Below are 115343 nucleotides of genomic sequence, written 5' to 3'. Positions count from 1 at the left end.
TTATGCCATTATATAGGTGAATATCTTCATCGTTACAGATTGATTTGCCTAATTGAATAGCCCTGACCAGGAAGAGGAATAGGGGATGAATGAAAATCGCCTGGTACCCGATGCGCGCAGTCAAAAAGTGTCCTTTGACTATATGGAGTATTTGTCCGCATCCTGCAAAAAGAAATGGAGTTTTGTTGACGCGATTTACGGCGTGATGCCGTTCTTCGGTATGGTACTAAAGTCCCGTTCAAAGAAAGAAAATTCCAGGCAGGAAGCCTTACGCGCACTGGCTTTACAGGTGGTTTCCACGCAGGTCAGCGATGAAACCAATATAGTGCGGCTGATTGAACTGGCCGGGCAGCAAAATATGTACAGCATTGATATCAACCTGCCGTACTCACTGACCGAAGAACAGCTCAACGCAATAAAAGTGGAATGCAAACATTTGGTGCAATTAAGCCAGAATAACGATCATCTGTTAGTGCAGATTATGCAGATGCCTCCCCGGCACTGATTTTTCCGTGATGCCTGCAAAAGAAAGGCCGCTTGCGCGGCCTTTGTCATTTGAACAGTTTCCTGCTTATTTCTTCAGTTCTGCACGCAGGTCTTTTACGTCTGAGGCTGATACCGGCGCCGCAGCATTTCCCCAGCTGTTACGGATATACGTCAGCACGTTGGCCACATCGGCGTCGCTCATATTGGCATCAAACGAAGGCATCGACGGTGCCGTCGGTTTGGTGTCGGTCGCGACCGGGCGGCTGCCCGTCAGCACGACGCGGATAAGCGATGTCGCGTTGGTCTGATTGATGAGCGCTGAATCGGCCAGACGCGGGAACAAACCTTCCTGACCTTTACCGTCCGGCGTATGGCACGCAGAACAACGGTCAGCATAGATATGTTTCCCGGCCATCATGGCGTTATCTTCCGCTTTCACCGGCGCCGGCGCTTTATTCCCGCTGTCGTGACCGCTGTCTTTCAGATAGACCGCCACGGCTTTGAGATCTGCATCCGTCCAGTGCTGTGAAGAGTTGGTGACTTCTTCTGCCATCGGACCTGACGCCATATCGAAGCGGTTAGAACCGGTCTTCAGATATTGCATCAGATCTTCCTGCGTCCAGTTACCGATACCGGTGTGTTTATTGCTGGTAATGTCCGGTGCAACCCAGTTTTCCACTACTGCGCCTTGCAGGAATTCACTGTCTTTGTCGCCGCCAATCATATTTTTCGGCGTGTGACAGGTTCCGCAGTGCCCCAGGCCTTCAACAATATAAGCGCCGCGATTCCATTCGGCAGATTTATCCATCTGCGGTTTGAATTCGCCTTTGTTGAAGTTCAGCCAGTTCCAGCCCATCAGACTGGTACGCACGTTGAAGGGGAACGGCAGCTGGTTGGTTTCGACTTCGTGATGCACCGGTTGCAGCGTTTGCAGATAAGCCCAAATCGCGGCGTTATCTTCACGGGTGACTTTGGTGTACGCCGTGAACGGCATCGCGCCGTACAGACGTTTTCCGCCGTGGCCGATACCTTCAGACATCGCGCGCTGGAAGTCGTCGAAGCTCCATTTGCCGATACCTGTTTGCGGATCCGGCGTGATGTTTGCGCCCACCAGACGACCAAACGGCGTTTCAATCGGCACGCCGCCGGCGAAAGGTTTGGCATCCGGCGTAGAGGCCGTGTGACAGGCTGCACAATCGCCCACGGTGGCAAGATAACGCCCGCGTTCTACCTGCTCGAAAGAGCCATCGCCCGCAGCGTGTGCCAGACCGGAAACGCTCAGTGCCAGTAATCCGAGTGAGAATGACGTTAATTTCTTCATGCGATCATCTCTCCCGGTTTTTTCAGATAGAAGTTACGGATGGCATGCGCGGCTTTAAACGCCAGCGCGCCAACGGTGCCGGTCGGGTTGTAACCCGGGTTCTGCGGGAAGGCAGACGCGCCGACCACAAACAGGTTAGGCACATCCCAGACTTGCAGGTGTTTGTTGACGGAACTGGTGGACGGATCCGCCCCCATCACAAAGCCGCCGACCACGTGTGAGGACTGATACGGCGTACCGTTCCAGTGGCCTTTCATCGGATTGGCAACCAGCTGGCGCGGGTTCATCGCTTTGGCGATTTCAGCGACCTTACCGGTGCAATACGCGGCCATTTTCAGGTCGTTTTCCGGGAAGTCGAAGGTCACACGCAGCAGCGGACGGCCAAGTCGATCTTTGTAATTCGGATCGAGTGAGAGATAGTTGGTTTTGGTGGTGTAGCTGCTGGCCTCACAACCAATCGACATTGAGCTGAGATAGTTAGCGACCGTGGCTTTTTTCCACTCAGAACCCCATTTTGGCGTTCCCGGTGGAACAGGGCGGTAACCGATTGGCGCGCCACCGATTGGCGTAACACGGATACTGCCGCCGCCAAAGAAGCCCAGACCGCTGTGGTCAAAGTTATCGTTGTTAAAATCATCAATGCCCATTCCGACCGCGCCTGCGCCGATGAACGGGTTGAAGTTTTTGTCATCGAAGAACAGCTGCACGCCGTTGGCGGTCTGATAGGCATAATTACGCCCGGTGGTGCCGCTTAACGTGACCGGGTCATACGGTTTGCCGATACCGGAAAGCAGCATCAGACGCACGTTCTCAAAGGTGAATGCGCTGACAATCACCAGATCCGCAGGTTGTTCCCACTCGTCACCGGATGAATCGATATAGACCACGCCGGTCGCGCGTTTGCCGGTGGAATCGGTCAGCACTTGCATGACTTCACAATTGGTGCGGGCTTCGAAATTTTCTTTGCGGATAAGCGCCGGTAACACGGTGGTGATGGCGCTGGCTTTCGAATAGTTTGCACAGCCATAGTTGGTGCAAAAACCGCAGTATGTACACGGCCCCATTTTCACGCCGAGCGGGTTGGTGTAAGGCTCGGAAATCAGCGAAGAGGGCACCGGGAACGCTTTGTAACCCATATTGCGCGCGGCTTCAGCAAACAGCGTCGGGCCATAAGGCTGATCCATCGGGCGGGTCGGATACTCAATCGAGCGCATCCCTTCATACGGATTACCGCCGTCATGATGTTCGCCTTTCACATTGCTGGCCTTACCGGAAACCCCGGCAAGACGTTCGAAAGACGCGTAATGCGGCTCCATTTCTTCCCAGTCGGTGCCCCAGTCCTGCAACACCAGTTCTTCCGGAATGGCATTTGCGCCGTAACGTTCGGTCAGATGGCTTTTCAGGCGGAACTCATCGGGCTGGAAACGGAAAGTGATCCCCGCCCAGTGGTTACCCGCGCCGCCGGTGCCGTTACCGGGATGGAAAGAACCCCATTCGCGCATTGGCAGGGCAGTTTGCGCCGGATTGTTACGGATAGTGATGGTGTTCTGGCGGGTGCGCAGCATCAGTTCCTGACGGCTGTTGTAGCGCAATTCGTCGGTGACGGTTGCCACGTTAAAATCACGGGCAGTATCGCGCCACGGGCCGCGCTCAATGGCCACCACATTCAGGCCTTCGTCGCATAATTCATTAGCGATGATTGAACCGGCCCAGCCGAGCCCGATCACCACCACGTCGGTTTTAGGTAATTTCTTTGCCATAATGTTTTTCTGCCCTTAGCTTTTCATTTTCCATGCGTCGCCGCCCGAAATACTCAGCGGTTCCAGATCGAGTTTCTGGTTATGTTTGCCGACATATTCGCGGTAGTCGTAGCGTGCGCCAGGGAAGCCCAGCATTTTCCACGACACCATATTGCGGTTACCGCCATAAATGGGATCGGCGAAGAAACCTTCCATCGTGTTTTTCAACGCAATGGCAAAGAACAGTTTGGAATCGATCCCATCGAGAGCTATTTTTCCGCTTTCCAGACCGGACAAAATTTGGTCCTGCTGGTCACCGGGCAGATCTTTGAACAACTTCTGGTGCTGAGACTGGGTAAATTTATCCAGCGCTGCCAGGCCGAGGCGGTAGCGTTGCTGGGGAACCAGCGGAGACTGATCGCCTTGCTCCGGCGTGCCTTCCTGGAAAGGGCCTTCCATATAAAGGCGGGCGTAGGTGCCGTAGAAACCGGCCAGCTGGCGGTCGATAAACACAGCGCAACCGGCTTCTTTGCCGCCGGCACTCAGGTTATCGGCAGGTACCAGCCGATCAACGATGGCTTCCATTGCAGCGGCTTCAGCGTCGGTAAAGAACGCCCAGCCATCGATGTCAATTTGGGGCGGTGGGCTCGCGTCAAAGGGGCTCCACACGGGCGTACCTTTGAGCGTGACTGCGTTTGCGGCTTTGGCTGCGCCCAACACCGCTGAGGCTGCCGTGAACGAGAGAATCTGCCGGCGAGTGACACCAGGCAAAGTTTTTTTGCTCATTTATGTTCCCTGTTTTTTAGAAGGGCTAAGTGTTGCAACAACTGGCTATAAATGGCGTTCATCGGCCTGTTTTGGTCAGTGAAACATCCGCAGGTGAAAACGCCATTCTGATTTGAGATACGCTCTGCTAAAGCAGTCGGGTGGCATCAAAAATCGTTAACCTGCTAAGAATAAATGAAAACACTCTGTAAATAAAAATGGTTGATGTGTCAAAAATGTTATCAAATGTGTGTGAATTGGTACTTCCGATGTAATTTTAGATGAAATTTTGTGATCTGATGACAAAGCATCCATATATTCATCAAGGAAATGAATTTGGATGATTTCACTTAAGGAGGTGGGGGTTGTGACCTTTTGTGGCATCGAGGTTGAATTATGCTGCTTGTGCGGTAAGATCGAATCTTACTGGTAAAATGTGTAAGGCATGACAATCGTCACAGATTTTTTTTCTGATTTATTGAAGCGTTACGCGGTCCCTGTGTTCATTGCAGGAGGAACTGCCTTCTATGCTGTAAGCGCCAGTGCGCTGACGGCAGACCCTGCCGAATACGGCGGCCTCAGTTATAATCTCACAGGCTTTCTTCCCGCCAGCGATAATCAGTCAACATTCAATACTGGCGCGACTGTGCAGACTAATATGTTACCCAGCCTGGGCAGCCAGTACATTAAAAATGACACCGGCCCGAGCGCCACCGAAAAACAGCTGGCGACCACGTTGAAGGAACTGGGGACCACCACCAGCGACAGCGACGATCCGCTGCGCATACAGGCCGAAACGCTGGCGCTGACTCAGGCCGCCAAACTGGTACAGAAAGAAACCAGCAGTTTACTTTCGCCATTGGGTACGGTCAGCACCACGCTGGATGTCACGGGACATAATCTTGACGGCAGTTCCGGTCAGCTTTTCAGCCCGTTATACAATTCTGAAAACAATCTGGTGTACAGCCAGATTGGTCTGCAAAGTGCGTCGGACGCGACGGTTGGTAATTTCGGTCTGGGTCAGCGTTTTAATACCGGTCCGTGGATGCTGGGCTACAACGCCTTTATTGATAATGATTTTGACCATCAGCTGACGCGCGGCAGTCTCGGCGCAGAGGCCTGGACAGATTATCTGCGTTTCTCGACCAACTATTACCAGCCGTTTTCTTCTTATAAAGCCGACAGCAGTACGTCTGCACAGCTGCGCCGTCAGGCACGCGGTTATGATATTTCGACCAAAGGCTATCTGCCGTTTTATCGTCAGTTGGGCGCATCGCTCAGTTACGAGCAATATTTTGGGGATCAGGTCGATTTATTCGGTAACGGCACACGCCAGAGCAATCCCTCAGCGGTTTCGTTCGGGCTCAACTACACGCCGGTACCGCTGGTCACAGTGATGGCGGAGCATCAGGCGGGGCAGGACGGTGATAATCAGGATTTGGTTAAGCTGACGCTAAACTACCGGCTGGGTGTACCACTCGCTCAGCAACTGTCATCGCAGAATGTGGCGGTAGCGCGATCGCTCCGTGGTAGCCGGATGGACATGGTGGATCGCAACAATATGCCAGTGATGGAGTTTAAACAGCGCAAAACGTTATCAGTCTATTTAGCCACGCCGCCGTGGTCATTACAGCCGGGCGAAACGGTGCCGCTGAAACTGCAATTACGCGCGTTGAATTCAATCGTTGCACTCAGCTGGCAGGGCGATACCCAGGCGCTGAGCCTGACGCCACCGGCGAATAACCGTAACCCCGACGGGTGGAGCGTCATTGTGCCGCAATGGGACAATTCACCGGGCGCGACCAACAGCTACCGGCTTTCTGTCACGGTCGAAGACAGCAAATCACAAAAAGTGACCTCCAACTGGATCACCCTCAATGTGTCTGAGCCCCTGACCGCACAGCCACAATACGGTGATGACGCGGGACTGAGTTTTTAACTGATATCACTGATATCCTTGTTCCTCCCTCTGCGAAGGGGCATGCCGCGAGAGAGTTTAAAAGGTTAACATCGGGTTAAAGCACATTGCTCTGCAACACCCAAACCGCAGCTTCGACGCGGGACTTTAGCTTCATTTTTTTCAGCAGATGTTTGACGTGAACTTTCACTGTACTTTCGGTGATATTCAGACGGCGGGCGATCATTTTATTCGGTAAACCTTCGGCAATCAGCTTGATGATGTCGCGCTCGCGCGGCGTCAGGGACTGAATGTCGCGGTCACCGCTCGGGCGGCTTTCGCGCAAGCTGGCGGCCAGCACCGGCGTCAGGGCTTCGCTCAGCACCATTTTCCCTGCGGCGGCGTTGTGCAGCGCGGTCAGCAAATCTTCCGGCTCCATATCTTTGAGTAAATAACCGTCCGCGCCGCGTTTAAGCGCTGTCACCACATCATCTTCATGATTGGAGACGCTGAACACCACGATGCGGCCAGAAAGCGAAGTCTGACGCATGCTGTCGAGGGTATCGAGGCCGTTCATGCCCGGCATATTCAGATCAAGCAAGATCAGGTCGGGATCGAGCTGTTTCGCCAGTTCTACCCCCTGTTCGCCGTTGCTGGCTTCGCCAATCACCTTCAGGCTGGTATCCAGCGCAATCAGCTGTTTGACGCCGTTGCGCAGCATCGGATGATCGTCAATCAGCAAAATAGTGGAAGGGGTCATGTCGTTCATACTTGCTCCTGGGGATTGATGGGCAGGGCTTCCGGACGAAAACGGACTGTCACTTCGGTACCGCCGTCCGGGCGTCGGGCAACCCGACATTTACCGTGTAAGGTGCTGGCGCGATCCTGCATGATGATCAGGCCATAATGATTTTGTCGTTCGACATTCGGCGAAATACCCTCGCCGTTATCGCAGACTCGCAGGATGATTTCACCGTTATCGCAATGAAGGGAAAGCGAAACCTGTGTGGCGTTAGCGTGCTTATACACATTGTTCAGCGCTTCACGCGCGATATGCAGCAGGTGAATGCCCTGATTAGCTGGCACGGAACGCGGCGGGATCTGGTAATCGAAATCTATTGTCAGACCCAGACGACGCGAGAATTCATCGGCCGTATGTTGCAGCGCCGCCCGCAAACCCGGGGTATTCAGGGTAAGACGGAAGGTGGTGAGTAGTTCACGAAGCTGACGGTAAGCGGTGCTCAGTTCATCGCGCATTTGTTGCAGCAGATTCTGATCTTCTTCGCTGAAAGCACTGGCGTGCATTTGCAGGCAGGCGACCTGAATTTTCAGGCAAGAAAGGGACTGCGCCAGCGAATCGTGGAGTTCGCGGGCAATCGCCGAACGTTCTTCCATCAGCATCAGCTGTTGCTGATGTTCGGCCTGACGCTCAAGCATCAGTGTGCTGGTCAGTTGTTCAAGCAGGGTACTCACCAGTTGCTGCTGCGCATCATTAAGATTTTCACCCGGCGGCAATTGTGCCAGCAATACGCCGTAATTTTCGCGCTCATCACGCAGACTCCAGCTCAGGGACTCGCTGTTATCATCGGTATGTCCGCCTTCTGGCGGGTTGAGCGTCGGGCGGGACGACGTGCTACTCAGTTCATTAAATACACCGGCATTAAACACTTCGGCGCTGTTATTTTCATACTGACGCAATTGCACACCGTTCAGCGGCGTCAGCGATTGCAATTCTTTCAGCACCGGTTCCATTCGCGCCTCGAGCGGCTCACTGGTGTGAAGCTGACGGCTTACGCGATACAGATAATCCAGCATCTGATTTTTCTGCTGCAAGTCGGCGGTTTTCTCCGCCACGCGTTGCGCCAGATTATCGACCATTTCCGCCAGCGCCAGAGACATGCTGTTCAGCGAATCGCCGAGAATATCCATTTCGTTATGCGCATCGCCATTGGCGACGCGATTGCGTTGATAGCGATGGCTGAAATCACCGGCGGTAATGGCGCTGGCCTGCGAAAGCAGGCTTCTCCACGGCACGAGAAGATGACGTCGCAGGAACCAGATAGTCAGCGCCAGAAGCAAAAGGGTGACGGCGACCAGCCCGCGCTGAATCAGCGAAATCTGCTGCAAATGGTATTCCGTTTTATGTTCCAGCTCTGCGACCAGCATATCGAGCTGACCCACGAAAACGGCGATATTGGCGGACACATCCTGCGGATGCTTCGCGTTTAGAATCTGATCCCGCAGCGTCGTCTGCCAGTAATTACGCAGCGCCTGAAACTGCGGTTGCAGGTTTTCACGCTCAACCGCTACCAGCAAATCGGCACTGTTCTGGTCGGCTTCAATCTGGCGAATATATGCGAGGCTTTTGTCTTTACCGGCAAGCGGCACTTCGGACAACAACCGGTAGCTTTGCATACGCAGCGAACCGGCTTTATTAATCGCGTGGGCATTGCCTTCGATACTTCCCGCCATCCACGCGGCCATACTCATCCCGCCAATACCCAGCAGGCCAAGCAGCAACATCAGTAATGTTGTCTGGCTGACCAGCGAAAGAGAAGGCAAAACGCGTTTAAGCATGGATAAAATTCCTGGAATTTATCGGGACATTCAAAACGTGTGGATTACCACAGCCCTGTACGGAGTAGGCATTTTTTATGATCAGAGGGAGATTCCCTATACCTCTTTATGATTAATCCTTTATTTCCATCCGGAACCTGCCGGCAAGAATGGAGTGAGGAACTCTTTATCAACTTTATGAATAATAGCAGTTTATTGGAAATCCGCCGAATACTCATAAAGGATTTGTGGTCATTTTTACGCCGTGATCCACCTGCTGTTGCGTTGATTTGCATCAACATCAGGAGGCGGGCCTCTACCTAGTGTGTGCGACATAACTTAATCATTACAACAACAATGCGTTGCCACCCGAGGTACACATGTCACATACATCAGCTTCACCGGCGGAAAAACCGTCACGCCTGTTGCAGGACTGGCGTCCGGAAGATCCGGCATTTTGGGAAAAGACCGGTCATAAAGTTGCCAGCCGAAATTTGTGGATTTCTGTTCCCTGTTTGCTGCTGGGTTTTTGTGTCTGGATGCTGTTCAGCCTGGTTTCGGTCAATCTGAACAAAGTCGGATTTAACTTCACCACCGATCAGTTATTTATGCTGACCGCGATCCCGTCAGTTTCCGGCGCACTGTTGCGCGTGCCGTACTCCTTTATGATCCCGTTGTTTGGCGGACGCCGCTGGACGGCAATCAGCACCGTCTTCCTGATCCTGCCATGTGCATGGCTGGGCTTTGCGGTGCAGGATACCAGCACCTCTTACAACGTCTTCCTGATCATCGCGCTGCTGTGTGGTTTCGGTGGCGCAAACTTCGCGTCGAGCATGGCCAATATCAGCTTCTTCTACCCGAAAGCGAAGCAGGGCGGCGCACTGGGTCTCAACGGCGGTCTGGGCAATCTGGGTGTGAGCGTGATGCAACTCGTCGCTCCGCTGGTGATTTCTCTCGGCGTTTTCGCGGCGTTCAGTGATAAACAAACGCTGGCGAACGGTTCAGACATGTGGCTGCAAAATGCAGCGTGGATCTGGGTACCTTTCCTGCTGATTGGTACCATTGCAGCGTGGTTCGGAATGAACGACCTGGCGTCTTCCAAAGCGTCAATCCGCCAGCAGTTACCGGTACTTAAACGCGGGCACTTGTGGATCATGAGCGTGCTGTATCTGGCGACGTTCGGCTCCTTTATCGGTTTCTCTGCCGGTTTTGCGATGCTGACCAAAACCCAGTTCCCGGACGTTAACATCCTGCAGTTCGCATTCTTCGGTCCGTTCTTCGGTGCGCTGGCGCGTTCTGCGGGTGGCATGTTGTCTGACCGCCTTGGCGGTGTCCGTGTGACGCTGGTGAACTATATCGTGATGGCAATTTTCGCCGGACTGCTGTTCCTTACCCTGCCGGTTGGCGGTGTGGGCGGTAACTTCCCTGCGTTCTTCGGGGTATTTATGGTGCTGTTCCTGACGGCCGGTCTGGGTAGTGGTTCTACTTACCAGATGATTGCGGTTATCTTCCGTAAACTGACCACCGATCAGGCGAAAGCACGAGGCGCAAGCGACGACGAAGCCCTGCGTGAAGCAGTGACCGATACTGCCGCGGCGCTCGGTTTTATCTCTTCCATTGGTGCTATCGGTGGATTCTTCATCCCTAAAGCGTTCGGGACTTCACTGGCGATGACCGGTTCACCGGCGGGTGCGATGAAAGTCTTCCTGGTGTTCTACGTGGTGTGTGCGTTGATAACCTGGCTGGTTTACTTGCGTAAACTGAACAAAGGTTTTGCGACCAAACAAGCTAAAAAGTAAGCAGTAAAAATACAGTAACAGAAGGGGCTTCGGCCCCTTTTTGTATTTTGGTCAACATGAAATACTTAACCTAATCAGGTATAAGCCATAACCATTCAGGCTTTTTAAAACCGGCGCAGGGCGTTATAAATAACAGGGTAAATCATTTCTGATAAGGATCCCGTAATGAAAACTGCCCATCTGGTTGACCCTGAACTGCGCCCGTTGCTGGCCGAAATGCCGGATCGCGTGCTTGAAGCCGCCGTTCTGCCTGCCATGCGTGAGCAGCGTCAGGCGGCGGCGATAGAAAGTCTGTTACTGGATGACGGGCTGCCTGTGACGCTGACTCAGCATCACATTTCAGGTGGTGAAAATGTACCTGCGGTGCGTGTGCTGGTAATTTCGCCGCAACATGCACGCAAAGATCGGATGGGTATTTTGCATATTCACGGCGGTGGTTATGTGCTCGGCAGTCCGGAACAGTCGACACCGCTGACGCGCCCGACAGCGGCGCAGCAGGATTGCGTAATTGTCTCGGTGGATTACCGCCTTGCGCCACAAACGCCTTTCCCCGGCCCGCTGGAAGATTGCTATGCCGCGCTGGTGTGGATGACAGAACAGGCAGATGATCTGGGCATTGACCCTGCGCATATCGGCGTGATGGGGGACAGCGCCGGAGCAGGACTGGCGGCGTCGCTGGCATTGCTGACCCGCGACCGGGGCGGTCCGAAACTGGCGTTTCAGAATCTGATGTATCCGATGCTCGACGACCGCACAGTCACGGATCCCAACCCTAATCCGGTCACCGGCGAGTTCTCGTGGACGCGTGAAGATAACCGTTTCGGCTGGCGGGCGTATCTGGGCCATGACGCGGGGCTGCCGCAAATTTCCTGCTACGCAGCCGCTGCCCGCGCGGAAGATTTAGGCGGATTGCCTCCGGCCTGGATTGGTGTCGGTTCGATTGATTTATTCCTTGATGAAAATATCGAGTATGCCCGCCGCTTAATCCGTGCCGGTGTGCCGGTTGAGTTCAGCATCTATCCGGGCGGATTCCACGGTTTCAATGGCGATCCGGCTTACGCACTGGCGCGTCGTGCCCGTAAACAGCGTCAGGATGCCTTAGCCGGTTTTAATCCGCTGCGTCATACCCATGACTTTGGCTTATAATAGGCAACACGCAAACAGGCAAAACAACCGGCTGAATCAGATACTAAATTGGATATCAAACAACTCATCTACCTTTGCAATCTCGAACGCGAACGGCATTTTGGCAGGGCGGCGGAAGCCAGCTTTGTCAGCCAGCCGACGTTATCGATGCGCCTCAAAAACCTCGAAAAAGAACTCGACCTGAATCTGATTAACCGCGGTAATAACTTTGAAGGTTTTACTGCGGAAGGTCTGCGCGTGCTGAGCTGGGCGCGTGAAATCGTCGCCGTTTATGAAGGCCTGAAACTGGAAGTCGAATCGCTGAAACAGGGCCTGAGCGGTACATTGCGGATCGGTGTTATGCCGCAATGCAGTGTTTCTCTGGCGCAGCTGATTAAAGCGGTCAGCGAAGCGCATCCGGGGCTGGATTACCGGGTGTCGGAAGTCAGTGCCGACCAGCTGATCGAAGCGCTGAGCAGTCATTCTGTGGATGTGGGGATCGGTTTTTTCGAGTTCTCAACGCTCAATGAGCTGCGCTTCCAGCTGGTACCGCTCGACGACGGCGGCGTTGACGTGGTGTATCACCCTGACCATTTCCCGCAGTTGCAGGACGTTGAACTGATGACCGCCGAGCAGGCTGTTGCGCTGCCGTTATGTCTTTCTGAACCGAGCCGCTATTTCCGTCGTTATCTGGATAATTTCTTCCGTCAGTCCGGTCTGGAATTGCATCCGACGCTGGAAAGTACCTCGATTTTCCAGTTAATGCAGGGCGTATTTGTCGGCATCGGCTGTGCGCTGGTTCCCCGCGGGCATCTCATTGATGAAATGCATCCTGCGCTGAAACGTTGTCCGCTGGATATCGCGCCGATGAGCCGCCACGCTGCACTGGTGGTCGCCGAAGGGGGAAGGGCAACGCCGCTGGCTCAGCACTTTTTCACCGCGGCGGGTGTGTGGCTGGCGCAACAACAATCGCTTAAAGCTTCTAAATAAACATGTTCAGGCAATTTCCCTCCGGTATTCCTATTGATGTAATGAATATTTAAGCCCAAGCTTTGCCGCGAAACTTATGTGAAATGGATGGAGTAAAACATGAAAACTTTGAAAGCGGTTGTTCTGGCGATGGCCTCTGCGGGTATTTTGCTTTCAGCAGGCGCACAGGCCTCGAATAATCTTCTGGGACAACTGCAGCAGGCTGCCAACGACGGACTGAATGGCACCAGCAAAACCGGTTCAACCGGCACTACTTCTTCGCTGACATCCCTGTTAAGCGGCGGCGACAGCGCACTGACCTCCACCAGCGCGTCCAATGCGGCGGGGGTTCTGCAATATTGCGTGAAAAATAACGTGCTGTCCAAAGCCAGCACGGAAAACGTGAAAGACCAGCTACTGAATAAACTGGGTATCCAGAGCGCGTCCGGCGCAGAAAGCCAGGATTATCAGCAAGGGCTGGGCGGTTTACTGAAAACCGGTAAAGATCAGAGTGTGGATCTGAACAATCTCGGCAGCGGGCTGACGCAGGTGAAAGAGAAAGTGAAAACTAAAGCGTGTGATGTAGTGCTGAAGCAGGCGAAATCATTTATTTGATTTTGACTTTCTCCTCCCCCTTCGCGGGGGAGGAGCTGGTACGTCACTCCGCATAAACCTTCTCTTTACTCTCGCACAAATCCTCGATCAGACAGCTCCCACACCGCGGTTTGCGTGCAATGCAGGTATAGCGACCGTGCAAAATCAGCCAGTGGTGACAATCGAGTTTGAACTCTGCCGGCACCACTTTCAGTAATTTATCTTCGACGTCATCGACGGTTTTCCCCGGCGCAAACTTGGTGCGGTTACACACGCGGAAAATGTGCGTGTCCACGGCGATGGTCGGCCAGCCGAAGGCGGTATTGAGTACCACGTTTGCGGTTTTACGTCCGACACCCGGCAGGGCTTCAAGCGCGGCGCGATCTTCCGGCACTTCGCCGTTGTGCTTTTCCAGTAGGATCCGGCAGGTTTTGATCACGTTTTCGGCTTTGGCGTTAAACAGGCCGATGGTCTTGATGTATTCCTTCACGCCGTCCACGCCAAGCGCCAGAACAGATTCAGGAGTGTTGGCGACCGGATACAACTTTGCCGTCGCCTTATTCACGCTGACATCCGTGGCCTGCGCGGAAAGCAGAACCGAAATCAGCAGCTCGAACGGAGTGGTGTATACCAGTTCGGTCGTCGGGTGCGGATTGTTGTCCCGCAAACGGCTGAGGATCTCGACGCGCTTTTCCTTATTCATGCACACTTCCCTTTGGCAGACTTTCTTCGGCGGCAACGTGCTGCACCGCTTTACGCGCTTTCATGCGCTGATCAATCAGGTATTTCCCCGCCAGCAACAGGCCCAGGCCGATAAAAGCACCCGGCGGCAGCATCGCCAGCAGGAACGGGTTATCCAGATGCAGTACTTCGACGCGCAACACTTTCGCCCAGCTGCCGAGCAGCAAATCCGCGCCGTTGAACAGCACGCCGCTGCCGAGAATTTCACGCATCGAGCCGAGCACGAACATCGCGCAGGTCGCGCCCAGACCGGTCATCGCACCGTCGAGCGCAGCCAGATGTATCGGGCTACTGGCCGCGCAGGCTTCGGCGCGTCCGACAACAATACAGTTGGTCACAATCAGCGGAATAAAAATCCCCAGCGCCTGATACAGGCCGAAGGCATATGCGTTAATCAGCATCTGCACGGTACTCACCACCGACGCGATAATCAGCACGTAAATCGGAATGCGGATTTCATCCGGGATCCACTTACGGAACGCGGAAATCATGGCGTTGGTACAGGTCAGCACCAGCGTGGTGGCCAGTCCCAGTCCGAGGGCGTTGGTGGCCGTGGACGTCACGGCCAGCAGCGGACAAAGGCCCAGCAGCTGCACCAGCGAGGAGTTATTGGTCCACAGACCCTGAACGATTATCTTTTTGGCTTCACTCATCACGGGCTCCACAAGGGGTGAGGTGGGAAAGCTGAGACGGTACGGTCCCGATAAATAATGCTGTGCGTTTCACAGAACGCACAACGGCGCGCGGGGTAATGGTCGCACCGGTAAATTGATCAAACATACCGCCATCTTTCTTTACCGCCCAGCGCTCATCGCTTGCGCCATTAACGGTCTGATTGGCGAAATGCTTGATCCAGTCGGAAATACGCACTTCAATTTTGTCACCCAGCCCCGGTGTTTCATGTTGTTCAAGCACGCGGGAACCGTAAACTTTGCCATGAAAATCAGCGGCAACCAGCAACTGAATCGCACCGGAATAGCCGTCAGGCGCGGTCGTTTCTACCACAGCCGCCACCGGCTTACCGTTCTTGCGCGCCAGATACATGCGGTGTGGCGTCGCGGTACCGAGTGATGCATCGGTGACGTTGTAACATTCATTCTGCATGTCGTTGTCGTAGACGCTGGCCGGGATCACCTGATCAAACAGCGATTTTTGCTGTAAGAGCGCCTGATGTTCAATGGTCGGCTTGGTCATCAGATTGACCAGCGCCGTCATGCCGGTCATCAGTGCGCCAAAGAAAGCCAGGATCAGGCCGTGGCGTCGCATTGTAGCTAACATAATTCTTCCTCAGCGATGCCCGTAAACGCGCGGTTGCGTGTAGTGATCAATCAGTGGCACGGTGATATTGGCCAGTAAAACCGCAAAGGCGATACCATCCGGATAACCGCCGTAACTGCGAATTAACCACACCAGCAAACCAATCAGCGCACCAAAAATCAGGCGGCCTTTCGGCGTGGTAGACGCGGTCACAGGATCGGTCGCGATAAAGAACGCGCCGAGCATCGTAGCACCGGAAAACAGCCCGACCAGCGGCGAGGAGTAACTCTCCGGAGCCAGACCCCACGCGACAGCCGCGCAGAAGGCCAGCATACCTAACATCGCCACAGGAATGTGCCAGCTGATGATTTTACGCCACATAAGGAACAGGCCACCAGCCAGGAATCCGAGGTTAATCCACTGCCAGCCCAGACCGGCCAGCGTGCCGCTAAACAGCGGTGTGCCGAGGATTTGATCGGCCGTATGACCAGAGCGCAAACCGGTTTTAAACGCATCCAGCGGAGTGGCCTGCGTCACGCCATCGACGTTCATGTTCAGCTGATACGCGGTCAGATCCTGAGTGTTGTGACCGGTAAAAATGGTCAGCAGTGTATCGGTGAATCCGACGTGATGATGTTGAAGAACATCCGGCGGCAGCCAGGTGGTCATCTGTACCGGAAACGAAATCAGCAGCACCACATAACCGACCATCGCCGGGTTAAACGGATTCTGTCCAAGACCGCCGTAAAGCTGTTTGGCGATGATGATAGCGAAAATCGTGCCGAGCACCACCATCCACCACGGGCCAAGCGGCGGCAGGCTAATGCCCAGTAAAACCGCGGTCAGCAGGGCGCTGTTATCGCCCAGACGTTTCTTCACCGGCAGTTTGCGCAGCTGTAATACTGCGCCTTCCGCCAGCAGCGCAATCACGATAGCCAGCGTCAGCTGAACCAGCGTGCCGTAACCAAAAAACCAGACCTGAGCGATCAGGCCGGGAATACACGCCAGGATAACCATCATCATGATGGTGCTGGTGTTTTGGCGGTTATGCGTAAAAGGTGAACTTGCGATCCTGAAGGCCATCTATTCCTCGTTCGACATTGTCTGAGCGGCTTTACGGGCCTTAACTCGGGCGATCGCAGCAGCCACAGCGGCTTTGCGTGGATCACTTTCTTGTTGTGATGTTTCTTTTTCTTCTTCTTCCGGTTCAGCGTCCTGCGCTTCACTCAGTGCGGCGGCTTTCTTCGCTTTGGCACGGGCGATAGCAGCGGCCACAGCCGCCTTGCGTTTGTCGTCTGCAGAAGGTTCAGCAGGTGACGTTGTCACGTTTTCTTCGGCATTCACCGGTTGCGCGGCAGCGGCTTTTTTGGCTTTCACACGCGCAATGGCCGCGGCGACAGCGGCTTTTCGGTCATCCTCTGCCGGAGCCTGCGGGGTAACGGCCAGTTCGCTTTCTTTTGCTTCAACAACGACGCCGTTATTTCCGGCTTTTTTGGCTTTCACGCGCGCGATGGCAGCGGCAACGGCAGCTTTGCGCTCGTCTTCTGCTGAAGGCGGCGTTACCGGCTCGGAGGCCACCGGGATTTCCTGTTCAGCTGCGGCTTTCTTCGCTTTAGCTCGGGCAATAGCAGCAGCCAGCGCCGCTTTACGCGGATCGGCTTCTGCCGGTTGTTCTGCCACGATTTCAGTGACCGGCGCTTCCTCTGCCGGTGCATCGTCGAGTTTCACTGCCGCTTTCTGATGCTTTTCTTCGCGCGCTAACTTCTCGCGCTCCATGCGCGCCTGTTTGGCTTCGAAACGCGCTTTGGCTTCGGTGGCGCGGGCGGTTTCACTGTCGATGGCGCGGATTTCTGCCTTTTCCTGACGGTAATACTGCACCAGCGGAATGTTACTCGGGCAGACATACGCACAGGCACCGCATTCGATACAGTCGAACAGATTATGCTTACGCGCTTTCTCGTGTTCTTCGCCTTTGCTGAACCAGTAAAGTTGCTGCGGCAGTAAACCGGCCGGACAGGACTCGGCGCACAGACTGCACCGGATACAGGCTTCTTCCGGTTCCGGCTCACCCAGTTCGGATTGAGACGGTGCCAGCAGACAGTTGGAAATTTTGACCACAGGCACGTTGAGCGACGGCAGGGTAAAGCCCATCAGCGGGCCGCCCATAATCACCATCTTTTTGTCGCCCTGCGGCTGCAATTCGCCTTCACGCATCAGATGTTCAATCGGTGTGCCCAGACGCGCCCAGACGTTGCCGGGTTTTGCCATCGCTTCGCCGGTGAGTGTCACTACGCGCTCGATCAGCGGTTCGCCGTCGATAATTGCGCGTTTAATGGCAAATACGGTGCCGACGTTTTGCATCAGCACGCCGATGGACGACGAGTGATGGCCCTTCGGCACTTCGAGACCGGTCAGGATTTTGGTCAGCTGTTTGGCGCCGCCGGAAGGGTATTTGGTCGGGATCACCCGCAGTTCAAAGCGCACACCATCAGCCTGTTCGGCTTTAATGGCGTTTTTAAACGCGGCAATGGCTTCCGGTTTGTTGTCTTCGATGCCGATCAGCACACGCTCAGGATGCAGCATGTGGCACAGAATGCGTGTGCCCACGAGGATCTCCGCCGCGTGTTCCTGCATCAGCCGGTCATCGGCGGTAATGTAAGGTTCACATTCGGCAGCGTTAAGAATCAGCGTACGTGTGGATGTCAGGCCACCGGCAAGTTTACTGGCGGTCGGGAAACCTGCGCCGCCCAGCCCGGCGATACCGGCCTGGCTGATACGCTGATTCAGTTCATCGGCAGAAAGCTGACGGTAATCGGCAATGAATTCACGCTCGCACCAGGTATCAAGACCGTCGGCTTCGATTAATACACACAGTTCTTTCAGTCCGGAAGGGTGCGCGGTGATGTGCGGTTCGATGGCACTGATCACGCCTGACGTCGGCGCATGCACCGGCACGGTACGTCCACGGCCTGTGGTCAGCGGCTGACCTTTCAGAACGCGGTCGCCCGCTTTCACACACAGCTCGCCTTCAGGGCCAAGATGTTGCTGAAGAGGGATGATAAAGCGCTCAGGCAGCGGCACGTTGCGCAGCGGAACGTGGCTCGACTGAGTCTTCATTTCCGGCGGATGAATTCCGCCATCGAAGTCCCAGACTTTGTCTTTTTTGAGCGCGGCAAACAGATTAAACATGTTACTCCGCATGGATGACCTGAACCGGTATGGACTGCAAATCCCATTTCCAGTTTGCGGTGGTGGTTTTTACCGGCAGCATTTCGATGCAGTCGGTCGGACACGGCGCAACGCAAAGGTCACAGCCGGTACATAAATCAGTGATCACGGTATGCACGGCGCGGGTGGCACCGACGATGGCATCAACCGGACAGGCCTGAATGCACTTGGTGCAGCCGATGCAGTTGCTCTCATCGATGTAGGCGACTTTGCGCACCGGCACAGCAGCGGTGGCGTCTTCGCCCATCGGTTGTGGTTCGACGTTCAGCAGGGTGGCAAGTTTGAGCATCACCGCTTCGCCACCTGGCACACATTTATTGATGTTATCGCCATTGGCGACCGCTTCGGCGTAAGGTTTACATCCGGGATAGCCGCATTGTGCACACTGGCTTTGCGGCAGAATATCGTCAATCTGATCGACAACAGGGTTGCCTTCGACGGCAAAACGGCGTGATGCGTAGCCCAGCAGCAGGCCAAAGACCAGAGCCAGTGCGGTCAGCGCGCCAATCGCTACCCATAATTCAAACATTAGAATTTCACCAGACCAGTGAAGCCCATAAAGGCTAATGACATCAGGCCAGCCGTGACCAGCGCAATCGAAGAACCTTTGAACGGAGCAGGGACGTCAGCGACGACCAGACGTTCACGAATGGCGGCGAACAGCACCATCACCAGCGAGAAACCGAGTGAGGCGGCAAATCCATACAGTGCGGATTGCATAAAGTTGAACTGCTGGTTGATGTTCAGCAGCGCCACGCCGAGTACGGCGCAGTTGGTGGTGATAAGCGGCAGGAAGATACCCAGCAGGCGATAGAGCGACGGGCTGGTTTTGCGTACCACCATTTCGGTGAACTGCACGACAACGGCGATCACCAGAATAAAGGCCATAGTGCGCAGATACACCAGACCCAGCGGCATCAGAATAAAAGTGTTAACAATCCATGAGCAGATATTCGACAGGGTGATAACGAACGTGGTCGCCAGCCCCATGCCAATAGCGGATTCCAGTTTTTTGGAAACGCCCATAAACGGGCACAGGCCAAGAAACTTAACCAGTACGAAGTTATTTACCAGCACAGTGCCGACAAAAAGTAATAAATAAGAGGTCATGACAATTGCCCGGACATAATAAACATTAAAAACTTCAGGGTTATTCCGTGAAGGTTTCTTTTACCCGCAATGAGCGCTTGAAATAAGGCACGAAGACTGCGGCGGCCAATAACGGTAACAATAAGTTACGCACGGCCAGATCATCTGTAACTGGCGAGAATGCAAAGGCTTTTACCGCCAGCAGCACCGTACACAATAACCAGATAATATACATTTTCGGTAAGGCTCTTGCGCGCTTACAGAATTGCCACAAAACCGCGACGGTAAATGCCCCCATCGCCAGCGTGGTCACCACGGAGAAATACCATTGCAGGGTAAATGCCTGCGAGTTGGTGAATAAGTATTCACGAGATTCCGGCACAAATAATGCCATTGAAAACAGAAACAGCATTAATACGACGCTCAGCAGCGTCACAATCAGATACGCCATCGGGGCCAGTAACCACCCGCCAATACGTTTATAGCCCGGATTATTCGACATAAAAGCTTTTCTCACGCTGGTTTCGCCATCAAATCAGCACAGGGAGAGTTCCCCGACCTTCAAGGCGCAGTAGCTTAACCTGTGAGAGGCATTCTCGTTATCGTATTTATGTGATCAATACCTTAATCCTTCACGCCGTCTCTGCGTTGGACGCATTCACGCGCCCCGGTCACAGACTTTTGTATGTGACCGGGAACTTGTTCAGTTGCCGCCTTGATACAGCCTGAATGCTTCAGGTAGTAAAACGGGGAGGTTTAGTGAACCGGCACCAGAATTTCGGTGGCGACAATGACCACAATCAGACCGACCAGCACGGGAACAGAAGTTCGTTTTACCACTTCAAAAGGCGAGATTTTTGCCATACCGGCCACGGCTACCACAACGCCGGAAACCGGTGAAATAGTGCGCCCCAGATTGGAGGCCTGCAACATCGGGATCACCAGATATTCCGGGTTGATGCCCATCTTGGCGGCGAGTTTCGGGATGAGTTCGACGAAAGCATAGAACGAGGCATTACCGGAGCCAGTGGTCATGGCAGCCAGCACGGTGATCGTCACCAGAACCAGCATCATGACAATACTGCCGGAACCAAAGTTCTGTGCGAGTCCGATCAGGCTGCTGATAAAGCCGACAGTACTCAGCCCCTGTGCGAATACGCCTGCCGCGACCAGCAGCATCACTACGTTGGCGAAGGCATCCGCCATACCGCGATAAGCCACGTCAAGACCGGCGAACACCGCCTTACCGTTACGGTTACGCAGTGTTTCAATAATGGCGGTCAGCAACATACAAATCACCAGAATGGTGATGATATGCAGATTCGGACCCCATTTGCCGTCAAAAATCAGCACCCCGATAATCGGTGTGAAAGGCAAAATGGCGTAAAAAGCCGGAGCGTTAGTTTCCACCACATCGTCCGCATTGGAATCGATGGCTTCGACCTGCGTGGTGGTATCGCGTTTATCCAGATAGCGTTGCCAGAAGAAATGCGCGACTGCCATCGCCGTAATGGCAGCAATCGAAATCGGCAGGGTGACTTTAAAGGCAAAATCCACCAGAGGCATGTTTGCTGCCTGCGCCGCCAGCACCACATCGCCGGAAGTCGGGGAAAGAATAATCGCCGCCGGAGACGCACAAATCGCCGCCGCTGCCCCACGGCTGATGCCGACGTTCACCATAATCGGAAACAGGGTAGCCATCAGCAGTACGCCAAGACCGGTCGCCGAAGATACCGCCAGTGACATCAGGCACGCCAGAATATAGGCTACGACCATCAGAATGTAAGGGGAGTTGATCATCTGCAACGGGCGGGACGCCAGTTTGACGACCACATCGTTAGCGCCGATATGGGTCATATACGCCGCGAAACCGCACAGCATCATAATCATCATGCCGAGATCGCCGCCACGGCTCATCAGCAGAATTTTGACGTATTCAACGATATCCGTCGCATTCCAGCCGGTGCTTTTTGTCCCTTCCGGCAGGATGCTGTGACCCATGATGGCGCTGATAATCAGCAGTAATAAGCCACCTACCATCAGCACGCCGGTGGGCGAATAACCTTTGATGATATAGCGGCCGACAAAGACGGCGACCACCAGTCCGATCAGTAATTCCAGCATTGTTGTATTCCCCGAGATTAAATTTGGATCCAAGTGAAAGGCGGGCACTTTGCCGAAATAGCGCACCGGGCGTAATGACGCTTATCAATTATGGGTGATGAAAACGCGGGGAATATCAAAATATGTGATGTTTGACGGACATCACGAGGGCGGTTTAAAACAACTTCAAGGTCGTGGGCGTCGGCGTCGGCCCACACCGACTTGGGGGGTGTCTTGTCGCCGCCACCCCCCAAGACCCCCCGGGCTCTTAACTGCGCGCTGTCGCAGGTACGACGGACATGTTCCGGCGCATTGGTGAGTGGCGCAAAATGTCATCGCTGCGCGATTCCCGAATTTCAGGTTTCGAGCCATAGGTCTCGAACCCTTCATTCGGTGCCATTTTTGAGCACGCCAATATACTTATCTAAAAGATTAATCCATTCCATTTTTGAATTTAAAATCCTGTGGGCGTTTCAGAAAGCTTGCTGAACGGAGCGGCTTCGAGACCTGTGGCTCGAAGACCGAGTGAAGGAACCGCAAAGCGGCAAGCTTTCAGCCTGTCGCCGTGCTACCTGAAACATAGCAAGTGAGCGGTAGCGCGCAGTTAAAAAAGCGTGGAGTCCAGAGGCCCGCGCGTTACCGGGTCTCTGGTCGGTGCGGGCCGATGCCCACGACCTTGATCTTAAGGCCGGTTTGAGTGGTAAACCCAAAATCAAAGCTTCGGGATTTCCCGATAAAACCCGACTCCGATGAGGCGTCCAAACAGAAACGGTATAAATTTCCGACCGCGCAGCCATGCTTCCATACGGGATGGCGGGCGGGTGCGTTTCTTCTGTCCCGCTTTACTTATCATGATCTGCAACGCCTGCGTCGCCCAGGTCGGGAACGTCCGGCGGCGCTGGATGCGTTTTAAATGCCGCAACGTCAGGCGTCGGGCTTTCAGTGGTTCAGTGATGATATTCGCCGTGGCAACCGCATCCTGAATCGCCAGATTCACACCGACGCCGCCAATCGGCGACATCGCATGGGCCGCGTCGCCGATGCACAGCAGCCCCGGTTTAGCCCATTCTTTCAGGCGGTCGATGCGGATCACCAGCAGACGCACGTCGTCCCAGCTGTGAATATCTTCGGCTAAGCGCGGGCGTTCAAACGGCGACACTTCCGTCAGCAGGTCGAGGAAAGGCGCGATGCCCTGCGCTTTGAGCGTATCCAGACTGTCTTTGGGAATTGAATAACCGCACTGCCAGTAATCACCACGGTCTATCATGATGAAGTTTTTCTTCGGACCGCGATGCCCCATCGACCACTGGGGATCTCCCGGGCGTTTGTGGACTTTCAGCCACAGCACGTCACGCGGCGCGCCATAACGGCGGATTTCCATCCCGGCCTGTTCGCGCACAATCGAATTTCGCCCGTCACACCCCACCACCAGATCGGCAGCGAAATGCTGAGTTTCGCCGTTAACCTCAGCCAGTACGCCGGAGACCTGACATTTATTCTCCAGCAGCGACACCACCTGCGCATTGTGGATCAGCCGGAAGTTCGGCAACTGCGCGGCCTTGCTGGCGATGAAATTAAGGAAGTCCCACTGCGGCATAAACGCGATGAATTTGCACTGCGTGGGTAAATGACTGAAATCAGCCAGCGTGGTTTCTTTACCGTTGATTTCGCCGTAAAGCTTTTCCGCACGCTGATGCGGCAGGGCGAGGAATTCATCGAGAAAGCCCAGCTGCCAGATGATGTCGAGCGTAGAGGGATGAATGGTGTCGCCGCGAAAATCGCGCAAAAAATCACGGTGTTTTTCCAGCACAGTGACGTCAATTCCCTTACGCGCCAGAAGATATCCCAGCATTAACCCTGCGGGACCTCCGCCAACAATGCAGCAGGACGCTGCTGCTACTGTTGCTGCGGACTTTATATTCGGTGCCATTCCAACCTGCCTGACCGGATGAATTTACATGATAACAATTATCATTTGAGCGGGTGTGCGTCAATTCATCCTGTGCTACATCACAGAACATTTCCTGCACAGCGGCATAACAAATCACTGTGTTTTTGCACCACCGCGATCAACCCGCTGCCTTTCCGTTTTGGATGTAAGTCACCCGATTAGTCTGTAAATCATCCACTTAATGGTCGTTTTTAAAACTGGCAAACAAATTGCAAAGTGGTCCACAGGTTGAGTTGTTGGGCCAATTTTGGCCGGTACTGCAAAAGCCCTGTCGGGAGAGGTCAATGAGCGGCGAAATGAATTTATTGCATCCCATCGCGCCACAGCAAAGCGACGCCCTGGTGCTGGATGCGCTGACCCGTTATGTGGCGCAGTCCGGCACCCGTATCGGCGAGAAATTACCGCCGGAGCGGGTGCTGGCAGAAGGGCTGGCGGTGAGCCGTAATACCGTGCGTGAGGCCCTTAAACGCTGGGAAGCGCTGGGGATCATTGTGCGCAAGAAGGGCAGCGGCACATTTTTGCAATCCGAGGTGACCGCCAATGACAGCTTCCTCTCGCTGCGGTTTAAAAATGACTCCGCCACCATGCTGCACGCCCTGGAAGTTCGCCGCATCATCGAATGCGAGGCCTCGGCGCTGGCAGCGGTGCGCGCCACAGAAAGCGATTTGCAGTTCATCGAACAAAAGCTCGACGTGATGGAAAAAGTGCATCTGAGCGTCGGTTCTGCCGGTGCGGAAGACTGGCAGTTTCACGCGGCGATTTACAGCGCGGCGCATAACCCGCTGTTGTTGCAGATGGTCGGCGGCATCTACGACCTGCTGCACGCGTTTTTCGAATCGCCACCTGAACAGGCGCTGTTCAGCGACTCTTTCCCGCTGCACCGCACCTTATTTGAGGCCATTGCGCGGCGTGAGCCTGAAACGGCGCGCAGGCTGAGCAACGACATTCTGAACATAACTGAACGTGACATGAAGGAAGTGATCAATGCAGCAAGATGATAAAAGCCAGCCTGTTGAGTTAAGTGAAAACACCCGTTTAGTGCATGATGCGCGCCACGATCGCGGAGCAATTTCGCCGCCGATCTACCAGTCGTCATTATTCAGTTTTACCGATTATGACAGCATGATCGCCCGTTTTCGCGGCGACAGCGATCACGCACTTTATTCCCGCGTCGATAACCCGACCGTAGTCGAGTTACAAAAAAAGGTAGCGCAGCTTGAAGGCGGCGAAGCCTGTCTGGCGTTCGGCAGCGGTATGGCGGCGATCAGCAATGCCATTCTCAGCGTGGCCGGTCCCGGCGACAAAGTGGTGTGCGTCAATCACGTTTATCCGGACACCTACCGCTTTCTGCGCGGATTCTGCACCCGATTTCAGATTGAATCTCAGTTCGTTGATGGCGGTTCTTTGCCTGCGCTGGAAGAGGCGATTCAGGGCGCAAAATTGTTGTATCTCGAAAGCCCGAACAGCTGGGTGATGGGCGAGCAGAATCTGCGCGCCATCGCGGAGCTGGCGAAAAAATACGGCGTCGTGACCATGATCGACAACAGCTGGGCGTCGCCGGTATTCCAGAAACCGCTGGCGGCGGGTATCGATCTGGTCATTCATTCTGCATCCAAATACATCAGCGGGCACAGCGACGTGGTGGCGGGGCTGGTGATTTCTAATCAGGAACGCATCAGCGCCATCAGCCGTTATATCAGCCCGTTTTTGGGCGGCAAATTGTCTGCTAATGAAGCCTGGCTGTTGCTGCGCGGCCTGCGCACGTTGCCGCTGCGTATGCGCCAGCATCACGAAAGTGCTCTGGAACTCGCGCGCCGCTTGCAGGGTTATTCGCGCATCACGCAGGTGAATCATCCGGGGCTGGATCCGCTGCCGACTTCCATGCTGACCGGCTACAGCGGTTTGTTCTCTTTTGAGCTCAGTGACGGCATCGACATTCCGACGTTTTGTAACGCGCTGAATTTATTCCGTATGGGCGTCAGCTGGGGCGGTTTTGAGAGTCTGGTGATGCCTGCCATTTCCGTACTCAATCAGGCCGGTGAATTTAACTCTGCGATAGATTTCGGCGTGTCGCCGCGCGTTATCCGCATTTCTGTCGGGCTGGAAGATACCGAAGATCTATGGCGCGACCTTAAAAACGCCATCGAAAGCGCCTGTTCCTGAAGCATTTTTTGAAAGCCGTTCCTGTGTTCCGACTTTTTTCACCGTGGAGAATCAAGATTATGCGACACCCGAAACGTCATTTGCTCAGCCTGCTGGCGCTCAGCGCCGGTCTGTTTTCCGGCATGAGTTTTGCCGCCACTAAACTGACGCTGGTGGAAGTGATCACCAGCCCGGCGCGTACTGAAATGCTGCAAAAAATGTTAACCGCCTACAAAACGCAGCACCCGGATGTTGAGATAGAAGTGGTGTCGCTGCCGTGGGGGCAGGCGTTTGAAAAGCTCGGAACGATGATCCAGAGCGGACAATATCCGGACGTGGTGGAAATGCCGGACACCTGGCAGGGGCTGTACGCCAGTAACGGCATGCTGGCAGATCTCGAACCTCGTCTGAAAGGCTGGGCGGGCACGCCGGATCTGACCGATAAAACACTGACTATGGCGCGCTCATCCGGCGGAACGGCCACCATGATCCCCTACGGTTTTTATCTGCGGGCGATGTTCTGGAACAAAAAACTCTTCCAGCAGGCGGGGCTGACGGACGCGCCGAAAACTATGGATGAGTTTATGGCGGACGCGAAGAAAATCAGCGCGCTGGGCAACGGTATCAGCGGCTATTGCATGCGTGGCGGCGTCGGCGGCACTAACGCCTGGATGATGTTTATGGCGGCAATGAACGGCTCGCCGGATTTCTTCGATAAAGACGGTAACAGCACGCTGACAAATCCGGGAGCGATTAAAGGTGCGCAGTTCCTGGTGGATATGTACCAGAAAGGCTACGCGCCAAAAGACAGCGTCAACTGGGGCTTTAACGAAATCGTCTCCGGTTTCTACTCCGGGAAATGCGCGATGCTCGATCAGGATCCGGACGCGCTGATCGCCATCAAAAACAGCATGAATCCGGACGACTTCTCGGTCGCGCCGATGCCGCTCGGGCCAAACGGCAAAGCGTATCCGACCATTGGTTACACCGGCTGGTCGATGTTCAAACAGAGCAAACATCAGGATCAAAGCTGGGATCTGATCTCTTTCCTCAGCAACAAAGAAAACAACCTCACCTGGTCGAAATTTGTCGGAACTTTGCCGATCTATAAAGGCGCGGAGCAGGATGCCTATTACCACGCGCCGCAGTTTGCGGGCTGGTTTTCTGAGCTGAACAGCCCTGATTACATTCCGCTGACCATGCCGACGCATCTCAAAGGCTGGGGATATTTCAACTCGGTGATTGTGAAAGACAGTTCGCAGGAAACGCTGCTCGGCCAGAACGACACCGAAAGCATGGTGAAAGACTGGGCGAAATACCTGACCAAAGAACAGAAAGCCTGGCTGGCTGCGCAGAAGTAAACCGGCAAACTCCGGTATGAATCTGCTGCCGGAGTTCCACATTTCTCTCAATGGAGACGCGTCATGATGTTGGACGTTTCAGAGCCAGACACCGCTGCCGCGCCGCGCTTTCCCCGTTTGCGGGCGCTGCTGGAACCCTGGGTTTATCTCAGCCCGACGCTGGTACTGATTGGGCTGTTTATCTTTGTTCCGATGGCTATCGGCATTTCATATGCTTTTCAGAACATCCAGCTGCTCAATCCTTTCGATACCGGCTGGGTAGGGCTGGATAATTTTCGCACCATGTTTGATGACCGGCATTTTTACGCCGCGCTGCGCCACACGTTTAACTGGACGCTGACTTCGCTGGTGTTGCAGTTCGTACTCGGGCTGGGATTAGCGCTGTTGCTTAACCGTGAATTTCCGGGACGTCGCTGGGTGCAGGCGCTTGTGTTTCTGCCGTGGGCGGTTCCGGCGTTTCTTTCAGGCCTGACCTGGGCCTGGTTACTCAATCCGGTGATTGGCATTTTGCCTTACTGGCTCACCGATCTGCATATCATTTCCGAACCCTACAACATTCTTTCTGACCTGCAACTGGCGCTGTACGGCCCGGTGGTGGCGAATGTCTGGTTCGGCATTCCTTTTTTCGCCATCACGTTGCTGGCCGCATTGCAGTCGATTCCGAAGGATTTATATGAAGCGGCGTCGATGGACGGCGCAACCGGCTGGCAGCAATTTAGCAAAGTCACGCTGCCATTTCTGGCGCCGATGATTGCCATCACGGTGATGCTGCGCACCATCTGGATCGCCAATTTCGCCGACCTGATTGTGGTGATGACCGACGGCGGTCCGGCGAATTCCACCTCGATCCTCTCGAGTTTCATCTTCACCACGGCGTACCGCAAACTCGACTTCGGTTATGCCTCGGCGATGGCGGTTTTCCTGCTGGTGCTGATGACTTTTTACGCGCTGGTATTACTGCGCATCCGCCAGCAGTTGCTGAAATAAGGAGCCTGCGATGAATGCATTGTCATTAAACGCATTACTGCGTAAAGGCGGACACCGGCTGGGGATTATGTTTTATCTGCTGTTCGCGCTGTTCCCGATTTACTGGCTGATCAAAATCTCGATCACCCCGGACAAACTGCTCTACAGCGAAGGCGTGCGGATGTGGCCGGGCGAGATGACCTGGGTTCATTTCCAGCGCGTGTTTACGGAAAGCCAGTTTCCGCTGTATTTCTTCAACAGCCTGATAGTGTCTTTCGGCACGGCATTTCTGACCACCATTATTGCCGCGGGTGCGGGCTTTGCGTTTTCCCGCTTCAGTTTTCGAGGCAAAACGGTGATGGCCGCGCTGCTGCTGTTCACGCAGATGTTCCCGCTGGTGATGATCCTCGCGCCGATTTACAAAGTGATGGCACCGCTCGGGCTGACCAACAGCCTGCTGGGGCTGGTGCTGATTTACACCGCATTCAACGTGCCGTTTGCCACGTTTCTGATGCAGTCGTTTTTCGACAGTATTCCTAAGGATCTGGAAGAGTCGGCGATGCTGGAAGGGTGCAGCCGTTTTATGGCGCTGCGAAAAGTCATCATCCCGCTGACTTTACCGGGCATGGCGGCCACCTTAGGTTTTGTGTTCACCGCCGCATGGAGCGAGCTGTTGTTCTCGCTGATGCTCATCAACAAAAACGAAGTGATGACCTTTCCGGTGGGGTTGCTCAGCTTTGTATCGAAATTCGCGGTTTCCTGGGGCGACATGATGGCAGCGGCCGTGCTGGCGCTCATTCCTGCCTGTCTGTTCTTTGCGTTCATTCAGCGTTACCTGGTTCAGGGGCTGACTGCCGGTGCGGTAAAAGGATAATTTCATGGCTCAGATTACGATTTCCGATCTTCAAAAACGTTACGAAAATGTCGAAGTGCTGCGACACATCAACCTGACCATTAAAGACGGCGAATTTGTGGTGCTGGTCGGCCCGTCTGGTTGCGGTAAATCGACCCTGCTGCGCACCATCGCCGGGCTGGAACTGGCCACTGCGGGGGATATTCACATTGGTTCGCGGCTGATGAATCAGGTCGCACCGAAAGACCGCGATATCTCGATGGTATTCCAGAGTTACGCGCTGTACCCGCATATGACTGTGGCGCGCAATATGGGCTTCAGCCTCGAAGTGCAAAAACGCCCGAAAGCCGAAATTGAGGCCGCGGTGAATAAAGCCGCTGATATTCTCGGCCTGACCGCGCTGCTGCATCGCCGCCCGAAAGAACTTTCCGGCGGACAGCGCCAGCGCGTGGCGATGGGCAGGGCGATCGTGCGCGAACCGCAGGTGTTTTTATTCGACGAACCGCTTTCCAACCTCGATGCCCAGTTGCGCGGCCAGATGCGTATTGAAATCAAAAGCCTGCATCAGCGGATGAAGAACACGATTGTTTATGTGACGCACGATCAGGTCGAAGCCATGACGCTCGCCGACCGCATCGTGGTGCTCAATCACGGTCTTATCCAGCAGGTCGGCACGCCGCTGGAACTGTACGACACACCGGCCAATAAGTTCGTCGCCAGTTTTATCGGTTCGCCTTCTATGAACTTTATCAACGGTACCCTGGAACTCGGCGATTCTGCGCCGCAGTTGCGGATTACGCCGGAATTAACGCTGCCGGTTGACCCTTTAATTGTGAATCTGCAAAGCGGAGCAGAGGTGATTTACGGCGTCCGCCCGGAAGCCATCGTTTTGTGCGAAGAGGGCGCACCGGGCGCGGTACCGCTGGACATCACGCTTATCGAACCGACCGGCCTGAGCGAACTCATCCACGGCAAATTTGGCAGTGAAAGCCTCAGTGTTTACAGCATGGTGAGATCCAATGCTGCACCTGGCGACCGCGTGTGGGTGCAGATTGATACCGCGCGGATGCAGCTGTTCGAGGGGGATAGCCAGCGGCGGATGGGGAAATCAGGGGAATAGATTTTTTGCCAGAGCCGTGGCAAAGGGCAGCGTTAAGTTCCACTTCAAATGAAGGTCAAAACCTTGGGTTGCCACCCAAACTGGCCTTAAGAGGCGCCTATCGCCGCGCCTCTTAAGAATCTCCGGCTCTTTTACTTCGAGCTGTCGCTGGGACGAAGGACATGTTCCGGCACATTAACGGGTGGCGCAAATCCAGGTGCTTCGCACTGCCTTCTCCCGGTGTTACTCGGCCTGGGGCCTCGCCCTTCGGGCCGTCACTTCGTGACGTTGTCTCGCAGAGCTCGACCCGAGCCACAGGTCTCGAAGCCGCTCCGTTCAGCTGAATTTTGGTCACGCCAATCAACTTTTTAAAAGATGAAAAACAGTCTGCCATTGATTTTGCGGTTTCGGCCATTTACAAATGGCGTTAAACCGCTTTTGCCTCAGCTAAGTTCATCAGCTTAAACCCAACCCCAACTCCGGCTATCAGCATCAGACTGATAAACCCGGTGATCCCATACCACCCGTAGCCGTGCCAGAAAAACCCGCCGAGTGTACCGGCAACGCTTGATCCCGCGTAGTAGCTGAACAGATATAAGGACGAAGCCTGACCTTTTGCGCGGCGCGCACGATGACCAATCCAGCCACTGGCGACGGAGTGGGCGGCGAAGAACCCGCCGGTAACCAGGATCATGCCGATGAAAATCAGCCAGACCGGTGAAAAGGCGGTGATCAAAATGCCCAGCAGCATCAGCGCGGTGGCGCCGATTAATACCGGGCCGCGCCCGTAAACGCCGGTCAGCGCACCCGCTTTTGGCGAGCTGTAAGTTCCCATCAGATAGACGATGGAAAGTATCCCCACAATCGCCTGACTCAGGTTATAAGGCGATGAAAGCAGACGATAACCGATGTAGTTAAACATGGTCACGAAGCTGCCCATCAGCAGGAAACCTTCGGCGAAAAGTAACGGTAAACCGCTGTCACGCCAGTGCAGTTTGAAGTTGATCAGCAGCTTGCGGGGTTTGAGCGAACTGGCACGGAAATGCTTTGAAGGCGGCAGAATGCGCCAGAACATTATCGCTGAGGCGAGGGCGAAGAAGCCGACGACCGCAACGGCGATACGCCAGGAGAAAAAATCGGTCAGAACGCCGCTGACTAAACGTCCGCTCATGCCACCGATGGAATTCCCGCTGATATATAACCCCATCGAGAAGGCGACCACGCTCGGGTGAATCTCCTCGCTCAGATAAGTCATGGCTACCGCCGCCACGCCGCTGAGCGACAAACCGATCAGCGCACGCATGATGAGAATGCCATCCCAGCTTTGCATAAAGGAACAGACCAGCGTGCAACCGGCGGCGAGCAGTAACGCCACCACCATTACAGATTTCCGCCCGACGGCATCCGAAACCGGTCCGGTAAACAACAGGCCAATCGCCATCAGACCGGTCGATAACGACAGCGACAGGCTGCTGGTAGCCGGAGAAACGCCGAAATCATGGGATAACACCGGCAATATCGGCTGAACGCAATATAACAACGCAAACGTCGCAAGCCCCGCTGAAAACAGGGCGAGTGTGACGCGGATAAATTGCGGCGTACCACGTTTGATGAAAGGTGTTTTAAGAGCGGAGCGGGCGACAGGCGATTCAGGAATTAATTCGTCGTCATTAACAGAATCTTGAGCAGGTGCAGCGGAAATCCGCCGGGAGGTTTTCACTGGAATTCCTTAATACGATGGGCTGTAAAACAAAATTTTAAAATGTATGAAAATTTTAACAGTGGCCGTTATATTGTCTAATATATTAATCAATCGAAAACGATATGTTTAAAGTATCAATCAGCAGGAAACGAGCACCGCCATGAGCCACATTGAGCTGCGTCATTTACGTTATTTCATCGCGGTTGCGGATGAGCTGCATTTTGGCCGGGCGGCGGAGCGTTTGCATATCTCCCAGCCGCCGCTAAGTCAGCAAATACAGGCGCTTGAGGCACATGTCGGAGCGGCACTGTTCTACCGCAGTAACCGCAGCGTACGCCTGACGCAGGCCGGTCAGGTGTTTCTGGCTGAAGCCCGGCAGATTTTACAGCGTGTAGATGTGGCCTCGGCGCAGGCGGCGCGTATTCACCGCGGCGAGTCCGGTAATCTGACGCTCGGGTTGACCTCCTCTGCGCCGTTTTTACGCAGGGTTTCAAGCACGTTGCATCGGTTTCGCCTGACGTATCCTGATGTGAATATCCGCATCGAACAGCTCAACAGCAAACAGCAAATTGACCCTTTGCTGGAAGGCAAACTCGATCTGGGGATTATGCGTAACGGCGAGCTGCCGGCGGAGCTTGAACATCATCTGGTGCTGACTGAACCCCTGATTGCGGTGGTGCATAAAGATCATCCGCTGAACGCACTGGCTGACGGTGAACTCACGTTTGAACATCTGGCCGATCAGCCGTTTGTTTTTTTCTCCAAGGATGTCGGAACATCGCTGTACGACGATATTCTCGGACAGCTGAAAGCGCAGGGGATTTCGCCGTTTATCACGCAGGAAGTCGGGGAGCCGCTGACTATTATCGGGCTGGTGGCGGCAGGGCTGGGCGTATCGATTTTACCCGCGTCGTACCTGCGTATTCAGGTGGAAGGTGTCCGCTATCTGCGCTTTGGCAATCTGCATGGCACCACGCAGTTATGGCTGGTGAATCACGCAACGCGGCCTCTGACGGCGGCGACCCGCGCGTTTATGGCGTTACTGCTCCACGATGACTGACGGACTTCTGATGCAGAACATGCTGTATTTCCAGTCAATTCTGAGCGTGTTTTCACGCAATTTGTGCACCAAATCACATAACGAATCAAATAGTTGACGACATATGACAAAAACTCCAACATAGCCCTAATCTTTATTTTGAAGCGCGAAAATAACAGGAGCTCCTTGAGTGATCCCCGACGGGCAACCAGGACATATCGACCAGATTAAACAAACCAATGTCGGTGCTGTGTACCGCCTGATAGATCAGTTTGGTCCCATTTCGCGTATCGAGCTTTCGAAAAAAGCACAGCTGGCTCCCGCCAGTATCACCAAGATTGTCCGCGAGTTATTACAGGCTCATCTGGTGCTGGAAACGGAGTTTCAGGATCCCGGCAGTCGCGGGCGTCCGGCGATTGGGTTAGCGCTGGATACGCAGGCCTGGCACTATTTATCTGCCCGTATCAGTCCCGGCTCAATCACTTTAGGTTTGCGGGATCTGAGCAGTAAACTGGTGGTGGAAGAAGTGCTGCCATTGCCGGAACAGGCTCCGCAGCCGCTGCTCAAACGTATCATCTCTGAAATCGATCAGTTCTTTATCCGCCATCAGCGCAAACTTGAACGCCTTACCGCTATCGCCATTACCCTGCCGGGGATGATTGATGCACGCCGGGGCATTGTTCACCGCATGCCGTTTTATCATGACGTGTTTGATATGCCGCTGGGCGATACACTTTGCGCACACACAGGTTTACCGGTGTATGTTCAGCACGATATCGGCGCGTGGACGCTGGCGGAATCGCTGTATGGCGCGTCCCGTGGCTGTAAAAACGTGGTTCAGGTAGTGATCGACCACAACGTCGGCGTGGGCGTTATCACCAGCGGGCGCGTTCTGCACGCGGGCAGCAGCAGTGTGGCGGAAATCGGCCATACGCAGGTCGATCCTTACGGCAAACGGTGTTATTGCGGTAATCACGGGTGTCTGGAAACGGTGGCCAGCACTGACAGTATTCTCGAACTGGTGCGTCAGCGTCTGACGGTACCGGTTCCAGCCAGCTTACTGCATGGGGTTTCGCTGACCATTGAAGCCGTCTGTGACGCCGCCAATCGTGGTGACCAGCTGGCGCGTGATGTGATTATCAGCGTCGGGCAGAGCGTGGGGCGAATTCTCGCGATCATGGTGAATTTGTTTAATCCGGAAAAAGTGCTGATCGGGTCACCGCTTAATTTATCTCAGGATATTCTCCATCCCGCGATAATGTCCTGTATTCAGCAACAGTCACTACCTGCATATAGCGAGAATATCAAACTCGAATCCACGCAATTTTATAATCAGGGAACGATGCCCGGCGCGGCATTAGTGAAGGACGCGTTATATAGCGGCTCCCTGATAATAAAATTACTGCAAGGTTAAGTTTTATATAACGTTAGGCTGTTTCCTTTAAAGAAATAGCTATAAGCCCTGGGGCATTTTCGCTCAGAGAGTCGACAAAACATTGCGCTAACGCAAACCCCTCTCATCCCGCATCGCCTAGACTTTCTGTCGATACTTTGTCTCCGGCGGTGGTTTCATACCGGAGACTATCTTTCAATAAGACGGAGAGATCCCGGAGCCTGAATTCCATGTTAACGCATTTTTTCGTCACGGGTACGGATGCCCGTGTAGGTAAAACCATTGTCACACGTGCCTTGCTTCAGGCTTTAGCTGCGCAGGATCGCTGCGTTTTAGGCTATAAACCTATTGCAACAGGCAGCCAGGAGTTGGCCGACGGGGTTCGAAATAAAGATGCGGTAACTCTCCAGCAGTCATCTTCTATTTCTTATCCTTTTAATAAAATAACCCCTCTGGCGTTGGCGGATGAAGATATTTATGCCAGCCAGATACCCGAAAATGTTTTTGAAATAATGACTAACGGCCTTAATTTCATGCGTGAAGAGGCTGATTCAGTGGTTGTTGAAGGTTGTGATGGCTGGAGAACTTTGATTACTCCCCATCTTTATTATTCTGAATGGGTACGCCAGCAAAATATGCCGGTGGTATTAGTGGTCGGTATTCAGGAAGGTTGTGTCAGCCATGCGTTATTAACGGCGCAGGCGATTATTGCAGATGGTTTGCCGTTGCTGGGTTGGGTGGCGAATCGCATTAATCCGTGCCTTGCTCATTATCAGGAAACTATCGAAGCGATCAGTGCCAATATTTCGGCGCCAATGCTTGGCGAAATTCCTTATCTGCCGCGTGCAGAAAGCCGCGATATGGCAAAGTTTATCGACCTTTCCAGCTTCAATCTTAAGGCGCCGACTAAAGCCTGACGGTGACGTTGTCACCTTATTTCTTCATGTTGAGGCTCTGAGTGCAAAAACTCAGAGCCTTTTTTATGCCTATAATTAGCCATCTGCCTGAGCTGGCGCATCAAAACATTTCTCGTACTTAAAAATCAATTATAAAGAAAACAGGGAACATGACCGTCAAACATTCTGCTGTAAACACATCTGCTGTAAAACCCTCTCATCGTCCGCTGATCCTGACTGCCTGCATGTTGTCGATGTTTATGGCTGCCGTGGAAGTGACGATTGTTGCGACCGCGATGCCGACCATCATTGGCGATCTCGGCGGTTTCTCGCTGCTCGGCTGGGTATTCGCCGTCTATCTGTTAACGCAGGCCATCACCGTACCGATTTACGGGCGGCTGGCAGATTTATACGGTTGCCGGAAAATGTTTTTCATCGGCACCACGCTGTTTCTGATAGGTTCTGTCCTGTGCGGTTTTGCGCCATCCCTCGGCTGGATGATTGGTTTTCGTGCATTACAGGGGCTGGGTGCGGGCGCCATCACGCCGATTGCTACCACGCTGATTGCTAATGTTTACGGGCCGCAGGAAAGGGCGAAAGCGCAGGGCTATTTGTCCAGCGTGTGGGGTGTTTCGGCCATTGTCGGGCCGCTGATGGGGGCGTTTATTGTTTCGCATTTTCCGTGGGCGGTGGTGTTCTGGGTGAATGTGCCAATCGGTCTGGTGGCGATGGCGATCCTTATCAAATACCTGCCGCCGGACGGTCAGCGTAAACAGCATCAGCTGGATCTGGCCGGAACCGCGTATCTCACGCTGTCAGTCGCTGCGTTATTACTGGCGTTGTTACAGGCCGAAGCGCTGGGGTACTGGGCGCTGGCGTTGCTGGCGTTCGCGGTTCTTTGCGGCGGGTTGCTGGTACGTCAGGAGCGTAAAACGCCTGAACCTTTATTCCCGCTGGCGCTGTGGGACAGCAAAGTGATTATTGCAGGTAGTGTCGGCGGGCTGATTATCGGCGCGACCATGATGGGGATCAGCGCGTTTCTGCCGACCTACGTGCAGGGCGTTCTGGGCGGAACGCCGCTGGAAGCGGGCACCACGCTGGCGCTGATGTCCATTGGCTGGCCGCTGGCGAGCATGTTCAGCAGCCGCATGATGCAGGCAACGTCTTATCGCGCCACGGCGGTGACGGGCGGTTTACTATTGGTGGGCGGAAGTCTGGCGCTGTTACTGCTTTCGCCGTCTTCGGGATTATGGATGGCACGCATTGCAGCGTTTTCGGTCGGGGCAGGAATGGGGCTTTCTAACACCACGTTTATCGTCTCCGTGCAAAACAGTGCTGAACCGGCGATCCGCGGAATTGCCACTGCTTCGACGTTGTTCACGCGCATGCTCGGTTCGGCCATTGGTACGGCAGTACTGGGCGCGACGCTGAATCTTAATCTGGAATACCGGTTGCCCCAGGTCAACGATCCTGTCCAGCAGTTAATGGAAAAAGCCACCCGCAGCGCGATGGACAGCGGTCAGCTGAATCTGCTGACCGAAAGCGTTGCCGCCTCGCTGCATTGGGTGTTTGTGGTGTCTGCTGTGATTTCAGTTCTGGCGGTCGCTGCCGGTTTACTTATCCCGTCCGGCGACCGCCCGCACCGCGAAGCGCAGCGTGAAAGCTAAGCGGTCTGGCGCTGCTGTAGCCTGAATGCGAATAACATCAGCGTCAGGCTCAGCAGCACCGCAATGGACGCCATTGCCATTCCGTCCCCCACCGAACCTTGTTCAAACTGCCGCCAGACATAAACGGAAACGGTCTGCACGCCTGCCGGTGACAACAATAACGACGTCACCAGCTCACGCGACGCGACCGCGAATACCATCATCATTGACGCCAGCAAACTCGGCAACACCAGCGGCAGCAGGATCAACCGCAGCGTCTGCGAGGCGGTCGCACCGTGCACCCGTGCCGCTGCATCGAGATTTCCGCCAATCTGCTTTAACGCCGCGCTGACATAACGCACCGGATACGGCAGCAGTAAACAGCAGTACGACAGCAGCAGGATCCCCCAGGTGTTATATGGCGTGACCGGCCAGAAACTGCGGTTCCAGGCCAGGATCAGCCCGACGCCCACCACAATGCCAGGCAGCGCCGCCGGAAACAGCGAAAGTCCGTCGATGATCGCCGCACCGCGAATTTTGCGCGCCACCACCAGCCATGAGGCCAGAAAGCCCGTCGCACCGGCGATCAGCGCCGTCCCCAGCGCCAGACTGAGACTGGTCGACAGCGCACTGAGCGCGTCGCCGTGCGCGGCAAACAGATTACCGAAATGGCGGAATGTCAGATTGGAAAGTGACAGCCCGCCGGATAGCGTGCCGGAAAATGCCGTCGCAAGCGTTGAGACAACCGGCAGCGCGACGGCAATCAGCGCCACGAAGGTAAACAGCGCCAGCACCGGCAACGTCCAGCCCGCCAGTGATTTTTGTGTCACATCCGCTGGTTTACCGGTCATGCTTTCGACGTTTTTTCCGGCCAGCACCGCACGCTGCAGGCTGTAGGCGCACAATGCGATAGCCACCAGCAGCAGGGAAAGCACAGCGGCACCCGGCATATCAATCGGCCAGTCGGCCAGACGTTGCTCTATACCCGTGGTCACCATCAGAATACCGCTGCGCGACCCTAACGCGCCGGGCACGCCGTACTCTTCAATCGACAGAGTAAACGCCAGCAGCAGGCTGGAGGCAATGGCCGGTAACGCCATTGGCAACGTGATGCGGATAAACGCCCGCCACGGACCCGCGCCATGAATACGCGCCACATCTGCCAGACGGCTGCCGCTGGCGGCCATGCTGCGCGAGACGGCGAAATAAACTACCGGAAAAACGTTGAGCGTCATCACCACCACCATTCCCGGCAGTGAAAACAGAAAATCATTCAGATGCAACCATGGCAGCAACTGCTGAATGTAACCGTTAGTTTGTAATGCGAGCATCCACGCCAGCGCGGCGATATAAGGCGGCAATAAAAAGGGGATCAGGAATACCACGTCCCACAAGGCCGCGCCGGGCAGGGCGAATAATCCGCGTAAAGCGCCCAGCGGCACACCGATCAGGGCGCTGCATAATGCCACGCCCAGTCCGACCTTCAGCGTAGTGGCAAACAGTTCCCGCAGTGAGGGTTCGGCAAACACGCGGGTAAATGCGCTGAACGGAGCCGAATAGCTGCCGGTATCCAGATGCGGAAAAACCGCCTGCAAAGCGACAAACGCCACCGGCACTGCGACCAGTAACAGCAGCGCAATGCCCGTCACGCCCGGTAAAAAAGCGTTTCTATTCATTGTTCACATCTCAGAAGCGGGCTGTTTTATCAACAGCCCGTGAAGGGATTATTGCTGGCCGAACAGCTTCGCAAAGCGGTCGAGGACGTCTTTGCGCGATGCTGAAGCCTGTGACGCTTCCGGCAGTAATTTCAGAGATTTGAACAGCGGACGTCTGGCGTCGATATCCGCACGGGCTGGCATCAGCCACGCATCGGCGACCAGTTTCTGACCCTCGGGTGACAGCGCATAATCAATAAACGCTTTGGCTTCTTTCTGCTGCTGGCTGGATTTGAGGATCATCATCGGGCGCGGCGCAATCACCGTACCGCTGCTCGGGAAAATCACTTTAACCGATTCACCGTCCTGCACACTGCCATAAGAAACGTAGTCCACCGCACCGAATACGGCGGCTTTCGCGCCCTGCAATACCGGCGTCAGCGCCTGAGCGTTAGGGCCAGCGATAATCATGCCGTTGGCTTTCAGATCCTCAAACAGCTTCCAGGCCTGCTGTGCATGGGCATTTTGTAATCCGATCAGCAAATCTAACGAAGCACCGGAAAGTGAAGGATCCGGCGTGGTGACTTTGTCTTTGAATTCCGGTTTGGCTAAATCGCCCCAGTCTTTCGGTTCGGTGGTGCCGCTTTTGGTGTTCCACACGATTCCCAGCGCAGAAATACCCTGTGCGACGTAATACGGGGTTTTGAATTGTGCCGGTACCTGCTCAGCATTCGGGCTCTGGTATTCCAGCAACCAGCCGCGTTGCTCGAGATCGGTGGCAGTATCCCAGGATGCGGAGATTAAAACGTCGGCACGCGGATTGGCCTGTTCGGCTTCCAGGCGCGCCATCACTTTGCCGGTGGTGGCCTGGAACACATCGACTTTTACGCCGGTTTGTTTTTCATAGCCTGCAGCCAGTTTTTTTGCCAGTGAGCCCGGCCCGGCGGTGTACAGCGTCAGCGCCTGTGCGCTGCCCGCTGCCATTGCGAGAGAAAGAGTCATTGCTGTCATTACGCCTGTTTTGGTACGGGAAAACGTATTTGTCTTTGTGTTGTGTGTGCGGTTCATCATTTTCATTCCATCAAAGGTTAAGCAACAAAAGGTGAAACAACGGAAGGGTCAATCGGGTCAATGCTGGCGATCGCACCTTTGTCCATGCGCGCGATGCGGTGAGCGAGGGCGCGGGCTTCATGCTGATCGTGGGTGACGTACACCGCCGTCGTGCCGAGCTGGCGCAACAGTGTGGCCATTTCTTCGCACAGACTTTCACGCAGGTCGCGATCAAGATTCGACAGCGGTTCATCGAACAGCAAAATGCGTGGCTCAGCCACAATGGCGCGGGCCAGTGCCACACGCTGTTGCTGACCGCCGGAAAGCTCAGAAGGGCGGCGTGAGACAAAATCCGCCAGCCCGACGCGTTCCAGCGCGGCCATCACTTTTTCCTGTTGCGCCGCGCCACGAATTCCGCGCATCTGTAACGGAAACGCGACATTCTGGCGTACAGACATGTGCGGCCACAGCGCGTAATCCTGAAACGCCATGCCGAGGTTGCGTTTTTCCGGCGGCACGCTGTGTTTTCCGCTGGCAACAATTTCGCCGTCGAAACTGATCTGCCCCGATGCGGGATGCAGTAAACCCGCCAGCATTTTCAGCAGCGTACTTTTCCCGCAGCCCGAAGGGCCAAGCAGGGCGAGGATAGTGCCTTCCGGCACGGATAAATTGACGTGATTGAGTACCGGGTTGCTCCCAAAAAAATGGGACACCTGATGAATGGCGATGGCGGGAAGAGAAGACATGCGCGCAGGCGCATTCCCGCCGTGATGAGCTGGAATGATCATGGTTGGTACTATCCTCTTTGGGATTTAATTGTGCTGGTGAGCGTAAAGGGGGAATGTGACGGATGAATGACAAAACCTTGGGTTGCCACCCAAACTGGCCTCAAGGTCAAGGTCAAGGTCAAGGTCGTGGGCGTCGGCCCACACCGATAAGACCTTGGGTTGCCACCCAAACTGGCCTTGAGGTCAAGGTCGTGGGCATCGGCCCACACCGATAAGACCTTGGGTTGCCACCCAAACTGGCCTCAAGGTCAAGGTCGTGGGCATCGGCCCACACCGACCAGAGACCCGGTAACGCGCGGGCCTCTGGACTCCGCGCTTTTTTCACTGCGCGCTGTCGCGGGTATGACGGACATGTTCCTGTGCAATAGTGAGTGGCGCAAAATGTCATCGCTTCGCGATTTCCGAATTTCAGGTGTCGAGCCTTTGGTCTCGAACCCTTCATTCGGTGCCATTTTTGAGCACGCCAATCAACTTTTCTAAAAGATAAAAGACATTTTGCCTTTGAATTTAAGAGGGTGCGGGCGGTTCAGAAAGCTTGCTGAATGAGAGGTTGCAGACCTGAGGCTGCAATCCCGACATGAAGGTACCGCGCAGCGGCAAGATTTCCAGCCTGTCGCTGTTGTTTCTGAAACGTAGCCAGCGAGCGGAGCGCGTGTTGAAAAAGCGTGGGGAAATCCAAAAGGGGAAAAGCACTTTCCCCTTTTGGGCGGTTTCTACGCAGTGCGTTAAGTGACCACCGCACGCAAGAAACCGAAATGATTTCAATCTGCTTTAGCATTGTAAGCCGCCATTTGCAGCGGCCTCCTGCAAACTAATCAGCGACTACAAAGTTTGTAATACACCTCATTCCACCGGATCTGATTCTTAAAGTCCGGCAGCGTCGTATCGTTATCGATCACCAGTAGTTCAATGCCGGAAAACTCTGCATACAACCGCAACGCGTCAACATCCAGTGCCTGTGAGAACACGGTGTGGTGCGCGCCGCCGCCGAGGATCCAGGCTTCTGCCGCTGTTGCCAGTGACGGCTGGGCTTTCCAGATAGCGCGGGCGACCGGCAGTTTTGGCAGCGGATGCGGCTGCTCGACGGTATCCACCAGATTGACCAGCAAACGGAACCGGTCACCCATGTCGATAACGCTGGCGTTAACCGCCGGGCCTGCCGGAGTGGAGAAAATCAGGCGCGCCGGATCCGCTTTGCCACCTATGCCCAGGTATTGCGCATCCAGCAGCGGTTTATCTTCTTTAGCAATCGACGGGCACACTTCCAGCATGTGTGAACCGACCACCAGATCGTTACCCGGCTTGAAGTGGTAAGTGTAATCTTCCATGAACGACGTGCCGCCTTTCAGTCCGCTGGCCATCACTTTCATGATGCGCAGCAGGGCCGCGGTTTTCCAGTCGCCTTCGCCGCCAAAGCCGTAGCCTTTTTGCATCAGACGCTGTACTGCCAGCCCCGGCAGCTGTTTCATGCCGTGCAAATCTTCAAAGTTAGTGGTGAACGCGCCGAATTTACCCTGCTCAAGGAAACGGGTCATACCCAGTTCAATTTTGGCGGCATCCAGCAGGTTTTCACGACGTTCGCCGTTGAGTTTTACCGCATCGGTCAGGCGGTAAGTGGCTTCGTATTCTTCTACCAGCGTGTCGATATCGCCCTTGCTGACTTCGTTGATCACGCTGACTAAATCACCGATGCCGTAGGCGCTGATGCTGTAGCCGAACTGAATTTGTGCCGCCACTTTATCGCCTTCGGTGACTGCCACTTCACGCATGTTGTCGCCAAAACGCGCCACCTTGAGGTGCTGGCTTTCGTTTTTCGCGGCAGCCACACGCATCCACTGGGCGATGCGGCGGTGTGATTCGCCGTCCTGCCAGTGACCAGCGACCACGGTGTGTTGCTGGCGCATACGGGCACCAATGAAACCGAACTCGCGGCCACCGTGTGCGGTCTGGTTCAGGTTCATGAAGTCCATGTCCATGGTATCCCACGGGATTTCAGCGTTGAACTGCGTATGGAACTGCAACAGCGGTTTATGCAGAATGCTCAAACCTGCGATCCACATTTTGGCCGGAGAGAAGGTATGCAGCCAGGTGATGATGCCCACGCAGGCGTTGTCATAGTTGGCGTCGCGGCACAGCGCCGTGATTTCATCCGGTGTCGTTACCAGCGGTTTAAGCACCAGTTTGACCGGCAAGCCGGCTTCGCTGTTCAGGCTGTTGACTACCTTTTCGGCGTTCTCTTTGACCTGACGTAACGCTTCCGGTCCGTACAGATGCTGACTGCCAATGGCGAACCACACTTCGAGATGTTTAAACGCGTCCATTTGTAACTCCTGAATATCGGATAGGTAAAATAGCAATTTATGAAAGAGGAACTAATGCGCCGGTTTCGCTGCAAACAGCGGTTCAGTGGTGGCACACCATTGCTGATAACGTTCGTACAGGCGCTGATACAGCTCGACGCGCTGCGGATCCGGCAGCAGGGTGCGTTCGATGCTACAGGCCATTTTTTCCTGTGCGGCAGGCACGTCGCTGAATTCTCCGGCGGCGACGGCGGCAAAAATCGCGGCACCCAGCGCGCAGCACTGATCGGAGGCGACGATTTGCAACGGACGGTTCATGGCGTCGGCGCAAACCTGCATGATGACCGGTGATTTACGGGCGATACCGCCGAGCGTGAGGACGTTTTCCACCGGAATATCCTGCTGTTCGAAACATTCCATAATGGCGCGTGCGCCAAAGGCGGTGGCGGCGATAAAGCCACCGAACAATTCCGGTGCCTGCGTACCCAGATTGATATCGGTGATGACGCCTTTCAGACGCTGATTGGCAAATGGCGTACGGCGGCCGTTAAACCAGTCGAGCACCAGCGGCAGGTGATCAAGTTTCGGGTTAGCTGCCCACGCTGCAGTAAGATCACTCAGCAGATTCTTTTGCAGACTGTCGAGCTGGGTTTTCATCTCAGGATGCGCTTTGGCGGCCTGAATCAGCGGCCAGCTCAGCAGGCGGCTGAACCAGGCGTACATATCGCCGAAAGCGGATTGTCCGGCTTCCATCCCGATCATGTCCGGCACCACGCTGCCTTCGACCTGACCGCAGATCCCGGCAATGGCGCGGTCGTTCACGCGTTCTTTGTCGGCAATCAGAATGTCGCAGGTCGACGTGCCGATGACTTTCACCAGCGTATAAGGCTGTGCGCCTGCGCCGACCGCGCCCATATGGCAGTCGAATGCGCCGCCGGAAAGCACGACGGAAGCAGGCAGGCCGAGGCGTTGTGCCCATTCCTGCGTCAGCGTGCCGACAGGCTGTTCAGCGGTTACAGTATCGGTGAACAGCGGATACGGGAGGTGTTCGACCAGCAGCGGATCGAGTGCGGCAAAGAAATCTTCAGGAGGCAGACCGCCCCACGAAGGGTGCCAGAGCATTTTGTGTCCGGCGCTGCAACGTCCGCGCATGACTTTGTCTGGTGCCGTGGTGCCGGAAAGCAGGGCGGGCACCCAGTCGCACAGTTCGACCCAGGAAGCAGCGGCTTTTTTCACGAATTCATCGGCACGGGAAACATGCAGGATTTTTGCCCAGAACCATTCTGAGGAATAAACACCGCCGATATAGCGGGAATAGTCGGGGAAATCACCGCTGCGGCACAGGCGATTAATTTCTTCGGCTTCTTCAATCGCCGTGTGATCTTTCCATAACACGAACATGGCGTTCGGGTTTTCGGCAAACTCCGGATTCAGTGCCAGAATATTGCCTTCTTTATCTACCGGGGCTGGCGTAGAACCGGTGGAATCGACACCGATACCCACCACGCGCGCCGCCCGTTCAGTGCCCAGACGTTGCACGACATTTTTAATTGCCTGCTCCATCGCTTCTATATAGTCGAGCGGATGGTGGCGGAACTGGTTTATTGCCGCGTCACAGTAACGGCCTTCATTCCAGCGCGGGTAATAAACCACGTCCGTTTCCATCTCCGCCCCGGTCTGACAATCCACAGCCAGTGCCCGGACAGAATCGCTGCCAAAATCAAGACCAAGAGCAATCGCACCTTGCGTCATTCTTTCTCACTCCTTCAGGTTTGCCGTAGTCATTACGGCGGCGAATCGAATTGCTCTAACAGTAGGAGGATGCAAAAAAGTGAGTGAGGAGGCGTTAGCTGGAAGTATGCACAAATCTGCTCCCAATGATGTTTCTGTGAGGTTGGTCAAATGTTAGCGTTTGGCTAAAATCGCTATATCTATGTACAAACCTGCTGTTTTCCCGCCGTGTGATAGCGCTCTACATTCCGCTGCAAAATTACCGCTAAAACTTAACCCGTCTTACAAGAGAGTGTGACGTAAATCCGCTATATACCGGACTTCGCCGCGCTTTCACTTTGTTTCTTTACACTACTGATAACGTTTTCACGATGGCGGCCAGCCAACAGGTTCCGGGCCGGGATCGCGAGAAACAACAATAAAAGTCGGAGAACATCATGCATAAATTCACTAAGGCGCTGGCAGCAGTTGGGTTAGCGGCTGTTATGTCACATTCAGCTATGGCAGCCGATAATCCGAAGCTGGGTTTTCTGGTTAAACAGCCGGAAGAACCGTGGTTCCAGACAGAATGGCGCTTTGCAGATAAAGCCGGTAAGGATCTGAACTTCGAGGTCATCAAAATTGCTGTGCCGGACGGTGAAAAAACGCTGAATGCCATCGACAGCCTGGCGGCGAATGGTGCGAAAGGTTTTGTTATCTGTACGCCGGATCCCCGTCTGGGGCCTGCCATCATGGCAAAAGCACGCAGCTATGACATGAAAGTTATCCAGGTGGATGACCAGTTTGTGAATGCTAAAGGCAAGCCAATGGAAGAAGTGCCATTAGTGATGATGGCAGCGACCAAAATCGGCGAGCGTCAGGGACAGGAACTGTATAAGGAAATGCAAAAACGCGGCTGGAAAGTGGCTGATACCGGCGTGATGGCGATTACCGCTGATGAGCTGGATACCGCACGCCGTCGTACCAGCGGTTCAATGGACGCGCTGAAAGCAGCCGGTTTCCCGGAAAAACAAATCTACAAAGTACCGACTAAATCTAACGACATCCCGGGCGCACTGGACGCGGGTAACTCCCTGCTGGTGCAGCATCCTGAAGTAAAAAACTGGCTGATCATCGGCATGAACGACAACACCGTTCTTGGTGGCGTGCGTGCAACAGAAGGTCAGGGCTTTAAAGCCGCAAACGTAATCGGTATCGGTATCAACGGCGTGGATGCGGTGAATGAGCTGTCAAAAAGCGCGCAAACCGGGTTCTACGGTTCCCTGTTACCGAGCCCGGATATTCACGGTTATAAAAGTATCCAGATGCTGAACGAATGGGTCACCAAAGGCGTTGAACCACCGAAATTTACCGAAGTAACAGATGTTGTCCTGATCACCCGCGACAACTTCAAAGAAGAGTTGAAAAAGAAAGGTCTTATGTGATCTTCAGATGTGGTTGAAACAAGCAATACCCCTAAATAATTCGAGTTGCAGGAAGGCGGCAAGTGAGCGAGTCCCGATGAGCTTACATAAGTAAGTGATTCGGGTGAGTAAGCGTAGCCAACGCATCTGCGACTTGAAGTATGAAGGGGAGAGACGCTGCTGCATGACGGACGACAGGGAGACGTTGAACTGTTTTCTGCTGTGCAGTGGCGTGCATTCAACTTTCCTTAATTTCCAGGTAGCCACTATGACTCAGCAATCTTCAAACAAGACGCCTTTGCTGACACCGTCACTGACGGAGTTTGATGCGGCCACGCCGTATCTGGAATTCCATGACATTGGCAAAACTTTTCCGGGCGTGAAAGCGCTGGACGGAATTTCTTTCAATTGTTATGCCGGGCAGATCCATGCGCTGATGGGCGAAAACGGCGCGGGGAAATCCACGCTGCTGAAAATTCTCAGCGGAAACTATCAGCCTTCGCAGGGCAATATTCATATCCGGGGGCAGCAGGTCGCTTTCAATAAAACCACCGATGCGCTCGACGCCGGTGTGGCGATCATCTATCAGGAATTACATCTGGTGCCGGAAATGACGGTGGCAGAAAACATCTATCTCGGGCAGTTGCCGAGCAAACACGGTTTTGTGAACCGCAAATTGCTGCGCTATGAAACCAAAATTCAGCTGGAGCATCTCGGGCTGGATATCGACCCCGATACTCCGCTGAAATATCTCTCTATCGGTCAGTGGCAAATGGTGGAAATCGCCAAAGCGCTTGCGCGTAACGCCAAAATCATTGCTTTCGATGAGCCGACCAGTTCACTGTCCGCCCGCGAAATTGAACAATTGTTCCGTGTTATCCGCGAGTTGCGCGCAGAAGGACGTGTGATTTTGTATGTGTCACACCGTATGGAAGAGATTTTTGCATTAAGTGACGCTGTCACTGTTTTCAAAGATGGCCGCTATGTGCGCACCTTTGACGACATGACGCAGGTGGATAACAGCAAGCTGGTGCAGGCAATGGTCGGCCGTAATCTGGACGATATTTACGGCTACGCGCCACGTCCGCATGGCGAAGTGCGTTTGCAGCTGGATCAGGTCAAAGCGCCGGGCGTGAAAACGCCGATCAGCCTGAGCGTGCGTCAGGGTGAAATTGTCGGTCTGTTCGGGCTGGTCGGTGCCGGGCGCAGTGAGCTGATGAAAGGATTGTTCGGCGGCACGCGAATTACCGGCGGCACGCTGCGCCTCGACGGCAAAGTCATGAACATCCGCAAACCGGCAGACGCGATCCGCCAGGGCATTATGCTTTGTCCGGAAGACCGCAAAGCCGACGGCATCATTCCGGTTCACTCGGTGCGTGACAACATCAACATCAGCGCCCGCCGCAAAACGGTGAAAGCGGGGTGTCTGATCAACAACGCCTGGGAAGCGAAAAATGCCCGCAAGCATATCGAGGCGCTGAATATCAAAACGCCGAGCGATCAGCAGCTGATCATGAACCTTTCCGGCGGTAATCAGCAAAAGGCCATTTTGGGTCGCTGGTTGTCGGAAGAGATGAAAGTCATTTTGCTCGATGAACCGACGCGCGGGATTGACGTGGGTGCCAAACATGAAATCTACAACGTAATTTATTCACTGGCAAAACAAGGCATTGCAGTGCTGTTTGCATCCAGTGATTTACCGGAAGTGCTGGGTCTGGCGGACAGAATTGTGGTGATGCGCGAAGGCGCGGTCTCCGGTGAACTGTCCCATGACGAAGCCACCGAAGAAAAAGCGCTGGGGCTCGCTATGTTGCGGACGCCAGACCTTGATTCTGCCCCTGACGCTGCCTGACTGAGGAGCAAAAATATTATGTCGAGTATGACAACCAATTCAGCCAAACCGGATCAACCTTCAGCGGCATCGCGCAGCGGACAAAGTCTGATGCGTATCTGGGACAGCTACGGCATGTTAGTGGTGTTCGCCGTGCTGTTCCTCGCCTGTAGCATTTTCGTACCGAACTTCAGTTCCTTCATCAACATGAAAGGGCTGGGACTGGCCATTTCAATGTCCGGCATGGTGGCGTGCGGGATGTTGTTCTGTCTGGCTTCCGGTGATTTCGACCTTTCCGTCGCCTCGGTCATTGCCTGTGCGGGGGTTACCACGGCGGTGGTCATCAACATGACCGAAAGCCTGTGGATTGGCGTCGGGGCTGGTTTACTGCTCGGGATGCTGACCGGTTTGCTCAACGGTTTTGTTATCGCACGTCTGAAAATCAATGCGCTGATCACCACACTGGCCACCATGCAAATTGTGCGCGGTCTGGCGTACATTATTTCGGACGGTAAAGCGGTGGGCATTGAGGACGAACGCTTCTTCGCGCTCGGTTATGCCAACTGGCTGGGACTGCCCGCGCCAATCTGGCTGACGGTCGGCTGCCTGATTATCTTTGGTCTGCTGCTGAACAAAACCACGTTTGGCCGTAACACGCTGGCGATTGGCGGTAATGAAGATGCGGCGCGTCTGGCCGGTGTGCCGGTGGTGCGGACCAAAATCATCATCTTCGTTTTGTCCGGTCTGGTATCAGCGGCGGCGGGGATCATTCTGGCTTCGCGTATGACAAGCGGCCAGCCAATGACGTCGCTGGGCTTCGAGCTTATCGTCATTTCCGCCTGCGTACTGGGTGGCGTTTCGCTGAAAGGCGGCATTGGTAAGATTTCCTACGTGGTGTCGGGGATCCTGATCCTCGGTACGGTAGAAAATGCCATGAACCTGCTGAACATTTCCCCGTTCTCGCAGTATGTGGTACGTGGTCTGATCCTGCTGGCGGCGGTTATCTTCGACCGTTACAAACAGAAAGCGAAAAAGACCGTTTAAAGGGGTTTTGTGATAACGCTTTCACAGCGTGTTACCTGCGGCATTTAACGCTTCCACCGGTTAAATGCCGCAAAAACGCGTGTTTGTTCACAATTTAGTAACCTTTACTGGCAGCGTTTTCATCGCCGATTAGAATAGATGAAAAGTCCATAGCCACGTGAAGTTTCAGGAGGTTCGATGTATCACCGTATGATTCAGGATCAGCAGCAAAATCCGCTGTTACCGGGTTACAGTTTCAACGCCTATCTGGTCGCCGGTATGACACCGATCCTTGCTGACGGGCCACTGGATTTCGCCATCGACCGTCCTGGCGGCATGAAAGGATATATTCTCAACCTGACGGTTAAGGGGCAGGGCAAAGTCTTTGATGGCGAAGATACGTTTTACTGCAATCCCGGCGATTTGCTGTTGTTCCCGCCGAAAGCCCGCCATCTTTACAGCCGTTCTGCCAACGCCGATTCCTGGTATCACCGCTGGGTGTATTTCCGCCCGCGTGCTTACTGGGCTGACTGGCTGGAATGGCACACCAAAACCCGCGACGTCGGGCGTCTTTCTTTACCGAATAACACCTTATTACTGGAGTTCGACCGCCTGTTTGCCAATATTGAGCAAACCCAAAAATCGGGCCGTCGTTTCTGCGAAGAATTAGGGATGAACCTGCTGGAGCGTCTGTTGCTGCGCGCAATGGAGGAAGATCCTCAGAGTCCGCAAAAAATTATGGATCCGCGCGTTATCGAAGCTTGTCAGTTTATTACCGGTAATCTGGCCGGAGAATTGCGTATCGACGAAGTGGCGCGTCACGTTTGTCTGTCGCCATCACGGCTGGCACATTTATTCCGCGAACAGGTGGGGATTAACATTCTGCGCTGGCGCGAAGATCAGCGGGTGATCCGCGCTAAACTTCTGTTGCAGACCACGCAGGAATCCATTGCGACGATTGGCCGTGTGGTGGGATACGACGATCAGTTGTATTTCTCACGCGTCTTCCGCAAACGGGTAGGGGTGAGCCCGAGTGATTTCCGTCGTCGCAGCGTGGAGATTAACTATCCTGCCAAACCCTACAAATCACATCCGTGGCCGGAGCAGGAAAATACGGTGGCATATCATTTTTGAGTTTACAGAGGGGTTAAGATTAACACCGTGGGCGTCGGCCCACACCGACCAGAGACCCGGTAACACGCGGGCCTCTGAACCCGAACCGTTCATTCGGTGCCATTTTTGAGCACGCCAATCAAATTTTTTAAAAGATAAAAGACAATCTACCGTTAATTTTAAGGTCGTGGGGGCGATTCAGAAAGCTTGCTGAATGAGAGATTGCAGACCTTAGGCTGCAATCCCGAAATGAAGGCACCGCGTAGCGGCAAGATTTCAGCCTGTCGCTGCTGTACCCGAAACATAGCCAGCCAGCGAGCGAAGCGTGCAGTTCAGGACGTGGAGATTCCAAAGAGGGCCCGTCATAGCCCTCTTTGGTCGGTTTCGGCGCGAAAGGCGAGTAATAACCGTTATTAAGAAACCGAAATTATCTCAGTCGGAAGTTAATTTATCCCGCGAGTTTATCCGGCGAAGAAACTCTGTTTCAACGCCCGCTCCACACCCCGCAGTTCCGCTAATCCGCGTAAGCGCCCAATCGCCGAATACCCCGGATTGGTTTTCTTATGCAAATCGTCCAGCATCTGATGGCCGTGATCCGGTCGCATCGGGATGGCGCGCAGATTACCCGCGCGGCGGCGGGTTTGCTCTTCGGTCAGAATCGCTTTAATTACCGCAACCATATCCACATCACCGTCCAGATGGTCGGCTTCATGGAAGCTGCCCGGAATTTCTTCGCGCTGCGTGGCACGCAGGTGAATGAAGTGCACGCGGTCGGCGTAATCGGTCATCATTTTCACCAGGTCATTATCTTCACGCACGCCGTAAGAACCGGTGCAGAAGCAAAAACCGTTGTGAATGCTGTCGACCGTTTCTTTCAGCCACTGCATATCTTCAATAGTGGAGATTATGCGCGGCAGACCGAGGATAGGGCGCGGAGGATCGTCCGGGTGAACTGCCAGACTTAAACCGCATTGCTCGGCAACCGGCACAATGCTGCGCAGGAAGTGCGCCATGTTTTCGCGCAGTTTCGCTTTATCGATGCCGTCGTAAGTTGCCAGACGCGCGCGGAACTGATCCAGCGTGTAGCCTTCTTCGGCACCCGGCAGACCGGCGATGATGTTTGAAACCAGCTGGTCTTTGTCTGCCTGCGTCATCGCGGCAAAGTATTCTGCTGCCTGTTTCTGTTCTTCAGCGCTGTAATAGGACGTCGCGCCTTCGCGTTTTAGCAAATGCAGTTCAAAGGCCGCAAAAGCGATATGGTCGAAGCGCAGGGCGCGGGAACCGTCCGGCAGCAGATAACCCAGATCGGTACGCGTCCAGTCGAGAACCGGCATGAAGTTATAGCAAACCGTATCGATGCCGCATTCCGCCAGATTGCGGATAGATTGCTGATAATTCGCAATGTGCTTCTCAACATCTCCGCTGCGGGTTTTGATTTCCTCATGCACCGGAATGCTTTCCACCACAGACCACACCAGACCTTTGGCTTCGATGATTGCCTTACGTTTTTTGATTTCTTCAACCGGCCAGACTTCACCGTTAGGAATATGGTGCAGGGCGGTGACCACGCCAGTTGCGCCCGCCTGACGCACATCATCAAGCGAAACCGGATCGTTCGGGCCGTACCAACGCCATGTCTGTTCCATGTGTTTTCCTTAAAATTGTTAACTGACTCTCTGAATGTAGTTGACGCATGGCCGGTGATAAGTTCAATCTTAATGCGCGGTCTGGTCAGGTGGTCTGCTGGTCAGGCCATCAGACCGACATATGATTCAGTATCAAACCGATGATTAATGTGACCGGGATAACAGATCTGCGATTCAGCAAGAACACGGAGACAATAATGGAATTACCAACCCTGAAAGTGGAACGGCTGTATCGCCAGATTTCAAACGTACTGATTAACTGCATTAATACCGGCCAGTTCGCACCGGGAGCGATGATCCCGTCTGAGCGTGACCTCTCGAAGCAGCTGGGTGTGAGCCGTTCTTCTATCCGCGAGGCGCTGATTGCGCTGGAAATCACCGGCTGGGTAGAAATCCGTACCGGCAACGGCGTCTACGTCAGCGACCCGCTGCCACAGGCCACACCCGCGGCGCAAACGATCAGCAGTGAAGAAGAATTTAGCCTGCAATCGCTGGTGAAAGCGCGTCAGGTGTATGAAGCGATGACAGCGGAACTGGCGGCGATTAACGGCACTGACGAGCAGCGTGTGAAACTGAAAGAAATTGCCGATGAGTTAAACCAGCTGAATGCCAACAACGACGCTTTCCTGGAAGCCGATCGCCGTTTCCACCTGATGATCAGTGAAATGACCGGCAACGAAGTGCTGCACGATATGATGGGATACCTGTGGGATAAACGCCGTTCCCGCCGGTTTATGCGCTTAGAAAGTCATTACACCGAAGTCGATTTCGCCCGTGAGATGAACGCCGACCATCAGGGGATTTTGGACGCCATTCTGGCGAAAGACGGTGCGGGGGCGAAGGCCAGAATGAGCCGGCATTTACAGCATGTGTATGACCAGTTATTTGCGGAGTGACCGTGTCAATGCCGGACACAGGCGGCTTTTAAATTCAAAACCAATACCTTGGGTTGCCACCCAAACTGGCCTTAAGGGTGGCTTATCGCCGCCACCCTTAAGAATCCCGGGCTCTTCCACTGCGCGCTAACGCTGGCGGGCTATGTTTCAGGCATCACAGCGATAGCCGCAAAATCCCATCGCTGCGCGGTTCCCTCCCTTCGGGTTACAACCCGCGTAAAAAGACACGCGGTTTTCCACCTCTCGTCCGGCGGTATTTTGAAACCGGCCTCAGGCCTTTACTTCACAACCTTACTCGTTCCGTTTTGTTTTTTAAAAGCCAAGGGCGATTCAGAAATCTTGCTGAACGGAGCGGCTTCGAGACCTGTGGCTCGAAGAACGGGAGAAGGCACCGCGCAGCGGCAAGATTTCCAGCCTGTCTCTGCGGCGCCTGAAACATAGTGTCCAGCGATAGCGCGAAGTGAAAAAAGCGCGGAGTCCAGAGGCCCGCGCGTTACCGGGTCTCTGGTCGGTGTGGGCCGATGCCCACGGTCTTGACCTCAAGGCCAGTTTGGGTGGCAACACCAAGGGGCTGAGGGTGTGGGCGGCCAGCCCACAAACAAACCGTCAGCTCGGATACGGCACCCATCCCCCGCCGTTCAGGCGAATATAGATTTTCCCCTGATACTCCATTACCACTGAGTTCTCATTTTCAGAAACCAGCGGAGTTTGCGGCAGGTTCGAAGCGAACGTTTTCCAGTCCATCGTCGGTGTGGTAAACACTTTGCCATCAACCGCACGGGCAACCATTTCCGAAATTGCCTGATAGCTGCTCTGACCGTCGATTTTCATCGGCGATGGCGCGTGCGGTGCCTGCATACCAAAGAATTTCACGCCAACCGGAATGTGAGTGATGCCCGGACTCGGGATATCACGCAGGCCGGAAATCTGCATCTTGTCGCCCACCAGCGCCGCACCATGCTCAGGCACGACCACCAGCATCACTTTACGACCGGATTTATCCAGCTGATCCATGAAGGTGTTCAGCTGATTCAGCAGCGTCTGGGCGCGGTTATGATAATCCGCCCCTTTATTGCTGCCGACATACCGGTTGCCGTCATGCAGCGGGATCAGGTTGAAGAAGGTCGCTGTACGTGCGGTGCCTGCCTTTTCCTGATTTTCCAGCCAGCGGGAGAACAGCTGCCCGTCGTTGAAAATCGGTGAGCCGTCAAAAGAGGTCAGTTCATAACCCAGTCCGGCCTGTGACATCAGCGGGGCTTTCATATCGGCGTCGTCACGCAGGTTGCCGATGTAATTACCGAACACGCCGGTGTGATCCATTGCCAGCTGGGAGGTAAAGCCGAGACGTGCAAGGTCGTCAAATAGATAACATTGCTGACCGGCGGGCTGATACAAATCATGATGTGAAGGCTGGCCGCAGCTTGCGCGCAGCAGGCGAATCGACGCCGGACCACTGTAAGCCGTGGCAGAGTTGAAATTGCTGAACACAAAATCAAATCGCGACCACAGCGGCGAATTCGAAAGATTCACAGCGTCCAGATCTGCCCAGGCCAGCGAACAGATATTGATGACCAGCAGATCGAAAGGCTGCGCATCTGCGGGCAGGGCATCAGGAAACTTCGTCGCCTTACGGCGTTCGTTTTGATAGAACTGATCCAGATACGCATTCAGGTTGGCATTGGTCGGCGGACCGTTGACGGTATTGTCAGTGCCCGAAGGTGCCACTTGTGCCGGAGCTGCAACAGTGTTTTGAGCGACAACCGGAGCCGGTGAATGCATAAACAGCGGCATGATCACGCCACTGAGATTCACCCATAGCAACGCGATCACCGTGAACGTCGTCAGACGCAACCATTGCGAAATAAACAGATAACCGACCAGCAGGGCGAAACCGACCGCAATCCACTGCCAGTTGATGAAACGGTCAGCCAGTTCGAGCAGGTAACTGACGCTGAAACCGGCGACATCAGCGCCCTGATTCACAATAGAACGCCAGCCCGGAAGCCAGGTATCGTGATAAAGCAGCGCCAGCCCGAATGGCAGGGCAACCCATTGTCGCCAGCGATGCAGACGCAGGGAACGCAACGGGAATAACAGCACTGCGGCAAAAACCAGATTGCTTAGCGCGTCAAAATTCAGATAACCCTGTGAAAGCAGAACGAATTTAAGTAAGAAGTAATAGTTCCAGGCGCCAAGACCCCGCCAGGATTGCCAGATCCGCAAACGCGGAGAAGGAGAGTGCGATTCGTTCATAATGAAGTTTTGGATTTCCCTGTAGCCGCAGACGTTTCAGGCAAAGTAGCGGATCGTTTCCGGCTCTTACTGATGGTGCTCATCGTCATCGGTGTTAAATAACGCGGTGAAAGAAATCGCGTTGCAAAAAGGTTTTTCCAGCGCGGCAATCGGCTGCGCAGGGCATATCCCAGCGGAATAAAAATCACCGCCGCCAGAATAAAAATTTCAATAATATCCTGAATGTCCATTTCTCTTACTCCGGCGTCTGAATGACAGGCGTATCGCTCACGGCAAGCGTGACGGGAACGGGCGGGTGAACCTGCGCCCGCTTCAGGGGCCCGGCTTTATGCGCCACAAACGGCTGCGCTTCTGCCACCGGTTTTACCATCGGCGGTTTGGCAGACAGACGGCGGACTTCTGTCTGAATATCCAGCTCGTGACTCCAGAATGTCTGGCTGGTAAACACTTCTTTCACCGGCAAATTAAACAGAAATGCCAGAACATTTTCGACATCACTGACCAGACAGTTCGACAGGAACAAATACAGATGACGCTCTGTCACGGTCAGAATATCGCCGTCGCGGCGCAGTGAACAAAGTGACATCGCCTGCTGCGGGCTGATCCCCGTGGCAGGGCGCAGCGAGATTAAAATTCCGCGAGATTCTGTCGCCAGCGCGGCATGATCCCAGATATCGCGCATCACCTCGCAGAACACCGGCAGCGGCAGATAACCCTTATGATGCGTTGGCAAACGGCTGTCGAGCAGCACGTCGATATCCTGCGGAACGTGGCGGGTAAATGTCAGATTTTGCAGGTCGTCGAGCAAGGTCAGGAAGTTTGAAAGACGCGCAGCGTGCGGCACGACCAGATTGGCGCCACACGCCTGCAGCAAACGCTGGTCGACATAACGTAATGAGGAATTCATTTCACGAACAACTATCTTCAAACCATTGCCGCGCTGAATACGTAAAAGGTGGATCTGACGTGCCAGCACTTCCACTTCATCATTTCCGCCTAATGCAAAAATCACCGTGGCGGAGCGGGCGTGTGTGGCTCTTTCCGTCAGCGTTTCATTGTTGTCGAAAAGGAACCAGCGTTCAGAGAGTGCAGGCGCACCTTCAAGTACTGAACGCTCAGCCAGCAACATCCACTGGTCATCACCGGTTTGAGTTGATGCAGAAGAAGGGGCGTCTTTCTGGATTTCCCAACCGTTTTCGCGGGGGGTGATGGGATAAAGCGTATTCGCCTCGGCGCCCAGATTGTCATGCCACCAGGAAATGCCCCACTGATTAGGTTCCACATCGGTTTTTAAATCCGCAAGGCCGTATATATTGCGATGGTATAAATGTAAGCGGGATTTAACCGCATTAATCCCGTTGCCGTAGCAGATAATAAGGAGCGTTGCGCCTTTGCTATTTGCGCCTGACTGAATTTTACTCAGCCAGCGGGAGAGTTGTTTATCATTTACATCCTGACAATGTGTTGCAGGAAGTATTAAAATCATTAAGGAGGCAGCGTAATTAGGCAGACGATTAATATCGGCGGGCAATCCCAAAAATGCTTTTTTTCCGTCGATGAACTGGTAATAAAACGTTTTTTTGGGGTGATTGCGCAAATGCGTCAGAAGAATATTGTCGTCAGCTAGTCTATTTTCATCCTGAGCGCAAATTAAATTGTGCTGCGGAAAAAACAGGCTGACAGGGACTTCTCCCCGCTGAGCTTCAAGTGCTTGCCCGCTCAGTCGATATGCGGCTTCCTGGCTGTCAGTATTGACCCAGTAAAGCCCCCGGGCTTGCATCTGGGCTAAACCGTTCCAGAATTGCTTCATGCCCAATGAAAAGGAGAGTGCCATATAGTTAATCTGCTTCTGTTCGGTTTTGATTAAAAGTCTGCTGGGACACACTGGTAAATGTGAGTATAATAAATTCTATCATTGCTACATTAAATAATCATAATTCTTCACAATAATGTTTGATACTAAAATACCTATGAGTACAGGGCAATTTGGGTCGTGCTGAAGTATCAGCATTTGGATTGAAGCAGGGAGAGAAGTGGTGGGAACCCTTATTACGAGTGCGGTAGAATCCGAACCGTCTAAAGATGACGATTTCTTTGCGCTGAGTCACCTTTTTTCTTTGTCAGAATTACATTACGTAGATATAGCCCGTAAAGAAAAAATTCCGCAACTAATGTCCAGATGGCCATTATTGGCTGAGTTGGCGCAATTCGCTGAACACGGCGCGGAGAAAAAATAATATGGCTGTCATCGCGTTACAGGGTTTTCGCGGCGGTACCGGCACCACATCGGTGACCGCGGCGCTGGCCTGGGGCCTCGCGCAACTGAATGAAAAAGTTCTGGTGATCGACTTTTCGCCGGAAAACGTGCTGCGGTTGCATTTTGGTATGCCTTTCGCTCAGGCGCGTGGCTGGTGCTCAGCGCACAAAGCCGGAGAAGCCTGGCAAAATTGTGCGATGCGTTATCATTCCCATCTCGACTTTCTTCCTTATGGTCTTGTCGCTAGCGAAGACGTCAGTCAGACAGATTTTGACTGGCAAAAAGCCATCACGCAGCTCAAAAACACCGGCGTTTACGACTGGATCCTGATTGATTCTCCGGCCGCTGATCCTCTTCCTGCGCAGACCATAGCCGACAGCACCGTAGTACTTTTGCACGCCGACACCCAGTCACACATTCGTTTACATCAGCACGCGCTGGCGGCAAACGGTCGTTACCTGCTCAATCAGTTCATTCCTTCCAGTCAGTTACAGCAAGATATTCTTCTGTTATGGCAAGAAACCTTGCCATCACTGATCCCGGTAATTTTACACCGTGATGAAGCGATGGCGGAATCACTGGCGGCGAAACAGCCGGTCGGTGAGTGGAAAGATAACAGCAAGATCGCCCGTGAAATGAATACGCTGGCGAACTGGTTTCTGCTCAATCTTCGTCAGCCGGATACGGCGCGGAGCCCGGCAAAATGAACGGCCTGCTGAACGTTTTTTTTGTGCCCCCGGTGATGCAGGAATTGCAGCACCGTTACCGTCGTTACCGGCAGGCAAACTCTTCCCGCCTGGCTTGCGGCGTTATGATTTTTTGTGTGGCGCTGTGCTGGCTGTTTCTGCGTTTTGAATCTCCTGCCTGGCAGCGTGTTGGGACGCAACGCACCCGGTGGTATCCGCAAATTTCCCCTTCATGCGTGCGTCTGGCCGATCCGCTGCGTTACATAGTTCAGAGCCTGTGGTTGCTGATTATTATCCCTGCCGGTAAAACCCGCGGAGGCATCGTTTATACTCAGTGGCCGCAAAAGCTGCGTGAAAAAGCGCACAACTGGCTGGAATCTCTGCCAAAACAGGTCACGCAAAGTCCGCTGGAAATGCGTATCACGCGGCGTATCGGCAAAATGAATCGTGTGGGAAGACGCATTCTGATGCTGATGGCGGGGCTGGTGGCCTTTACGCTGGCGATGTTCTGTATTTCTCAGCCTTTTGGCTACCTTGCTCAGTTTATTTTCGTGGTGCTGTTGTGGAGCATTGCGATGATTATCCGGCGCATTCCGGGGCGTTTCCCGGCGCTGATGATGATTGTTCTGTCGCTGACCATTTCCTGCCGTTATCTATGGTGGCGCTACACTTCGACGCTGAACTGGGAAGATCCACTGAGCCTGATTTGCGGGTTACTGCTGCTGGGTGCTGAAACCTATTCCTGGACCGTTCTGGTGCTCGGGTATATTCAGACTATCTGGCCGCTAAACCGTAAACCGGTGCCGATGCCGGAAGATGTCTCGACCTGGCCGACGGTCGACCTGCTGATCCCGACCTATAACGAAGATCTCAGCGTGGTGAAACCGACGCTGTATGCGGCGCTCGGGCTGGACTGGCCACGTGAAAAGCTGACTATTTATCTGCTCGATGACGGTAACCGTCAGGAATTCGCCGATTTTGCCCATGAAATCGGCATCAAATATATTGCGCGTGAAACGCATGAACACGCCAAAGCCGGTAACATCAACAACGCGCTCAAACAGGCGAAAAGTGAGCTGGTGGCGATTTTTGACTGCGACCACGTGCCGACACGTTCTTTCCTGCAGCTGACCGTCGGCTGGTTCTTCAAAGATAAAAAACTCAGCATGATGCAGACGCCGCATCACTTTTTCTCGCCGGATCCGTTTGAACGAAATCTGGGACGTATGCGACGTACACCGAACGAAGGGGAACTGTTTTACGGGTTGGTGCAGGACGGCAACGACCTGTGGGATGCCAGTTTCTTCTGCGGTTCCTGCGCCGTGTTACGCCGCGATGTGCTCGATGAAATCGGCGGTATTGCGGTGGAAACCGTGACCGAAGATGCCCACACCTCGCTGCGTATGCACCGCCACGGTTACAGCTCGGCGTATATTCGTATCCCACAGGCTGCGGGACTGGCGACAGAAAGTCTTTCCGCCCACGTCAGCCAGCGTATTCGCTGGGCGCGGGGCATGGTGCAGATTTTCCGCCTCGATAATCCGTTGTTTGGTAAAGGGCTGAAACTGGCGCAACGGCTGTGTTATGCCAACGCCATGATGCACTTCCTGGCAGGGATCCCGCGGCTTATCTTCCTCACTGCGCCGCTGGCGTTTCTGTTATTACACGCCTACATCATTTATGCCCCGGCGGTTGCGATTGCGCTGTATGTTCTGCCACACATGATCCACGCCAGCCTGACCAATTCCCGCGTGCAGGGGAAATACCGCCATTCCTTCTGGAATGAAATCTACGAAACCGTGCTGGCGTGGTATATCGCAAGGCCAACCACCGTGGCACTGTTTAATCCGCATGCCGGTAAATTCAATGTCACGGCAAAGGGTGGCCTGAACAAACACGCCTACGTTGACTGGAAAATCAGCCGCCCGTATCAGATCCTGATGCTGCTCAATCTGGCCGGAATGTTCTTCGGCATTTACCGCATTATTTATGGTCGCCCGGATGAAATCCTGACCGTGCTGGTGAGTATGGCGTGGGTGATTTACAACATGATTATTCTCGGCGGGGCGATTGCGGTAGCGTTTGAATCGAAACAGGTACGTCAGGCGCACCGTGTCGAAGCAAGAATGCCGGCGTCGCTGTTAAAACCGGACGGCCACATTTATGTCTGTACCGTGCAGGACTACTCTGACAACGGCGTAGGACTGGAAACCGAAAGTGCCAGCCAGTTCAATGCCGGTGACAACGTCACGTTACTGTTGCATCGCGGTCAACAGGAATACACCTTCCCGATGCAAATCAGCCGTGTATTTGGCACCAGCATGGGGATGCAGCTTCTGCCGTTAACCACACAACAACACATCGATTTCATTCAATGTACTTTTGCCCGTGCTGACAGCTGGGTATTGCGCGAAGACAGTTTCCCTGAAGATAAACCGATGGAAAGCCTGCGGGAAGTGCTGGGTCTCGGTATCCGTGGCTATATGCGGATGCTGGATATTGCCCCGCAACGCATACGCCCGCTGGCCTCCCGCACCCAGTCGTTTGGCGGCTGGTTGCTGTCTTTTGCGCCGCGAAATCCACCGCTGTCCGTTCAGCCTGATGAACCCAACCTGATGATGACGAAATAATGAAAAGACTCCCTCTAACAATTTTGATGGCATCCGCTTTGATGTCATTGGCGATGGGTTCAGCGGCTCCGGCCTTCAGTGCGACAGCGGGTGCAGCTAATCAGCCCGCTCCGGCAGTCACGCCGGAAAACACCGTTGTGGCACCTCAGTTGACGTTACCGGTGGTGGCACCAGCGGTCAATCCGATGATTATTCCGGGCGCGCCGGTGCGTAATGTCACGCTGCCTTTTGCAGACGTTGCACCTACCCCGGGGGCGATTACCCTGCGCGGCATTCAGCCTAACGGACAGATTGAATTCGGGGTGCGCAGTGACGAAGTCGTGACCCAGGCCATGCTGAATCTTGAATTCACGCCGTCTCCGTCGCTTATTCCGGTTCAGTCGCATCTTAAGGTATATCTCAATGACCAGCTGATGGGCGTTGAGGTGATCGACAAAGACCAGTTGGGTAAGAAAAATCACTTACAGATGGCGATTGATCCGCGCTATGTCACGGACTTCAACCGCATCCGCCTTGAATTTATCGGCCATTATCAGAATGTGTGTGAAAACCCGGCCAACACCACGCTGTGGCTGGAAATCGGCAAAGGCAGTTCGCTGAGCCTGCAATATCAGAAACTGCCGCTGAGCAACGATCTGGCGCATTTTCCGGTGCCGTTCTTTGATGCGCGTGACAGTCGTCCGCTGGATTTACCCATGGTCTTTGCGGCTTCGCCGGATGCTACCCAGCAACAGGCAGCAGCTATTCTGGCCTCGTGGTTCGGTACCAAAGCGCAGTGGCGTGGCCAGTCGTTCCCGACGCTTTACAACCAGCTGCCGGACAGCCATGCAGTCGTCTTTGCCACTAACGACAAACGCCCGGATTTCCTCAAAGACATGCCGCCGGTGAAAGGGCCGGTGGTGCAGATGGTCAGTCGCCCGGACAATCCTTACGTCAAAATGCTGCTGATTTTAGGGCGTGATGACAAAGATTTGCTGACGGCGGTGAAAGGCATCGCGCAGGGGAACATTCTTTTCCGTGGCGAAACCATCGGCGTGGATAATGTAGACCAGGTTCAGCCGCGCCAGCCGTATGACGCACCAAACTGGGTGCGCACTGACCGTCCGATGAATTTCGGTGAACTGAAACAGTACGCCGAACAGTTGCAGACAGACGGCATTCAGCCGAACCCGATCACCCTGAATATCAACCTGCCGCCGGACTTGTTCCTCATCAACAGCACCGGTATCGATATGCGTCTTAAATATCGTTATACGTCGCCGCAGCTGAAAAACACTTCGCGACTGAGCATCAGCCTGAACAACCAGTTTGTGCAGGATCTGACACTTAAAACCGGTCACGATCAGGATTCACAGCTGTTGCGTCTTTCTCTTTTGCAGGGGTTGCTGGACGGCAGTAAAGACCTGAATATTCCGGCGCTGAAGCTCGGAGCGGTCAACCAGATGCGCTTTGATTTCGACTACACCTCGCTGCTGGCCAGCGGCACGGAAGGTCGCTGCGAAACCTATACCACGGTGCCCAATCATGTGGTGATTGACGACAGTTCTACCATCGACTTCTCTGGTTACCGCCACTTTATGGCGATGCCTGATTTGCGCGCGTTTGCCAATGCCGGTTTCCCGTTCAGCCGCATGGCTGACTTGTCCCAAACCCTGGTGCTGGTTCAGCCGCAACCGCAACCGGTTCAGCTGACCACGCTGCTTGACGCAATGGGCAATATTGGTGCGCTCACCGGTTATCCGGCGCTGGGCGTCGGGCTGACCGAAGACACCGCGAAAGCGAAATCGACGGATGCTGATTTACTGGTGATCGGCAGCCTGCCGGAAGGTCTGCGTGACGACAGTATGCGCGATGACAAAAAGGCCAATCTGCTGATGACCGCCGCGCGCGACGCCGTGAATACGCCAATCCGCCAGACTCCGTTGCCGGAGAATACCGCACCGGCGAGCGATGCTCAGGTAGATACCCGTTCGCAAATTACGGCGCAGGGCCCGATTGCCGCCGTTGTCGGTTTGCAATCACCGTATTTCGACCAGCGCAGCGTGGTCGCGCTGATGGCCAATAGCCCGCAAGCCTTTGAAATGCTTAACACGTCGATGCAGGACACCAAACAACGGGCGCAGGTCTTTGGCTCGGTGGCCGTGGTACGTGATTCCGGTGTCAGCAGCCTGAGAGTCGGCGAGACATACTACGTCGGCCATCTGCCGTGGTGGGAACGCGTATGGAATGCGCTGGCTACACATCCGGTTCTGCTGGCGGTAATGGCGGTTATCGTGGTGCTGCTGGCTGCGATTCTGTTGTGGACCGGCCTGCGTTCTCTGGCGCGTCGTCGTCTGTCTGATGATGATCAGGAATAAGCACGTGAACACCTGTCCCAAGATGCGTTTTCCTTTCAACCGGCTGGCCCTGACCTTGGGGCTGGTTCTGCTGGCTGCGCCTGCCATTTCAGCGCCGGTGGTTTCCCCCGAACAGTGGCTGCTGGAGCAGGTGCGGGTTGGGGAGGCCAGTCATCAGGATGATTTGGTGCGACAGTCGCTGTTCCGCCTCGAACTGATGGATCCGCAAAACCCTAAAGTGCTGTCGGCCCGTCTGCGTCTGCTTCTGCGTGAAGGCGATCAGGCCAAAGCGCAGCAACAGCTCGAAAAAATCAAACAAGTCGCTCCCGGTTCTGACGATTACCGGCAAGCAGCGCTCAGCCTGAAAATTGCTTCACCAGAGATGCAGCAAAAGCTGCAACAGACGCGTTTGCTGGCAACGGCGGGGCGGCTGGATGAAGCCAAAGCGCAGTACGATGAACTTTTTGGTAGTCAGCCACCGACGTTGGATCTGGCCGTTGAATACTGGCAGCTGGTTGCCCGTCTTCCGGGTCAAAAGGCGCGCGCTCAGGCGCAGCTTCAGGCGCTGAATAACCAGTATCCCGGCGATGTACAACTTCGGCTGCAACTGGCGCAGATGGCCTTTGAACAGGGTGATAATGCCAAAGCCGTGGGGCTGATTAAACAGATTGCCGCCACCAACGAAGGGCGTTCTCCTGCCGCGGATTTATGGCTGGCGCGCATTAAAGACCAGCCTGTGAGCAATGCCAGTGTTGATGCTTTGCAGCAGTTTATTGCCACCTTCGATACCGGCCCGCAGGTCATCGCGGCGCAGCAGGAGTTGCAGCGTCAGCAGGGATTACTGGCTGATCCGCGTTATCAGGCGCGTATCCGTGGTCTGGCCCAGATTGAAAAAGGGGGTTCAACCGGTGCAATTGCGCCGCTGAAACAGGCTTTACAGGCTACGCCGAATGACGCCGAAGTGCTGGGCGCAATGGGGCTGGCCTATTCCCGCGCCGGTAACCGCCAGCAGGCACTGACGATGTTCGAACGTGCTAAAGCGGCGGAAACTGACAGCTATAACGCCGGTAAATGGACCAGCCTGATCCAGACCAACAGCTACTGGCTGAAAATTGATCAGGGCGACAAAGCCCTGAAAGCCGGTCAGCTCGGACAGGCCGAATCTGCCTATCAGCAGGCGCAGCGCCTCGACCCGCGTGATCCGTGGGCTCCGATCGGTTTGGGTGATGTGGCGGTGGCGCGTAAAAACGATCCGCTGGCAGAACAGGCGTATCGCCGCGCGCTGATGCTTGAACGGGATAACAGCAGCGCCCAGCGCGGGCTGGCAAATATTTACCAGCGACAGTCGCCGCAAAAAGCCCTCGATTACATCAACGCTTTACCGGCGGCATCGCGGGCAAAACTCAGTGACAAACAGCGCGGCCTTCAAAGTGACATTGTCACTGCGCAGGCGGAAAAATACGCCTCGGAACGCAACTGGAATCAGGCAGCAAACCGCTATGAGCAGGTTCTGAAGCTGGATCCGGACGATGTCTGGGCGACGTACCATTATGCTGATGCGCTGAGGGAAGCGGGCGAACCGGACAAAGCTGACGCCGTTTTTGCGCAATTTGCTGCGAAGCATCCTTCCGACTCCCAACAGGTTTACGCCTATTCCCTCTATCTCTCCGGTTCGGATCGAGATGATGCGGCATTGCGTCATCTGCACACCTTGCCGCAAGCCAAATGGGACGACAACATGCGTGAAATGGCGCAGCGTATCCGGCTGGACAAAACACTGACCGCGATAGATGCCTCGCTGGCGGCAGGGAATACCGCGCAGGCAAAACAGGAATTACAACAGGCCAATCTGCAGGGGCTGAGTCTTAATCAGCAGCGCCGCGTAGCAATGGCGTGGCTGGATGTTGGTGAAACCACCAGAGCGGGGTCACTGTTACAGCCGCTGAAAGTTGCCGCCGCATCACAACCCGCCGGGCAGGACAAAGCCCTGATTTATCGTAACGCTGCCAATGTTGAACAACAGCTCGGTCAGCCGAAACAGGCATTGCAGGATTATCAGCAGGCGATGGTCGCCAGCGGGATCACCGATAAAGTGCCGCAGGACAACGACGGTTATACGCGACTGACGCGTAACAATGCCGGTGATGACTGGCTCAAACGTGGCATTCGTACTGACGCGCACGACTTGTACCGCCAGCAGGATGTGAATTTTACCGTGGATACTGATTCCTGGACCTCGAGCGGAACACCGGGTAAATCAGATCTCACGGCGAACACCACCATGTTCCAGGCTGATATGCCGGTTTATCAGGGACGCGGATTCCTGCGTGCCGACTGGGTGCGCATGGATGCCGGAACTTTTGACAATGAAAACGGCAATTATGAAGCGAGCTTCGGTACCTGTAGTGATCAGAACTGCCGCAGTTACCGCAGCCAGACGGCCAATGGACTCAGTCTGGGCGCAGGCTGGGAAAACGACAAATGGAAAGGGGACCTGGGCACCACGCCGCTGGGTTTCCCGGTCGTTAACTGGGTCGGCGGACTGGCTTACAGCGGTGACTGGGACCAGATTGGCTGGACGACAACCGTCTCCCGCCGTCCTGTTTCCAGCTCATTACTCTCGTTTGCCGGCGCAAAAGATCCGGGTACCGGTACGACCTGGGGTGGTGTTATCGCTACCGGAGGCAGCCTGGGTTTAAGTTACGATCAGGGGCTGGCAAACGGCGTCTGGGCAGACCTGAGTGCGCATCAGCTCACCGGTAAAAATGTCGAAGACAATACCCGTGAGCGCCTGATGGGCGGTTATTACTACAAGGTCATTAACGAGGATAACCGCCGGGCGACCGTCGGCCTGAGTTCGATGGTCTGGCATTACCAGAAAGATCTCAGCGGCTATACATTGGGACAGGGCGGTTATTACAGTCCGCAGCAATATTTCTCGCTTTCCGTGCCGGTCAATTATCGCCAGCGCACTGAGAACTGGTCATGGCAACTGGGCGGCTCGGTATCCTGGTCGCGTTCTTCGACCAGTGACCAAAAGCGGTATCCTATCCAAAACCTGATCCCGGATTCGTTACCGGATAAAAGCGCTATCGAAACTGGCAGCAGTGGTTCTGGCTTTGGTTACACCTTGCAGGCACTGGTGGAACGCCGGGTCAGCTCCCACTGGACGGTCGGCGGCGGTATCGACATTCAGCAGGCAAAAGATTACACACCAAGCCATTTCCTGCTGTACGCGAGATATTCGATGAGCGGCTGGCAGGGTGATCTGGATATGCCGCCGGAACCGTTAGTACCCTATGCGGACTTTAAGTAATGCCAGACCGGGCATTAGGGCGTTTTTTCGCTGGCGCGAGGTTTTTCTCGCTTGCAGCGAGGGGCAGAACGTTTGCAGCGGTGGCTTGATCGAGATGATTTCGGTTTCTTAATAGCGGTGATCACTTGACGTGCTGCGCCGAAACCGCCCAAAAGGGGAAAGTGCTTTTCCCCTTTTGGATTTCCCCTCGCTTTCTCAACACGCGCTTCGCTCGCTGGCTATGTTTCAGGTATCGCAGTGACAGGCTGGAAATCTTGCCGCTGCGCGGTTCCCTCTCTCGGTCTTCGAGCCACAGGTCTCGAAGCCGCTCCGTTCAGCAAGATTTCTGAAACGCCCGCACGATCTTAAATTCAAAAACGGAATGGATTTATCTTTTGGATAAGTGCATTGGCGTGCTCAAAAATGGCACCGAATGAACGGTTCGAGACCAGAGGCTCGAAGCCTGAAATGAGGGAATCGCGCAGCGATGACATTTTGCGCCACTCACTGATGCACCAGAATATGTCCGTCGTGCCTGCGGAAGCGCGCAGTGAAAAGACGGGAGAGATCCAAGAGAGGCCGTCCTGGCCTCTTTTGGGCGGTTTCGGCGCGAAAGACCGAGTGATAACCGCAATTGAGAAACCGAAATAATCTCGATCAAACCTTAGCGGTCAGCGAAAAGCGAGATTAAACAGCGCCCAGTTTATAAGCATCTTCTCCCCATCTCACCATCCCCTCCAGCAACTGCTTCAGCAACTCCTGGAGTTCAGCCGCCTTATCAGGCGCAAAGGCGAACGGCTCGATCTCCTCCATGTAATTTACCTGTGCGAGCTCAAGCTGAACGGCGTGAATATCCCTGTCCGGCTGGCCGTAAGCACGTGTGATATAGCCGCCTTTAAAACGGCCATTCAGCACATGGCTGAAGCGGGTTTGTTGCTGGCAGGTTCGTTCGAGAATTTCACTCAGCGCCGGTGAGCAGCTTACGCCGCTGTTGGTGCCGAGGTTTAAATCCGGCAACTGACCCTCAAAAAGACGTGGGATAACAGAAGCAATGGAGTGCGCATCAAACAGCAATGCATAGCCAAATTCCTGCTTCATGCGTGCCAGTTCGGCCTGAATTTTCTGATGATACGGCTGCCAGATTTGATCAAGATACAGCTGGCGTTGTGCATCAGTCGGGGTCATTCCCGGTTTAAAGGTATCGCGTCCGTCAAATAACGTCTCGGGATACAGGCCGGTTGTCGCGGTGGTATACAGCGGTTTATCGTCGGATGGCCGGTTCAGGTCGATAACAAAACGCGAATACTGACCGACCAGAATACTGGCACCGATAGCCCGCGCAAAATCGTACAACTGCGGAATATGCCAGTCGGTGTCGGAAAGCGGCAGCGCGGCATCACTCAGGCCGCTGGCGACTTCCGGCGTCAGGTGTGTGCCGGCATGGGGAATACTGATTAACAGGGGCGCAGTGCCGGAGATAAACTGGTAAGGCTCGGCGATAACAGTGTCGGTAGACGGGCTCATAAACGAAACTCTCCTCGGACTTCTCCACGAAAGACAACGGTGCAGGGCAACTGACCGCCCAGCCAGTAAACCAGTTCAGCAGGACGCGAGAGCGGCCAGTGAATGAAATCAGCGACTTTACCTGTTTCCAGCGAGCCATGCGTTGTCTGTAAACCCAGTGCACGTGCACCGTGGCAGGTGATCCCGGCCAGCGCTTCTTCCGGCGTCAGGCGGAACAATGTGCAACCCATGTTCAGCATCAGACGAAGGGAAAGCGCCGGAGATGTGCCGGGATTGGCATCACTGGCCAGCGCCATCGGCACGCAATATTTGCGAAACTCATCAACAGGCGGGCATTGCGTCTCGCGCAGTAAATAATAGGCGCCGGGCAGTAAAACAGCGACGGTGCCGCTCGCGGCCATGACCTGTGCATCTTCTGCAGTAGCGTATTCGAGATGATCGGCAGATAACGCGCGGTGCCGCGCTGCCAGAGCGCTGCCATGCAGGGATGAAAGTTGCTCGGCGTGTAATTTCACCGGCAGGCCCAGGGCTTGTGCAGCGATAAACACCCGCTCAACCTGTGCCGGTGAGAAGGCAAGGTGTTCACAAAACGCATCGACGGCATCAGCCAGATGTTCACTGGCAACCACCGGCAGCAATGTTTCGCAGATGAGATCAATATAGTCATCAGCACGCCCTTTGAATTCCGGCGGCAGGGCATGGGCGGCCAGACAGGTGGATTTCACCTCGACCGGCAACATAACGCCCAGACGGCGGATCACCCGCAGCATTTTGAGTTCACTTTCTACGCTCAGCCCGTAACCGGATTTAATCTCAACGCAGGTCACGCCTTCGGCCAGCAGGGGCTCCAAACGAAACAGCGCCTGCGCCAGCAGTTCATCTTCAGTGGCTTCGCGGGTGGCGTTGACAGTGGATAAAATTCCGCCACCGGCAGCCGCAATCTCGGCATAACTTACACCATTTAGCCGTTGTTCAAATTCCGCACTGCGATCGCCGCCGAACACCAGGTGCGTGTGACAATCCACGAAACCCGGCGTGATGATACCACCCTCAAATTCATGCACTTTTGCACCAGGAAAATCCGGGCAGCTGGCCACAGTGCCGGTCCAGACGATTTTGCCGCCGGTGACCGCAATCGCGCCATTTTCAATCAGGTTGTAATGTCCGTCCTGCATGGTGACCAGCGTGGCACCACGCCACACACTGTCGCAGTCGTGAGGCGGTTCGGAAGAAAACTGTGGGGAGAGGGCTACCGACATGACAGACTCCAGGCTGAATTCATCTTGTATAGACAACTAAAGTCAACCTAACGCATAACCTGCAAACCGGCAAGGCAGCCAGCGATAGTTTTTTCTTATTACGAGACGTCTTCCAAAATTAGAACGAAGAGATAGCGGCTGTCCAAAGCCGCTATTAAGGTGTGCCGGGATCAGCCGTGGCTGGTGAAACGTCCGAATAACTGATAGCGGGAACCCGGATAAATCAGGCGCGCAGACGTGACCACGCGACTGCCGCTCCAGGTACGTCGATGGATCAGGAGGCAAGGCTCATGCTCGTTAAGCTGCAACAATTCACGCTGCTCATCGCTGGCGCTGACCGCTTCAACGCGATGTTCACCGGCCGTCAGCGGGGCAATTTCCATCAGATAAGTATAAGGCGTCTGCTTATTGAGTACCTGTTGCAGATAGTCAGGTGCGGTTTCGGGATTCACAAACCGGTCTTCGATTTGTACCGGCACGTTGTTTTCGTAATGCACAATTTGCGAATAAAACAGCAGGGCACCGGTAGAAATTCCCAGCTGAAGCGCCTGTTCGGCATCTGCCAGACGGGCTTCGCACACCAGAATTTTGCTGTCATGCCGGTGCCCGCGCTGCGCGATTTCATCAGCAATGTTATGCACTTCCAGCATCGGGGTATAAGCCTTGGCCTCGGCAACAAAAGTACCGACTCCCTGCATGCGGATCAAAAAACCTTCGCTGGTCAGCTCGCGCAGGGCGCGGTTGATGGTCATACGGCTGACGCCAAGCTCGTTCACCAGTTCGCTTTCAGAAGGCACGCGCTGGTGCGGTTTCCAGACTCCGGCACGGATCTGGCTGATGATCGCCTGTTTCACGCGCTGATAAATCGGCGCAGGCGTATCACTCATGGCTCCTGCCAGTTCGGACAAAGTCTGCTGGGATACCCCCTGTTGCGCGGCACCAGGCTGCGAAAGTGGTGTGGGCTCCGACATGTCTTTTATTTCACTCAACATTTACCTCACTCAACTTTAGCCTCACTCGATAAGTATCCGGGCATATTGTGAAAGTGTTTCAGTCTGCCCGTTAGTTTCCCCCAGAGGAAATTAAACGGAAAGGGCGTGACGGAAAACTAATTTTATAAAAAAAGGATTGTTGCAAGTTTACAGCGCAATCAGGCATATGTATATGTATAGACAAGTCGCTTAAAAGTTTCGCAATTGTTTCTTAAAAATTGCGTTTATGTTTTTTCTTGCTGACCAGGAACGCTGTTATGCCTGCTTATTTTGCTACACGCGCCTTACTCGCCCACGGCTGGGCACACAACGTGCGTCTGGACGTCGATGTTACCGGAATTCTCTCTGCTGTGACGCCAGACAGTGATCCGCAAGGCTGTTTGCCTTTAAACGGCCCGGTGGTACCGGGAATGCCGAATCTGCATTCTCATGCGTTTCAGCGGGTGATGGCCGGGCTTGCCGAAGTGGCGGGCAACCCGCAGGACAGTTTCTGGACATGGCGTGACCTGATGTATCGCATGGTGCAACGTCTGACGCCTGAGCAGGTCGGGGTGATCGCCCGCCAGCTGTACATAGAAATGCTCAAGGGCGGTTATACGCAGGTGGCTGAGTTCCATTATCTGCACAACGATATCAGCGGACAACCTTACGCCGACCGCGGTGAAATGACCGCGCATCTTAGCCACGCCGCCGCGCAGACCGGCATCGGGCTGACGATGTTGCCGGTACTTTACAGTTATGCCGGATTTGGCGCTCAGCCCGCACAGGCAGGACAAAAACGTTTCCTGCAAGATGCCGACAGTTACCTGCAACAGCAGGAGATTATTCGTAAACAGCTCTCCGGTAATCAGCTGCAAAACCAGGGGCTGTGTTTCCATTCCCTTCGCGCCGTCACGCTTGAGCAAATGCAGCAGGTGCTGGCAGCCGGTGATAAAAACCTGCCGGTCCATATTCATATCGCTGAACAGCAAAAAGAAGTGAATGACTGTCTTGGCTGGAGCGGCCAGCGCCCGATAAGCTGGCTTTATGACAATCTGGATATTGATGCGCGCTGGTGTCTTATCCACGCCACGCACGCCGATCGTTTTGAACTGGCGAGTATGGCAAACAGCGGCGCGGTAGCAGGACTTTGTCCGACCACGGAAGCCAATCTTGGCGACGGGATTTTCCCCGGCGTGGATTATCTGACGCACGCGGGTCGCTGGGGCATTGGTTCAGACAGCCACGTTTCGCTCAATGTAGTGGAGGAACTGCGCTGGTTTGAATACGGCCAGCGTTTGCGTGACCAGCGCCGAAACCGCCTGACAACATCTGCACAAAACTCGGTGGGCGACGTGTTGTACACCCAGGCATTGCAGGGCGGTGCGCAGGCCTGCGGCGCAGCCATCGGCCAGCTTACGGCAGGCTATCGTGCTGACTGGCTGGTGCTTGACGGCAACAGCCCCTATCTGGCCGCTGCAAAAGACAGTGAACTGCTGAACCGCTGGTTATTTGCCGGTCATGCCGGACAAATCCGTGACGTTTATGTCGGGGGTGTCGCACGTATTACTGACGGACAGCATGAGCAACAACAGGCCGCAGCTGCGGACTTTCTGAACCTGCTGAATCAGCTGGGTGAGGACGTCGCATGACGAACTGGCAGCACTTCACCTTGGGTACTTTGCCGGTCAGCCCGTGGCGCAACGGTGGCGGCGAAACCCGCGAAATCATTAGCTATCCGCCGGGTAAGAGTGATTTTGACTGGCGTATCAGTATTGCCACTATCGCACAGGATGGCCCGTTTTCGGCATTTCCGGGCATCGACCGTTCTATCACATTGCTCAGTGGCGATGGCGTGCATTTACAGGCATTACCTGACATCGACCATGCACTCACTGCCATCGGCGCGCCTTTTTCTTTCAGTGGTGATATCGCGCTCAGCGCCCGTCTGGCGGGCGGAGTAACGACAGATTTCAACGTAATGACCCGCCGAACGGCCTGCGCAGCACGTGTAATCCCTGTCAGGGAAAGCCAGCAGATCAGTCATGAAAAGGGCGGCGCGATTTATGTTATCCGCGGTGAGTGGCAATTGCCTGACGGAGTGGTGATTGGCGCGGGCGAGGGGTTTGTCTGGTCAGCGCCATATGCGGAAAAAAAACACGCCCAACATTGCACAGTGAAGGCAAATCATCCCGATGGTCTTCTGCTGTGGGCTGCGGTGACGCAGCAATAATACCGCCGGAGCCCTGCGCTAAAACGGAGCAGGGACCGCACTGATTTGAATCACCAGAAGGCAAAAAACGGAGAGTAACAGGCGCACAGTATTGGAAAACCGCCGCTGCCGGAACTGGCATAAAGCTTGCTTTGATATCGTTGACTGACTTGTATAGACAAGAATATACAGTGTCGTAATCAGTAGCGTAATTTGCCTGCGGCAGCTGACTGCAACAGGCATTCCCCGAGACAGGTACTTTGGCAGGAGTGGCAGATGAGCAAGATGATTTCCAGGGCTGTACTGAAACGTTCGATGTCTTTGTTAGGGTTTGCGGTAGCGCTGGGCAGTGTGACTGTCAGCGTGGCACAAGCGGCTGAAACGCCGGTGGCTATAGGTATCTCAGGGTGGACCGGTTTTGCGCCGCTGACGCTGGCAGATAAAGCCGGCATCTTTAAAAAGAACGGTCTTGAAGTCACTCTGAAAATGGTTCCGCAGCAGTCGCGTCATCTGGCGATTGCTTCCGGTTCATTGCAGTGCGCGGCGACGACGGTGGAAACGTATCTGACCTGGAACGCCAGCGGCGTGCCTATCAAACAAATCGTCCAGCTGGATAAGTCTTACGGCGCTGACGGTATCGCCGTGCGCAGCGGGATCAACAAAATTACCGACCTGAAAGGCAAGACCATCAGCGTCGATGCGCCGGGTACGTCATCTTATTTCCTGCTGGCGTGGATACTGGATAAAAACGGCATGACGATGAAAGACGTCAAGCTGGCGACATTAGGCCCTGACGCGGCGGCACATGCTTTTATTGCCGGTCAGAACGATGCAGCTGTGACTTACGAACCCTATCTTTCCAACATCCGTCAGAGCCCGGATAAGGGCAAGATCCTGGCGACCACGCTGGAATACCCGATGGTGATGGACACCCTTGGCTGTACGCCAGACTGGCTGGATAAAAATCCAAAAGCCGCACAGGCGCTGGTTAACAGCTACTTTGAAGCGCTGGATATGATTAAGAAAGAGCCGGACAAAGCCAATGAAATCATGGGCGCAGCGGTGAAAGAAACCGGTAAACAGTTTGCCGAAGAATCCAGTTATCTGCGCTGGCAGGATCGCGATGCTAACAAGAAATTCTTCAGCGGCGAAATCGTCACGTTCACTAACGAAGCCGCCCGTTTGCTGACTGAGATGAAAATTCTGCGCAAAACGCCAGACATCAACAGCCTGTATGACGCGAAATACGTGAAATAGCCATGAAGGACCGCGATATGAACAGTCCTGTCAGTCAGGCCGCCGACCAGCACGTAAATGCGCAGTCAGTCTTACGCGAGCCGGCACCGTTGCCGGCCAGCAAAAAAGTCTGGCATAACCCGATGATGGTGCCATTGCGGCCGGTCGCATCCCGCCGCCGCTGGTTCCTCGGGTTCTGTTTCTTTGTTCTGTTCTTTGCAGTATGGGCGCTGGTGACGTTTACCGGTCTGGTGTCGCCGACATTCCTTGCCAGTCCGGCCAGCATGTTGCAGGAAGGCATTTTACTGTTTACCGATTTCGATTTTACCACCGACATCGGCATGACCGTGATGCGGGTGCTGGGCGGCTTTATTCTGGCCTGCGCCATTGCTGTACCGCTGGGTATTCTGATGGGTTCGTACAAACTGATCGAAGCCTTTTTCGAGCCGTTTGTGTCATTTTGCCGTTATCTGCCTGCCTCGGCGTTTGTGCCGTTGCTGATCCTGTGGGCCGGTATCGGAGAAATGCAGAAAATACTGGTGATTTTCATCGGTTCTTTCTTCCAGATAACGCTGATGGTGGCGGTGACCGTCGGCGCAGCGCGGCGCGACCTGGTGGAGGCGGCTTACACACTGGGCGCTACCAACCAAAGCGTGGTACGCAGGGTGATTATTCCCGGTGCTGCGCCGGAAATCGCCGAACTGCTGCGCCTGGTGCTCGGCTGGGCGTGGACTTACGTGATTGTGGCGGAACTCATCGGTTCATCGAGCGGCATCGGGCATATGATCGTCAACAGTCAGGCGCTGCTTAATACCGGGCAGATGATCTTCGGCATTATCGTGATCGGTTGCATCGGTTTGCTTTCCGATCTGTTGTTTAAAGCGGCCAACCGTCGCCTGTTTGTATGGAGTTCACTGTGATGAGCTATCCGAAACTGAGTGTCCGGCAGGTTGAACGCATTTTTACCGGTCCGAAAGGTGAGAAAACTCAGGCGTTATTACCGGTGGATTATCAGGTTAACGAAAACGATTTTATTACCATTCTCGGGCCTTCCGGCTGCGGTAAATCCACGCTTCTGCGCATAGTGGCGGGGCTGGATCAGCCGACGTACGGGGAAGTGTGGCTGGATGGGGAACGGGTCGACGGGCCGGGGGCCGATCGCGGCATGGTGTTTCAGAGCTATACGCTGTTTCCGTGGCTGACCGTCGAACAGAACATTCGTTTTGGTTTGCAGGAACGCGGCGTCAGTAAAGCGGCGCAAAAAGAGCGCAGCGACTATTTTATTAATAAAGTCGGCCTGCGCGGTTTTGAGCAGCACTTTCCACGCCAGCTTTCAGGCGGAATGCAGCAACGTACGGCCATCGCCCGTGCGCTGGCCAACGACCCGAAAATCCTGCTGATGGATGAACCTTTCGGTGCGCTGGATAACCAGACCCGCGTGATGATGCAGGAACTGCTGCTGACGATTTGGGAATCCTCCCGCAAGACCGTGCTGTTCGTGACGCACGATATTGACGAAGCGATTTTCATGGCCAATAAAGTGGCAATTTTCAGTGCGCGGCCGGGGCGGATTAAAACGGAAGTCGCCGTTGATTTCCCGCATCCGCGTGATTACACCCTGAAGACGTCGCCGGAATTTATGGCGCTGAAAGCGCGGGTGACAGAAGAAATTCGTACCGAAACGTTGCAGACGATGGATCACTAATTTCATCCCTGCGACCTGATTTTAACGTTTTAGCGTTGAGCATTGCATAAATACCCGGCGGGCTGAGTCCTTAGCCGGGTTTACTTCAAGTTTCACTTGTCTATACAGGAATAGATTATGGCTTCTTCATCCACTGAATTTACCCTTTGCCGTCTGCAACCGGGTCACGTTGACTTGCCGATGCTGCGCAAGATTTATCAGGGCAATGTGCGCCTTGAACTGGCTGAGGAGGCGCGTGCAGGCGTGCTGGCATCGCAGGAGACAGTCACCCGCATTGTTGAATCGGGCAAAGTGGTATACGGAATTAACACCGGTTTCGGCAAGCTGGCACAAACCCGTATTCCGGCTGAGCGACTGGCGGAACTGCAACGCAATCTGGTGCTGTCGCACAGCGTGGGTATCGGCAAGGATCTGGCGGACAACGTTGTGCGTCTGGTGATGGCGACCAAAGTGCTGAGCCTGTCACGCGGCCATTCCGGTATCCGCATTGAAGTGATTGATGCGCTGATTACCTTGTTTAACGCCGGTGTTTATCCGTGCATTCCTGAAAAAGGCTCTGTGGGTGCTTCCGGTGATTTAGCGCCGCTGGCGCATCTTTCCCTGATGCTGATTGGCGAGGGTCAGGTGACAGCGAAAGGTGAAAAAATGTCAGCCACTGAGGGGCTCACCATCGCCGGACTGAAGCCTTTCGAGCTGGGGCCGAAAGAGGGGCTGGCGCTGCTTAACGGTACACAGGTTTCTACCTCACTGGCATTGTCCGGCCTGTTCGAAGCCGAGCGCGTGTTCTCCGCCGGACTGGTGGCAGGCGCGTTGTCGCTGGAAGCGATTAAAGGTTCGGTTAAACCACTGGACTCACGTATTCATGAAGCACGCGGGCAGACAGGGCAAATCAGCGTTGCGGCGGCACTGTCCACATTGCTGGCTGGCAGTGACATTGTCACGTCTCATGCGGATTGTGGCCGAGTTCAGGATCCGTATTCCATCCGCTGCGTGCCGCAGGTGATGGGTGCCTGCCTGGATAATCTGCATCATGCCGCGCGAATCCTGCGAATTGAAGCTAATGCCGCTTCCGATAATCCGCTGGTCTTTTCCGAAAATGGTGATGTGATTTCCGGCGGCAACTTCCACGCTGAGCCGGTCGCGTTTGCCGCTGACATCATTGCGCTGGCAATCGCTGAGATCGGTGCAATATCCGAACGTCGTATGGCGCTGTTACTCGATACCGGACTTTCCGGTCTGCCACCTTTCCTGGTCAACGACGGCGGGGTGAATTCCGGCTTTATGATTGCGCAGGTGACGGCCGCCGCTCTGGCATCTGAAAACAAATCACTGGCGCATCCGGGCAGCGTTGACAGCCTGCCAACCTCGGCGAATCAGGAAGATCACGTTTCTATGGCGACCTACGCTGCCCGCCGTCTGGGCGACATGTGTTTTAACACCAGCGTCGTGGTGGGGATTGAGGCGATGGCTGCCGCACAGGGGATCGACTTCCACCGTCCGCTGCAAAGCTCGGCCACGCTGGAAAATGAGATGAAAGCCATCCGCAAAAAAGTGGCATTTCTTGAGAAAGACCGCCTTATGGCGCCGGACGTGGAAATGATGCGTCTCTGGGCTTCCCGTGAACACTGGCCGGCAGCGATTGAAGCGCTGTTGCCAAGCTTTGCCTGAAACTAATTCTCAATCCGAATTTGAATTAAAGAGGAAACGACAATGAACGCTCCACAAACAACGGCTGTTGCCCGTGTTGTCCGCGCTCCGCAGGGCACTGAACTGAGCTGTCAGAACTGGCTGATTGAAGCGGCTTACCGCATGATACAGAACAACCTTGATCCAGATGTCGCTGAGCGCCCGGAAGATCTGGTGGTATACGGCGGAATAGGTAAAGCGGCGCGTAACTGGCCAGCCTTTGAAGCCATTCTTGAAAGCCTGCGTAAGCTGCGTGAAGACGAAACGCTGCTGGTACAGTCCGGCAAACCGGTTGGCGTTTTTCGTACCCACACCGATGCGCCGCGGGTGCTTATCGCCAATTCCAATCTGGTGCCGCACTGGGCCAACTGGGATCACTTCCACGAACTCGATAAAGCCGGTCTCATGATGTATGGCCAGATGACCGCCGGTTCCTGGATTTACATTGGTGCGCAGGGCATCGTGCAGGGCACTTATGAAACCTTCGCCGAAGCCGGTCGTCAACATTATGACAGCAACCTGCGCGGCAAATGGATCCTCACCGCCGGACTGGGCGGGATGGGCGGGGCGCAACCACTGGCGGGCGTGCTGGCCGGTGCCTGCGTGCTGGCGATTGAATGTCAGGAGTCGCGCATTGATTTCCGTCTGCGCACCCGTTATCTCGATTTTAAAGCGCACAGCATTGATGAAGCGCTGACGATGATCGAAAAAGCCTGTGCCGAGAAGAAAGCGATTTCTGTCGGTCTGCTGGGCAATGCCGCTGAAATCATGCCGCAACTGGTGGCGAGAGCTAAAGAAGGCGGCCTGCGCCCTGATATCGTGACCGACCAGACTTCCGCTCATGACCCGCTGAACGGCTATCTGCCGGAAGGCTGGAGCCTGCAAAAATGGCAGGATGCGCGTCAGTCAGACCCGCAATCGGTAGTGAAAGCCGCGCGTGCTTCGATGGCAAAACATGTTCAGGCCATGCTCGATTTCCATGCGATGGGTATTCCGACCGTGGATTACGGTAACAATATCCGTCAGGTCGCTAAAGATGAAGGTGTGACCAATGCCTTTGATTTCCCGGGTTTTGTTCCTGCTTATATACGTCCGCTGTTCTGCGAGGGCAAAGGTCCGTTCCGCTGGGTGGCACTTTCTGGCGATCCTGAAGATATCTATAAAACCGACGCCAAACTGAAAGAGCTGTTCCCGGACAACGCCAATCTTATCAACTGGCTGGATATGGCTCGTGAGCGTATTGCCTTCCAGGGACTCCCGGCGCGTATCTGCTGGCTTGGGCTGGGCGAGCGCCACATTGCCGGTCTGGCATTCAATGAAATGGTGCGCAACGGTGAGCTGAAAGCGCCGGTGGTAATAGGCCGAGACCATCTGGACACCGGCTCGGTGGCTTCACCAAACCGTGAAACCGAATCCATGAAAGACGGCTCCGATGCGGTTTCCGACTGGCCGCTGCTGAACGCTTTGCTTAATACCGCGGGCGGCGCAACGTGGGTCAGCCTGCATCACGGCGGCGGCGTAGGCATGGGCTTCTCGCAACATGCGGGTATGGTTATTGTGGCCGACGGTACTAAAGAAGCGGCTGCCCGTCTTGAACGCGTGCTGTGGAACGACCCGGCTACCGGCGTAATGCGTCATGCGGATGCGGGTTATCAGCAGGCGCAGGAGTGCGCGGAACGCAATCATTTGAATTTGCCGATGCTCTGAAAATCATGCTGCTAAGTGATTAATTCATCACTCAAATAAATTGAAAAACCTCACGGGCAGTGGCGCAGACCGTTGCCCGTTTTGTTTCTAAATCATTCGGAAATTGCTGCAAAAAGTGGCGGAAAACGTCGCTGTTTTACGGCATATTCAAAAGCTTATTCACTGCACGGGGTGCGTAATGGCTTCAGATTTAGCAGTTCCTGATACAGCGTTTGATCACCAGCAACAGCTTTTGAAAAATCTGGCGAGACCGGCGGCACGCTCACTGGGCGTGTACAACGCAGGATTGTCAGCGGAGGTCGTACAGCAAAAATACGGTATTGCCCGTATCGCTAAACTGGCCAGTAATGAGAATCCGCTTGGGGCCAGCCCGCAGGTCGTGGCGGCGTTAGAAGCCGATGCGCAATTGTGTGCAATTTACTCCGACGCCTCAAGTGCCGCTCTGCGCAAGGCGCTGGCGCAGGATACCGGCGTCGATGCCGGTAATATCATTATCGGCAACGGATCCGAAGATATTCTGCATATGCTGGCACTGGCATTTCTCAGCCCCGGCGATCGCGTGGTTACGCTGATCCCGTCATTTGGCCTGCATGAAATATTCCCACGCATGATGGGCGCAGACGTCACGATGGTGGGCGTCAATGCGCAGCAGCAATTCGATGTTGAAGCCTGGGAAACTGCGCTTACCACGCCGGCCAAAATGGTGATTTTCAGCAATCCTTCTAATCCGGTGGGCTGCATGCTTAACCGCGAAGGATTTGCGCGCATTATTGATGCCGCACCGCAAGACTGCGTGCTGGTGATTGATGAAGCCTATTTCGAATATTGCGAAACGGATGCGGACTATCCCGACAGCCTGAGGGTGCTGGCTGAGCAGTCGCGACCATGGATTGTATTACGTACTTTCTCGAAAGCTTATGGTCTGGCGGGTTTGCGGGTCGGCTACGGTCTGGCAAGCCATCCGGAGCTGGTCAGTTTACTGGACCGCGTGCGCACGCCTTTCAACATCAACCGGTCAGCACAGGTAGCGGCAGTGGCGGCGTTGCAGGATAAGCAGCACGTTCGCGACAGCATTGCGCTGGTCACCAGAGAACGTGAAATCATGCAAGCAGACCTCTCTGCGCTCGGTTTCCATGTTGCGCCTTCATACGCTAATTTTTTGTTCTTCGACTGCGGCCGGCCCGCTACCGAACTGGCCGCAGAGCTGCTGACGTGTGGCGTGATTATCAAACCCTGGCGGGAAACGGGTTATGAACAGTGGGTCCGCGTGTCCATCGGCAATGAGCAGGATAACCGTCAGTTTATCGACAGCCTGAAGCGCATTCTGGCGGAGGACGGGGCGTGAAGCGTGCAGTGCTGAATATTGACGACCTACGTCAGCAGGCGAAAAGCATATTGCCGCGTTTTGCCTTCAGCTATGTGGAAGGCGGGACAGATGACGAACAGACGCTGAAAGATAACCGCGAGGTATTTGCCCGCTGGCGGTTTATCCCGCCGGTACTGAACGATTCCAGCCAGCGCGACTTGTCTGTCACGCTTTGCGGTCAGCGGCTTTCTGCACCATTGCTGATCGCACCGACCGGTTATAACGGCATGCTGTGTTTCGGCGCGGATGCAATGCTGGCCCGTACGGCAAAACGCGCCGGAATCGGTTATATCCAGAGCACGGTATCGACGGCATCTATCGAAGAGATTGCTGCACAACAGCTACCCCATCACTGGTTTCAGCTGTATGTCCTGAAAGACAGCACGGTCACGACCAGCCTGCTGGAACGCGCGAAAGCCGCCGGTTGCACCACGCTGGTGGTGTCGGTGGATGCGGTGCATTTCGGCAACCGCGAAAAAGATAAACGTAATTACCGCCGTCCTATGAAGCTATCGCTTGCCAGTATGATAGACGTGGCGCTGCATCCGGGCTGGATATGGCGGACGTTAAAACCGGCGGGAATGCCCGGTTTCGGTAATCTCAAACCCTATGTTCCGGCGGACAAGCAGCGAGGCGCGGGCGGGGCGAGTTATTTCTCAGAGCAGATGGATACCCGGCTGGACTGGGAAACGCTGAGCTGGATCCGCAGCCAGTGGCAGGGTGCGCTGCTGATTAAAGGCATTCTGGCGCCGGAAGATGCGCAGCGGGCTTTTGAAACCGGTGCCGACGGCGTTGTGTTGTCCAATCACGGTGGCCGTCAGCTGGATGGTTCTGTCAGCGCGATGGAAGTGCTACCAGAAATCCGTCAGCTGTGCGGCCCGCAGGCCACAATCCTGATCGACAGTGGTTTTCGCCGTGGAACGGATGTGGTGAAAGCGCTGGCACTGGGGGCGAATGCAGTTCTGCTGGGGCGGCCAATGTTGTATGGCGTTGCCGCTGCCGGTGAAGCGGGCGCACAACGCGCACTGGAGATCATCTTGCAGGAAGTGGACCGCACGATAGCGCAGCTCGGCTGCACGTCGGTTGGTCAGCTGGGCCCGCATTTGTTGCGTCCGCAGCGCTAAGAATACAGTTATTTGTTCATATAAACGCATCCGGAGAATCAGTTATGCAGGCACAGAACATTATTTCCCCGGCGCAAATTCTGCGCGGCCCCGGCGTTATTTCTAAGCTTGGTGATATTTGCGCTTTAATGGGTACGCGAGCGCTGGTGATTGGCGGTCATCGCGGCCTGAGCGCGGCGGGAGATAAAATCCGGCATCAGCTGGAATCCTCAGCGGTCGAGCTGGTGGGCAGCGAGTGGTTTGGTGGCGAAAGCAGTGAGGCGAATATCAGCCGTCTGGCGAAAATCGTGAAAGAGAAAAAGGCAGATATCATCATCGGCGTCGGTGGCGGGAAATCGCTGGATACCTGCAAAGCCGTCGGTGTGGAAACTAGCGTGCCCGTCGTGACGGTACCGACTATCGCTGCTACCTGCGCGGCGGTGACGCCGCTGACCATCCGTTATCACGACGACGGTCATTTCCGTGATTTATTCCCGCTGCCACAGGCACCGGCGGCGGTGATTATCGACAGCGAGATCCTTGCTACCGCTCCGTTACGGTGGCTGGCAGCCGGGCTCGGCGATACGCTGGCGAAATGGTATGAGTTTCGCGCCATTAGCGGGCATCACGGTCAGCTGAGCGGCGTCGCGCGTTCTTCCAGCGCTAACAGCCGGATTTGTTATGACCTGATTGAATCTTACGGCCCCGCAGCCTGCGATGCCGTCCGCGCCGGTAAACCGAATGCCGAACTGGACCAGGTGCTCGACGCGATTTTCATGTTTGCCGGTCTGACATCGCTGATGAGCAGCGGGGCGCACGCCGCCGCGTCTCACGCTATCTATGAGGGTTTTACGGTCTGCGATAAAACCCGTGAATTTGGCCACGGCCTGTTGGTCGGCTTCGGAAATCTGTGTCTTCTGGCGCTGGAAAACCGCAGCGACGAAGAACTCCTCGAAGCCATCAAACTGGCAAAAGCCTGCGCCGTTCCGTTGCGGTTGAGTGAAATTGCTAAGCTTACGACCGATGAACTGGACAGCATTGTGCAGGCGTCATTGCATGCACCGGATATGGCGAATATGCCGGGGGTGGTGACGGCACAAGCGTTATATGCGGCAATTTCTCGGGTGGAGGAGATGGCGGAACGGGGTTAATGCCATTTGGAAATGGCGGAAACTTTCTTTTCAACTTCAACTTCAACTTCAACTTCAAGGGCGTGGGCGTCGGCCCACACCGACTTGGGGGGCGTCCTATCGCCGCCACCCCCCAAGACCCCCCGGGCTCTTTCACTGCATGCTCCGCTCGCTGGCTATGTTTCAGCCACCATTGCGACAGGCTGGAAATCTTGCCGCTTCGCGGTGCCTTCATTTCGGGATTGCAGCCTAAGGTCTGCAACCTCTCACTCAGCAAGCTTTCTGAACCGCCCGCAGCTTTTTAAAAGATAAAGAAAGTAAGGTTGTGAAGTATTAGCCGGAGGCCGGTTCCAAAATTTCGCCGGAGGAGAGGCGCAAAACCGCGCGTCTTTTTGCGCGGGTTGAAGCCCGAACGAAGGGCACCGCGCAGCGGCGGCATTTTGCGGCTGTCACAACGGCTGATGAAACATAGCCAGCGAGCGAAGCGTGCAGTTAAAAAAACGCAGGATTCCAAAGGGTTTCGTTTAAAACCCTTTGGGCCAGTGTGGGCGGCGAGCCCACGGTGTTGACCTTAGGGTGGCCATTCCCGTCAGCGTGCAACGCAAATCGTCTGAATCATACGAGCCCCCCAAGCCACCCGCTGAACTCATCCGTGTCTTCCACCGGTTCACTCCCCAGCATCACTGCAATTGCCAGCCCGAGAGCAGAACTGGTTGGGGTATGGCCGCTGAAACCGCCTGCGCGCAAATCGAGAACCAGCGTCGGGCAGCAGAACATTGCGAGGCGGAAAATCCGCTGCCAGTGCGGCGGCAGCCAGCCACGGCGGGCGAGTTGGGCCAGTAACGGCTGCCAGTATTCTTCGCCTTTATCACGCAAAAATGCCGCACGCAGCGGGGTTAACTGCCAGTTGTGATCAACGAAAAGCGTATCGCCACGGCGCATGACGGTCACTTTGTACAGTTCGCTGCAGCGCGACGGCTCGTACAGCCACAGCGGATGGGCAAAAATGTTGTGGAAGGTGGCTTTGATCTCCGCCAACAGTGCAGGAATATTGCGACCGGCAAAGGCAGGGTCAAAACTCACCAACTGCGGGATTTCCTGATGGGTGTCGTACCAGACGTTGGCGTTGTGTGCGTCACCGTGAGCGGTGATCACCCCGTGATCGGCCAGTGCCGCGGGTGCCAGACGAATACCGGCTTCGGCAAATAATTGGCGCAGACTGTGCTGATACGCCACGCCGTTGATCACCCAGCGCAGGTTGCTCAGCGTTTGCCATTCCAGTTCTTCGTCTTCCAGCCGGAAGGTTTTACCGACATAAAACCGTGCAACGCGGCCACCGAAACCGGCGGTGATCTGCGGATCATCCGGTGATATCAGGCGGTGATGAAACAGCTGATGGATGGGCTCAGCGGCAACCGCGCTCACCGTTGCGGCTTTCAGCGTCGGCAGGGTGTGCGTCAGAATATCCCTGTCGGCCCGGCGCTGGGTTTCTTCAATTTCTTCTTCCTTATCCCACGCCTGTTGCTGCTCAATGTCGCGACAAATGTCCGCCATCCGCCGGTCGTGGCGCAGGGTATACATCAGGATCTGACGTCCCGGTTCGCCGCAGGCGTAGACCGGCACGTCTACGCGGAATCCGCTTTCCCGCAGCAGTTCGGCGTTGTAGTACTCCTCGATGGTTTTGTCTTCGCCTTCCTCATTGTGATATTTGAAAAACAGGGCGCGCCCGTCGTCGAGCGTGACCGTGCCGTTGAGGGAGTTAAGGCTGTACTGGTCGCGGTTGATGGTCAGCGAACCGGCCGCTACGCCAGTTACTTCGCTGATGAGCTGACGTAAAGCGTCAGCCGCCTGCTGCCATTCCCCTGCCTGCACTAACTGGCGCGCCAGCGCGGCCAGTGGTTCACTGCCCGTCATGTTGCTCATCGTTATTGGCCTTTTTTGTTGAGGAGCTCAGTACGTAATGGCGATACCGCCAGTGCGTGGCCGGGGAATCCTTCGTAAAGGGCGAATGCGTGCGCTTTGTCAGCCAGCGGCTGATAGCCTTCACGGGTGACATAACCGACTGAAATGCGTTTCATATAGTCGAAAACGGACAGCGGTCCGACGGTTTTGGCTGCGCCGTTAGTCGGGAGTACCGCGTTCGGCCCGAGAACGAAGTTGCCGAGCGTGATGGGTGTGTAATTCCCCAAAAGAATTTCTCCGGCATTACGGATTTTGCCCATCACGGCCATCGGTTCTTCGGCCAGAATTTCCAGATGTTCCGGCGCGTAGTGATTAACGAATTCAACCGCCGCGATGAAGTCTTCAGTCAGCACTACGCCGCCGTGGGTTCCGCACAAGACAGCCTGCGAGAAACCGGCACGTTTTTCACCGATTTGTGCCCAGTACCCCGGCAGCGCGGCGATGGCTTCTTCAGCCACACGACGGCTGCTGGTAACCAGATAAGCCGAGGAATCCGGGCCATGCTCTGATTCGATGATCAGATCCAGCGCTGCCAGCGCGCCGTCCACGCTGTCATCGGCGAGGATCAGGCTTTCGCTCGGCCCCGCCGGAATGCCGGGATCGATAAGATTAGATAACTGACGTTTAGCCGCCACTACCCACGGGCTGCCGGGGCCGACAATTTTCAGGCATTTGGGCACGGTCTCAGTGCCAAATGCGACCGCCGCCACGCCCTGTGCGCCGCCGCATTTATACACTTCGGTGATGCCGACCAGACGCGCAGCCACCAGCGTCGCGTCATCCACTTTGCCGTCGGGGCCGGGCGGCGTGATCACGATGGCCCGTTTCACTCCCGCGACCACGGCCGGGATGGTGGTCATCAGCAATACACTCGGAAATGACCCTTTGCCGCGCGGCACGTAACAGGCTACCGAATCGATGGGCACATGGCGGTCACCGGCGTAGGCACCGGGGCGGATTTCTTTCATCCACATGTCTTCCGGTTTCTGTGCTTCGTGAAACGCACGGACGTTTTCAACCGCAAAGCGGATCGATTCCACCACCTGCGGATCCAGCCGCTCGAACGCCGTGGCGAATTCGGCATCTTCCGCCATGATGCTCATTTCCGGCGTGGTGACGCCGTCTAACTCCTGTGCGAAACGCAGCAGGGCGGCGTCGCCTTCTGTGCGCACTGCTTCAATAATCGGCGCGACGCGTTCGATGAAAAATGACAAATCGGCTTCAGTGCGTTTGAACAGTTCTGATGGCAGTTCGGATGTGCCGCTCAGATCATGAAAAGTCACGGCTTGAAAAGATTCAGACATGGTAAATCTCCGGTTATCAGGCCAGCGCAGCGCGGGGATGTCCGCTGCGAATTGTATGCAGAACCTGGCGTTGCAGGTCAGTGAATTCAGGGCTGGCAGTCAGTTCTTCACGACGCGGACGCGGCAGCGGTACGTTGAAAGTAGCCTGTATCGTGCCGGGGCCCATCACCACAATGCGGTCAGAAAGATAAACCGCCTCTTCGATATCGTGAGTAACGAACATAACGGTCAGCCGGTGCTGTTCCCAGATACCGGTCAGCAGTTCCTGCATCTGGTGGCGGGTCATGGCGTCGAGTGCGCCAAAGGGTTCATCCATCAGCAGAATTTTCGGGCGATAGGAAAGGGCGCGGGCAATGGCGACGCGCTGTTTCATCCCGCCGGAAAGCTCGGAAGGCCAGGCGTCGGCAAACTGCGTCAGCTGCACCAGTTCGAGATGCTGGCTGGCTTTTTCGCGGCACTCCGCACGACTGAAACCGGCGGCTTTCAGCGCAAACTCAATATTCTGACGGGCAGTCAGCCACGGCAACAGAGTGTACGACTGAAACACCACGCCACGGTCGATGCCCGCGCCGCGAATGGTTTTGCCATCCACCTGCACATCGCCGCTGTCGTAATCTTCCAGACCGGCAGCAATCGACAGCAATGTACTTTTTCCGCAGCCGGAGGTGCCGACGATGGACACAAATTCGTTATCGGCCAGCGTCAGGCTGATATCGTGCAACACTTCGCGCGTCTCTTTACCCACCTGAAAACTTTTATGCAGGTGAGAAATGGTTAATACCGACATCAGGATCGCCTCTTGTTGTAGCGGAACAGGACGCGCTCGAGGGCACGCATGATCTGATCACTGATTAAGCCCAGAACGCCCAGCAGCAGGATGTAACCGATGATGGTATCGGTCTGGAAGAACCGCTGCGAAACCACAATGCGGTAACCGAGACCGGACGTTGAGGCCACCAGTTCAGCCAGCACCAGCCAGGTCCAGGCCCAGCCGAGGCTGATACGCAGGGCGTCCCAGATCCCCGGCATTGCACCCGGTAAAACAATGCGAAAGAGAATTTTACGATCCGGCATACCCAGTGTCCGGCCTAATCCGACGAAATCCACCGGCACGCGTTTCACGGCGTCGATCACCATTAATACCTGCTGGAAGAAGGTGCCTATCCAGATAATCAGGAATTTCTGCACGTCGTCGGTACCGGTCCACAAAATGGTCAGCGGCACGAACGCCACCACCGGCATATAACGGATGAAATCCACCAGCGGTTCGGTCAGCGCTTTGAAAAATCCGTAACAGCCTGCCAGCACGCCAATCACAATCGACATCACCGAAGAAATGGCGAAAGCAATGCTGATGCGGTACAGGCTGCTTTTGATGTCGCTCCACAAAGTACCGTCCTGCGCCAGACTGACCATTTTCAGCCAGACATCGGTCAGTTTCGGCAAAAAGATCGGCGCAATAGCGCCGCTGCGGGTCGCCATTCCCCAGGCCAGAAACAAGATTACGAACAGGGCAACCGCAATACCGACGAACACTTTGCGCGTCGGCAGGCGGCCAATCACCATCAGATTGAGCGGTTTACGACGCGAACTCATGGCAGGCTGTTCACGAAGCTGGCATCAATGACTTCAGCGGCAGTGACGGGGTTGGGGATAAGCCCGGCAGCGGTGGCGGCTTTCAGCACATGGGCAAACGTCTGGTCAGAGAATGAGTGACTGAGCACCTGTTTGTTTTCGGCCAGCGAGTAGTATTTCACGCCGTCAAAAGCGGACTCCAGATCGGCAGGCGTAGCACCCACTGCTTTGGCGATAAGGGCGCGATCTGCGGCGGTATTGGCCTGATAGTGGGTGAGTGCTGCATCCCAGCTTTTGATCAGCGCCGCGATTTGCCCCGGTTTTTCTTTCAGTACGGAATCACGTACCACCAGCACGTCGCCAATCAGGCCGGGATCAGAAGAACCGCTGTAGAGCATTTTCAGTGACGGATCCTGCTTTTTGGCGGCAGATATGTAGGGCTCGTAGGTCACGGCGGCAGTCACGCGTTTGGCGATCAGCGCGCTGCCCGCAGAGTCAGCAGGCATCGGCACCGGTGTGATATCGCTCCATTTCAGGCCTGCGGCGTTGACAGCGCTGTGCAGCAAAATGTCGCTGGTGGTGCCTTCTTCAAAGGCCACCTGTTTGCCTTTCAGATCTTTAAGCGTCGTGATGTCTTTGCCGACCAGCAGGGCGTCGGCAGTTTCACTTTGATCGAGCAGCAACACGACTTTGATCGGTAATCCGGCAGAAACCATCGCCATAGCGGTATGCGTCGCGATGTTGGCACCGTCTATCTGACCGCTGGCCAGCGCGGCGTTGATATCTTTATCTTCAGCGAAGTTAATGATGTCGACTTTTTCCAGTCCCTGCTGTTTAAAAATGCCCTGACTTTGCGCGACGTGCCACTGACCATAACCGAGCCAGGGTTCGATGCCCATTTTGAACGTGCCCGCTTCCGGTGCAGCAGCACAGGCGCCCAGGCTGAAAGTGCCAAGTACGCCGAGACAACAGGCCAGTGCCAGTTTGCTTTTGAAAAAGGCCGTAACAGACTGAGAAGGTGACATAATTTCCTCGCTTGGTGTGGGAAGAGAAAAAGACGGCTAATAAAAATCCTAATGTGCAACCCTGTATAGACAAGCTGATCAAGCAATTACTACGCCACAGTTGAAATTACGGAAGGAATTCAGGCAGGGCCTTGATGTTATACATTTTTAGATATTTGATGAGAAGAACGTTAACGAACTTATAATTAAAAGTGATGACCTGCACCACAATATGACTTTCCCTGCTCTGCAAAGGGGCTGCTGCGGGCAGGTTTGGAAACTGCGGGTGACCGGAAACAGAAATTTTAGGATACGGTCATCCTCAATGGTGAAATGACTTGTTCGTCTTTGTAAGCTGGTGTCAAATCAGGTTATTCATGTCCGGACGGGCAAACCGTTAAACAAAGGAAATACCCATGACTGAACCCCTTCGCGTTGGCCTGGTGGGTTATGGCTTCGCCAGTAAAACCTTTCATTCTCCGTTGATCGACGGCACGCCCGGTCTGGAACTTGCAGTGGTTTCCAGCAGCGATGCCGGTAAAGTTCACGCCGACTGGCCGAACGTCGCGGTGGTGGATTCGCCTGAAAAGCTGTTTGCGGATGCCTCAATCGATCTGGTAGTGATCCCGACGCCCAATACCACGCATTTTCCGCTGGCGAAGCTGGCGCTGGAAGCCGGTAAGCACGTGATCGTGGATAAGCCTTTTACGGTGACGCTGAGCGAAGCCCGCGAGCTGGATGCGCTGGCGCGTGAAAAAGGCAAAGTGCTGTCGGTGTTCCATAACCGCCGCTGGGATTCTGATTTTCTTACGGTCAAAGCGCTGATTGATGAGGGTGCGCTGGGTGATATCGTTTATTTCGAATCCCATTACGACCGCTACAAACCGCAGGTTCAGCAGCGCTGGCGGGAAAGTGAAGCGCCGGGCAGCGGTATCTGGTTCGATTTAGGCTCGCACCTGCTGGATCAGGCGTTACAGTTATTCGGATTGCCTGAAACATTGCAGGCCGATCTGGCCGTGCTGCGTCCCGGCGGGAAAGCGGTGGATTATTTTAACGCCGTGCTGACATATCCGCGCCGCCGCGTGGTGTTGCACAGCACCGTTTATGCAGTGGCGGAAACTGCCCGTTTTATCGTGCAGGGCGAAAAGGGCAGTTACGTGAAATTCGGCCTGGATCCGCAGGAAGACCGTCTGAAAGCGGGCGAACGTCTGCCACAGGCTGACTGGGGTTATGACATGCGTGACGGCGTGATCACCTTGAGTCATGACGGCGTGCTGGCCGAGAAATCATTGCTGACTATTCCGGGCAACTATCCGGCCTATTATGCAGGTGTGCGCGATGCGATTAACGGTCAGGGCGAAAATCCTGTTCCGGTTGCGGACGCTATCTGCGTGATGGAAATGATCGAACTGGGGATGCAATCCTCAGAACAACAGGTGACGCTGAAAGTCATTAAGAACTAACAAGTCGTCTGCGTTTATGGAGTGCCACTGTGGTGACACTTTTATTTTCTTTTTTATTCACTTTGCAAGGAAGGTTCATGTCCTGGTTACAACGTCTGAAAATCGATAAATTTTTGCTGATCCTGGTTTGTGTGGTGCTGGTTGCATCATTCTTCCCCTGTGAAGGGATTTATAAAACCATCTTCACCTATCTGACCACTGCCGCCATCGCATTGCTGTTCTTTATGCACGGGGCGAAGCTGTCACGTGAAGCGATTATGGCGGGGATCAGCCACTGGCGCCTGCATCTGGTAGTGTTTCTCAGCACCTTTGCGCTGTTCCCGCTGCTCGGTCTGGGGATGAAATGGCTGGTGCCAGTCGGCATCCTGACACCGACGTTGTATTACGGTTTTCTGTATCTTTGCGCACTGCCAGCGACCGTGCAGTCGGCGATTGCTTATACGTCTGTGGCGGGCGGGAATATTCCGGCGGCGATTTGCAGCGCGTCGGCTTCCAGTATTCTCGGCGTGTTTCTGTCGCCGGTGCTGGTGGGTCTGCTGATGCACACGCAGGGCGGCACCAACGATACCCTGCACGCGATTGGTTCTATCGTTTTACAGCTGATGGTGCCGTTTATTATCGGGCATCTGTGCCGTCCGCTGATCGGTGCCTGGGTGCAGCGTCATAAAAAAATCGTCAATATTACTGACCGTTCTTCGATACTGTTGGTGGTTTATGTGGCATTCAGCGCTGCCGTGGTTGAAGGGATTTGGCATCAGATCGACGGATGGTCACTGCTGGCGATCCTCTGTTGTTCTATAGTGCTGCTGACGATAGTGCTTATCATCAACACTTACGTGGCGCGGCTGTTTGGTTTCAATACCAAAGATGAAATTACCATAGTGTTCTGCGGCTCGAAGAAGAGTCTGGCGAACGGTATTCCGATGGCGAACGTGCTGTTTCCGGCGGCGGCCGTCGGGGCGATGGTGTTACCGCTGATGATTTTCCACCAGATCCAGCTGATGGTCTGCGCGGTGCTGGCTTCCCGTTACGCCAAACGGGTGGCGCGTGAAGAAGCGGAAGCGGTGGTCAAGAAAGAAGAAGTGAAACCGGTTTAAACGGCACAATAAAAAGAAAAGGGCGGGGATAATCTCCCGCCCTTTTTTGTTGCCTGAAAAACGATTACGCGGACACTTTATCGCGAATGGCCTGCTTCTCAGTTTCAGTCAGGAACGCCATAGTCAGGCCGTTTTTCTGCGCCTGACGAATTTCTTCCTTAGTCAGGCCCGCAGCTGGTGCGGCAACGTTATATTCATTGGCAATCTCGATGCCCTGAACCGCCGGATCATCGGTATTGATTGAAGCCAGTACGCCGTGGCGCAGGAACACGGCCAGCGGGTGGTTTTCGAAAGCGCCGACGGTGCTGGTCTGAATATTGGAGGTCAGGCAGGATTCGATACCAATCTGGTGCTTCGCCAGGAAATCCATCAGTTCAGGGTCTTGCGCGGCTTTCACTCCGTGACCGATACGTTCTGCGCCCAGCTCACGGATAGCCTGCCAGATGCTTTCCGGACCTGCTGCTTCACCGGCATGTACGGTAATGCGCCAGCCTGCGTCACGCGCACGGTTGAAATGGCTGAGGAACAAACTGCCCGGAAAACCGAGTTCATCACCGGCCAGATCCAGCGCGGTAATCCCGTCGCGGTGCGCCAGTAAACCTTCCAGCTCCTGCAGGCAGGCGTCTTCACCAAAGGTACGGCTCAGAATACCAATCAGACGCACATCGATATCATGATGTTGCTGACCTTCGCGGATCCCTTCAATCACCGCTTCTACCACGCCCGCAACCGGCAGTTTGTGGTTCATTGCCATGTAGTAAGGGGAGAAACGCAGTTCGGTGTAATGCAGACCGGCACGCGCGGCGTCTTCAACGTTTTCTTTCGCAATACGGCGGCAGGCATCCAGATCGCCCAGCACTTTAACGCCCCAGTCGAGTTTTTGCAGAAAACTGACCAGATCAGGCTCGGTATGCATTACCTGTACGTGCGGACGCAGGGCTTCGAGTTCATTGGCAGGCAAGGTCAGATTAAACTGACGGCCTAAATCGATAATGGTTTGAGCGCGGATGTTGCCATCAAGGTGGCGGTGAATGTCGGTCAGGGGAAGGCGTGTGTCGATCATGGTGTGCACTCATTATTATTGAAATGTGCGGGGCATTATAACGGGAATTTGTTGCGCAACGATAGTGGAAGCTCCTTCCTCTGGGCAAGGAAGGAGCAAAACGGCGAATTAAATGAGAGTTTGTATTGCGCGGATCAAAGCCTGCACACCCGCTTCTACCTTCGACCTCGGGCAGCCGACGTTCAGGCGCAGGAAGCCGTTGCCTTCTTCGCCGTAGGTATAACCTGGCATGATCGCGACTTTTTGATGCTCGATCAGCTCATTTTGCAGCTGTTTGACATCCAGACCCAGCGGACGTAAATCAATCCACGCCAGATAAGTAGATTGTGGCGGTTGCCAGTTCAGCTGCGGGAAGGCGGCATTCAGCTCGTCGGCGACGTAGCGCAGGTTGGCCTGCAGGTATTTGCGCAACGCATCCAGCCACGGTTCGCCGTGGTGATACGCCGCAACGTGAGCGTGAACGGCCAGTACCGCCGGAGAAGATAATCCGTCGCAGGCTTTCAGCTGATGCAGGTAAGCTTCGCGCGGTGCCTTGTGGCTGATCAGCCCGTAAGCGCCGGTCAGCGCAGGGATGTTGAAACTCTTCGAGCCGGACGTCAGTAACGCCCATTCGCCGCACGCCACTTCATTCCACGGCGTATGCTGATTTTCGCCCCAGACCATATCCATGTGGATTTCATCACTGATCACCCGCACGTTGTGGCGTTCACACAGCGCAGCAATCAGCGTCAGTTCTTCGCGCGTCCAGACCTTACCGGTCGGATTGTGCGGGCTGCAAAGCAGGAGTAATGAGCAGGCCGGTTGCGCCAGCAGGCTTTCCAGATGCTCAGCGTCCAGCGACCAGTCGTTGCCGCTTTTGGTCAGCGGACAGGCCAGCATCTGGCGCTGATTGCCGTCCACCACTTTGAAGAAGGCGTCGTAGGCCGGTGTAAATGTCACCACACCGTCACCCGGCTGGCTCCACTGACGGATCAGTTGCGCAACCATGTAAATCACCGACGGGCCATACACCACCATGTCAGTATCGATCTGGCTGTTAAAACGCTGCTGATACCAGTGCGCAACCGCGCCGAGGAAATCTTCATGATGCCAGCGGCTGTAGCCAAGAACGCCATGTTGCAGACGCTTTTGCAGTTCATTGAGAATGCATGGCGCGGCGGGGAAATCCATGTCGGAGATGGTGAAGGGAAGTAAGTCGGCGCTGCCAAAACGGTCGGCGACATAATCCCACTGGGTACACCAGGTGCCGTGACGGTCGGTCACGGTGTCGAAATCAAAAGAAGCTGAGGACATTCGTTTCACTCCCTGAATAAAGCAGAAAAGGGCGACCGGAGTCGCCCTGTTAATCAGAATATTACGCGATGACCGGTTCCGGCGCGCTGTTACTGGCCGCCGTGCGGATCAGATAATCGAGCTCATCTTTCACCGACTGAACCTGCGGGCCTATAACCACCTGCAGGTTGTGCTCGTTGAGATGCACGACACCAATCGCACGGTTCGCTTTCAATGTTGCATCGTCAACCAGTGACATATCCGCAACGGAAAGGCGCAGACGGGTGATGCAGTTATCCAGTGACACGATGTTACCGGCACCTCCCAGTGCGCTCAGGATCACCGGCACGTTGTAGCCCGATTTGCTGGAAGACGGTACGGCGGCAGCCGCTGGCATATTCTCAGATTCACGACCCGGCGTTTTAATATTAAAGCGCGTGATGGAGAAGCGGAAGATAGCGTAGTAAGCCGCGAACCAGATAGCTGCCACCAGCGGCACCAGATACCATTTGGTCGCTGTACCGTGCAGGATACCGAAGACCACGAAATCGATGATGTTGCCGTCAGTATTCCCGATGGTCACGCCCAATACCGACATGATAGTGAAGCCCAGACCGGTCAGCAGTGCGTGGATAACATACAAAACAGGTGCCACGAACAGGAAGAGGAATTCGATCGGTTCAGTTGTTCCGCCAACCACACAAGCCACGACGCCGGAAATCAGCAGGCCTTTAATTTTATGACGGTTTTCAGGTTTCGCACAGTGGTACATCGCCAGTGCTGCACCCGGCAGACCGCCGAGGAAAGCAGGCATTTTGCCCTGAGACAGGAACTGCGTCGCGCTTTCGGAGAAACCATGAGTCGTCGGGCAGGAAAGCTGCGCCTGGAAGATAGTCAGTGCGCCGCTCACTTCACGACCACAAACATCCAGCGTGCCGCCCGCTTCGGTGAAGCGTATCAGGGCAACCAGAATGTGATGCAGACCGAAAGGTAACAGCAGACGTTCACCGGAACCGAAGATCATCGGGCCGAACACGCCAGCATCCTGGATCAGACGGCCAAGACCGTTGATGCCTGCGGCGAAGAAAGGCCAGATAAGAGGAATAATCAAACCGACCAGACCCAGCACGACGGTAGTGACGATAGGAACGAAACGGGTACCGCCGAAGAACGCCAGCGCATCCGGCAGGCGGATGGTGTTGTAACGTTCATGCAGGATATACACGATAATACCGACGATCACCGCGCCCAGAATACCGGTGTCGATAGACTGGATACCGAGGATCATCTGAATGTTGTTGGCTTTCAGAATCGCCGGATCCACTGTCGGCAACGTGCCGTTAGCGGTCAGGAAGAAGTTGATGGCAAGGTTCAGCACCGCGAAACCGACAAAACCGGAAAACGCTGCGACACCTTTGTTTTCACGCGCCATGCCGAGCGGGATAGCGATAGCAAACATCACCGGCAGGAAGCTGAACGCGAACGAACCGACTTTGCTCATCCAGACGAAAATCAGCTGAAGAACCGGGTTACCCAGCGCAGGCAACAACGTAATAACGTCGTGACTGCTGAGTGAACTGCCGATACCGAGCATGATGCCGCAGAACGACAGCAAGGCGACCGGCAACATGAATGTTTTCCCTAAGCTTTGGAAAAATTCCCAAAGTGTAATTTTTTGTTTTTTAGTGGCAGGCATACCCGCTCCCTGAGTTGTTTTATTAGGCTGTGTGTTGATGGCGGCTAAGATAAAACGTTTTACCAAAATAATACGTGTTGTAGTTCACAATATTCAAACCTGCCTGCACCGCAGTGGTGAAATGGAGGTTAAACGTTTTACTCATTAAGTCGAATTAGGTATAACTGTCTGACCACGCTAAATTTTCCTGCGGTAGAATTCAGGAGAATAAAGCGGACGGGATAGGCTCCCGTTTCTTAGAGTTTGATATGAACGACAATGTCTGATGAATCATAAAAAAATAACCATTATCGATGTGGCGCAGCATGCCGGTGTTTCTGTGACCACGGTTTCGCTGGTGCTCAGCGGCAAAGGGCGCATCTCTCAGACCACCGCAGAGCGGGTTAACCGTGCTGTGGATGAACTGGGTTTTGTGCGTAACCGTCAGGCCAGTACGCTGCGCGGCGGTGAATCCGGGGTCGTCGGGCTGATTGTGCGCGATATCTGTGAGCCGTTTTATGCCGAAATGACCGCCGGTCTGAGCGAAATGTTTGAAGCGCAGGGCAAGGTGTTATTTCTGCTGCAAAGCGGTTCAACCGGTAAAGGGCTGATGCGCTGCTTCGAAACCTTACTCACGCATGGCGTAGACGGCATTGTGATTGCCGGTGGGGTGAATTCTGTTGCGGGCCTGAAAGAAAGAGCCGAAGAGCAGGGCGTGCCGCTGGTATGCGCCGCGCGTTCCGGCGGTATCGAAGGCATCGACGTTGTGCGGCCTGATAACATGCTGGCGGCAAAAATGGCCACAGAATATCTGATTAAACACGGCCATAAACAGATTGCTTATCTCGGCGGTGAAAGCCATTCCTTAACCCGCGCCGAGCGGCTCGGTGGCTTTTGCGCCACGCTATTGCAATACGGCCTGCCGTTTCGCAGTGAATGGATTATCGAGTGCGATTATCAGCAAAAAAGCGCTGCCGATGCGGCGGAAACCCTGCTGTCCCATTATCCAAAAATCAGTGCGATTGTTTGCCATAAAGCTTCTGTCGCGCTGGGCGCTTACTTTGGCGTGTTACGCACCGGTGCTGAAGTTGGCGGCGGTGCAGTAGACAGTTTTTATCAGCAGAAAATCGCCCTGATCGGTATGGAAGATGCCCCGGAATCGGAACTGACCGAACCGCCGCTGACGTCGATTGCTAACTCAGCGCGCGAAATTGGCTATGCGACCGCGAGACGGCTGCTGTTAAGGATTGGCGGGCAGAATCTGGAAGCGCAAAACATTATTGTGCCACCATCACTGGTGGAAAGGGCGTCGGCGTAAAAGGGAGGCGGTCATGCTTCCTCCCTTTTAGCTGGAAGCGGATAGTAGAGGTTAATTTCTTAACCCTTACTGCTTACGCACGTATTTTGCGTTAAGAATAATATCTTTGCCTTTCTTCTGCGTCTGACCGCTCAGACTCACCAGATCAGCTGGCGTAATTTCCTGTCCGTCCCAGGCCGTTGCCGGAATATGCGTTTCCATGGTGCCTGTTTTATCGCGGAACGTATAAGAATCCTCACCGTTCTTTTTGATAATATAACCCTGAACGGTCACCCAGTTGACTGACTGAGTATGTTTTATCTTCGCAACATTGTTCTCATGTGTATCTTCTGTGCCGTGCTGACCGCTGTCCTGTTTATGTTGTGGTGGTGCGGACTCATCATTTTTGAATCCGCCGCCGGTCGCTGCCATGGCCTGAGTATTCATGGCGAATGCGGTAAGTAAAATAATAACCCATGATTTCATTGCGGTATCCTCTGCATTATTTCCCGTAATCAAAAGCATGGCAGAAAAAAAACGTTTTTGCAGAAGACAGGCAGGTTCCAGATTATTCCAGAAATCCGCACCTTCTTTTAAATTCCGCTGCTGATATGCATTGGGAGGTCCAATCCTTCAGCAATCGCAGAAGCAAATGCATCAATCGCCGGGATCTGACTGGCCGGCACATTCGGATAGATAAGCCACAGCTGGCTGCGCGGTGCGAAATCTCTCAGGTCATACAGTTCGAGCTGATGGCGCAGCGCGTGGTGTTCAACCAGAGCGCGGGGCATCAGTCCCAGTCCACGGCCTTCGGCGATCAGCGATAACTGCAATGTCGTCCCGAACGCTTCGAGATTGATCAGCAGCGGCAATCCCTGTTCTGTCAGCGCCCGTTGTAACGCGGCGCGAAAACCACACCCTTGCGGATTCAGGATCCATCCGCGCTGATAACAATCTTCCAGTCTTTGCGGCAACGCCTGCGGATCCTTTGGCCCGACGACCACCAGATCCACCGCGCCTAGCGGTTGATTTTCTACGCCGTCCGGAAACTGTTTGCTCAGCGGGAACAGCACGACAGCGGCCTCAAGCTCCTGGCTCTGCACGCGCAATAACAGCTCCTCACCCCAGCCGCTGGATAAACGTGGCTGAATCTCCGGAAACTGCGACGACAGTTTTTTCAGCGCGGGGAGCAGACTGCTTTCGCTCAGGCTTTGTGGCACGGCAAGGCGCAACAGGCCGGACGGCGGGCTGTCAGCAGCCACCAGGTCCGTCAGGGCATCCACTTCGCGCAAGATATGACGACATTGCTGATAAACCCGGTTGCCCATCAGCGTGGGTTTCAGCGGTTTGGTCTGGCGGTTGAGCAGCGCAATGCCCAGTGATTCTTCGAAATTCTGTACGCGGCGGGTAATGGCCGGTTGCGTCAGCCCCAGCTCATCGGCAGCGAGGCGGGTGGATTGCAGGCGTATCACTGCCACAAAAGCAGTCAGGTCTTCAATTTTCATCGGCACTCTTTATTAGCAATCTTTATGGCCATTCTTTTGCCAGAAATCGTCATTGATCAGTCAGGCAGGATAAAACAATTTTAGGTGGGAAGCTGGACCCTGATGCACATTTTTATGTGTGATTTGCATATTAGCTTATCCATAAAATGAATTTTGGTTGTGTTTCGCCGGTGCTAGCCTGTGGTGATAACGATGCTGATGTGACGCTGATGACATAAAGAAAAGAGGAAAGCGATGACAACATTACAGGTAGCGCCGCTGCGGCAGTTTCTGGCGGATTTCACACGTCTGGTGCAGGAACCGCACGGGCAGACAGAAACTCTGGCGCAGGGAAGTCGTCTGCTGGCTGAACTCATCCGTCATGACAACTGGCTGCCGGACGAGTTTGCTCAACCGCATCCTGAGCATTATCAGCAATATCTGTTGTATGCCGATCCGCTTTCGCGATTTTCGGTCGTAAGTTTTGTCTGGGGACCGGGGCAAAAAACGCCCGTTCATGATCACCGGGTCTGGGGATTGATTGGCATGCTGCGTGGTTCAGAAGTCAGTCAGAACTTTGCACGCCATCCCGACGGAACACTGCAACCGGAAGGCAAACCCGTCACTCTGCAACCGGGGGACGTCGAGAAAATTGCGCCGGATGTGCTGGATATCCATCAGGTGAGTAATGTTTACAGCGACCGTGTGTCGGTCAGTATTCATGTGTACGGCGATAATATCGGTGCGGTATCACGGGCGGTTTATCTGCCGGACGGCACTGAGAAAACCTTTATTTCCGGCTATTCCGGTTCCTATCTTCCCAATATCTGGGATCTGTCCAAAGAGAAAACCCATGACTGATTTGCATTCGTGGCCATTGCGCCATTTTTCCGAGCTGCATAATGCCCTGCGTGTAGGGCACGAAGTCGCCCTGGTTGATGTGCGTGAGGAAGCGGCATTTGCCACCGGACATCCGCTGTTTGCGGCCAATCTTTCGCTGTCAAAGCTGGAACTGGAAGTGCTGGATCGTATTCCCAATCGCCGCACGGCCATTATTTTGTACGATAACGGCGAGTTTTACGATGCGGCTCGTGGTGAGCGTAAAGCGGTGCGTGCCGCAGAATTTCTGAAATCGCAGGGCTATCAGAATATCGCTTTGCTGGCAGGTGACCTTGCTGGCTGGCGCGAAGCGGGCGGCGAAATCTTTATTGATGTAAACGCACCGAGTAAAGCCTTTGGTGAATGGGTGGAACATCATTACCACACGCCGTCGCTGAGTGCAGAACAAGTGCTGGCGCTGCAACAGCAGGGGGCAAACATTGCGGTGCTGGATGTTCGTCGCTTTGATGAGTTTCAGGCCATGAGTATTCCCGGCGGCGTCAGCGTTCCGGGCGGCGAACTGGCGCTGCGTATCCGCGATGTGGTGCCGGATGAAAAAACACATATTGTCATCAACTGCGCCGGACGAACCCGCAGCATTATCGGCACGCAGTCGCTGATCAATGCCGGTGTGACTCAGCCGGTGACGGCCTTACGTAACGGAACCATTGGCTGGACGCTGGCCGGTCAGACCCTGGCGCACAATCAGGTGGCGCATTTTCCTGACCTTAGCGAAAGCGCCAGGGTATTTGCTCTGAAAGGCGCGCAGGCACTGGCGATTCGGGCTGGTGTTCATTATGTGACGTTGTCACAAGTCCTCGACTGGCAGCGCGATGATACACGGACGTTGTATCTGTTTGATGTGCGCACAGCCGACGAATTCCGTGCTGGTCATCTGGCGGGTTCACGTCATGTCGCAGGCGGTCAGTTGGTTCAGGAAACCGATCACACGGCGACCGTGCGCGGTGCGCGCATCGTGCTGGTGGATAATGACGGTGTACGTGCGCGCATGACAGCCTCGTGGCTGGCGCAGATGAACTGGGAAGTGTATGTGGCTGATGTTCAGCCGGATAATCTGACAGAGCAGGGTGACTGGCAGGCGCAGGTGACTCCGGCTCCGGCAGTGGAATCCGTTAAACCGGATCAACTGCTGAACTGGCTGAGCGACGAAAACACCGGCGTTATTGATCTCACCACCAGCGCCAACTTCCTCAACCGGCGTATTCCCGGCGCAATCTGGACGACACGCGCCAATATCCCGCAGATCATCGCCGCACAGCCTGATAAACAACGGTGGGTGATCACCTGTACCAGCGGGTTACTGGCACGTTACGCTGTCACGGAAGTGGCTGCGCTGACAGGTAAAGAGGTGTATTTGCTGGAAAAAGGCACGGTCGGCTGGATTGCGGCTGGCTTACCTCTGGAGCGCGGCAAATCGGCGTATCTGGACAATGTGCAAGATCGCTATAAGCGTCCGTATGAAGGGACAAATGTCAGCCCGCAGGCCATGCAGGATTATCTCGACTGGGAATATGGTTTGGTGGCGCAGCTGGAGAAGGACGGGACACACGGTTTTAAGTTATTAGCGGGTTAGGTTGAACGCTGTGGCCTCTGCGTGAGGAACGCAGAGGCTCTGTTAATGCTTAACGACGGCCACGCGGATGGGTGCGGGCAGTCCAGTCATAGGTTGCGGAGGTACTTGGCACGGCTTTATTACGACGCTTTTCAGCGCGGGCTTTAGCTGCCACTTTTTCTTTTTCTGCCATCAGTGTGTCGATGTAATCATCTTTGATTCGGTTATTTTCCGAATTCGTCAGTTCACGGCCCTTTGCTTTGCGGGCTTTATCCAGCAGAGTTTTCAGCTCACGCTGCTCGCTTTCCGTCATATCTTGTTGAGTCAGTCTTTTCATGGTTACTGCATCCTGTGAGGAAAGTGGCTACCAGTGTAGTCGAATTACGCCCCGGAGTCGCTGCGGGCGCTGACTTTATCTCTGCGGATGTTCCCTCCCTGCGCATTGCGACATTAATCGATAATCATTATCATCTCAGCCTTTGTTATTGATCCCGATATTCTTGATCTGTTCCTGAGGTGTTATGCGCAAATTTAGTACGTCACTGTGGGTTTCCTGCCTGTTGTTTGCCGGACAAGGCTTTGCAGGACTGGCGCAGGCCAGAACGGTAACGGATATTACTCACCGCACGGTGGAAGTGCCGGATAAACCGCAGCGTATCGTGTTAGGTGAGAGCCGGATGCTTTATACGCTGGCACTGGTTCAGGACGGCAATCCGGCGCAGCACGTGGTGGGCTGGCCGGGAGACATGGCGCAGCTCGATGCGCAGAGCTGGGCGATGTACGTGAAAGCGTTTGGGCAAATTGCCGACATTCCGCTGCTCGGTCAGAACAATTACACGCAGATCAATGCCGAGAAGGTCATTGCGCTCAAACCAGATCTGGTGATCCTGCCGGTTTATGCCAAAAAACAAAGCGACCGTGACCAGATGGAGATTGCTCTGACGAATGCTAAGATCCCGGTGATCTACGTCGATCTGCGCGTTGATCAACTGCATAACACGATCCCCAGCGTGAAGTTACTGGGAGATGTGCTGAACAATCCGCAAAAAGCAGCGCGCTTTATTGCTTTTTATCAGCAGCATATGGAGCGGATCCGCGAGCGTATTGCCGCTTTTCAGGGGAAGCGTACGACCATCATGTTGCAGCTGCATCTTGGCAGGCGTGAGGGATGCTGTACGACCGTTTCACACGGAAATCTGGCCGATTTGCTGGCGTTCGCGGGCGGAGATAACATTGCCAAAGGCGCTTTTGCAGGGGTTTACGGTGACCTGAATGCCGAGAAAGTGATCATGGCGGATCCGGATGTATATATCACCACCGGCATGGCGGGCCCGGAAGGGAAGCGGGTGTCTAATCTGATGCTGGGACCGCAGGTGACGCAACAGCAGGCAGAGCAGAGTTTCCGCGAGGTGATGGATAATCAGCCGGTGTTATCGACGCTGAAAGCCGTGCGGGAAGGGCGTGCGTACAGCGTCTGGCATAACTTCTACCTGAGCCCTTATCATATGGTGGATGTGGAAGTGTTTGCGAAAACAATGTATCCGCAGTTATTCGCTGATGTGGATCCGCAACAGACGATGAAAGATCTGTATACCCAATTCCTGCCGATCCCTTACGGAGGCACCTACTGGGCGACGCTGCCTGCAAAACCGGCTAAGTAATGTCATTAAATAACCGGCACATTTCAGTGCCGGCTTGCTTTGCGAACACAGTTTTAGAAGTCAATAACCTTAGAAATCAACGGCGGCGGACAGCACCACGTTGCGCGGTTCACCTTCAATGACCCGCAAGTTACCGGCGCTGGAAGAGTAATACTCTTTGTCGAACAGGTTGTTCACGTTCAGTTTGATCTGAGTATGTTTACCCAGCAGCTGATTATCCCAGGCGACAAACGCATCTGCGACGGTGTAATCCGGCATGGTGAAGCTGTTTTCCGGATCGCCCGCACGGCTGCCCACATAACGCGCACCGCCACCTACACGAAAATCTCCCGGTAAAATCTGCCAGCGCATCGTATGGCTCAGATACAGGCTGCCCATATTGGTCGGCGCATTGACCAGACGGTTGCCGACGTTTGATTTGTTGACGTTATCTTCGGTGATTTCAGTTTTGTCGTAGCTGTAGTTAGCCGTGATATTCCAGTCCTGAGCAATTTCTCCGTTCATCTCCAGCTCCGCGCCGGTAGACCGGGCTTTCGGAATATTGCGCGTCACGCCATTGATATAGACCGACATATCTTCTTCATCAATGCGATACACCGCCAGCGTAGCGTCCAGACGCGGCGAAATCTGCCATTTGGTGCCCACTTCATACGTCGTGCCCAGCTCCGGTTTCGCTACATTGCCGTCATCGTCGGTATCCGTGGAAGGGGTGAACGACTTGCTGTAGTTGGCGTAAAACGACAAATCATCGGTCATTTTGTAAACCACACCGATCTGCGGCAGGAACTTGTTATCGGTATCGTCCAGACTTTGCGTCGGCGTCACAAATCCCGACGTCTGTTTCTGGTTGTAGTGCTGATAACGGCCACCAACCACACCGATCCATTTATCCGTCAGATGGATACTGTCTTTCAGATAAACCGATTTATTGTAGAGCGTATTGCGCAGATTACTGTTGCTGTCTGAATAGGTACTGCTGTTGGTGATAGGCTCAACGCCATACACCGGATCGTACATATTGAAGGTGCTGAAGGTTTTCCCGCGATAGGAATACTGTTTATAGGTTTCGTTTTTCTCGTAATCGACGCCAATTAGCAGGTCATTCATCATGCCGAAAATTTCCTGATTACCGATCCAGTCCCATGACGTATAGCTGGTCTGATGGTTAAACCCGCGGTTGGCATCGGCCCGGCGGGTAACAGCACCGGTTTCGGTATTCACAGCGGTGGCGCGGACCTCATTGCTGTCGTAACGGCGTTGCTGCCAGGCGTAGGTCAGACGGGTTTTCCAGTCATCACTCACCTGGTATTCCCAGCTGGTATTCAGCCGTTTAGTTTTGCCCCAGGCATGGTTGGCCAGTTCATCAAGACGGCGGTTATACGGAATATTCACCGGTTTGCCGTTAATGAACGCTGTGCCGCGGTCGTAAGGCACGTCGTATTTATATTCCTGATAGCTGACATTGAAACTGGCTTTATCGCCATACCAGCTCAGTGAAGGTGCAAGAAGGGTATGTGAATCACTGCCGAAATTGCGCCAGTAATCTTCGTACTGTCGCTCTGCAATCATACGAAACGCGAAACCGTTACCGAGCGGGCCGGTCACATCCAGCGTGCCCGCGCCGCCACCAAATCCACCCGTACGACCACTGACCCGGGTGTTCCATTCGTACTGCGGTTTTTTACTGATCATGTTGATCACGCCGCCCGGATTTTGGATCCCATAAAGCAGGGACGCCGATCCCTTCAGCACTTCAATATGATCGATGGTTGAATCAAAGCCCAGCCCCTGATTACTGCGCACGCCGTCAATCAGGATTGAGCCGTCGCTGTTGGCACCAAAGCCGCGTTTTACAAAGCCATCTTCGGTGCCGCCCAGCGTATTGCCCTGAGTGACGCCGCTGACGAACTTCATCGCATCATCCAGCGAGGTGACGTCGTAATCCCGGATCATGGATTGCGTGACTACGCTGACCGATTGCGGCGTTTCATTGAGCGGTGTATCGCTTTTGCTGGCGGTTGAGCTTTGTGTAGCGCTGTAGTCGGTCGTGTCCAGGCTGTCGGTTTGCCCGTTAACGATAATTGATTCTTCAGATGCTGGCGCAGCGGCCAGAAGGGGTGTGCAGTGGAGAATAGCGAGTGCGAGTACGGATTTTTTCAATCCGCAGACAGTCCTGCGTGGGGCTGTAGTTGATGACATGTGAATATTTCCCTGAGAAAAAAAGCAATTAATGCAAATGATAACGGTTTGCATTTTAATTCGCGTTTTGACAAAGGGAAGTAATATCCGATGTTTTATTACTTACAAATAGGTAACCCTCCCCGAAGACAGGGAGGGAAACACTTAATCGACGGTGGAATACTTCACATAATGGTTGGAACAGTTGAAGTGCGCGACATAACTCAGCGTGCCATTCGGGCCTTTCGCGCTGAAGGGGATGTTGTAAGTCCCTTTGTCTTCTTTCACATCATCGCTGATAAAGTTCAGAACCGGCACGGACGTACCCATATTGTCTTTATCATTACCCCAGTTCGGGATGCGGTTTTCCATGTAGTCACGGGTCACGGTATCAATGGCGTTGTCTTTGGTTATCTGCGCACATGCGCCTTCGCTTGAACGCTGCATCCACCACGGGTAAACATAGACAGAACCCAGCATCACAACCATCAATACGAAAATGACTGAAATGATCCCGATTAAAACGACTTTACTCATAATGCTTGCTACTCCTGATAATTATCAGTCAAATCATAAGCTGCCCGGATAATTCGCGGTCACTCCCGGACACGAAAGCGCGTATGTTACGCCACTTAGTCAGCATTGGTTAAGTAATATCAGCCTTTCTGTTGCATTCGCTTACAGAACCCACTATCGCAGCAAAGACCTGTGATGTTAGCCTTTTTACATTATTGATTGTTCACGCAAGGAGTAAGGCATGAGTCAGCAAACCTTTTCGCAACAACCTGTCGTCGCAGTGCTGGGACTGGGCGCAATGGGGCATGCATTTGCCGCAAACCTGCTTAAAAAAGGATTCGCTACCCGCGTGTGGAACCGCACGCCTTCCCGTGGTGATGATTTAGTGGAAGCTGGCGCGGTGCGGGGTCAGACGCCGCGTGAGGCCTCACAAGGCGCGGATGTGGTGATCACCATGCTGTCTGACGCGGCAACGTCGCTGGAGGTTTATCAGGGCGATAATGGTTTGCTCGCTGGCCTGAAACAGGGCGGGATTATCGCGCAGATGGGCACGCTTGGCGTGGAGGGTACCGAATCGCTGATAGCGCTGATTAAGGCGCAGCGTCCGGATGTTGTGTTCTTTGACGCACCGGTTTCCGGCACCAAAGCCCCCGCAGAACAGGCACAGATTGTGGTGCTGGCCAGCGGCGATCGTGAAAAGGGCGCGGCAATTGAGCCGGTTTTTGCCGCGATTTCTAAAGCCACCAAATGGTTGGGCGAAGCGGGTCGTGCCTCAAAAATGAAGCTGGTCGTTAATGCCTGGCTGATTGCCATGATGGAAGGGATTGCGGAAAGCACGCAACTGGCAGAAGAACTGGGATTCACTACCGATGACCTGTGGAATGTGCTGGAAGGTGGCCCGCTGGCTGCGCCTTATATCAAAGGCAAAATGGAGATGTTCAAAAGCGGCGATTATACTCCGCAGATGCAACTGACCTGGGCGCTGAAAGATATCAATCTGGCCATTGAAGCGGGCAGCAAGCTTGAATTACCGGTGATGAAACGCATCAGTCAGACCTGGCAGGGTGCCGTTGATGGCGGTTATGGCGACAAGGATCTGGCAGTGGTTTATCGTTACCTTGGCAGCAAATCTTCTCAATAAATCCCCGAAACAACTTCATCACTGGCTCACGGATGAGCCGGTAATTCCTGCGTTTTTCAGCTGTATTCGTTAATTTTTCATAACCCTGCAATATAAACCAGACCATCTGGCTATTGGTCAGCTGTTCAGACGTTGTGATAGCGTTGAGCCTTGTTCCTGTCATTACGGAGTGCGCAATGAGCCAGAATGCTACCTCTATTCCCCTGATTGACTTCAGCCAGTTTTCGGGTTCCCCGGATCAGCGCGAAGCGTTTCTCTCACAATTGCGTTATGCCGCCCGTGAAATTGGTTTCTTCTACCTTAAAAATCACGGTGTTGATGCGCAGTTGCTGAGTGATGTGCAACGGGTATCACGTGAATTTTTTGCGCTGCCCGAAGAAGATAAACTCTCTGTAGCGATGATCCACTCCTCACATTTTCGCGGCTATAACCGGGCTGCCTCGGAAATCACTCGCGGTCAGCCGGACTGGCGCGAACAGTTTGATCTCGGTGCCGAACGCCCGACACTGCCGGTCAGCGATAACACACCGGCCTGGGCGAGATTGCAGGGGCCGAATCAGTGGCCCGCTGCACTGCCGGAACTGCGGCCGTTACTGCTGCACTGGCAGCAGGAAATGACGGCGATGTCATTGCGTCTTTTGCGCGCTTTTGCGCTGGCGCTGAGACTGCCGGAAGACGCGTTCGATCCGCTTTACGGCGAAAAACCTAACGAGCACATCAAGCTTATCCGTTATCCGGGACGTGCAGAGGGCAGCGGAAATCAGGGCGTGGGCGCGCATAAGGATTCCGGATTTCTCAGCTTTTTACTTCAGGATGAGCAACGCGGGTTGCAGGTTGAGGTTGAGGAGAATCAGTGGGTGGAGGCTTTGCCGGTGCCGGGTACGCTGGTGGTGAATATCGGCGAACTGCTTGAGCTGGCGACTAACGGTTATCTGCGCGCTACCGTGCATCGCGTGATTTCGCCGCCAGCCGGAGAAGAACGGTTATCGCTGGCGTTTTTCCTTGGCGCTCAGCTGGACGCCGTGGTGCCACTGTTTCCGCTGCCTGACGCGCTGGCAAATGAAGCGCGCGGCGAGGCCAGTGATCCGCTCAATCCGTTATTTCGCGACGTGGGTTTCAACTACCTGAAAGGGCGGCTGCGCTCACATCCTGATGTGGCGCAGCGCTATTATGCGGATATTACCGGCTGAATTTTCAGGCTTAGCTTTCAGGTGCCTGTGACGTATCAACGCTGACGACGGTCGACATTCCGGGGCGCAGCTGTGAACTTTGCGCCTGTCCGGGTTCCAGTTCGATACGCACCGCAATTCGTTGCGAAATCTTGGTGAAATTGCCCGTCGCGTTGTCGGCTTTCAGCACGCTGAATTCTGAACCCGCCGCCGGAGCAATCCTCACCACATGGCCTTTAAACGTGCGATCGTTGAGGGCATCGACGGTGAATGACGCCGGTGTGCCGACCGCCATACCTGCCAGCTGGCGCTCTTTGAAATTCGCGGTCACCCAGACAATTTTCGGCGTGATCGAGGTGAGCTGCGTACCAGCGCTGACGTATTGCCCGAGCCGCGCACTGACTTCACCCAGTTGTCCGTCCGAAGGCGCCACAATCTGTGTATGTTGCAGATTGATTTGCGCCACTTCCACTTTGGCCTGCGCGGCTTTTAAGGCCGCCGCCAGCGACGCTTTGTTGGCATCCACCAGTGCCAGACTTTGGCGGGCGATATTCACCGATGCGCGGGCTTTGGCCACGTTGGCCTGAGCGGTCAGCAATGCGGCATGAAGTTCATCGCCGGTAGTTTTGGAAACCAGACCTTTCTCCAGCAGAGGCCCGTTACGGCCGGTATCCAGCGTCGCTTTACTTTGCATCGCCTGCGCACTTTGCAGTTCTGCTTCTGCCAGTTGCAAGCTGGCCGCGCTGGAAGCCCGGTTTTGCTCGAAGTTCTGCAACGTCACCTCAGCCTGCGCTGCCGCGGCCTGTGCCTGCAAAAACTCCTGCCGGTAGGTACTGTCGTCGATAACAAACAGCACGTCGCCTTTCTTAACCGGCATAAAATCCTGCACCTTCACATCCGTGATATAGCCGGAAACCTGCGGGCTGAGGAGGGTGACATTACCGCGAACGTAGGCGTTGTCCGTCGATTCGATCTGAGAATTGAAGGGAAATAACCGCCAGCTGTATAACACAATCATGACCCCGATAATCCCGAGGCAAAGCACCACAATAATGGATGGATAACGAAATATATTTTTCATCAGTTTTTCCGCTTCACTCTTTTTGGTTCATCAGCCAAAGCCCATTGTTTATGCAACAGCCTCAGCGGCTGCGCGTTTTTTTGTCTGGATATTTCCGACCCAGATATGCGCACACAGGATGGCAAAACATCCCAACGACATATAAAAAACCATGCTGAAAACATCGTTGTAAGCCAGTAAACCCGCCTGCTGCGTCACTTTTTGACTCAACAGTGCCAGACCTTCAGCATTAAGTTGGGTACCGTCTGTTAAGGCTGGTTTCAGCAGATGGCTGTATTGCGCAATGCGTTCGGCCACCAGCGGATTTTGCAAATTGATATGTTCCACCAGCGCGGCGGAGTGGAACTTTTCACGTAGGATCTGAATGGTACCGAGGAATGCGCTGCCCACCTGCGCACCGACGTTTTGCGTCGAGAGAAACACCAGCACAAAACTGATGATCTGACTTTGCCCGTACTGTAACGCGCGGATAAACCCGAGCCACAATGAGGTCGGCAGGAAGATGGCACCGGCAAAGGCGATCATTCCTTGTGTCAGATAAAACTGTTCGGGGCGGGTATCGACGGTCGAACCGGCATCCATCAGCGAGGCAATGCCTATCAGCGCAATCGAAAACAGGTGGATGTAAACGATCCGGTTAGCTTTATGAATGATGCTTACCACGACCAGCCCGGCAAACGTTGCCGCCAGGATCACCAGAAAAAGCGTCACCAGCTGATCGTTAATCAGGCCAACCAGATTCAGAAAACCCACCATACCGGTGGTCTGCTCTGACAGCAGCATTCGCACGAACAACATGGAACCGGTAAACAGCAACATTTCCGGCGTCATCAGCCAGCGCAAATCGATGATCGGATTCTTACGTTTCAGTTCGACCATAAAGGAGAGCGTGAGGGCGATAATACCGACCACCAGCACTTCGCCAATCCAGTCTTTTTCGTGCCACCAGTAATAGCGGCCCATGGTCAGAACCACCGACATACAAGCTACGGCGGTGGCGATCAGCGGATAACTTATCCAGTCCGTACGCTCGAAGACCTTCACACGCGGGGGATGGGTCAGAGGCAAAATCCAGATAATCGCCAGGCAGATCAGCGAAAGGCCGGATTCCAGCGTAGTCAGCTGATGCCAGTGCCCGAGATCAAGCAGATGCGGCGAAATAATACGTGAAACCGGCAGAGCAATCTGACTCCCCGCCAGCCCAAAACATAATCCGGCGGTCAGCTTTTTAGCGGGCGGGAAGATTTCAAACATATAAAACAGGGCCAGCGGGCCGAGTGAGGCCATCGCAAAACCCATCACCGCACGCACAGCCAGTGCGGTCTGGAAATCATGCGTGAAAGTTTGTGCCATAGACGCGACGGCAAAAAACAGCAGCCCGTACTCCCCGAAGCGCCGGAAACCAAACTGCGTGCGGATTTTATAAAGCAAGATCGTGCCGGTCACGCTGGTCGCCGTATAGGCCGCCACCAGCCAGTAACTTTCAACGTTGGAAATGCCCAGCGAGCCCTGAATTCCCGGCAGATTTGAACTGACCAGATTAATGCCCAGCCCCTGCGTCATTCCGATAATCAGGGATGCCAGCGCATAAACCACAATCCGCAGACGCGGATATTGCAAAAGCGATGTACTGACCTGAACCGCAAAAGGATGATGTGTTGACGGCGGAACCGGCGGTACTGTTTCGGTTTCCGGTGGATCTGTTTGTTGTGATGCATCCCGTGTTGATAATTCACCAGCATCCTGCCGGACATCTGAATCAGAACGCGTCGTCATCGTTATGCCTTGTAAGTCATTACCCAACTAGTTTGTAGCTTGCTACATAATGTAATGAGACGTGTCATAGGTGTCTAGTTCATTTATTCATATCGGTGATATTTACAAATGCAAATAACGAAAAAACTAATCAGTAACAACAGTGATTAATCAGAAAAGAGGGGGGGGATAACCGGGGGGAAGCAAAACGCCACTTACAGTGCGGCGATATTGGCTGTGATACAGGCGAGAACGTCGCGAGCGATATCTACGTTTTCCGGCGGAATGCCTTCCATCACGCGGATAAGAATATCATCGGTCATGCTGCGAACCTGATTAGCAAGTTCGGTACCGGCTTCTGTCAGCGTAATGTCTTTTGAACGGCGATCCGTTTCACCAGGGCAACGTTCGAGCAGACCCAGTTCTGCCAGACTGTCGAACAGGCGGATAGCTGTCGGGTGTTCAACTTCCAGCAGCGCGGTGAGTTCGCCCTGCGGCAGGCGGCCGTTGGCGGCTTCCAGATGTAATAACACCTGGCCACGGGCCAGAGTCAGGCCAATAGTTTTGAACCGGGCATCACAATAGGTGCGCAACTGGCGACCAATATGGATGGTTTCCGGTAAGAAACGAACGGCAGGAGAGGTTGCTTCCGGGCGGCGGCGTAATGTGGTCAAAGGTTCCTCACTGTCGGAGCGTAAGCAGGTTTTTAGTCGCGTCAGAGTAGCACGATGGGCAACATTTACCAGAAAAGGGAGGCGGCTGTTAACATTTTGAGACAAGTGGAAGCAGGATCTAAGCAAAGTATTCAAAAACTATTTATTCTCACAGGAAGACTTTTTTCATTATTACTTTTATCCCTCTGACGGAGAATATCGATGCAACCTGTCATCAACATGATCACACTTGGCGTTAAAGATTTAGCCGTCGCCACCGAGTTTTATCAGCACGGACTGGGCTTCCCGAAAGTGGTAATCGATTCAGACGGTGTCAGTTTCTTCGAATTAGCCGGTGCCTGGTTATCATTATTCCCGTGGGAAGAGCTGGCAAAGGATGCAGAGGTCAGCGCTGACGGGCACGGATTTCGGGGTATGGCACTGGCACAAACCGTCGCCAGTGAAGCTAAAGTGGATGCCGTATTAGCGCAGGCGGTGAGAGCGGGTGGCAAACTGGTTAAACCGGGGCAAAAAGTATTCTGGGGCGGATATTCCGGTTATTTCGCCGATCCGGACGGACATCTGTGGGAAATTGCCTATAACCCGTTCATGAAGATTGGCCCTCAGGAAGCATGATTTTCGTGTCCCCGGTGCTCTTAAGTGTCGGGGAGTTTTGCATTGAACTGCGATCCTGCTTCCAGTTTTTTAATTAAGTGATTTTTTTGCCACTTCTCACTGTTTTTTGGCCTTCACGCAAAGGTACAGCCGCCGCTCTCTCCTTAGACTCACCCTCAACGGGTTATTCACAGCTGAGGAAAAACAATGCGCAATTCACGACCGCTTAATGCTGCCTTATTCGGGATAGGGCTGAACACGTACTGGCCACAATTTACCGGACTGGAAGTGCGCCTGACCGGCTATCTCGGCCAAATTGAACAGAAACTGGCTTCGCCAGATATCATGATTCATAACGGCGGTCTGGTCGACAGCGTGGAAAAAAGTGATGCACTGGCCAGCGAGCTGAGGCAGATTTCCCCTGACGTCATTATTATCGCCATCAGCACTTATGCACTGAGTTCAACGGTGCTGCCGCTGGTGCAGCAATTTCAGATTCCGGTGCTGATACTCGCACTTCAGCCAGAACGTAATCTTCCGTATCAGATTATCCGCGAAATGAGCGACCGTGGGGCGCGCACCGGGGAATGGTTGGCACATTGTCAGGCATGCAGCGCACCGGAGCTGGCCAATGTATTTAACCGCGCGGGTATCGCTTACGAGATGATCGTCGGCGCGCTAAATAACGACCCGTATGTCTGGCTGCAAACACAGCAATGGCTGAACGCGATGACGGTGAAAATTCAGCTGAGTAAAAGTACCGTAGGTGTGCTGGGGCATTATTACAATGGCATGGTGGATGTGTATTCCAACATGACCAATCTTTCGTCCAGATTGGGTGTCCGCTTCAAACCTCTCGAAATGTGTGAGCTGAACAGTTTGCGAGAACAGGTCAGCGACATGCAACGTGAAGCAAAACAGCAGGAAATCGCGGAAAGTCTCCGCACTGATGCGAGTTGCGATAAATCCGAGCTCGAAAGGGCAGTGACAACCGCCGTCGCGCTGGATCAGCTGGTCGGGAATAACGGACTCGATGCGCTGGCCTATTACTATGAAGGGGCGCCGGGCAATGCTTACGAGAACATCGTGACGTCGGTAATCCTTGGTAATACGCTGCTGACGGGGCGAAATATTCCTGTTGCCGGGGAATATGAAATCAAGAACGTTATCGCGATGAAAATCATGTCGCTGCTTGGGGCGGGCGGATCATTCTCAGAACCCTATGGCATTGATTTTGATGATGACGTTGTTCTGTGGGGCCACGACGGTCCGGCTCATCCTCTGATGGCAGAAGGTGACGTGAAGCTGGTTCCTTTGCCTGTCTATCACGGCAAACCGGGCAAGGGGATTTCGATTCAGATGAGTGTCCGCAAAGGGCCGGTAACTTTCCTTTCGGTTATCGAAGACGTTAATAACCAGGTGATTTTACAATACGCTGAAGGGGAGTCTGTCGAAGGTGAAATCCTGGATATCGGGAACACCAACAGCCGTTACCGTTTCCCGTTATCCGCGAGAGATTTTACCAAAGACTGGTCGTGCGGAGGGGCTGCTCATCACTGTGCAATAGGGATAGGGCATCAGGGCGACATCATAGAAAAACTGGCGACTTTACTGGGCGTGGTCGCACGGCGGATTTGTTAAAGAGATAATATTAGTTACAACATACAAAGTATCCCTTTAACTATTAAGAGTGTCTGTAAGAACTGTAAAAAACACCGCCTTTCGGCGGTGTCTGTCATATTTCTGGCAGGAAAAGGGGGTTATAAACCACGTTTTTCCATCAGGAGAGCCAGATCGACCAGGCGATTTGAGAAGCCCCATTCGTTGTCATACCAGGCCAGAATCTTCACCAGTTTGCCGCCAATCACCAGCGTCGAAAGCCCGTCAACGATAGATGAGCGCGGGTCACCGCGATAGTCACTGGAAACCAGAGGTTCTTCGCTGTAACCGAGTATTCCTTTCAGCGGACCAGATTCAGACGCCTTGCGGAAAGCGGCGTTGATTTCCTCAACGGTAGCTTCACGTTTCAGATTCACTGTTAAGTCAACGATGGAAACCACAGGGACCGGCACACGTAATGAATAACCGGTCATACGACCATCCAGTTCCGGGATCACTTTACCTATAGCTTTTGCCGCGCCGCTGGAATAAGGGACAATCGACACAGCCGCCGCACGGGCGCCTCGTAAATCTTTTTCCGGCTGGTCATGCAGCGCCTGACTGTTGGTGTAAGCATGTGTGGTATTCATCAGACCATGTTCAATGCCGAATGTCTGATGCAAAACCTGCGCCGCGGGAGCCAGACCGTTAGTGGTACAGCTGCCGTTACTGACGACTTTATGTTTTGCCGGGTCATACTGGCCATCATTTACACCCATCACAATCGTGATGTCGTCGTTTTTGGCCGGAGCAGAAATGATGACGCGTTTAGCTCCGCCTTTGGTGATATGAACTTCCGCTTTTTCTTTTTCAGTGAAGAAACCGGTGGCCTCGATGACGATGTCAACGCCCACACTGCTCCACGGAATCGCTGCGGGATCTCTCTCAGAGAACACGCGGATAGTTTTGCCATCGACCTGTAACTGACCTTCGCCCGCTTTTACGTCTGCTTGTAAAGTGCCGGAGAGGGAATCGTATTTGAGGAGATGGGCGAGGGTTTTGCTGTCAGTCAGGTCGTTAATGGCGACAACCTGAAAATCATCGCGGCCAACTGCAGCGCGCAAAACATTACGTCCAATCCTGCCGAATCCGTTAATACCAACTTTGACCATGATGAACTCCTTAGTTATCTGACTTGTGGTTAATATAATCCGGTGAGGATGTGGCGTAAATGACAATAATAGATCTATTTACGCCAACATGCGTGAGCAAAAGCGTTGTCTGTATTCTGTCGGTGTCAGTTGCAAATTTCTTTCAAAAACACGACGCAAATTGAGCCCGCCCCCAAAGCCGGTGATGACAGCAATTTGCTCGACGCCCTGAGTAGTTTGCTCAAGAAGTTGTCTGGCTGCATTGAGGCGGACTTCCTCGACATACTTCGCTGGCGTAATGCCCGTCTCACGCGTGAATACCCGTGTGAAATTACGCGGACTCATTGCCACATGAGCGGCCAGACCTTCAACGGACAAATCGCCGTTAAGATTTTGCGGCAGCCAGGCCTGAAGTTCACGAACAGGGCCTTCACTGGCCTGATTCAAAAGATAGCGGCTGTATTGTGACTGTCCACCCGGACGACGGAGAAACATCACCAGATTCTGCGCGACGTTTCTGGCAACGCTGAAACCCTGGTCATCTTCGACAAGTGCCAGAGTGAGATCAAAACCAGAACTGACACCGCCGGATGTCCAGATCTCTCCATCCTGAACATACATCGGACCGCGCTCGACTTTAACCTGCGGAAAATTTGCCTGAAGCGTGTCAAGCAACCGCCAATGCGTGGTGGCATGGCGGCCATTGAGCAGACCGGCATGAGCCAGCAACATGGCACCGCCACATATCGACACCACGCGCCGCGCATGGGGCGCAGCCTCTTGCAACCAGCTGACAACGATCGAACCTTCTTCTGCAGTAAGCCCCTTGCCGGTGACCATTATCGTATCCCGGGGCAGTGTCGGGTCGAGATCGCAGAGCCGGTGATCCGCCAGCAGATTCAGGCCTGAGACACCATGAACGACACGGTGCGGTTGTGTGGTAGCCACTGTCACCTGGTAAGGTGATTTTTTGGCATCATCAGGCAGCAGCTGATTAGCCTGCATAAGGATATCGGCGATGCCCGCCGCTTCAAATAACATGCCCCCGTCAGGGACGATAACCAGAATTGTTGTCATGGCGTTAAAAGTTCTTTATTCACATAATGAGACAGGTTTTTAGTATAACAAATCTGCTTATTACCCCACAGTAAAAAGCAAAAGCAGGGCGCAGATGCCAGATTTTCAATACCGGTCACAGGTTTTGGGGTAAAAAAAAACAGATTTATGCATGATCCTGAGGGATGATAACGGTATCTTGTCAGCGCTGAGACTTACTTATCTAAACCGTGGAAATTCATGATTTCTCTACAAAAAAAACCTTTCAGAGTCAGCATGATAATCATGCTGATGATTTTGGCTGGCTGCTCAAGTAAGCCGAAATATAAGAAATACGATACGCATGCCTATGATGATGAAATTGAGGATGCTGCTGACCAGTATAAAGTGGACCGTAAACTCGTTAAGGCTATTATTCAGGTCGAATCTGGTTTTAATCCCGAAGCGGTAAGTCCTTCAAATGCCATTGGTTTGATGCAACTTAAAGCCTCAACCAGCGGTTGCGATGCTTATCGTTATAAAGGTAAACGCGGCTGTCCTGATGATGACGATTTACTGGATCCGGAAACCAACATTGACCTGGGGACGGCATATATCAGCGCATTACAGCGTCAGCAACTCAACTGGATCAACGACCCGCTGACGCGTCGCTATGCAACAGAAGTGGCGTATGCCAACGGTGCCGGTGCATTGCTGCGAACATTCTCCGCGAACAGGCAAACTGCGATTCAGATGATTAATCAGCTGACCCCGGAAGCGTTTAACTGGCACGTCCGCCAGTATCATCCGGCGCCGCAGGCTCCAAGATATATGGCCAAAGTCGAGAAGGCGTATGCCGGTTTATAGCTTTTAATGAGCGAAAAAAATGGATGCGCTACGTAAAATCTGCAGCATTATGGTACTGCTATGATTTCAGAATTCACGTAGCGCGATCACTTCAGACAACGATTTCTCAGGACAAAAGGTGGATATCATGGTGACGAATCTCCTCAGCGATTTACCTGGCAGTATGCAGGAAGGAAAGGAAGAAACATTCGAGTTATTGCTAACGCAGCCAGATATCCGTATCGAGAGGATCATTTCAACCGGTCAGGCGAGCCCGCCAGGATTCTGGTACAGCCAGCCGCAAAGTGAATGGGTCACGGTGCTTCAGGGTTCAGCGGGTTTGAAATTTCAAAAAGAAACAGAAGTGCGCGTGATGCATTCCGGTGACTTCGTAAACATCCCGGCGTTGTGCAGACATCGTGTTGAATGGACGAGTGCTGATGAGCCAACGATTTGGTTAGCCATTCATTATGGAGAAAAAAACTCAGATGAAAGCAGGTGAGGTATGAACGTCAGGCTGATTGAAGAACGTGGTGCGTGGCTGCTATCTTATTTAACATAATATACATTATACGTACTAATAATGTAGTAGCTAAATTGAGATGTCCGCTTAGGAGATGCGGATGTTTTGTTGGACTGGTTATGTTGTGATCCCCAGATGGAGACTGTAATTAAAATTGTGTAATTGCCTGTTTTTGATATGTTCACTCCAGCAACGGAGACAGGTAAATTATGGACGAAAAGAAACTTAAAGCCCTTGCGGCTGAACTGGCTAAAGGCCTTAAA

At 54.2% G+C, this 115343-nt stretch carries 94 protein-coding genes and 1 pseudogene; 48 read left to right on the top strand and 47 right to left on the bottom strand.

Annotated features, from left to right (window positions below):
• Nucleotides 1–85 precede the first annotated feature (85 nt).
• Entirely contained in the window at nucleotides 86–505 is a 420-nt protein-coding gene (locus J1784_RS11370; RefSeq protein ID WP_217149301.1) for a hypothetical protein, read from the top strand.
• 66 nt (nucleotides 506–571) lie between these two features.
• Here the strand turns inward: J1784_RS11370 and J1784_RS11365 are convergent, their stop codons facing one another.
• Genes J1784_RS11365 through J1784_RS11355 form a run of 3 tightly spaced genes read right to left on the bottom strand, consistent with a single transcriptional unit; the run spans nucleotide 572 to nucleotide 4332 of the window.
• Nucleotides 572–1807 (bottom strand): c-type cytochrome, encoded by a 1236-nt coding sequence (locus tag J1784_RS11365; RefSeq protein ID WP_217149300.1) that lies wholly within the window; start codon nucleotides 1805–1807, stop codon nucleotides 572–574.
• A complete protein-coding gene (locus J1784_RS11360) occupies nucleotides 1804–3567 on the bottom strand; it encodes a GMC family oxidoreductase (RefSeq protein WP_217149299.1) in 1764 nt (587 codons plus the stop codon). Before J1784_RS11360 ends, J1784_RS11365 begins: the two co-directional genes overlap by 4 nt.
• 15 nt (nucleotides 3568–3582) lie before the next feature.
• The gene (locus J1784_RS11355; protein ID WP_217149298.1) at nucleotides 3583–4332 is read right to left on the bottom strand and encodes a gluconate 2-dehydrogenase subunit 3 family protein; all 750 of its coding nucleotides are present in this window, start codon (nucleotides 4330–4332) and stop codon (nucleotides 3583–3585) included.
• A gap of 625 nt (nucleotides 4333–4957) precedes the next feature.
• On the opposite strand from J1784_RS11355, the gene J1784_RS11350 reads away from it, so the two are divergent.
• Nucleotides 4958–6250, top strand: coding sequence for a YchO/YchP family invasin (locus tag J1784_RS11350; RefSeq protein ID WP_338019904.1), 1293 nt, complete (start codon nucleotides 4958–4960; stop codon nucleotides 6248–6250).
• A gap of 76 nt (nucleotides 6251–6326) precedes the next feature.
• Here J1784_RS11350 and narL read toward each other — a convergent pair whose 3' ends face one another.
• Together narL and narX are read right to left on the bottom strand one after the other, a co-directional pair.
• Nucleotides 6327–6977 (bottom strand): two-component system response regulator NarL, encoded by a 651-nt coding sequence (narL, locus tag J1784_RS11345; RefSeq protein WP_112290142.1) that lies wholly within the window; start codon nucleotides 6975–6977, stop codon nucleotides 6327–6329.
• Complete coding sequence (gene narX, locus J1784_RS11340) at nucleotides 6974–8785, bottom strand: nitrate/nitrite two-component system sensor histidine kinase NarX (RefSeq protein WP_217149296.1); 1812 nt, start codon at nucleotides 8783–8785, stop codon at nucleotides 6974–6976. Before narX ends, narL begins: the two co-directional genes overlap by 4 nt.
• A gap of 359 nt (nucleotides 8786–9144) precedes the next feature.
• Between narX and J1784_RS11335 the strand changes: the two genes are divergently transcribed.
• From J1784_RS11335 to J1784_RS11320, 4 genes are all read left to right on the top strand, one after another.
• On the top strand, nucleotides 9145–10563 hold the full coding sequence (locus tag J1784_RS11335; protein ID WP_217149295.1) for a NarK family nitrate/nitrite MFS transporter: 1419 nt from the start codon (nucleotides 9145–9147) through the stop codon (nucleotides 10561–10563).
• A 165-nt stretch (nucleotides 10564–10728) separates the two neighbouring features.
• Entirely contained in the window at nucleotides 10729–11709 is a 981-nt protein-coding gene (locus J1784_RS11330; protein ID WP_217149294.1) for an alpha/beta hydrolase, read from the top strand.
• A gap of 48 nt (nucleotides 11710–11757) precedes the next feature.
• Nucleotides 11758–12678: a LysR family transcriptional regulator gene (locus tag J1784_RS11325; RefSeq protein WP_217149293.1), complete on the top strand. Its 921-nt coding sequence runs from the start codon at nucleotides 11758–11760 to the stop codon at nucleotides 12676–12678.
• A 99-nt stretch (nucleotides 12679–12777) separates the two neighbouring features.
• On the top strand, nucleotides 12778–13272 hold the full coding sequence (locus J1784_RS11320) for a YjjA family protein (protein WP_217149292.1): 495 nt from the start codon (nucleotides 12778–12780) through the stop codon (nucleotides 13270–13272).
• A 43-nt stretch (nucleotides 13273–13315) separates the two neighbouring features.
• Here the strand turns inward: J1784_RS11320 and nth are convergent, their stop codons facing one another.
• From nth to J1784_RS11270, 10 genes are all read right to left on the bottom strand, one after another.
• Nucleotides 13316–13954 carry an endonuclease III gene (nth, locus tag J1784_RS11315; protein ID WP_217149291.1) on the bottom strand — a complete coding sequence of 213 codons (639 nt, stop codon included), beginning with the start codon at nucleotides 13952–13954 and terminating at the stop codon, nucleotides 13316–13318.
• Nucleotides 13947–14645 carry an electron transport complex subunit E gene (locus J1784_RS11310; RefSeq protein ID WP_217149290.1) on the bottom strand — a complete coding sequence of 233 codons (699 nt, stop codon included), beginning with the start codon at nucleotides 14643–14645 and terminating at the stop codon, nucleotides 13947–13949. The genes nth and J1784_RS11310 overlap by 8 nt, the downstream gene beginning before the upstream one ends.
• Entirely contained in the window at nucleotides 14638–15270 is a 633-nt protein-coding gene (rsxG, locus tag J1784_RS11305) for an electron transport complex subunit RsxG (protein WP_217149289.1), read from the bottom strand. Before rsxG ends, J1784_RS11310 begins: the two co-directional genes overlap by 8 nt.
• Before the next feature lie 9 nt (nucleotides 15271–15279).
• Nucleotides 15280–16332: an electron transport complex subunit RsxD gene (rsxD, locus tag J1784_RS11300; protein WP_217149288.1), complete on the bottom strand. Its 1053-nt coding sequence runs from the start codon at nucleotides 16330–16332 to the stop codon at nucleotides 15280–15282.
• Nucleotides 16333–18438 carry an electron transport complex subunit RsxC gene (rsxC, locus tag J1784_RS11295; protein ID WP_217149287.1) on the bottom strand — a complete coding sequence of 702 codons (2106 nt, stop codon included), beginning with the start codon at nucleotides 18436–18438 and terminating at the stop codon, nucleotides 16333–16335.
• A gap of 1 nt (nucleotide 18439) precedes the next feature.
• Complete coding sequence (gene rsxB / locus J1784_RS11290) at nucleotides 18440–19006, bottom strand: electron transport complex subunit RsxB (protein ID WP_217149286.1); 567 nt, start codon at nucleotides 19004–19006, stop codon at nucleotides 18440–18442.
• Nucleotides 19006–19587 (bottom strand): electron transport complex subunit RsxA, encoded by a 582-nt coding sequence (gene rsxA, locus J1784_RS11285; RefSeq protein ID WP_095922116.1) that lies wholly within the window; start codon nucleotides 19585–19587, stop codon nucleotides 19006–19008. Before rsxA ends, rsxB begins: the two co-directional genes overlap by 1 nt.
• A 40-nt stretch (nucleotides 19588–19627) precedes the next feature.
• Complete coding sequence (locus J1784_RS11280; RefSeq protein ID WP_112291513.1) at nucleotides 19628–20068, bottom strand: DUF2569 domain-containing protein; 441 nt, start codon at nucleotides 20066–20068, stop codon at nucleotides 19628–19630.
• A 254-nt stretch (nucleotides 20069–20322) separates the two neighbouring features.
• Nucleotides 20323–21690 carry an anaerobic C4-dicarboxylate transporter DcuC gene (gene dcuC, locus J1784_RS11275; protein WP_217149285.1) on the bottom strand — a complete coding sequence of 456 codons (1368 nt, stop codon included), beginning with the start codon at nucleotides 21688–21690 and terminating at the stop codon, nucleotides 20323–20325.
• A 691-nt stretch (nucleotides 21691–22381) separates the two neighbouring features.
• The gene (locus J1784_RS11270; protein WP_217149284.1) at nucleotides 22382–23599 is read right to left on the bottom strand and encodes an FAD-dependent oxidoreductase; all 1218 of its coding nucleotides are present in this window, start codon (nucleotides 23597–23599) and stop codon (nucleotides 22382–22384) included.
• 305 nt (nucleotides 23600–23904) lie between these two features.
• Between J1784_RS11270 and J1784_RS11265 the strand changes: the two genes are divergently transcribed.
• The 6 genes from J1784_RS11265 (at nucleotide 23905) to J1784_RS11240 (ending at nucleotide 30062) form a co-directional block, all read left to right on the top strand.
• Complete coding sequence (locus J1784_RS11265; RefSeq protein WP_217149283.1) at nucleotides 23905–24618, top strand: FadR/GntR family transcriptional regulator; 714 nt, start codon at nucleotides 23905–23907, stop codon at nucleotides 24616–24618.
• Nucleotides 24605–25783 carry an aminotransferase class I/II-fold pyridoxal phosphate-dependent enzyme gene (locus J1784_RS11260; protein WP_217149282.1) on the top strand — a complete coding sequence of 393 codons (1179 nt, stop codon included), beginning with the start codon at nucleotides 24605–24607 and terminating at the stop codon, nucleotides 25781–25783. Before J1784_RS11265 ends, J1784_RS11260 begins: the two co-directional genes overlap by 14 nt.
• 59 nt (nucleotides 25784–25842) lie before the next feature.
• Entirely contained in the window at nucleotides 25843–27123 is a 1281-nt protein-coding gene (locus tag J1784_RS11255) for an ABC transporter substrate-binding protein (protein WP_217149281.1), read from the top strand.
• Between the two features lie 63 nt (nucleotides 27124–27186).
• On the top strand, nucleotides 27187–28110 hold the full coding sequence (locus tag J1784_RS11250) for a carbohydrate ABC transporter permease (RefSeq protein WP_217149280.1): 924 nt from the start codon (nucleotides 27187–27189) through the stop codon (nucleotides 28108–28110).
• A gap of 10 nt (nucleotides 28111–28120) precedes the next feature.
• The gene (locus J1784_RS11245; protein ID WP_217149279.1) at nucleotides 28121–28963 is read left to right on the top strand and encodes a carbohydrate ABC transporter permease; all 843 of its coding nucleotides are present in this window, start codon (nucleotides 28121–28123) and stop codon (nucleotides 28961–28963) included.
• Nucleotides 28964–28967: 4 nt separating this feature from the next.
• On the top strand, nucleotides 28968–30062 hold the full coding sequence (locus J1784_RS11240) for an ABC transporter ATP-binding protein (protein ID WP_217149278.1): 1095 nt from the start codon (nucleotides 28968–28970) through the stop codon (nucleotides 30060–30062).
• Nucleotides 30063–30468: 406 nt separating this feature from the next.
• On the opposite strand, the gene J1784_RS11230 is transcribed toward J1784_RS11240, so the two are convergent.
• On the bottom strand, nucleotides 30469–31761 hold the full coding sequence (locus J1784_RS11230) for an MFS transporter (protein WP_217149277.1): 1293 nt from the start codon (nucleotides 31759–31761) through the stop codon (nucleotides 30469–30471).
• Between the two features lie 142 nt (nucleotides 31762–31903).
• On the opposite strand from J1784_RS11230, the gene J1784_RS11225 reads away from it, so the two are divergent.
• The 4 genes from J1784_RS11225 to J1784_RS11210 all read left to right on the top strand — a co-directional run bounded on the left by J1784_RS11225 (nucleotide 31904) and on the right by J1784_RS11210 (nucleotide 36738).
• Complete coding sequence (locus J1784_RS11225; RefSeq protein WP_217149276.1) at nucleotides 31904–32803, top strand: LysR family transcriptional regulator; 900 nt, start codon at nucleotides 31904–31906, stop codon at nucleotides 32801–32803.
• A 169-nt stretch (nucleotides 32804–32972) separates the two neighbouring features.
• The gene (mlc, locus tag J1784_RS11220; RefSeq protein WP_217149275.1) at nucleotides 32973–34196 is read left to right on the top strand and encodes a sugar metabolism global transcriptional regulator Mlc; all 1224 of its coding nucleotides are present in this window, start codon (nucleotides 32973–32975) and stop codon (nucleotides 34194–34196) included.
• A gap of 209 nt (nucleotides 34197–34405) precedes the next feature.
• Nucleotides 34406–35092: a dethiobiotin synthase gene (bioD, locus tag J1784_RS11215; RefSeq protein WP_217149274.1), complete on the top strand. Its 687-nt coding sequence runs from the start codon at nucleotides 34406–34408 to the stop codon at nucleotides 35090–35092.
• A gap of 149 nt (nucleotides 35093–35241) precedes the next feature.
• Nucleotides 35242–36738: an MDR family MFS transporter gene (locus tag J1784_RS11210; RefSeq protein WP_217149273.1), complete on the top strand. Its 1497-nt coding sequence runs from the start codon at nucleotides 35242–35244 to the stop codon at nucleotides 36736–36738.
• Here the strand turns inward: J1784_RS11210 and J1784_RS11205 are convergent.
• The 5 genes from J1784_RS11205 to J1784_RS11185 all read right to left on the bottom strand — a co-directional run bounded on the left by J1784_RS11205 (nucleotide 36735) and on the right by J1784_RS11185 (nucleotide 44262).
• Entirely contained in the window at nucleotides 36735–38393 is a 1659-nt protein-coding gene (locus tag J1784_RS11205) for an ABC transporter permease (RefSeq protein ID WP_217149272.1), read from the bottom strand. The two genes, J1784_RS11210 and J1784_RS11205, sit on opposite strands and share 4 nt — an antisense overlap.
• Nucleotides 38394–38441: 48 nt before the next feature.
• On the bottom strand, nucleotides 38442–39383 hold the full coding sequence (locus J1784_RS11200) for an ABC transporter substrate-binding protein (RefSeq protein WP_217149271.1): 942 nt from the start codon (nucleotides 39381–39383) through the stop codon (nucleotides 38442–38444).
• Nucleotides 39384–39460: 77 nt separating this feature from the next.
• Nucleotides 39461–40210, bottom strand: coding sequence for an ABC transporter ATP-binding protein (locus J1784_RS11195; RefSeq protein WP_217149270.1), 750 nt, complete (start codon nucleotides 40208–40210; stop codon nucleotides 39461–39463).
• 815 nt (nucleotides 40211–41025) lie between these two features.
• Entirely contained in the window at nucleotides 41026–42531 is a 1506-nt protein-coding gene (gene araA, locus J1784_RS11190) for an L-arabinose isomerase (protein ID WP_217149269.1), read from the bottom strand.
• Nucleotides 42532–42582: 51 nt separating this feature from the next.
• Nucleotides 42583–44262, bottom strand: coding sequence for a ribulokinase (locus J1784_RS11185; RefSeq protein WP_217149268.1), 1680 nt, complete (start codon nucleotides 44260–44262; stop codon nucleotides 42583–42585).
• A 416-nt stretch (nucleotides 44263–44678) separates the two neighbouring features.
• Here J1784_RS11185 and J1784_RS11180 point away from each other — a divergent pair, with 416 nt between their 5' ends.
• The 4 genes from J1784_RS11180 (at nucleotide 44679) to araC (ending at nucleotide 49632) form a co-directional block, all read left to right on the top strand.
• Nucleotides 44679–45665 carry an arabinose ABC transporter substrate-binding protein gene (locus J1784_RS11180; RefSeq protein WP_152326162.1) on the top strand — a complete coding sequence of 329 codons (987 nt, stop codon included), beginning with the start codon at nucleotides 44679–44681 and terminating at the stop codon, nucleotides 45663–45665.
• A gap of 247 nt (nucleotides 45666–45912) precedes the next feature.
• Nucleotides 45913–47496 (top strand): L-arabinose ABC transporter ATP-binding protein AraG, encoded by a 1584-nt coding sequence (gene araG / locus J1784_RS11175; protein ID WP_238485493.1) that lies wholly within the window; start codon nucleotides 45913–45915, stop codon nucleotides 47494–47496.
• Nucleotides 47497–47514: 18 nt separating this feature from the next.
• Nucleotides 47515–48519, top strand: a complete 1005-nt coding sequence (gene araH / locus J1784_RS11170; protein ID WP_217149267.1) for an L-arabinose ABC transporter permease AraH — start codon at nucleotides 47515–47517, stop codon at nucleotides 48517–48519.
• 177 nt (nucleotides 48520–48696) lie between these two features.
• Entirely contained in the window at nucleotides 48697–49632 is a 936-nt protein-coding gene (araC, locus tag J1784_RS11165) for an arabinose operon transcriptional regulator AraC (protein ID WP_217149266.1), read from the top strand.
• Between the two features lie 440 nt (nucleotides 49633–50072).
• On the opposite strand, the gene uxuA is transcribed toward araC, so the two are convergent.
• Nucleotides 50073–51257, bottom strand: a complete 1185-nt coding sequence (uxuA, locus tag J1784_RS11160) for a mannonate dehydratase (protein WP_217149265.1) — start codon at nucleotides 51255–51257, stop codon at nucleotides 50073–50075.
• Nucleotides 51258–51454: 197 nt separating this feature from the next.
• On the opposite strand from uxuA, the gene J1784_RS11155 reads away from it, so the two are divergent.
• On the top strand, nucleotides 51455–52153 hold the full coding sequence (locus tag J1784_RS11155; protein ID WP_217149264.1) for a FadR/GntR family transcriptional regulator: 699 nt from the start codon (nucleotides 51455–51457) through the stop codon (nucleotides 52151–52153).
• Between the two features lie 606 nt (nucleotides 52154–52759).
• Here the strand turns inward: J1784_RS11155 and bcsG are convergent.
• Genes bcsG through bcsE form a run of 3 tightly spaced genes read right to left on the bottom strand, consistent with a single transcriptional unit; the run spans nucleotide 52760 to nucleotide 56240 of the window.
• The gene (gene bcsG / locus J1784_RS11150) at nucleotides 52760–54406 is read right to left on the bottom strand and encodes a cellulose biosynthesis protein BcsG (RefSeq protein WP_217149263.1); all 1647 of its coding nucleotides are present in this window, start codon (nucleotides 54404–54406) and stop codon (nucleotides 52760–52762) included.
• On the bottom strand, nucleotides 54403–54636 hold the full coding sequence (gene bcsF / locus J1784_RS11145) for a cellulose biosynthesis protein BcsF (RefSeq protein WP_217149262.1): 234 nt from the start codon (nucleotides 54634–54636) through the stop codon (nucleotides 54403–54405). Before bcsF ends, bcsG begins: the two co-directional genes overlap by 4 nt.
• Nucleotides 54637–54641: 5 nt before the next feature.
• Nucleotides 54642–56240: a cellulose biosynthesis protein BcsE gene (gene bcsE, locus J1784_RS11140; RefSeq protein WP_217149261.1), complete on the bottom strand. Its 1599-nt coding sequence runs from the start codon at nucleotides 56238–56240 to the stop codon at nucleotides 54642–54644.
• A 202-nt stretch (nucleotides 56241–56442) separates the two neighbouring features.
• Here bcsE and bcsR point away from each other — a divergent pair, with 202 nt between their 5' ends.
• Genes bcsR through J1784_RS11115 form a run of 5 tightly spaced genes read left to right on the top strand, consistent with a single transcriptional unit; the run spans nucleotide 56443 to nucleotide 65631 of the window.
• Complete coding sequence (gene bcsR / locus J1784_RS11135; protein ID WP_217149260.1) at nucleotides 56443–56643, top strand: cellulose biosynthesis protein BcsR; 201 nt, start codon at nucleotides 56443–56445, stop codon at nucleotides 56641–56643.
• 1 nt (nucleotide 56644) lies between these two features.
• Nucleotides 56645–57370 carry a cellulose biosynthesis protein BcsQ gene (gene bcsQ, locus J1784_RS11130; protein WP_217149259.1) on the top strand — a complete coding sequence of 242 codons (726 nt, stop codon included), beginning with the start codon at nucleotides 56645–56647 and terminating at the stop codon, nucleotides 57368–57370.
• Nucleotides 57367–59979, top strand: a complete 2613-nt coding sequence (gene bcsA / locus J1784_RS11125) for a UDP-forming cellulose synthase catalytic subunit (RefSeq protein ID WP_217149258.1) — start codon at nucleotides 57367–57369, stop codon at nucleotides 59977–59979. Before bcsQ ends, bcsA begins: the two co-directional genes overlap by 4 nt.
• On the top strand, nucleotides 59979–62336 hold the full coding sequence (bcsB, locus tag J1784_RS11120; RefSeq protein WP_217149257.1) for a cellulose biosynthesis cyclic di-GMP-binding regulatory protein BcsB: 2358 nt from the start codon (nucleotides 59979–59981) through the stop codon (nucleotides 62334–62336). Before bcsA ends, bcsB begins: the two co-directional genes overlap by 1 nt.
• A gap of 22 nt (nucleotides 62337–62358) precedes the next feature.
• Nucleotides 62359–65631, top strand: a complete 3273-nt coding sequence (locus J1784_RS11115; protein ID WP_217149347.1) for a cellulose biosynthesis protein BcsC — start codon at nucleotides 62359–62361, stop codon at nucleotides 65629–65631.
• A gap of 666 nt (nucleotides 65632–66297) precedes the next feature.
• Here J1784_RS11115 and hutG read toward each other — a convergent pair.
• The 3 genes from hutG to hutC all read right to left on the bottom strand — a co-directional run bounded on the left by hutG (nucleotide 66298) and on the right by hutC (nucleotide 69364).
• The gene (hutG, locus tag J1784_RS11110; protein WP_217149256.1) at nucleotides 66298–67134 is read right to left on the bottom strand and encodes an N-formylglutamate deformylase; all 837 of its coding nucleotides are present in this window, start codon (nucleotides 67132–67134) and stop codon (nucleotides 66298–66300) included.
• Nucleotides 67131–68393, bottom strand: a complete 1263-nt coding sequence (gene hutI / locus J1784_RS11105) for an imidazolonepropionase (protein WP_217149255.1) — start codon at nucleotides 68391–68393, stop codon at nucleotides 67131–67133. Before hutI ends, hutG begins: the two co-directional genes overlap by 4 nt.
• A 170-nt stretch (nucleotides 68394–68563) precedes the next feature.
• Nucleotides 68564–69364: a histidine utilization repressor gene (gene hutC, locus J1784_RS11100; RefSeq protein ID WP_217149254.1), complete on the bottom strand. Its 801-nt coding sequence runs from the start codon at nucleotides 69362–69364 to the stop codon at nucleotides 68564–68566.
• Nucleotides 69365–69642: 278 nt separating this feature from the next.
• Between hutC and J1784_RS11095 the strand changes: the two genes are divergently transcribed.
• From J1784_RS11095 to J1784_RS11050, 10 genes are all read left to right on the top strand, one after another.
• Nucleotides 69643–71016 (top strand): formimidoylglutamate deiminase, encoded by a 1374-nt coding sequence (locus J1784_RS11095; protein WP_217149253.1) that lies wholly within the window; start codon nucleotides 69643–69645, stop codon nucleotides 71014–71016.
• On the top strand, nucleotides 71013–71597 hold the full coding sequence (locus tag J1784_RS11090) for a HutD/Ves family protein (RefSeq protein ID WP_217149252.1): 585 nt from the start codon (nucleotides 71013–71015) through the stop codon (nucleotides 71595–71597). Before J1784_RS11095 ends, J1784_RS11090 begins: the two co-directional genes overlap by 4 nt.
• Nucleotides 71598–71852: 255 nt before the next feature.
• Nucleotides 71853–72833, top strand: coding sequence for an ABC transporter substrate-binding protein (locus J1784_RS11085; RefSeq protein WP_217149251.1), 981 nt, complete (start codon nucleotides 71853–71855; stop codon nucleotides 72831–72833).
• Nucleotides 72834–72850: 17 nt separating this feature from the next.
• Nucleotides 72851–73732 carry an ABC transporter permease gene (locus tag J1784_RS11080; protein ID WP_217149250.1) on the top strand — a complete coding sequence of 294 codons (882 nt, stop codon included), beginning with the start codon at nucleotides 72851–72853 and terminating at the stop codon, nucleotides 73730–73732.
• Complete coding sequence (locus tag J1784_RS11075) at nucleotides 73732–74517, top strand: ABC transporter ATP-binding protein (protein WP_217149249.1); 786 nt, start codon at nucleotides 73732–73734, stop codon at nucleotides 74515–74517. The genes J1784_RS11080 and J1784_RS11075 overlap by 1 nt, the downstream gene beginning before the upstream one ends.
• A gap of 117 nt (nucleotides 74518–74634) precedes the next feature.
• A complete protein-coding gene (hutH, locus tag J1784_RS11070) occupies nucleotides 74635–76185 on the top strand; it encodes a histidine ammonia-lyase (RefSeq protein WP_217149248.1) in 1551 nt (516 codons plus the stop codon).
• Between the two features lie 42 nt (nucleotides 76186–76227).
• A complete protein-coding gene (gene hutU / locus J1784_RS11065) occupies nucleotides 76228–77910 on the top strand; it encodes a urocanate hydratase (protein WP_217149247.1) in 1683 nt (560 codons plus the stop codon).
• Between the two features lie 178 nt (nucleotides 77911–78088).
• Nucleotides 78089–79255 (top strand): histidinol-phosphate transaminase, encoded by a 1167-nt coding sequence (gene hisC, locus J1784_RS11060; protein ID WP_217149246.1) that lies wholly within the window; start codon nucleotides 78089–78091, stop codon nucleotides 79253–79255.
• Nucleotides 79252–80400 carry an alpha-hydroxy acid oxidase gene (locus J1784_RS11055; RefSeq protein ID WP_217149245.1) on the top strand — a complete coding sequence of 383 codons (1149 nt, stop codon included), beginning with the start codon at nucleotides 79252–79254 and terminating at the stop codon, nucleotides 80398–80400. Before hisC ends, J1784_RS11055 begins: the two co-directional genes overlap by 4 nt.
• Before the next feature lie 44 nt (nucleotides 80401–80444).
• Complete coding sequence (locus J1784_RS11050) at nucleotides 80445–81530, top strand: iron-containing alcohol dehydrogenase family protein (protein WP_217149244.1); 1086 nt, start codon at nucleotides 80445–80447, stop codon at nucleotides 81528–81530.
• Nucleotides 81531–82124: 594 nt separating this feature from the next.
• Here the strand turns inward: J1784_RS11050 and J1784_RS11045 are convergent.
• Genes J1784_RS11045 through J1784_RS11025 form a run of 5 tightly spaced genes read right to left on the bottom strand, consistent with a single transcriptional unit; the run spans nucleotide 82125 to nucleotide 87375 of the window.
• Nucleotides 82125–83432, bottom strand: a complete 1308-nt coding sequence (locus J1784_RS11045; RefSeq protein WP_217149243.1) for a hypothetical protein — start codon at nucleotides 83430–83432, stop codon at nucleotides 82125–82127.
• Nucleotides 83433–83434: 2 nt separating this feature from the next.
• A complete protein-coding gene (gene hisD, locus J1784_RS11040; protein WP_217149242.1) occupies nucleotides 83435–84775 on the bottom strand; it encodes a histidinol dehydrogenase in 1341 nt (446 codons plus the stop codon).
• Nucleotides 84776–84791: 16 nt separating this feature from the next.
• Nucleotides 84792–85562, bottom strand: a complete 771-nt coding sequence (locus J1784_RS11035; RefSeq protein ID WP_217149241.1) for an ABC transporter ATP-binding protein — start codon at nucleotides 85560–85562, stop codon at nucleotides 84792–84794.
• Entirely contained in the window at nucleotides 85562–86371 is an 810-nt protein-coding gene (locus J1784_RS11030; protein WP_217149240.1) for an ABC transporter permease, read from the bottom strand. Before J1784_RS11030 ends, J1784_RS11035 begins: the two co-directional genes overlap by 1 nt.
• Nucleotides 86368–87375: an ABC transporter substrate-binding protein gene (locus tag J1784_RS11025; protein ID WP_217149239.1), complete on the bottom strand. Its 1008-nt coding sequence runs from the start codon at nucleotides 87373–87375 to the stop codon at nucleotides 86368–86370. The genes J1784_RS11030 and J1784_RS11025 overlap by 4 nt, the downstream gene beginning before the upstream one ends.
• Before the next feature lie 395 nt (nucleotides 87376–87770).
• Here J1784_RS11025 and J1784_RS11020 point away from each other — a divergent pair, with 395 nt between their 5' ends.
• Together J1784_RS11020 and J1784_RS11015 are read left to right on the top strand one after the other, a co-directional pair.
• Entirely contained in the window at nucleotides 87771–88817 is a 1047-nt protein-coding gene (locus J1784_RS11020; protein ID WP_217149238.1) for an oxidoreductase, read from the top strand.
• A gap of 77 nt (nucleotides 88818–88894) precedes the next feature.
• The gene (locus tag J1784_RS11015; protein ID WP_217149237.1) at nucleotides 88895–89914 is read left to right on the top strand and encodes a bile acid:sodium symporter family protein; all 1020 of its coding nucleotides are present in this window, start codon (nucleotides 88895–88897) and stop codon (nucleotides 89912–89914) included.
• 64 nt (nucleotides 89915–89978) lie between these two features.
• On the opposite strand, the gene add is transcribed toward J1784_RS11015, so the two are convergent.
• The 3 genes from add to malX all read right to left on the bottom strand — a co-directional run bounded on the left by add (nucleotide 89979) and on the right by malX (nucleotide 93945).
• Nucleotides 89979–90977 carry an adenosine deaminase gene (gene add, locus J1784_RS11010; protein ID WP_217149236.1) on the bottom strand — a complete coding sequence of 333 codons (999 nt, stop codon included), beginning with the start codon at nucleotides 90975–90977 and terminating at the stop codon, nucleotides 89979–89981.
• 108 nt (nucleotides 90978–91085) lie between these two features.
• Nucleotides 91086–92270: a MalY/PatB family protein gene (locus J1784_RS11005; RefSeq protein WP_217149235.1), complete on the bottom strand. Its 1185-nt coding sequence runs from the start codon at nucleotides 92268–92270 to the stop codon at nucleotides 91086–91088.
• Nucleotides 92271–92331: 61 nt separating this feature from the next.
• Nucleotides 92332–93945, bottom strand: a complete 1614-nt coding sequence (gene malX, locus J1784_RS11000) for a maltose/glucose-specific PTS transporter subunit IIBC (protein WP_217149234.1) — start codon at nucleotides 93943–93945, stop codon at nucleotides 92332–92334.
• A 265-nt stretch (nucleotides 93946–94210) separates the two neighbouring features.
• Between malX and malI the strand changes: the two genes are divergently transcribed.
• Complete coding sequence (gene malI / locus J1784_RS10995; RefSeq protein ID WP_217149233.1) at nucleotides 94211–95242, top strand: Mal regulon transcriptional regulator MalI; 1032 nt, start codon at nucleotides 94211–94213, stop codon at nucleotides 95240–95242.
• A 66-nt stretch (nucleotides 95243–95308) separates the two neighbouring features.
• On the opposite strand, the gene J1784_RS10990 is transcribed toward malI, so the two are convergent.
• Entirely contained in the window at nucleotides 95309–95707 is a 399-nt protein-coding gene (locus tag J1784_RS10990; protein ID WP_217149232.1) for a NirD/YgiW/YdeI family stress tolerance protein, read from the bottom strand.
• Between the two features lie 107 nt (nucleotides 95708–95814).
• Nucleotides 95815–96726 (bottom strand): LysR family transcriptional regulator, encoded by a 912-nt coding sequence (locus J1784_RS10985; protein WP_217149231.1) that lies wholly within the window; start codon nucleotides 96724–96726, stop codon nucleotides 95815–95817.
• Nucleotides 96727–96960: 234 nt separating this feature from the next.
• Here J1784_RS10985 and J1784_RS10980 point away from each other — a divergent pair, with 234 nt between their 5' ends.
• Nucleotides 96961–97566: a cysteine dioxygenase family protein gene (locus tag J1784_RS10980; protein WP_217149230.1), complete on the top strand. Its 606-nt coding sequence runs from the start codon at nucleotides 96961–96963 to the stop codon at nucleotides 97564–97566.
• On the top strand, nucleotides 97559–99178 hold the full coding sequence (locus tag J1784_RS10975) for a rhodanese-like domain-containing protein (protein ID WP_217149229.1): 1620 nt from the start codon (nucleotides 97559–97561) through the stop codon (nucleotides 99176–99178). The genes J1784_RS10980 and J1784_RS10975 overlap by 8 nt, the downstream gene beginning before the upstream one ends.
• 49 nt (nucleotides 99179–99227) lie before the next feature.
• Here the strand turns inward: J1784_RS10975 and J1784_RS10970 are convergent, their stop codons facing one another.
• Nucleotides 99228–99494 carry a YjbD family protein gene (locus J1784_RS10970; protein WP_217149228.1) on the bottom strand — a complete coding sequence of 89 codons (267 nt, stop codon included), beginning with the start codon at nucleotides 99492–99494 and terminating at the stop codon, nucleotides 99228–99230.
• 184 nt (nucleotides 99495–99678) lie between these two features.
• Between J1784_RS10970 and J1784_RS10965 the strand changes: the two genes are divergently transcribed.
• Nucleotides 99679–100818 carry an ABC transporter substrate-binding protein gene (locus tag J1784_RS10965; protein WP_217149227.1) on the top strand — a complete coding sequence of 380 codons (1140 nt, stop codon included), beginning with the start codon at nucleotides 99679–99681 and terminating at the stop codon, nucleotides 100816–100818.
• A gap of 69 nt (nucleotides 100819–100887) precedes the next feature.
• On the opposite strand, the gene J1784_RS10960 is transcribed toward J1784_RS10965, so the two are convergent.
• The gene (locus J1784_RS10960) at nucleotides 100888–103017 is read right to left on the bottom strand and encodes a TonB-dependent siderophore receptor (protein ID WP_217149226.1); all 2130 of its coding nucleotides are present in this window, start codon (nucleotides 103015–103017) and stop codon (nucleotides 100888–100890) included.
• A 144-nt stretch (nucleotides 103018–103161) separates the two neighbouring features.
• Nucleotides 103162–103533 carry a YebF family protein gene (locus J1784_RS10955; protein ID WP_217149225.1) on the bottom strand — a complete coding sequence of 124 codons (372 nt, stop codon included), beginning with the start codon at nucleotides 103531–103533 and terminating at the stop codon, nucleotides 103162–103164.
• 220 nt (nucleotides 103534–103753) lie between these two features.
• On the opposite strand from J1784_RS10955, the gene J1784_RS10950 reads away from it, so the two are divergent.
• Entirely contained in the window at nucleotides 103754–104653 is a 900-nt protein-coding gene (locus tag J1784_RS10950; protein ID WP_217149224.1) for an NAD(P)-dependent oxidoreductase, read from the top strand.
• Between the two features lie 176 nt (nucleotides 104654–104829).
• Entirely contained in the window at nucleotides 104830–105843 is a 1014-nt protein-coding gene (locus J1784_RS10945) for an isopenicillin N synthase family dioxygenase (protein WP_217149223.1), read from the top strand.
• A 10-nt stretch (nucleotides 105844–105853) separates the two neighbouring features.
• Here J1784_RS10945 and J1784_RS10940 read toward each other — a convergent pair whose 3' ends face one another.
• The 3 genes from J1784_RS10940 to J1784_RS10930 form a co-directional block, all read right to left on the bottom strand.
• On the bottom strand, nucleotides 105854–106903 hold the full coding sequence (locus J1784_RS10940) for an HlyD family secretion protein (RefSeq protein ID WP_217149222.1): 1050 nt from the start codon (nucleotides 106901–106903) through the stop codon (nucleotides 105854–105856).
• A gap of 48 nt (nucleotides 106904–106951) precedes the next feature.
• Nucleotides 106952–108679: an MFS transporter gene (locus J1784_RS10935; RefSeq protein WP_217149221.1), complete on the bottom strand. Its 1728-nt coding sequence runs from the start codon at nucleotides 108677–108679 to the stop codon at nucleotides 106952–106954.
• 194 nt (nucleotides 108680–108873) lie between these two features.
• Nucleotides 108874–109332 (bottom strand): MarR family winged helix-turn-helix transcriptional regulator, encoded by a 459-nt coding sequence (locus J1784_RS10930; protein WP_217149220.1) that lies wholly within the window; start codon nucleotides 109330–109332, stop codon nucleotides 108874–108876.
• Nucleotides 109333–109533: 201 nt separating this feature from the next.
• On the opposite strand from J1784_RS10930, the gene J1784_RS10925 reads away from it, so the two are divergent.
• Both J1784_RS10925 and J1784_RS10920 read left to right on the top strand, forming a co-directional pair.
• Nucleotides 109534–109947 carry a VOC family protein gene (locus J1784_RS10925; protein ID WP_217149219.1) on the top strand — a complete coding sequence of 138 codons (414 nt, stop codon included), beginning with the start codon at nucleotides 109534–109536 and terminating at the stop codon, nucleotides 109945–109947.
• A gap of 186 nt (nucleotides 109948–110133) precedes the next feature.
• On the top strand, nucleotides 110134–111567 hold the full coding sequence (locus J1784_RS10920; protein ID WP_217149218.1) for an L-fucose/L-arabinose isomerase family protein: 1434 nt from the start codon (nucleotides 110134–110136) through the stop codon (nucleotides 111565–111567).
• Between the two features lie 119 nt (nucleotides 111568–111686).
• On the opposite strand, the gene gap is transcribed toward J1784_RS10920, so the two are convergent.
• A complete protein-coding gene (gene gap, locus J1784_RS10915) occupies nucleotides 111687–112697 on the bottom strand; it encodes a type I glyceraldehyde-3-phosphate dehydrogenase (protein ID WP_217149217.1) in 1011 nt (336 codons plus the stop codon).
• A gap of 78 nt (nucleotides 112698–112775) precedes the next feature.
• On the bottom strand, nucleotides 112776–113753 hold the full coding sequence (locus J1784_RS10910; RefSeq protein WP_217149216.1) for a GlxA family transcriptional regulator: 978 nt from the start codon (nucleotides 113751–113753) through the stop codon (nucleotides 112776–112778).
• Nucleotides 113754–113972: 219 nt separating this feature from the next.
• Between J1784_RS10910 and J1784_RS10905 the strand changes: the two genes are divergently transcribed.
• The gene (locus tag J1784_RS10905; RefSeq protein WP_217149215.1) at nucleotides 113973–114578 is read left to right on the top strand and encodes a transglycosylase SLT domain-containing protein; all 606 of its coding nucleotides are present in this window, start codon (nucleotides 113973–113975) and stop codon (nucleotides 114576–114578) included.
• Between the two features lie 127 nt (nucleotides 114579–114705).
• Complete coding sequence (locus tag J1784_RS10900; RefSeq protein ID WP_217149214.1) at nucleotides 114706–115059, top strand: cupin domain-containing protein; 354 nt, start codon at nucleotides 114706–114708, stop codon at nucleotides 115057–115059.
• 47 nt (nucleotides 115060–115106) lie between these two features.
• Here J1784_RS10900 and J1784_RS10895 read toward each other — a convergent pair.
• Nucleotides 115107–115343 (bottom strand): annotated as a pseudogene (locus J1784_RS10895) (hypothetical protein); the annotation flags it as partial.

This window comes from Rahnella ecdela (assembly GCF_019049625.1).
Classification (GTDB): Bacteria; Pseudomonadota; Gammaproteobacteria; order Enterobacterales; family Enterobacteriaceae; genus Rahnella; species Rahnella ecdela.
This window is presented reverse-complemented; position numbering and strand designations above follow the sequence as displayed.

Excerpts from the sequence above, each read along its gene's own strand:
- J1784_RS11225 (WP_217149276.1), top strand. The coding sequence starts at position 31,904 with ATGAGCCACATTGAGCTGCGTCATTTACGTTATTTCATCGCGGTTGCG.
- rsxD (WP_217149288.1), bottom strand. The coding sequence starts at position 16,332 with ATGGCCTTCAGGATCGCAAGTTCACCTTTTACGCATAACCGCCAAAAC.
- hutI (WP_217149255.1), bottom strand. The coding sequence starts at position 68,393 with ATGTCGGTAGCCCTCTCCCCACAGTTTTCTTCCGAACCGCCTCACGAC.
- J1784_RS11180 (WP_152326162.1), top strand. The coding sequence starts at position 44,679 with ATGCATAAATTCACTAAGGCGCTGGCAGCAGTTGGGTTAGCGGCTGTT.
- J1784_RS11335 (WP_217149295.1), top strand. The coding sequence starts at position 9,145 with ATGTCACATACATCAGCTTCACCGGCGGAAAAACCGTCACGCCTGTTG.
- add (WP_217149236.1), bottom strand. The coding sequence starts at position 90,977 with ATGATCGACACACGCCTTCCCCTGACCGACATTCACCGCCACCTTGAT.
- J1784_RS10905 (WP_217149215.1), top strand. The coding sequence starts at position 113,973 with ATGATTTCTCTACAAAAAAAACCTTTCAGAGTCAGCATGATAATCATG.
- narX (WP_217149296.1), bottom strand. The coding sequence starts at position 8,785 with ATGCTTAAACGCGTTTTGCCTTCTCTTTCGCTGGTCAGCCAGACAACA.
- J1784_RS10970 (WP_217149228.1), bottom strand. The coding sequence starts at position 99,494 with ATGAAAAGACTGACTCAACAAGATATGACGGAAAGCGAGCAGCGTGAG.
- J1784_RS11085 (WP_217149251.1), top strand. The coding sequence starts at position 71,853 with ATGAGCAAGATGATTTCCAGGGCTGTACTGAAACGTTCGATGTCTTTG.
- J1784_RS11075 (WP_217149249.1), top strand. The coding sequence starts at position 73,732 with ATGAGCTATCCGAAACTGAGTGTCCGGCAGGTTGAACGCATTTTTACC.
- hutU (WP_217149247.1), top strand. The coding sequence starts at position 76,228 with ATGAACGCTCCACAAACAACGGCTGTTGCCCGTGTTGTCCGCGCTCCG.
- bcsB (WP_217149257.1), top strand. The coding sequence starts at position 59,979 with ATGAAAAGACTCCCTCTAACAATTTTGATGGCATCCGCTTTGATGTCA.
- hutG (WP_217149256.1), bottom strand. The coding sequence starts at position 67,134 with ATGAGCCCGTCTACCGACACTGTTATCGCCGAGCCTTACCAGTTTATC.
- hutC (WP_217149254.1), bottom strand. The coding sequence starts at position 69,364 with ATGTCGGAGCCCACACCACTTTCGCAGCCTGGTGCCGCGCAACAGGGG.
- uxuA (WP_217149265.1), bottom strand. The coding sequence starts at position 51,257 with ATGGAACAGACATGGCGTTGGTACGGCCCGAACGATCCGGTTTCGCTT.
- araG (WP_238485493.1), top strand. The coding sequence starts at position 45,913 with ATGACTCAGCAATCTTCAAACAAGACGCCTTTGCTGACACCGTCACTG.
- J1784_RS10960 (WP_217149226.1), bottom strand. The coding sequence starts at position 103,017 with ATGTCATCAACTACAGCCCCACGCAGGACTGTCTGCGGATTGAAAAAA.
- J1784_RS10945 (WP_217149223.1), top strand. The coding sequence starts at position 104,830 with ATGAGCCAGAATGCTACCTCTATTCCCCTGATTGACTTCAGCCAGTTT.
- J1784_RS11330 (WP_217149294.1), top strand. The coding sequence starts at position 10,729 with ATGAAAACTGCCCATCTGGTTGACCCTGAACTGCGCCCGTTGCTGGCC.
- J1784_RS10990 (WP_217149232.1), bottom strand. The coding sequence starts at position 95,707 with ATGAAATCATGGGTTATTATTTTACTTACCGCATTCGCCATGAATACT.
- J1784_RS11020 (WP_217149238.1), top strand. The coding sequence starts at position 87,771 with ATGACTGAACCCCTTCGCGTTGGCCTGGTGGGTTATGGCTTCGCCAGT.
- J1784_RS10935 (WP_217149221.1), bottom strand. The coding sequence starts at position 108,679 with ATGACGACGCGTTCTGATTCAGATGTCCGGCAGGATGCTGGTGAATTA.
- bcsQ (WP_217149259.1), top strand. The coding sequence starts at position 56,645 with ATGGCTGTCATCGCGTTACAGGGTTTTCGCGGCGGTACCGGCACCACA.
- J1784_RS11155 (WP_217149264.1), top strand. The coding sequence starts at position 51,455 with ATGGAATTACCAACCCTGAAAGTGGAACGGCTGTATCGCCAGATTTCA.
- J1784_RS11045 (WP_217149243.1), bottom strand. The coding sequence starts at position 83,432 with ATGAGCAACATGACGGGCAGTGAACCACTGGCCGCGCTGGCGCGCCAG.
- hisC (WP_217149246.1), top strand. The coding sequence starts at position 78,089 with ATGGCTTCAGATTTAGCAGTTCCTGATACAGCGTTTGATCACCAGCAA.
- J1784_RS11365 (WP_217149300.1), bottom strand. The coding sequence starts at position 1,807 with ATGAAGAAATTAACGTCATTCTCACTCGGATTACTGGCACTGAGCGTT.
- J1784_RS11240 (WP_217149278.1), top strand. The coding sequence starts at position 28,968 with ATGGCTCAGATTACGATTTCCGATCTTCAAAAACGTTACGAAAATGTC.
- J1784_RS11200 (WP_217149271.1), bottom strand. The coding sequence starts at position 39,383 with ATGACAGCAATGACTCTTTCTCTCGCAATGGCAGCGGGCAGCGCACAG.
- gap (WP_217149217.1), bottom strand. The coding sequence starts at position 112,697 with ATGGTCAAAGTTGGTATTAACGGATTCGGCAGGATTGGACGTAATGTT.
- J1784_RS11270 (WP_217149284.1), bottom strand. The coding sequence starts at position 23,599 with ATGGCACCGAATATAAAGTCCGCAGCAACAGTAGCAGCAGCGTCCTGC.
- J1784_RS11205 (WP_217149272.1), bottom strand. The coding sequence starts at position 38,393 with ATGAATAGAAACGCTTTTTTACCGGGCGTGACGGGCATTGCGCTGCTG.
- J1784_RS11115 (WP_217149347.1), top strand. The coding sequence starts at position 62,359 with ATGCGTTTTCCTTTCAACCGGCTGGCCCTGACCTTGGGGCTGGTTCTG.
- J1784_RS11250 (WP_217149280.1), top strand. The coding sequence starts at position 27,187 with ATGATGTTGGACGTTTCAGAGCCAGACACCGCTGCCGCGCCGCGCTTT.
- malI (WP_217149233.1), top strand. The coding sequence starts at position 94,211 with ATGAATCATAAAAAAATAACCATTATCGATGTGGCGCAGCATGCCGGT.
- J1784_RS11185 (WP_217149268.1), bottom strand. The coding sequence starts at position 44,262 with ATGACGCAAGGTGCGATTGCTCTTGGTCTTGATTTTGGCAGCGATTCT.
- hutH (WP_217149248.1), top strand. The coding sequence starts at position 74,635 with ATGGCTTCTTCATCCACTGAATTTACCCTTTGCCGTCTGCAACCGGGT.
- J1784_RS11280 (WP_112291513.1), bottom strand. The coding sequence starts at position 20,068 with ATGTCGAATAATCCGGGCTATAAACGTATTGGCGGGTGGTTACTGGCC.
- bcsG (WP_217149263.1), bottom strand. The coding sequence starts at position 54,406 with ATGAACGAATCGCACTCTCCTTCTCCGCGTTTGCGGATCTGGCAATCC.
- rsxA (WP_095922116.1), bottom strand. The coding sequence starts at position 19,587 with ATGACCTCTTATTTATTACTTTTTGTCGGCACTGTGCTGGTAAATAAC.
- J1784_RS10965 (WP_217149227.1), top strand. The coding sequence starts at position 99,679 with ATGCGCAAATTTAGTACGTCACTGTGGGTTTCCTGCCTGTTGTTTGCC.
- J1784_RS11080 (WP_217149250.1), top strand. The coding sequence starts at position 72,851 with ATGAACAGTCCTGTCAGTCAGGCCGCCGACCAGCACGTAAATGCGCAG.
- J1784_RS11035 (WP_217149241.1), bottom strand. The coding sequence starts at position 85,562 with ATGTCGGTATTAACCATTTCTCACCTGCATAAAAGTTTTCAGGTGGGT.
- nth (WP_217149291.1), bottom strand. The coding sequence starts at position 13,954 with ATGAATAAGGAAAAGCGCGTCGAGATCCTCAGCCGTTTGCGGGACAAC.
- J1784_RS11320 (WP_217149292.1), top strand. The coding sequence starts at position 12,778 with ATGAAAACTTTGAAAGCGGTTGTTCTGGCGATGGCCTCTGCGGGTATT.
- J1784_RS11005 (WP_217149235.1), bottom strand. The coding sequence starts at position 92,270 with ATGTCCTCAGCTTCTTTTGATTTCGACACCGTGACCGACCGTCACGGC.
- araA (WP_217149269.1), bottom strand. The coding sequence starts at position 42,531 with ATGGACGCGTTTAAACATCTCGAAGTGTGGTTCGCCATTGGCAGTCAG.
- bcsF (WP_217149262.1), bottom strand. The coding sequence starts at position 54,636 with ATGGACATTCAGGATATTATTGAAATTTTTATTCTGGCGGCGGTGATT.
- J1784_RS10900 (WP_217149214.1), top strand. The coding sequence starts at position 114,706 with ATGGTGACGAATCTCCTCAGCGATTTACCTGGCAGTATGCAGGAAGGA.
- J1784_RS10980 (WP_217149230.1), top strand. The coding sequence starts at position 96,961 with ATGACAACATTACAGGTAGCGCCGCTGCGGCAGTTTCTGGCGGATTTC.
- J1784_RS10940 (WP_217149222.1), bottom strand. The coding sequence starts at position 106,903 with ATGAAAAATATATTTCGTTATCCATCCATTATTGTGGTGCTTTGCCTC.
- J1784_RS10955 (WP_217149225.1), bottom strand. The coding sequence starts at position 103,533 with ATGAGTAAAGTCGTTTTAATCGGGATCATTTCAGTCATTTTCGTATTG.
- J1784_RS11255 (WP_217149281.1), top strand. The coding sequence starts at position 25,843 with ATGCGACACCCGAAACGTCATTTGCTCAGCCTGCTGGCGCTCAGCGCC.
- J1784_RS11260 (WP_217149282.1), top strand. The coding sequence starts at position 24,605 with ATGCAGCAAGATGATAAAAGCCAGCCTGTTGAGTTAAGTGAAAACACC.
- J1784_RS11370 (WP_217149301.1), top strand. The coding sequence starts at position 86 with ATGAATGAAAATCGCCTGGTACCCGATGCGCGCAGTCAAAAAGTGTCC.
- J1784_RS11355 (WP_217149298.1), bottom strand. The coding sequence starts at position 4,332 with ATGAGCAAAAAAACTTTGCCTGGTGTCACTCGCCGGCAGATTCTCTCG.
- narL (WP_112290142.1), bottom strand. The coding sequence starts at position 6,977 with ATGAACGACATGACCCCTTCCACTATTTTGCTGATTGACGATCATCCG.
- J1784_RS11195 (WP_217149270.1), bottom strand. The coding sequence starts at position 40,210 with ATGATCATTCCAGCTCATCACGGCGGGAATGCGCCTGCGCGCATGTCT.
- araC (WP_217149266.1), top strand. The coding sequence starts at position 48,697 with ATGTATCACCGTATGATTCAGGATCAGCAGCAAAATCCGCTGTTACCG.
- rsxB (WP_217149286.1), bottom strand. The coding sequence starts at position 19,006 with ATGTTTGAATTATGGGTAGCGATTGGCGCGCTGACCGCACTGGCTCTG.
- J1784_RS11025 (WP_217149239.1), bottom strand. The coding sequence starts at position 87,375 with ATGTCACCTTCTCAGTCTGTTACGGCCTTTTTCAAAAGCAAACTGGCA.
- malX (WP_217149234.1), bottom strand. The coding sequence starts at position 93,945 with ATGCCTGCCACTAAAAAACAAAAAATTACACTTTGGGAATTTTTCCAA.
- J1784_RS11030 (WP_217149240.1), bottom strand. The coding sequence starts at position 86,371 with ATGAGTTCGCGTCGTAAACCGCTCAATCTGATGGTGATTGGCCGCCTG.
- J1784_RS11360 (WP_217149299.1), bottom strand. The coding sequence starts at position 3,567 with ATGGCAAAGAAATTACCTAAAACCGACGTGGTGGTGATCGGGCTCGGC.
- J1784_RS11090 (WP_217149252.1), top strand. The coding sequence starts at position 71,013 with ATGACGAACTGGCAGCACTTCACCTTGGGTACTTTGCCGGTCAGCCCG.
- bcsE (WP_217149261.1), bottom strand. The coding sequence starts at position 56,240 with ATGGCACTCTCCTTTTCATTGGGCATGAAGCAATTCTGGAACGGTTTA.
- araH (WP_217149267.1), top strand. The coding sequence starts at position 47,515 with ATGTCGAGTATGACAACCAATTCAGCCAAACCGGATCAACCTTCAGCG.
- rsxG (WP_217149289.1), bottom strand. The coding sequence starts at position 15,270 with ATGTTAGCTACAATGCGACGCCACGGCCTGATCCTGGCTTTCTTTGGC.
- bioD (WP_217149274.1), top strand. The coding sequence starts at position 34,406 with ATGTTAACGCATTTTTTCGTCACGGGTACGGATGCCCGTGTAGGTAAA.
- J1784_RS10950 (WP_217149224.1), top strand. The coding sequence starts at position 103,754 with ATGAGTCAGCAAACCTTTTCGCAACAACCTGTCGTCGCAGTGCTGGGA.
- J1784_RS10975 (WP_217149229.1), top strand. The coding sequence starts at position 97,559 with ATGACTGATTTGCATTCGTGGCCATTGCGCCATTTTTCCGAGCTGCAT.
- J1784_RS11310 (WP_217149290.1), bottom strand. The coding sequence starts at position 14,645 with ATGAGTGAAGCCAAAAAGATAATCGTTCAGGGTCTGTGGACCAATAAC.
- J1784_RS10985 (WP_217149231.1), bottom strand. The coding sequence starts at position 96,726 with ATGAAAATTGAAGACCTGACTGCTTTTGTGGCAGTGATACGCCTGCAA.
- J1784_RS11210 (WP_217149273.1), top strand. The coding sequence starts at position 35,242 with ATGACCGTCAAACATTCTGCTGTAAACACATCTGCTGTAAAACCCTCT.
- bcsA (WP_217149258.1), top strand. The coding sequence starts at position 57,367 with ATGAACGGCCTGCTGAACGTTTTTTTTGTGCCCCCGGTGATGCAGGAA.
- dcuC (WP_217149285.1), bottom strand. The coding sequence starts at position 21,690 with ATGCTGGAATTACTGATCGGACTGGTGGTCGCCGTCTTTGTCGGCCGC.
- J1784_RS11050 (WP_217149244.1), top strand. The coding sequence starts at position 80,445 with ATGCAGGCACAGAACATTATTTCCCCGGCGCAAATTCTGCGCGGCCCC.
- hisD (WP_217149242.1), bottom strand. The coding sequence starts at position 84,775 with ATGTCTGAATCTTTTCAAGCCGTGACTTTTCATGATCTGAGCGGCACA.
- J1784_RS10920 (WP_217149218.1), top strand. The coding sequence starts at position 110,134 with ATGCGCAATTCACGACCGCTTAATGCTGCCTTATTCGGGATAGGGCTG.
- rsxC (WP_217149287.1), bottom strand. The coding sequence starts at position 18,438 with ATGTTTAATCTGTTTGCCGCGCTCAAAAAAGACAAAGTCTGGGACTTC.
- J1784_RS10925 (WP_217149219.1), top strand. The coding sequence starts at position 109,534 with ATGCAACCTGTCATCAACATGATCACACTTGGCGTTAAAGATTTAGCC.
- J1784_RS11095 (WP_217149253.1), top strand. The coding sequence starts at position 69,643 with ATGCCTGCTTATTTTGCTACACGCGCCTTACTCGCCCACGGCTGGGCA.
- J1784_RS10910 (WP_217149216.1), bottom strand. The coding sequence starts at position 113,753 with ATGACAACAATTCTGGTTATCGTCCCTGACGGGGGCATGTTATTTGAA.
- J1784_RS11265 (WP_217149283.1), top strand. The coding sequence starts at position 23,905 with ATGAGCGGCGAAATGAATTTATTGCATCCCATCGCGCCACAGCAAAGC.
- J1784_RS11015 (WP_217149237.1), top strand. The coding sequence starts at position 88,895 with ATGTCCTGGTTACAACGTCTGAAAATCGATAAATTTTTGCTGATCCTG.
- J1784_RS11245 (WP_217149279.1), top strand. The coding sequence starts at position 28,121 with ATGAATGCATTGTCATTAAACGCATTACTGCGTAAAGGCGGACACCGG.